This window comes from Serinicoccus hydrothermalis, assembly GCF_001685415.1.
GTDB lineage: Bacteria > Actinomycetota > Actinomycetes > Actinomycetales > Dermatophilaceae > Ornithinicoccus > Ornithinicoccus hydrothermalis.
The window spans coordinates 57672-171095 of the sequence record NZ_CP014989.1; the positions used below are offsets into that span (position 1 = coordinate 57672).

The 113424-nt window shown below is 71.9% G+C and carries 107 protein-coding genes, 3 tRNA genes and 1 other RNA gene (1 of these 111 cut by a window edge); 67 read left to right on the top strand and 44 right to left on the bottom strand.

The annotated features are described in order from the left end of the window. The 3 genes from SGUI_RS00255 to aceB form a co-directional block, all read right to left on the bottom strand. On the bottom strand, positions 1–1114 hold the 5' portion of the coding sequence (locus SGUI_RS00255) for an FAD-binding oxidoreductase (protein WP_066634762.1). The gene continues 191 nt to the left of window position 1, outside the view; only the first 1114 of its 1305 coding nucleotides appear in the window; the start codon lies at positions 1112–1114; its stop codon lies off the left edge, out of view. Further along, complete coding sequence (locus SGUI_RS00260) at positions 1114–2586, bottom strand: FAD-linked oxidase C-terminal domain-containing protein (RefSeq protein ID WP_066634767.1); 1473 nt, start codon at positions 2584–2586, stop codon at positions 1114–1116. Before SGUI_RS00260 ends, SGUI_RS00255 begins: the two co-directional genes overlap by 1 nt. Positions 2587–2653: 67 nt before the next feature. Continuing rightward, positions 2654–4273: a malate synthase A gene (aceB, locus tag SGUI_RS00265; RefSeq protein WP_066634770.1), complete on the bottom strand. Its 1620-nt coding sequence runs from the start codon at positions 4271–4273 to the stop codon at positions 2654–2656. Positions 4274–4417: 144 nt separating this feature from the next. Here aceB and SGUI_RS00270 point away from each other — a divergent pair, with 144 nt between their 5' ends. From SGUI_RS00270 to SGUI_RS00295, 6 genes are all read left to right on the top strand, one after another. Next, a complete protein-coding gene (locus SGUI_RS00270; RefSeq protein WP_066634777.1) occupies positions 4418–4861 on the top strand; it encodes a GNAT family N-acetyltransferase in 444 nt (147 codons plus the stop codon). Positions 4862–4901: 40 nt separating this feature from the next. After that, positions 4902–6425, top strand: a complete 1524-nt coding sequence (locus SGUI_RS00275) for a molybdopterin-dependent oxidoreductase (RefSeq protein ID WP_066634779.1) — start codon at positions 4902–4904, stop codon at positions 6423–6425. A gap of 28 nt (positions 6426–6453) precedes the next feature. After that, positions 6454–7140, top strand: a complete 687-nt coding sequence (locus SGUI_RS00280; protein ID WP_066634785.1) for a fasciclin domain-containing protein — start codon at positions 6454–6456, stop codon at positions 7138–7140. Positions 7141–7333: 193 nt separating this feature from the next. Next, the gene (lepA, locus tag SGUI_RS00285) at positions 7334–9259 is read left to right on the top strand and encodes a translation elongation factor 4 (protein WP_066642427.1); all 1926 of its coding nucleotides are present in this window, start codon (positions 7334–7336) and stop codon (positions 9257–9259) included. After that, positions 9256–10071 (top strand): tRNA (guanosine(46)-N7)-methyltransferase TrmB, encoded by an 816-nt coding sequence (trmB, locus tag SGUI_RS00290; RefSeq protein ID WP_237141406.1) that lies wholly within the window; start codon positions 9256–9258, stop codon positions 10069–10071. Before lepA ends, trmB begins: the two co-directional genes overlap by 4 nt. Positions 10072–10257: 186 nt before the next feature. After that, on the top strand, positions 10258–11181 hold the full coding sequence (locus SGUI_RS00295; protein WP_066634786.1) for a hypothetical protein: 924 nt from the start codon (positions 10258–10260) through the stop codon (positions 11179–11181). A gap of 108 nt (positions 11182–11289) precedes the next feature. Here the strand turns inward: SGUI_RS00295 and ppk2 are convergent, their stop codons facing one another. Beyond that, complete coding sequence (gene ppk2, locus SGUI_RS00300; RefSeq protein WP_066634788.1) at positions 11290–12180, bottom strand: polyphosphate kinase 2; 891 nt, start codon at positions 12178–12180, stop codon at positions 11290–11292. An 86-nt stretch (positions 12181–12266) separates the two neighbouring features. Here ppk2 and hemW point away from each other — a divergent pair, with 86 nt between their 5' ends. Further along, a complete protein-coding gene (gene hemW / locus SGUI_RS00305) occupies positions 12267–13490 on the top strand; it encodes a radical SAM family heme chaperone HemW (protein ID WP_066634791.1) in 1224 nt (407 codons plus the stop codon). A gap of 403 nt (positions 13491–13893) precedes the next feature. Here the strand turns inward: hemW and SGUI_RS00310 are convergent, their stop codons facing one another. The 3 genes from SGUI_RS00310 to fumC form a co-directional block, all read right to left on the bottom strand. Next, positions 13894–14385, bottom strand: a complete 492-nt coding sequence (locus SGUI_RS00310) for a DUF4870 domain-containing protein (protein WP_237141407.1) — start codon at positions 14383–14385, stop codon at positions 13894–13896. A gap of 5 nt (positions 14386–14390) precedes the next feature. After that, positions 14391–15278, bottom strand: coding sequence for a DUF3097 domain-containing protein (locus SGUI_RS00315; RefSeq protein ID WP_066634795.1), 888 nt, complete (start codon positions 15276–15278; stop codon positions 14391–14393). A 76-nt stretch (positions 15279–15354) separates the two neighbouring features. Next, positions 15355–16764: a class II fumarate hydratase gene (fumC, locus tag SGUI_RS00320; protein ID WP_157621678.1), complete on the bottom strand. Its 1410-nt coding sequence runs from the start codon at positions 16762–16764 to the stop codon at positions 15355–15357. A gap of 87 nt (positions 16765–16851) precedes the next feature. Between fumC and hrcA the strand changes: the two genes are divergently transcribed. From hrcA to ptsP, 11 genes are all read left to right on the top strand, one after another. Further along, on the top strand, positions 16852–17871 hold the full coding sequence (gene hrcA, locus SGUI_RS00325; protein WP_066634802.1) for a heat-inducible transcriptional repressor HrcA: 1020 nt from the start codon (positions 16852–16854) through the stop codon (positions 17869–17871). A 92-nt stretch (positions 17872–17963) separates the two neighbouring features. Continuing rightward, the gene (dnaJ, locus tag SGUI_RS00330; RefSeq protein ID WP_066634805.1) at positions 17964–19088 is read left to right on the top strand and encodes a molecular chaperone DnaJ; all 1125 of its coding nucleotides are present in this window, start codon (positions 17964–17966) and stop codon (positions 19086–19088) included. A 3-nt stretch (positions 19089–19091) separates the two neighbouring features. Further along, a complete protein-coding gene (locus SGUI_RS00335) occupies positions 19092–19823 on the top strand; it encodes a 16S rRNA (uracil(1498)-N(3))-methyltransferase (protein WP_066634808.1) in 732 nt (243 codons plus the stop codon). After that, entirely contained in the window at positions 19820–21235 is a 1416-nt protein-coding gene (locus tag SGUI_RS00340; protein WP_237141408.1) for an MFS transporter, read from the top strand. The genes SGUI_RS00335 and SGUI_RS00340 overlap by 4 nt, the downstream gene beginning before the upstream one ends. A 12-nt stretch (positions 21236–21247) precedes the next feature. Further along, positions 21248–22291, top strand: coding sequence for a PhoH family protein (locus tag SGUI_RS00345; RefSeq protein WP_066634811.1), 1044 nt, complete (start codon positions 21248–21250; stop codon positions 22289–22291). Next, positions 22288–22806: an rRNA maturation RNase YbeY gene (ybeY, locus tag SGUI_RS00350; RefSeq protein ID WP_066634815.1), complete on the top strand. Its 519-nt coding sequence runs from the start codon at positions 22288–22290 to the stop codon at positions 22804–22806. The genes SGUI_RS00345 and ybeY overlap by 4 nt, the downstream gene beginning before the upstream one ends. Next, positions 22803–24185 (top strand): hemolysin family protein, encoded by a 1383-nt coding sequence (locus SGUI_RS00355; protein ID WP_066634816.1) that lies wholly within the window; start codon positions 22803–22805, stop codon positions 24183–24185. The genes ybeY and SGUI_RS00355 overlap by 4 nt, the downstream gene beginning before the upstream one ends. After that, positions 24175–25098: a GTPase Era gene (gene era, locus SGUI_RS00360; RefSeq protein WP_066634818.1), complete on the top strand. Its 924-nt coding sequence runs from the start codon at positions 24175–24177 to the stop codon at positions 25096–25098. Before SGUI_RS00355 ends, era begins: the two co-directional genes overlap by 11 nt. An 86-nt stretch (positions 25099–25184) precedes the next feature. Beyond that, complete coding sequence (gene dhaK / locus SGUI_RS00365) at positions 25185–26186, top strand: dihydroxyacetone kinase subunit DhaK (protein ID WP_066634821.1); 1002 nt, start codon at positions 25185–25187, stop codon at positions 26184–26186. A gap of 4 nt (positions 26187–26190) precedes the next feature. Next, positions 26191–26817: a dihydroxyacetone kinase subunit DhaL gene (gene dhaL / locus SGUI_RS00370; RefSeq protein WP_066634822.1), complete on the top strand. Its 627-nt coding sequence runs from the start codon at positions 26191–26193 to the stop codon at positions 26815–26817. A gap of 10 nt (positions 26818–26827) precedes the next feature. Further along, complete coding sequence (gene ptsP / locus SGUI_RS00375) at positions 26828–29308, top strand: phosphoenolpyruvate--protein phosphotransferase (RefSeq protein WP_066634824.1); 2481 nt, start codon at positions 26828–26830, stop codon at positions 29306–29308. 15 nt (positions 29309–29323) lie between these two features. Here the strand turns inward: ptsP and SGUI_RS00380 are convergent, their stop codons facing one another. Then, positions 29324–29956 carry an alpha-ketoglutarate-dependent dioxygenase AlkB gene (locus SGUI_RS00380; RefSeq protein ID WP_066642435.1) on the bottom strand — a complete coding sequence of 211 codons (633 nt, stop codon included), beginning with the start codon at positions 29954–29956 and terminating at the stop codon, positions 29324–29326. Between the two features lie 94 nt (positions 29957–30050). Between SGUI_RS00380 and recO the strand changes: the two genes are divergently transcribed. Together recO and SGUI_RS00390 are read left to right on the top strand one after the other, a co-directional pair. Then, a complete protein-coding gene (gene recO / locus SGUI_RS00385) occupies positions 30051–30782 on the top strand; it encodes a DNA repair protein RecO (protein WP_066634827.1) in 732 nt (243 codons plus the stop codon). Further along, positions 30783–31577 carry an isoprenyl transferase gene (locus SGUI_RS00390; RefSeq protein WP_066634829.1) on the top strand — a complete coding sequence of 265 codons (795 nt, stop codon included), beginning with the start codon at positions 30783–30785 and terminating at the stop codon, positions 31575–31577. A gap of 78 nt (positions 31578–31655) precedes the next feature. Here the strand turns inward: SGUI_RS00390 and SGUI_RS17785 are convergent, their stop codons facing one another. The 5 genes from SGUI_RS17785 to SGUI_RS00415 form a co-directional block, all read right to left on the bottom strand. Further along, on the bottom strand, positions 31656–33041 hold the full coding sequence (locus tag SGUI_RS17785; RefSeq protein ID WP_202816595.1) for a GNAT family N-acetyltransferase: 1386 nt from the start codon (positions 33039–33041) through the stop codon (positions 31656–31658). Positions 33042–33184: 143 nt separating this feature from the next. Next, complete coding sequence (locus SGUI_RS00400; protein ID WP_066634832.1) at positions 33185–33571, bottom strand: Fur family transcriptional regulator; 387 nt, start codon at positions 33569–33571, stop codon at positions 33185–33187. Then, positions 33568–34584 (bottom strand): metal ABC transporter permease, encoded by a 1017-nt coding sequence (locus SGUI_RS00405; RefSeq protein ID WP_066634834.1) that lies wholly within the window; start codon positions 34582–34584, stop codon positions 33568–33570. The genes SGUI_RS00400 and SGUI_RS00405 overlap by 4 nt, the downstream gene beginning before the upstream one ends. After that, the gene (locus tag SGUI_RS00410) at positions 34581–35321 is read right to left on the bottom strand and encodes a metal ABC transporter ATP-binding protein (RefSeq protein ID WP_066634836.1); all 741 of its coding nucleotides are present in this window, start codon (positions 35319–35321) and stop codon (positions 34581–34583) included. Before SGUI_RS00410 ends, SGUI_RS00405 begins: the two co-directional genes overlap by 4 nt. Next, the gene (locus SGUI_RS00415; protein ID WP_066634838.1) at positions 35318–36307 is read right to left on the bottom strand and encodes a metal ABC transporter substrate-binding protein; all 990 of its coding nucleotides are present in this window, start codon (positions 36305–36307) and stop codon (positions 35318–35320) included. The genes SGUI_RS00410 and SGUI_RS00415 overlap by 4 nt, the downstream gene beginning before the upstream one ends. Before the next feature lie 237 nt (positions 36308–36544). On the opposite strand from SGUI_RS00415, the gene SGUI_RS00420 reads away from it, so the two are divergent. Further along, positions 36545–37480 carry a type IV toxin-antitoxin system AbiEi family antitoxin domain-containing protein gene (locus SGUI_RS00420; RefSeq protein ID WP_066634842.1) on the top strand — a complete coding sequence of 312 codons (936 nt, stop codon included), beginning with the start codon at positions 36545–36547 and terminating at the stop codon, positions 37478–37480. A gap of 165 nt (positions 37481–37645) precedes the next feature. Here SGUI_RS00420 and SGUI_RS00425 read toward each other — a convergent pair whose 3' ends face one another. After that, positions 37646–37987: a DUF6703 family protein gene (locus SGUI_RS00425; RefSeq protein WP_083190388.1), complete on the bottom strand. Its 342-nt coding sequence runs from the start codon at positions 37985–37987 to the stop codon at positions 37646–37648. A gap of 88 nt (positions 37988–38075) precedes the next feature. On the opposite strand from SGUI_RS00425, the gene SGUI_RS00430 reads away from it, so the two are divergent. Beyond that, positions 38076–39473: a glycine--tRNA ligase gene (locus tag SGUI_RS00430; RefSeq protein ID WP_066634845.1), complete on the top strand. Its 1398-nt coding sequence runs from the start codon at positions 38076–38078 to the stop codon at positions 39471–39473. A gap of 15 nt (positions 39474–39488) precedes the next feature. On the opposite strand, the gene SGUI_RS00435 is transcribed toward SGUI_RS00430, so the two are convergent. Next, a complete protein-coding gene (locus SGUI_RS00435) occupies positions 39489–40100 on the bottom strand; it encodes a LysE/ArgO family amino acid transporter (RefSeq protein WP_066642441.1) in 612 nt (203 codons plus the stop codon). 82 nt (positions 40101–40182) lie between these two features. On the opposite strand from SGUI_RS00435, the gene SGUI_RS00440 reads away from it, so the two are divergent. The 3 genes from SGUI_RS00440 to SGUI_RS00450 are packed head-to-tail and all read left to right on the top strand — an operon-like array spanning position 40183 to position 42924. Next, positions 40183–41082 carry a LysR family transcriptional regulator ArgP gene (locus SGUI_RS00440; protein WP_066634846.1) on the top strand — a complete coding sequence of 300 codons (900 nt, stop codon included), beginning with the start codon at positions 40183–40185 and terminating at the stop codon, positions 41080–41082. Positions 41083–41139: 57 nt separating this feature from the next. After that, positions 41140–42351, top strand: a complete 1212-nt coding sequence (gene dusB / locus SGUI_RS00445) for a tRNA dihydrouridine synthase DusB (protein ID WP_066634848.1) — start codon at positions 41140–41142, stop codon at positions 42349–42351. A 48-nt stretch (positions 42352–42399) separates the two neighbouring features. Further along, entirely contained in the window at positions 42400–42924 is a 525-nt protein-coding gene (locus SGUI_RS00450) for a type 1 glutamine amidotransferase domain-containing protein (RefSeq protein WP_066634854.1), read from the top strand. Here SGUI_RS00450 and SGUI_RS00455 read toward each other — a convergent pair whose 3' ends face one another. Together SGUI_RS00455 and SGUI_RS00460 are read right to left on the bottom strand one after the other, a co-directional pair. Beyond that, entirely contained in the window at positions 42925–43776 is an 852-nt protein-coding gene (locus SGUI_RS00455; protein WP_237141409.1) for a sulfurtransferase, read from the bottom strand. Then, positions 43773–45017: an aminotransferase family protein gene (locus tag SGUI_RS00460; RefSeq protein ID WP_066634858.1), complete on the bottom strand. Its 1245-nt coding sequence runs from the start codon at positions 45015–45017 to the stop codon at positions 43773–43775. Before SGUI_RS00460 ends, SGUI_RS00455 begins: the two co-directional genes overlap by 4 nt. Positions 45018–45096: 79 nt before the next feature. On the opposite strand from SGUI_RS00460, the gene SGUI_RS00465 reads away from it, so the two are divergent. The 6 genes from SGUI_RS00465 (at position 45097) to SGUI_RS00490 (ending at position 49329) form a co-directional block, all read left to right on the top strand. Then, the gene (locus SGUI_RS00465; protein WP_066634864.1) at positions 45097–45369 is read left to right on the top strand and encodes a DUF2277 domain-containing protein; all 273 of its coding nucleotides are present in this window, start codon (positions 45097–45099) and stop codon (positions 45367–45369) included. Then, positions 45369–45899 carry a hypothetical protein gene (locus SGUI_RS00470; protein ID WP_066634867.1) on the top strand — a complete coding sequence of 177 codons (531 nt, stop codon included), beginning with the start codon at positions 45369–45371 and terminating at the stop codon, positions 45897–45899. The genes SGUI_RS00465 and SGUI_RS00470 overlap by 1 nt, the downstream gene beginning before the upstream one ends. A 27-nt stretch (positions 45900–45926) precedes the next feature. Further along, complete coding sequence (locus tag SGUI_RS00475; protein ID WP_066634869.1) at positions 45927–47204, top strand: deoxyguanosinetriphosphate triphosphohydrolase; 1278 nt, start codon at positions 45927–45929, stop codon at positions 47202–47204. Continuing rightward, entirely contained in the window at positions 47201–48220 is a 1020-nt protein-coding gene (locus SGUI_RS00480; protein WP_237141410.1) for an NAD(P)H-dependent flavin oxidoreductase, read from the top strand. Before SGUI_RS00475 ends, SGUI_RS00480 begins: the two co-directional genes overlap by 4 nt. Beyond that, on the top strand, positions 48217–48936 hold the full coding sequence (locus SGUI_RS00485; protein ID WP_157621679.1) for a phosphotransferase family protein: 720 nt from the start codon (positions 48217–48219) through the stop codon (positions 48934–48936). Before SGUI_RS00480 ends, SGUI_RS00485 begins: the two co-directional genes overlap by 4 nt. A gap of 111 nt (positions 48937–49047) precedes the next feature. Beyond that, positions 49048–49329, top strand: coding sequence for a hypothetical protein (locus SGUI_RS00490; RefSeq protein WP_157621680.1), 282 nt, complete (start codon positions 49048–49050; stop codon positions 49327–49329). A 16-nt stretch (positions 49330–49345) separates the two neighbouring features. On the opposite strand, the gene SGUI_RS00495 is transcribed toward SGUI_RS00490, so the two are convergent. Next, complete coding sequence (locus SGUI_RS00495; protein WP_157621681.1) at positions 49346–50590, bottom strand: glucose-1-phosphate adenylyltransferase family protein; 1245 nt, start codon at positions 50588–50590, stop codon at positions 49346–49348. A 108-nt stretch (positions 50591–50698) separates the two neighbouring features. Between SGUI_RS00495 and SGUI_RS00500 the strand changes: the two genes are divergently transcribed. Further along, positions 50699–51208 (top strand): SigE family RNA polymerase sigma factor, encoded by a 510-nt coding sequence (locus SGUI_RS00500; RefSeq protein WP_066634883.1) that lies wholly within the window; start codon positions 50699–50701, stop codon positions 51206–51208. Beyond that, positions 51205–52701, top strand: a complete 1497-nt coding sequence (locus tag SGUI_RS00505) for an AMIN-like domain-containing (lipo)protein (RefSeq protein WP_066634886.1) — start codon at positions 51205–51207, stop codon at positions 52699–52701. The genes SGUI_RS00500 and SGUI_RS00505 overlap by 4 nt, the downstream gene beginning before the upstream one ends. 143 nt (positions 52702–52844) lie before the next feature. Here SGUI_RS00505 and ligD read toward each other — a convergent pair whose 3' ends face one another. Both ligD and SGUI_RS00515 read right to left on the bottom strand, forming a co-directional pair. Then, entirely contained in the window at positions 52845–53807 is a 963-nt protein-coding gene (ligD, locus tag SGUI_RS00510; protein ID WP_066634891.1) for a non-homologous end-joining DNA ligase, read from the bottom strand. 4 nt (positions 53808–53811) lie between these two features. Further along, positions 53812–55350, bottom strand: coding sequence for an MDR family MFS transporter (locus SGUI_RS00515; RefSeq protein WP_237141411.1), 1539 nt, complete (start codon positions 55348–55350; stop codon positions 53812–53814). A gap of 181 nt (positions 55351–55531) precedes the next feature. Here SGUI_RS00515 and dnaG point away from each other — a divergent pair, with 181 nt between their 5' ends. The 3 genes from dnaG (at position 55532) to SGUI_RS00530 (ending at position 58179) form a co-directional block, all read left to right on the top strand. Next, positions 55532–57466: a DNA primase gene (gene dnaG, locus SGUI_RS00520; RefSeq protein WP_066634892.1), complete on the top strand. Its 1935-nt coding sequence runs from the start codon at positions 55532–55534 to the stop codon at positions 57464–57466. Between the two features lie 5 nt (positions 57467–57471). Further along, complete coding sequence (locus tag SGUI_RS00525; protein WP_066634894.1) at positions 57472–58041, top strand: hypothetical protein; 570 nt, start codon at positions 57472–57474, stop codon at positions 58039–58041. Between the two features lie 65 nt (positions 58042–58106). After that, positions 58107–58179 (top strand) — tRNA-Asn (locus SGUI_RS00530). Between the two features lie 53 nt (positions 58180–58232). Here the strand turns inward: SGUI_RS00530 and SGUI_RS00535 are convergent. From SGUI_RS00535 to SGUI_RS00560, 6 genes are all read right to left on the bottom strand, one after another. Further along, positions 58233–59159 carry an amino acid ABC transporter permease gene (locus SGUI_RS00535; RefSeq protein ID WP_066634897.1) on the bottom strand — a complete coding sequence of 309 codons (927 nt, stop codon included), beginning with the start codon at positions 59157–59159 and terminating at the stop codon, positions 58233–58235. Next, entirely contained in the window at positions 59156–59839 is a 684-nt protein-coding gene (locus SGUI_RS00540) for an amino acid ABC transporter permease (RefSeq protein ID WP_066634899.1), read from the bottom strand. The genes SGUI_RS00535 and SGUI_RS00540 overlap by 4 nt, the downstream gene beginning before the upstream one ends. 79 nt (positions 59840–59918) lie before the next feature. Continuing rightward, positions 59919–60797: a glutamate ABC transporter substrate-binding protein gene (locus tag SGUI_RS00545; protein ID WP_066634902.1), complete on the bottom strand. Its 879-nt coding sequence runs from the start codon at positions 60795–60797 to the stop codon at positions 59919–59921. A gap of 34 nt (positions 60798–60831) precedes the next feature. Further along, on the bottom strand, positions 60832–61605 hold the full coding sequence (locus SGUI_RS00550) for an amino acid ABC transporter ATP-binding protein (protein ID WP_066634904.1): 774 nt from the start codon (positions 61603–61605) through the stop codon (positions 60832–60834). 98 nt (positions 61606–61703) lie between these two features. Next, positions 61704–61777 (bottom strand) — tRNA-Ile (locus SGUI_RS00555). Positions 61778–61844: 67 nt separating this feature from the next. Beyond that, a complete protein-coding gene (locus tag SGUI_RS00560; RefSeq protein WP_066634907.1) occupies positions 61845–62264 on the bottom strand; it encodes a CBS domain-containing protein in 420 nt (139 codons plus the stop codon). A 206-nt stretch (positions 62265–62470) separates the two neighbouring features. On the opposite strand from SGUI_RS00560, the gene SGUI_RS00565 reads away from it, so the two are divergent. Then, on the top strand, positions 62471–62986 hold the full coding sequence (locus tag SGUI_RS00565) for a DUF3145 domain-containing protein (protein ID WP_418314006.1): 516 nt from the start codon (positions 62471–62473) through the stop codon (positions 62984–62986). A gap of 41 nt (positions 62987–63027) precedes the next feature. Here the strand turns inward: SGUI_RS00565 and SGUI_RS00570 are convergent, their stop codons facing one another. The 6 genes from SGUI_RS00570 to SGUI_RS00595 all read right to left on the bottom strand — a co-directional run bounded on the left by SGUI_RS00570 (position 63028) and on the right by SGUI_RS00595 (position 69175). Next, the gene (locus SGUI_RS00570) at positions 63028–64146 is read right to left on the bottom strand and encodes a glycosyltransferase (RefSeq protein ID WP_066634909.1); all 1119 of its coding nucleotides are present in this window, start codon (positions 64144–64146) and stop codon (positions 63028–63030) included. Between the two features lie 35 nt (positions 64147–64181). Continuing rightward, entirely contained in the window at positions 64182–65438 is a 1257-nt protein-coding gene (gene fabF, locus SGUI_RS00575; RefSeq protein ID WP_066634912.1) for a beta-ketoacyl-ACP synthase II, read from the bottom strand. A gap of 124 nt (positions 65439–65562) precedes the next feature. Beyond that, positions 65563–65811 carry an acyl carrier protein gene (locus SGUI_RS00580; RefSeq protein WP_022925579.1) on the bottom strand — a complete coding sequence of 83 codons (249 nt, stop codon included), beginning with the start codon at positions 65809–65811 and terminating at the stop codon, positions 65563–65565. A gap of 78 nt (positions 65812–65889) precedes the next feature. Continuing rightward, positions 65890–66921, bottom strand: coding sequence for a beta-ketoacyl-ACP synthase III (locus tag SGUI_RS00585; protein ID WP_066634915.1), 1032 nt, complete (start codon positions 66919–66921; stop codon positions 65890–65892). 53 nt (positions 66922–66974) lie between these two features. Continuing rightward, the gene (locus SGUI_RS00590) at positions 66975–67904 is read right to left on the bottom strand and encodes an ACP S-malonyltransferase (protein ID WP_066634917.1); all 930 of its coding nucleotides are present in this window, start codon (positions 67902–67904) and stop codon (positions 66975–66977) included. Positions 67905–68011: 107 nt separating this feature from the next. After that, entirely contained in the window at positions 68012–69175 is a 1164-nt protein-coding gene (locus SGUI_RS00595; RefSeq protein WP_066634920.1) for a PucR family transcriptional regulator, read from the bottom strand. 50 nt (positions 69176–69225) lie between these two features. On the opposite strand from SGUI_RS00595, the gene SGUI_RS00600 reads away from it, so the two are divergent. Further along, positions 69226–70275: a glycerophosphodiester phosphodiesterase family protein gene (locus SGUI_RS00600; protein ID WP_066634927.1), complete on the top strand. Its 1050-nt coding sequence runs from the start codon at positions 69226–69228 to the stop codon at positions 70273–70275. A 12-nt stretch (positions 70276–70287) separates the two neighbouring features. On the opposite strand, the gene aceE is transcribed toward SGUI_RS00600, so the two are convergent. Further along, entirely contained in the window at positions 70288–73041 is a 2754-nt protein-coding gene (aceE, locus tag SGUI_RS00605) for a pyruvate dehydrogenase (acetyl-transferring), homodimeric type (protein ID WP_066634933.1), read from the bottom strand. 125 nt (positions 73042–73166) lie between these two features. On the opposite strand from aceE, the gene SGUI_RS00610 reads away from it, so the two are divergent. The 7 genes from SGUI_RS00610 (at position 73167) to SGUI_RS16930 (ending at position 79792) form a co-directional block, all read left to right on the top strand. Then, positions 73167–73613, top strand: a complete 447-nt coding sequence (locus SGUI_RS00610) for a DUF3052 family protein (protein WP_237141412.1) — start codon at positions 73167–73169, stop codon at positions 73611–73613. After that, the gene (locus SGUI_RS00615) at positions 73610–74086 is read left to right on the top strand and encodes a peroxiredoxin (protein WP_237141413.1); all 477 of its coding nucleotides are present in this window, start codon (positions 73610–73612) and stop codon (positions 74084–74086) included. The genes SGUI_RS00610 and SGUI_RS00615 overlap by 4 nt, the downstream gene beginning before the upstream one ends. A 316-nt stretch (positions 74087–74402) precedes the next feature. Beyond that, on the top strand, positions 74403–75425 hold the full coding sequence (locus SGUI_RS00625; protein ID WP_191090929.1) for a tyrosine-type recombinase/integrase: 1023 nt from the start codon (positions 74403–74405) through the stop codon (positions 75423–75425). 1247 nt (positions 75426–76672) lie between these two features. Further along, positions 76673–77839 carry an AAA family ATPase gene (locus SGUI_RS00630; protein WP_083190391.1) on the top strand — a complete coding sequence of 389 codons (1167 nt, stop codon included), beginning with the start codon at positions 76673–76675 and terminating at the stop codon, positions 77837–77839. Positions 77840–77853: 14 nt separating this feature from the next. Beyond that, positions 77854–77976, top strand: a complete 123-nt coding sequence (locus tag SGUI_RS18205) for a hypothetical protein (protein WP_257784402.1) — start codon at positions 77854–77856, stop codon at positions 77974–77976. A 465-nt stretch (positions 77977–78441) separates the two neighbouring features. After that, a complete protein-coding gene (locus tag SGUI_RS00635) occupies positions 78442–79236 on the top strand; it encodes a phage major capsid protein (RefSeq protein ID WP_083190392.1) in 795 nt (264 codons plus the stop codon). A gap of 94 nt (positions 79237–79330) precedes the next feature. Continuing rightward, positions 79331–79792: an HNH endonuclease gene (locus SGUI_RS16930; protein ID WP_083190393.1), complete on the top strand. Its 462-nt coding sequence runs from the start codon at positions 79331–79333 to the stop codon at positions 79790–79792. Positions 79793–79895: 103 nt separating this feature from the next. Here the strand turns inward: SGUI_RS16930 and SGUI_RS17270 are convergent, their stop codons facing one another. Next, on the bottom strand, positions 79896–80414 hold the full coding sequence (locus tag SGUI_RS17270; protein ID WP_157621682.1) for a hypothetical protein: 519 nt from the start codon (positions 80412–80414) through the stop codon (positions 79896–79898). An 11-nt stretch (positions 80415–80425) separates the two neighbouring features. Continuing rightward, positions 80426–81004, bottom strand: a complete 579-nt coding sequence (locus SGUI_RS17275; protein ID WP_157621683.1) for a hypothetical protein — start codon at positions 81002–81004, stop codon at positions 80426–80428. 250 nt (positions 81005–81254) lie between these two features. On the opposite strand from SGUI_RS17275, the gene SGUI_RS00640 reads away from it, so the two are divergent. The 5 genes from SGUI_RS00640 to SGUI_RS00660 all read left to right on the top strand — a co-directional run bounded on the left by SGUI_RS00640 (position 81255) and on the right by SGUI_RS00660 (position 85081). Further along, a tRNA-Val gene (locus SGUI_RS00640) sits at positions 81255–81327 on the top strand. Between the two features lies 1 nt (position 81328). After that, positions 81329–82222 carry a Nif3-like dinuclear metal center hexameric protein gene (locus SGUI_RS00645; RefSeq protein ID WP_066634948.1) on the top strand — a complete coding sequence of 298 codons (894 nt, stop codon included), beginning with the start codon at positions 81329–81331 and terminating at the stop codon, positions 82220–82222. Between the two features lies 1 nt (position 82223). Further along, complete coding sequence (locus tag SGUI_RS00650) at positions 82224–82961, top strand: zinc ribbon domain-containing protein (protein ID WP_066634949.1); 738 nt, start codon at positions 82224–82226, stop codon at positions 82959–82961. Then, positions 82958–84133 (top strand): histidine phosphatase family protein, encoded by a 1176-nt coding sequence (locus SGUI_RS00655; RefSeq protein WP_066634950.1) that lies wholly within the window; start codon positions 82958–82960, stop codon positions 84131–84133. The genes SGUI_RS00650 and SGUI_RS00655 overlap by 4 nt, the downstream gene beginning before the upstream one ends. 24 nt (positions 84134–84157) lie before the next feature. Continuing rightward, on the top strand, positions 84158–85081 hold the full coding sequence (locus SGUI_RS00660) for a class I SAM-dependent methyltransferase (protein ID WP_083190394.1): 924 nt from the start codon (positions 84158–84160) through the stop codon (positions 85079–85081). Positions 85082–85087: 6 nt separating this feature from the next. On the opposite strand, the gene SGUI_RS00665 is transcribed toward SGUI_RS00660, so the two are convergent. Beyond that, positions 85088–85834, bottom strand: coding sequence for a YaaA family protein (locus SGUI_RS00665; protein WP_066634952.1), 747 nt, complete (start codon positions 85832–85834; stop codon positions 85088–85090). Positions 85835–85881: 47 nt separating this feature from the next. Here SGUI_RS00665 and SGUI_RS00670 point away from each other — a divergent pair, with 47 nt between their 5' ends. Beyond that, positions 85882–87342, top strand: a complete 1461-nt coding sequence (locus SGUI_RS00670) for an RNB domain-containing ribonuclease (RefSeq protein ID WP_066634955.1) — start codon at positions 85882–85884, stop codon at positions 87340–87342. Beyond that, a complete protein-coding gene (locus tag SGUI_RS00675; protein ID WP_066634957.1) occupies positions 87339–88163 on the top strand; it encodes an HAD-IIB family hydrolase in 825 nt (274 codons plus the stop codon). The genes SGUI_RS00670 and SGUI_RS00675 overlap by 4 nt, the downstream gene beginning before the upstream one ends. Here SGUI_RS00675 and rnpB read toward each other — a convergent pair. After that, positions 88157–88539, bottom strand: an RNA gene (rnpB, locus tag SGUI_RS00680) — RNase P RNA component class A. The two genes, SGUI_RS00675 and rnpB, sit on opposite strands and share 7 nt — an antisense overlap. 70 nt (positions 88540–88609) lie before the next feature. Between rnpB and SGUI_RS00685 the strand changes: the two genes are divergently transcribed. After that, a complete protein-coding gene (locus tag SGUI_RS00685) occupies positions 88610–89704 on the top strand; it encodes a VIT1/CCC1 transporter family protein (RefSeq protein WP_083190395.1) in 1095 nt (364 codons plus the stop codon). A 162-nt stretch (positions 89705–89866) separates the two neighbouring features. Here SGUI_RS00685 and SGUI_RS00690 read toward each other — a convergent pair whose 3' ends face one another. Beyond that, entirely contained in the window at positions 89867–90532 is a 666-nt protein-coding gene (locus SGUI_RS00690; protein ID WP_066634961.1) for an MBL fold metallo-hydrolase, read from the bottom strand. Positions 90533–90570: 38 nt separating this feature from the next. Here SGUI_RS00690 and SGUI_RS00695 point away from each other — a divergent pair, with 38 nt between their 5' ends. Further along, the gene (locus tag SGUI_RS00695) at positions 90571–92028 is read left to right on the top strand and encodes a GuaB1 family IMP dehydrogenase-related protein (RefSeq protein ID WP_066634963.1); all 1458 of its coding nucleotides are present in this window, start codon (positions 90571–90573) and stop codon (positions 92026–92028) included. A gap of 109 nt (positions 92029–92137) precedes the next feature. Here SGUI_RS00695 and SGUI_RS00700 read toward each other — a convergent pair whose 3' ends face one another. The 3 genes from SGUI_RS00700 to map form a co-directional block, all read right to left on the bottom strand. Further along, entirely contained in the window at positions 92138–93094 is a 957-nt protein-coding gene (locus SGUI_RS00700) for a type IV toxin-antitoxin system AbiEi family antitoxin domain-containing protein (RefSeq protein ID WP_066634966.1), read from the bottom strand. 180 nt (positions 93095–93274) lie between these two features. Continuing rightward, complete coding sequence (ppgK, locus tag SGUI_RS00705) at positions 93275–94033, bottom strand: polyphosphate--glucose phosphotransferase (RefSeq protein ID WP_066634971.1); 759 nt, start codon at positions 94031–94033, stop codon at positions 93275–93277. Between the two features lie 70 nt (positions 94034–94103). Continuing rightward, positions 94104–94964: a type I methionyl aminopeptidase gene (map, locus tag SGUI_RS00710; protein WP_066634974.1), complete on the bottom strand. Its 861-nt coding sequence runs from the start codon at positions 94962–94964 to the stop codon at positions 94104–94106. A gap of 68 nt (positions 94965–95032) precedes the next feature. Between map and SGUI_RS00715 the strand changes: the two genes are divergently transcribed. Further along, positions 95033–95242 (top strand): hypothetical protein, encoded by a 210-nt coding sequence (locus SGUI_RS00715; protein ID WP_066634980.1) that lies wholly within the window; start codon positions 95033–95035, stop codon positions 95240–95242. 48 nt (positions 95243–95290) lie between these two features. On the opposite strand, the gene SGUI_RS00720 is transcribed toward SGUI_RS00715, so the two are convergent. After that, entirely contained in the window at positions 95291–96292 is a 1002-nt protein-coding gene (locus SGUI_RS00720; protein WP_066634982.1) for a TIGR03557 family F420-dependent LLM class oxidoreductase, read from the bottom strand. A 64-nt stretch (positions 96293–96356) separates the two neighbouring features. Between SGUI_RS00720 and SGUI_RS00725 the strand changes: the two genes are divergently transcribed. From SGUI_RS00725 to SGUI_RS00750, 6 genes are read left to right on the top strand one after another with little or no spacing between them, the layout of a single operon-like run. Further along, a complete protein-coding gene (locus SGUI_RS00725) occupies positions 96357–96704 on the top strand; it encodes an MGMT family protein (RefSeq protein ID WP_066634985.1) in 348 nt (115 codons plus the stop codon). Positions 96705–96708: 4 nt separating this feature from the next. Next, a complete protein-coding gene (locus SGUI_RS00730) occupies positions 96709–98037 on the top strand; it encodes a glutamine synthetase family protein (RefSeq protein ID WP_066634988.1) in 1329 nt (442 codons plus the stop codon). Positions 98038–98051: 14 nt separating this feature from the next. Beyond that, complete coding sequence (locus tag SGUI_RS00735) at positions 98052–101330, top strand: bifunctional [glutamine synthetase] adenylyltransferase/[glutamine synthetase]-adenylyl-L-tyrosine phosphorylase (protein WP_066642462.1); 3279 nt, start codon at positions 98052–98054, stop codon at positions 101328–101330. A gap of 9 nt (positions 101331–101339) precedes the next feature. Continuing rightward, positions 101340–101981, top strand: a complete 642-nt coding sequence (locus tag SGUI_RS17280) for a hypothetical protein (RefSeq protein ID WP_066634991.1) — start codon at positions 101340–101342, stop codon at positions 101979–101981. Beyond that, positions 101978–102685 carry a 1-(5-phosphoribosyl)-5-[(5-phosphoribosylamino)methylideneamino]imidazole-4-carboxamide isomerase gene (locus tag SGUI_RS17285; RefSeq protein WP_066634994.1) on the top strand — a complete coding sequence of 236 codons (708 nt, stop codon included), beginning with the start codon at positions 101978–101980 and terminating at the stop codon, positions 102683–102685. Before SGUI_RS17280 ends, SGUI_RS17285 begins: the two co-directional genes overlap by 4 nt. Beyond that, a complete protein-coding gene (locus SGUI_RS00750) occupies positions 102682–103440 on the top strand; it encodes an SseB family protein (RefSeq protein ID WP_066634997.1) in 759 nt (252 codons plus the stop codon). Before SGUI_RS17285 ends, SGUI_RS00750 begins: the two co-directional genes overlap by 4 nt. Before the next feature lie 87 nt (positions 103441–103527). On the opposite strand, the gene SGUI_RS00755 is transcribed toward SGUI_RS00750, so the two are convergent. Both SGUI_RS00755 and SGUI_RS00760 read right to left on the bottom strand, forming a co-directional pair. Further along, on the bottom strand, positions 103528–105087 hold the full coding sequence (locus SGUI_RS00755; protein ID WP_066635000.1) for a catalase: 1560 nt from the start codon (positions 105085–105087) through the stop codon (positions 103528–103530). Continuing rightward, the gene (locus SGUI_RS00760; protein ID WP_066635002.1) at positions 105084–105551 is read right to left on the bottom strand and encodes a Fur family transcriptional regulator; all 468 of its coding nucleotides are present in this window, start codon (positions 105549–105551) and stop codon (positions 105084–105086) included. Before SGUI_RS00760 ends, SGUI_RS00755 begins: the two co-directional genes overlap by 4 nt. Positions 105552–105760: 209 nt before the next feature. Between SGUI_RS00760 and SGUI_RS00765 the strand changes: the two genes are divergently transcribed. The 6 genes from SGUI_RS00765 to SGUI_RS00790 all read left to right on the top strand — a co-directional run bounded on the left by SGUI_RS00765 (position 105761) and on the right by SGUI_RS00790 (position 113369). After that, a complete protein-coding gene (locus tag SGUI_RS00765; RefSeq protein ID WP_157621685.1) occupies positions 105761–106303 on the top strand; it encodes a winged helix-turn-helix domain-containing protein in 543 nt (180 codons plus the stop codon). 282 nt (positions 106304–106585) lie between these two features. Further along, the gene (locus SGUI_RS00770) at positions 106586–110875 is read left to right on the top strand and encodes a S8 family serine peptidase (protein WP_237141414.1); all 4290 of its coding nucleotides are present in this window, start codon (positions 106586–106588) and stop codon (positions 110873–110875) included. Between the two features lie 374 nt (positions 110876–111249). Next, positions 111250–111795 (top strand): translation initiation factor IF-3, encoded by a 546-nt coding sequence (gene infC, locus SGUI_RS00775; protein ID WP_237141415.1) that lies wholly within the window; start codon positions 111250–111252, stop codon positions 111793–111795. Positions 111796–111881: 86 nt separating this feature from the next. Next, positions 111882–112076 carry a 50S ribosomal protein L35 gene (gene rpmI, locus SGUI_RS00780; protein WP_022925542.1) on the top strand — a complete coding sequence of 65 codons (195 nt, stop codon included), beginning with the start codon at positions 111882–111884 and terminating at the stop codon, positions 112074–112076. Positions 112077–112125: 49 nt separating this feature from the next. Next, positions 112126–112512, top strand: a complete 387-nt coding sequence (rplT, locus tag SGUI_RS00785; RefSeq protein ID WP_066635018.1) for a 50S ribosomal protein L20 — start codon at positions 112126–112128, stop codon at positions 112510–112512. A 41-nt stretch (positions 112513–112553) separates the two neighbouring features. Beyond that, on the top strand, positions 112554–113369 hold the full coding sequence (locus SGUI_RS00790) for a TrmH family RNA methyltransferase (RefSeq protein WP_066635021.1): 816 nt from the start codon (positions 112554–112556) through the stop codon (positions 113367–113369). Positions 113370–113424: the final 55 nt, after the last annotated feature.

Consider the following 113424-nt stretch of genomic DNA (forward strand, 5'->3'; position numbering starts at 1 on the left):
GCTCCAGGGCGTGGTGCGCCTGCTCCGGCGGGGTCTCCTCGGGCAGCCGCGCGTGCAGCACTCCCACCCCGGCCGAGCCGGTCACGCCGAAGCCCTGGTCGGTGGCGACCCGCACCAGCTCGGGTATGCCGCTCAGCCGGCCCGTGGTGCGCACCAGCACCGGCCGGGTCGTCGACGTCCCGGCGGGGGAGTCCTGCTGGTCGACGTCGGCGAGCCCGGACGGCAGCTCGTCCTCGGGAGTGCCGGGGTCCACGACCGCGACCGACCCGCCGGCGAGGTCGGGGGAGGCGAGCGAGGTCGCCACGGCGTCCGCCCGCTGCCGGGTGCCCCCGGGGGAGCCGCCGAGGCCGACCGTGACCAGGGGGTCGGAGCCGGGGGCGGCCGACACCTCCAGGGTGTGCGGGGCCAGCTGGGACCGGACGAGCAGCGCCAGGGTCGCCTCGAGCCGGTCCGGGGAGACCCGGGCGCGCACCGAGACCTCCTCCTGCGGCTCCGGGTGGAGCCGCACGGTGACCTCGGTGATGACGGCCAGCGTGCCGTAGGAGCCGGTGAGCAGCTTGGCGAGGTCGTAGCCGGCGACGTTCTTGACGACCTTGCCGCCGCTGCGCGCGACCGTCCCGTCGGCGAGCACCAGCCGCACGCCGATGACGAGGTCGCGCACCGGCCCGGCCCACAGCCGCCGCGGGCCGCACATGCCGGTGGCGACCGCACCGCCCAGGGTCGAGCCCGCACCGTCGGCGCCGCGCCCCGCCGCGAGGTCGTCGACGACCAGCTGGTGCCGGGCCTCGGCGAGCAGTTCGCCCAGCCGGTCCAGGGGCATACCGGCACCGGCGGTGGCGACCAGGTCGCCGCGGGAGTGCTCGACCAGCCCGGCCATGCCGCCGGTCTCGAGGACGACGTCCACCCGCTCGGGCGCCCGGCCCCAGGTGATCTTGCTGCCGTGGCCGCGGACGACGACGGCGAGCCCGGCGTCGTGGCAGGCGCGCAGCAGCGCCGAGGTCTCCTGCGCGTCGGCGGGGCGGGCCACGGCCTGAGCGGGCACCCCGTCCACCGCGTCGGCGTCCTCCGCCGGCCGGACGGCGCAGGCTCCGGACAGGAGATCCACCACCGCCATCAGAAGACCTCGGCCCCGGCGACGACGGGCTCGTCGGCGGCGTGGACGACGCGGGGACGCTCCCCGCACATCCGGGGCGTGGGGTAGATCTTGCCCGGGTTGGCCAGGTGCGCCGGGTCGAAGGCGCAGCGCACGAGCTGCATCGTGTCGAGGTCCTCCTCGCTGAACATGCGCGGCATGTAGCGCGCCTTGTCCGCGCCGACGCCGTGCTCGCCGGTGATCGACCCGCCGTGCTCGATGCACAGGTCGAGGATCATCCCGGAGACCTCCTCGGCGCGCTCGGTCGCCCCGTTCTGGGAGGCGTCGAAGAGCACGAGCGGGTGCAGGTTGCCGTCGCCGGCGTGGAAGACGTTGGCGACGCGGACACCGCGCTCGCGGGAGATTCGGCCCATCTCGCGCAGTACGTCCGGCAGCGAGGTCCGCGGGACGACGCCGTCCTGCACGATGTAGTCGGGGGAGATCCGGCCCACGGCGGCGAAGGCGGACTTGCGGCCCTTCCAGATCTCGGCGCGCTCCGCGGCGTCGGTCGCGGCGCGGAACTCCGAGCAGCCGTGCTCGTCGCAGAGCTGCCGCACCCGCTCCAGCTCGTGGGCGACCTCGACCTCGGGGCCGTCGAGCTCGATCACCAGCACGGCGCCCGCACCTTCGGGGTAGCCGCAGGAGACGGCCTTCTCGGCCGCCTCGATGGCGAGCGCGTCCATGATCTCGATGGCCGCGGGCACGACGCCGGCGGCGATGATCGCGCTGGTCGCCGACCCGGCCTCGTCGGTGCTGGCGAAGCCGGCCAGGCAGGTGCGCACGTCCTCCGGCATGCGGGTCAGGCGCAGGGTGGCCCGGGTGGCGATGCCGAGGGTGCCCTCGCTCCCGACGAAGGCGCCGAGCAGGTCGTAGCCGGGGGCGTCCGGCGCCTCGGTGCCGAGCGTGACCTGCTCGCCGTCCGGGGTCACCACCTCGAGCGACAGGACGTGCCCGGCGGTGAAGCCGTACTTGAGGCAGTGCGCGCCGCCGGAGTTCTCCGCGACGTTGCCGCCGATGGAGCAGATCTGCTGGCTGCTCGGGTCGGGGGCGAAGTAGTAGCCGTGCGGGTTCGCGGCCTTGCTCACCTGGAGGTTGATGACGCCGGGGTCGGCGACGGCGCGCTGGTCCTGCGGGCGGACCTCGTGCAGGGTGCGCAGCCGGCTGGTGACGACGAGCACCCCGTCGGCGTGCGGCAGGGCGCCCCCGGACAGGCCGGTGCCGGAGCCGCGGGCGACGAAGGGCACGTGGTGCCGGGCGCAGGCGCGGACCGTGGCGGCCACCTGCTCGGCCGTGTCGACGAGGACGACCAGCCCCGGGCGCACGCGGTATGCCGCGAGCCCGTCGCAGGCATACGTGTCGCGCTCGGTCGGGTCGGTGACGAGGGTGTGCGGCGGCAGGGCGGCGCGCAGGTCCGTGAGGAGGTCGTCCATCGCCTGGCTGGTCTGCTGCGTCATCGCCGCCCTCCTCGTGCGGGCCCCGCGCGGGACCCTCGCCTCACCCTAGCCCGGGCCGGTGACGGTCTCAGGGCATGGTCTCGTAGGCGGGCACGGTGAGGAAGTCGGCGAAGTCCTCGGCGACGGCCACCTCGAGGAAGAGGTCGGTCGCGTCGCGGTACTGCTCCGGGCCGCCGTCCATCGTGGCGAGGACCTCGTCGGTGAGCCGCTGGACCAGCTCGCGGGTGACCTGCTCGCCGGTGTCGGCCAGGGTGACGCCCTGGTGCAGCCACTGCCACACCTGGCTGCGGCTGATCTCCGCGGTGGCGGCGTCCTCCATGAGGTTGTGGATGGCGACGGCCCCGCGGCCGGTCAGCCAGACCGAGAGGTAGGCGATGGCCACCTCGATGTTGGCGCGCAGCCCCTGCTCGGTGACCTCGCCCGGCGTGTCCGCGACCGCGAGCAGGTCGGCGGCCGAGACGTCGACGTCCTCGCGGGTGCGGTCCAGCTGGTTGGGCCGGTCGCCGAGGACGGCGTCGAAGACCTCCCGGCAGGTGGGGACCATGGCCGGGTGGGCCACCCACGACCCGTCGAAGCCGTCCTTGGCCTCCCGCTCCTTGTCGGTGCGCACCTTCTCGTAGGCCGCGGCGTTGACCTCCTCGTCCTTGGCCGGGACGAAGGCCGACATGCCCCCGATCGCGTGCGCGCCGCGCCGGTGGCAGGTCCGCACGAGCAGCTCGGTGTAGGCGCGCATGAAGGGCGCGGTCATGGTGACCGAGGCCCGGTCGGGGAGCACGAAGTCGGCGCCCCGGGTGCGGTAGGTCTTGATGACGCTGAAGAGGTAGTCCCACCGGCCGGCGTTGAGCCCGGCCGAGTGCTCGCGCAGCTCGTAGAGGATCTCCTCCATCTGGAAGGCCGCGGGGTAGGTCTCGATGAGGCAGGTGGCCCGGATGGTGCCCTGGGGTATGCCGAGCGCGTCCTGCGCGAGGACGAAGGCGTCGTTCCAGAGTCGCGCCTCCAGGTGGTGCTCCATCTTCGGCAGGTAGAAGTAGGGTCCCTTGCCGGCGTCCAGCTGCAGCTGGGCGCTGGCGCAGAGGTAGAGGGCGACGTCCACCAGGCCGCCGGCCACCCGCTCCCCGTCGACCGTGACGTGCTTCTCGTCGAGGTGCCACCCGCGCGGGCGCATGACGATCGTCGGCAGCTGCTGCTGGTCGGTCGTGGTGAGGGCGTACTCCTTGCCCTCGGGGGAGGTGAAGGCGATCGTGCCGCTGATCGCGTCGCGCAGGTTGCGCTGCCCCTCCACGACGTTCTCCCACAGCGGGGTGTTGGCGTCCTCCTGGTCGGCCAGCCACACCCGGGCGCCGGAGTTCATGGCGTTGATCGTCATCTTGCGGTCGGTGGGGCCGGTCATCTCGACCCGGCGGTCGACGAGGCCCGGTGCGGGCTCAGCGACCTGCCAGGAGTCGTCGGAGCGGATCTGCTCGGTGTCGGCCAGGAAGTCCAGGTCCTCGCCCTCGGCCACGCGGCGCACGACGTCCGCGCGCGCGGCCAGGCATTGCTGACGCCGCGGCTCCAGCGCGCGGTGCAGGTCGGCGACCAGCTCCAGCGCGGTGCGGGTGAGGATCTCCTCGTAGCCGGGCCGCAGCTCACCGGTGACCTGCACCCCCTCGGGCAGATCCAGGGTGATGGGCGCATCGGTGCGGGCCATGAGACTCCTCGGCATTCCGTCTGAAGGAAAGAGATATCCACTGGACGGAAGACAGCGTATCGTCTTGACGTGAAGATATCTACGGGGTGCGTGGGGGTGCCGCCACCTGTGGCAGGGGCCCCCGGCCTCCCCTAGTCTCGAGGCGTGACCGGGCACGAGATCGTCATCACCGCCGATGACCGACCGGAGCGTGCAGAGCTGCTGGGCCTGTACGACGCCGTCGGGTGGTCCGCCTACACCACGGACCCCGAGGCTCTCGAGGCGGCGATCGCCGGCTCCACACGGGTCGTCACCGCTCGCTACGGCGATGACCTCCTCGGTCTGGCCCGGGTCATCTCGGACGGGGCGAGCATCGCCTACCTGCAGGACGTCCTCGTCCGTCCCGAGCTGCAGCGCGAGGGCGTGGGGCGTGCCCTGGTGGTCGCCGCCCTGGAACCCTTCGACCGGTGCCGCCAGAAGGTGCTGCTCACCGAGGACGAGCCCCGCCAGCGCGCCTTCTACGAGGCGCTGGGGTGGACCGAGATCCGCGACCACGCGGACGGCCAGCTGCGCGCCTACGTGCAGCTCAGCACCTCGTCTGTGACCTAGCTCACACATCCACCGGGGTGCCTAGGGCCGAACCCTGGGCATGACCACGACACGCACCCGCCGGACGGCCCGCGCGGCCGGAGCCGGCTCCGGCCTGCTCGCCGGGGCCGCCGGTGTGCTCGCCGGCGAGGGGCTGGCGTCGGTCCTGGGGGTCACCGGACCGGTCGTGGCCGTCGGCAACCGGGTGGTCGACCTGACCCCCCGCCCGGTCAAGGAATGGGCCATCGAGACCTTCGGCAGCGCGGACAAGCTCGTGCTGCTCTCCGGGGTGCTCGTCGTCCTCGCGGTCGCGCTCGCCGCCCTCGGGGTGGTCGGTGTGCGCCACCGCGCGGCGGCGCTCACCGGGCTGACCGTCCTCATCGCGCTCGCCGCCGCCGCGATGCTCCTCGACCCGGCGCAGGGGGCCGGGTCGTGGGAGGTCGTGGCGTGCGTCGCCGTGATGCTGGGAGTGGGCCTGGGGGGACTGGCGTGGATGCTGTCCTCGCTGCAGGCCCCGGCACGGGACACCGGTCCGCGCCGGCGCAGCGTGCTGGCCGCCGCCTCGGGGGTGGCCGCCGTGGGCGCGGTCGGCGCTGCGGCGCGGACGGTCGGGGACCGTTCCGCCGGGCCGCAGTCGCTCGACCTGCCGCAGCCGGCCACGTCGGCGGACCCGGTGCCCTCCGGGGTGAGCTTCGACGTGGACGGCCTCACGCCGCACGTCACGCCCACCGAGGACTTCTACCGCGTCGACACGGCGCTGCAGGTGCCCCAGGTGGACGCACGCGACCACGTCCTGCGCATCACCGGGATGGTCGACCGCCCGCTGGAGCTCACCGTCGGTGACCTGCTGGAGCGCGACCTCGTCGAGCGCCGCATCACCATGACGTGCGTGAGCAACCCGGTCGGTGGTGACCTGCTCGGCACGGCGACCTGGATAGGCATACCGACGCGTGAGCTGCTCGCCGGGGCCGGCGTGCAGGACGGCGCCGACGCGGTCCGCTCGGTGAGCACCGACGGCTTCACCGCCGGCACCCCGCTCGGGGTGCTGACCGACGACCGCGGCGCCCTCGTCGCGCTCGGGATGAACGGCGGTCCGCTGCCGGCCGAGCACGGCTACCCCGTGCGGATGGTGACGCCCGGCCTCTACGGCTACGTGTCCGCCACCAAGTGGCTGACCGAGCTGGAGGTGACGCGCTTCGAGGACTTCACCGCCTACTGGACCGACCGCGGGTATGCCGCGAAGGCCCCGATCAAGCTCTCCTCCCGGATCGACGTGCCCGGCTCCTTCGCCCAGCTGGACGCGGGGGACGTGACCGTCGCGGGGGTCGCCTGGGCGCAGACCGTGGGCGTCGAGCGGGTCGAGGTCCGCGTCGACGAGGGGGAGTGGCACGACGCCGAGCTGGGCGTCGAGGACTCCGACCAGACCTGGCGCGCCTGGCGCTGGGTGTGGCCGGCCGAGCCGGGGAACCACCGGCTCGAGGTCCGCGCGACCGATCGCGCGGGAAAGGTACAGACCTCCCGGCGGGAGCCCATCGCTCCTGACGGGTCAACCGGGTGGCACAGCACGACGGTCACCGTCAGCTGACCACCGACCCATCAGAAAGGAATGCACGATGCGTATCTCCAAGGGAATCCTTGCCGTCTCGATGGCCTCGATGCTGGCCCTGTCCGCCTGTGGCGGTGGGGGAGAGGACATGTCGGACGACGCCGGCGCCGCTGCTGAGAGCGCCAGCGAGGACATGGCCTCTGAGGACGACATGGCCGACGACGAGATGGCCACCGAGGACGACATGGCGATGGACCCGGCCGCCAACCTGGTCGGGCCCGGCTGCGAGGACTACGCCGCGATGGTGCCGGACGGCGCCGGCTCGGTCGAGGGCATGGCCCAGGACCCGGTCGCGGTCGCCGCGAGCAACAACCCGCTGCTCACCCAGCTGACCGCGGCCGTCTCCGGCGAGGTCAACCCGGACGTCAACCTCGTCGACACCCTCAACGGTGACGAGTTCACGGTGTTCGCGCCCGTCGACGAGGCCTTCGAGGCCATCGACGACGAGACGATGGGCACCCTGGCCGAGGACAGCGAGCTGCTGACCTCGATCCTCACCTACCACGTCGTCCCGGGCCAGATGACCCCGGACGAGGTCGTCGGCGAGCAGACCACCGCCCAGGGCGAGACCCTCGAGGTGACCGGATCCGGTGACGACCTCATGGTCAACGACGCCTCCGTCATCTGCGGCGGCGTCCAGACCGCCAACGCCACCGTCTACCTCATCGACGGTGTGCTGATGCCGCAGGGCTGACCCCCAAGACCGGCGCCGCCGCGGGAAGAGACCACCCGCGGCGGCGCCTCTGCGAGACGCGCGTCCGGGCCCCGTCCCTTCCGTCGGGAGCCCGGGCGCGCGCCTCTGTCGCCCTGGCCGGTCCGGCGTGCCCGGCATGGGAGACTGGAGGGCATACCCCCGACCCTGCGACCCTGCCGATGAGGTGCCCGCCCTGTCTCCGCTCGCCCGTCCCGACACCGTGCCGCAGCCGGCCGCGACCCCGCCGGAGGTCATCCGCAACTTCTGCATCATCGCGCACATCGACCACGGCAAGTCGACCCTGGCCGACCGTATGCTGCAGGTCACCGGGGTGGTCGACCAGCGGCAGATGCGGGCGCAGTACCTCGACCGCATGGACATCGAGCGCGAGCGCGGCATCACCATCAAGAGCCAGGCCGTGCGGATGCCGTGGACCGCGACGCAGGAGCCTGGTCCACGGAGCAGCGGGAGCGAGCGACCGCAGGGAGCTCCGAGCCGTGAGCGGACGTATGTCCTGAACATGATCGACACCCCCGGGCACGTGGACTTCACCTACGAGGTGAGCCGGAGCCTGGCGGCGTGCGAGGGGGCGGTGCTGCTCGTCGACGCCGCGCAGGGGATCGAGGCGCAGACGTTGGCCAACCTCTATCTCGCGATGGAGAACGACCTGGTCATCATCCCGGTCCTCAACAAGATCGACCTGCCCTCCGCCCAGCCGGAGAAGTATGCCGAGGAGATCGCCGGCCTCATCGGCTGCGACCCCCAGGACGTGCTGCGGGTGTCCGGCAAGACGGGGGAGGGGGTCCCCGAGCTGCTGGACCGCATCGTGGACGAGATCCCGGCGCCGGTCGGCGACGCGCAGGCCCCCGCGCGGGCGATGATCTTCGACTCGGTCTACGACACCTACCGCGGCGTGGTCACCTACGTCCGGGTCGTCGACGGCAGCCTGTCGCCCCGCGAGCGCATCGCCATGATGTCGACGAAGGCGACGCACGAGCTGCTGGAGATCGGCGCGATCAGCCCCGAGCCCGCGGCCACCAAGGGCCTGGGCGTCGGGGAGGTCGGCTACCTCATCACCGGCGTCAAGGACGTGCGCCAGTCCAAGGTCGGTGACACCGTGACGGGGGAGCGGCGCCAGGCCACCAAGGCGCTCGGCGGCTACAAGGACCCTCGGCCCATGGTCTTCTCCGGGCTCTACCCCATCGACGGCTCGGACTACCCGATCCTTCGTGACGCCCTGGACAAGCTCAAGCTCAACGACGCCGCGCTGGTCTACGAGCCGGAGACCTCCGGCGCCCTCGGCTTCGGCTTCCGCGTCGGCTTCCTGGGGATGCTGCACCTGGAGATCGTCCGCGAGCGGCTGGAGCGGGAGTTCAACCTCGACCTCATCTCCACCCTGCCCAACGTGTCCTACGACGTGCTGCTCGACGACGGGACCGAGATCGAGGTGACCAACCCCAGCGAGTTCCCTGCGGGCAAGATCGCCTCGATCACCGAGCCCGTGGTCCGCGGCACCGTGCTCGCCCCGAGCGAGTTCATCGGCGCGATCATGGAGCTGTGCCAGTCCCGGCGCGGCACCCTGCTGGGGATGGACTACCTCTCCCCGGAGCGGGTGGAGCTGCGCTACACCCTGCCGCTCGCCGAGATCGTCTTCGACTTCTTCGACGCGCTGAAGTCCCGGACCCGGGGGTATGCCTCCCTTGACTACGAGCCGTCCGGCACCCAGGAGGCGGACCTGGTCAAGGTCGACATCCTGCTGCAGGGCGACACGGTCGACGCCTTCAGCGCGATCGTGCACCGCGACAAGGCCTACGCCTACGGCGTGCAGATGGCCGGCAAGCTCAAGGAGCTTATCCCGCGCCAGCAGTTCGAGGTCCCCGTCCAGGCGGCCATCGGCTCCCGGGTCATCGCCCGGGAGACGATCCGCGCGATCCGCAAGGACGTCCTGGCCAAGTGCTACGGCGGTGACATCAGCCGCAAGCGCAAGCTGCTGGAGAAGCAGAAGGAGGGCAAGAAGCGGATGAAGATGGTCGGGTCGGTCGAGGTGCCGCAGGAGGCCTTCATCGCCGCGCTCTCCCAGGACGGCAGCGTCGCCGAGCCGGCCAAGAGCAAGAAGTGACGCGACCGGACACCCCCTCCGTCCGCTCGGATTCCGGACCCGACACCCCTTCGGTCCGCCAGGACCCGCCGAAGGGGCACCAGGCGCACGGGCACCCTGCCGTCGGTCCACGACCGCTGGCCCGGACCCGCTCCTTCACCCGGCGCGGCGGCCGGATGCTCAAGGACTCCCACCAGGCCGCCTGGGACCGGTATGCCGACGCCCTCGTCCTCGAGGTCCCGCGCCCGCACGGGGCGGACGGGTCGACCGCGGTGCACCCGGCATACCGGATCGACCCGGAGCAGGTCTTCGGTCGTGCCGCGCCCCTGGTCGTCGAGATCGGCTCCGGCTCCGGCGACGCCCTGGTGCACGCCGCGACGACGGAACCGGGGTGGGACTTCCTCGCGCTCGAGGTGTGGCGCCCCGGCATCGGGCACGCGCTGGCCAAGATGGGTGCGGAGCCGCTGACCAACGTGCGCTTCGTCGAGGCCGACGCGGCGCTCGCGCTGCAGAGCATGCTGCCCGGCGGGAGCGCCCACGAGGTGTGGACCTTCTTCCCCGACCCGTGGCCCAAGAACAAGCACCACAAGCGCCGCCTCGTCGCCCCCGACTTCGCCGGCACCGTCGCTGACCTCGTGCCGCCCGGTGGGCTCTGGCGCCTCGCCACCGACTGGGCCGACTACGCCGACCACATGCGCGCGGTGCTGGACGGGCATACCGCGTGGGAGCTGGTCTCCACCGAGCGCGCGCCGCTGCGCCCGATGACCCGCTTCGAGCGGCGGGGGATCGAGGCCGGCCGGGAGATCGCCGACCTGGCCTACCGCCGCGTCTGAGTCCGCGGCGCCGCGCCGTCTGACGTCCCCACAGCGCCGAGTGGCCCACCTTGGTGCGCCACAAGCCCGTTCTGCCGGGTCGAAGTGGGCCGCTGGGCGAAGCGACGAGCCAGGCGGAGCGAACCCCTGACGGTTGCCGCCTGTGGACGGCGGTGGCACGGCCCGTGGATCGGGCAGGCTCGACGGGTGAGCGCGGCACCCGACCTCGACCCGGTCTTCACCACGGCCCGGGCGAGGGCCGCCGGGCTGTCCCGTCGGGAGCTGGAGTCAGGGCCCTACCGACAGGTGGTACGAGGCGTGTATGCCCGCGCGCGGGTGTCCGATCGCGCCTGGGTGGACGCCCGGGCGGCGCTCCTCGTGGCCGCGGTGGACGAGGCCTGGGTGTCGCACCACACTGCGGCCCGTCTCTACGGAGCCGTGGTGCCGGACACCTGCCAGCTCCACGTCTGCGTGCCGCCGACGGTCAAGCGGCGCCGTCGTGAGGGGGTCGTGGTGCACTGGGGCACCGGGCAGCACCTCCGCTTCCGCGGACTGCGGGTCGCGTCACCGGCCCAGGTCTTCCTGGAGCTCAGCAGAAGCCTCGAGCTCGTGGACCTGGTCGTCCTGGGCGACTCACTCGTGCGCCGGGGTCGATGCTCTCCCGCGGACCTGCACGCCGCCGCTGCCGCGTGGAGCGGGCGCGGTGCCCGCATGGCGCGGCGTGCCGCCGGCCTGGTCCGCGCCGGCGTGGACTCGCCGATGGAGACCCGCTGCCGGCTGCTGCGCGTGCTCGCGGGGCTCCCGGAGCTGGAGACTGACGTGCGTCTCCACGACGCCGACGGAAGGCTGCTCCGGCGGCTGGACGCTGCGGACCGTGCCACGCGGACGGCCGTGGAGTACGACGGCCGGCACCATGTGACGCGCGAGGAGCAGTGGGAGGCCGACCTCGGCCGTCGCGAGGAGCTCGAGGACGCCGACTGGCGGATCATGACCCTCGTCAGCAAGGACATCTTCGCGACACCGGAGCAGACGCTGGAGCGGCAGGAGCGGCTCTTCCGGCAGCGAGGCATACCGGTCGGGCGTCGTTCGCAGGAGTGGCGGCGCTACTTCCGCGGCCGCGGGCACGCCTGAACCGTCGGCATACCTCCCGCCGAGTGGCCCACTCGGGAGCGCGAAAGGACCGATGCACCGCCCCGAACCGGGCCGCTCGGCGTCGCAGCCGAGGACGGGCAGGATGCCTCAGTCGCCGGCGCTGTCCCGGGCGCGCTTCACGAGACGCGGGTCGGGGCGCAGGACGACGTCGTGGTCCTTGCCCTCGTACTCGAACTGCGACAGGAAGTGGCGCATGGCGTTGATGCGGGCGCGCTTCTTGTCGTTGCTCTTGATCGTCACCCACGGCGCCCAGTCGGTGTCGGTCCGGCGGAACATCTCTTCCTTGGCCTCGGTGTAGGCCTCCCACCGGTCCAGGCTCTCCAGGTCCATGGGGGAGAGCTTCCACTGCCGCACCGGGTCCAGCTGCCGGATCGCGAAGCGGGTGCGCTGCTCGGTTTGGGTCACCGAGAACCAGAACTTCGTGATCGACACCCCGGCCTCGACGAGCATCTGCTCGAAGAGCGGCGCCTGGATCATGAAGCGGTCGTACTCCGCGTTCGAGCAGAAGCCCATGACCCGCTCCACGCCGGCGCGGTTGTACCAGGAGCGGTCGAAGAGCACCATCTCGCCGGCGGTCGGCAGGTGCTGGATGTAGCGCTGGAAGTACCACTGCCCGGCCTCGACCTCGGTCGGCTTGTTGAGCGCCACGACCCGCGCACCGCGGGGGTTGAGGTGCTCGGTGAAGCGCTTGATCGAGCCACCCTTGCCGGCCGCGTCGCGTCCCTCGAAGACGAGGACGTGCCGGCTGCCGTGGTCCTTGGCCCAGTACTGGAACTTCAGCAGCTCCACCTGCAGCAGCCACTTCTCGACCTCGTAGTAGTCCCGGGTCATCCGCTCGCTGTAGGGGTAGTCCTCCCGCCAGGTGTCGACCGCGCTGCCGTCGGGCGTGATGAGGTCCGGGTCCGACCCCTGGTCGTCCCGCACGGTGTACCCCTGCACCCGCAGGGTGTCGATGTACTCGCGGAGGCGCTGCTGCACCCTCTGACCCTAGCGCGCCCCGCCCGGGTCGGGACGGACGACCCGTGACGGCGTCGACGCAGTTCACGGGTGGGAGAATCGGGGGTATGCCCTCCACCTTTCCCCCGGGTGAGCCCGCGCCCGAGGACGGCGCGCTGCCGCCCGCGGCGCTGGAGGGTATGCGCTCGCGCCACTTCTCGGTCTACCTGCACGTCCCGTTCTGCCGGGTGCGGTGCGGCTACTGCGACTTCAACACCTACACCCTGCCCGAGCTCGACGACGGTGCCGCGCCCGAGGGCTACCTCGCGGCCGCGGGCGCCGAGCTCGAGGTGGCCGCCCGGGCGCTGTCGCCCGGGTCGCCGGGACCCGTGAGCACCGTCTTCGTCGGCGGTGGCACGCCGACCATGCTGGCGCCGGCCGCGCTGGGCTCTCTCCTGGCCGGGGTCCGGGACCGGTGGGGGCTGGTGCCGGGGGCCGAGGTGACCACCGAGGCCAACCCGGACACCATCACCCCGGCCGTGGCCGAGCAGCTCGCCGCGCAGGGGTTCACCCGGGTGAGCCTGGGCATGCAGTCCGCGGTGCCGCACGTGCTGCGGACCCTGGACCGGACCCACGACCCGGCGGGGGTCGCGCGGGCGGTGACCGCCGTACGCGGGGCAGGGCTCCAGGTCAGCCTCGACCTCATCTACGGCACCCCCGGCGAGTCGCTGGAGGACTGGCGCTCCAGCCTGGAGGCGGCGGTGGCGCTGGAGCCGGACCACGTGTCGGCATACGCCCTGGTCGTGGAGCCCGGCACCCGGCTGCACGGTCAGGTCCGGCGCGGCGAGGTGCCGGCCCCGGACGACGACGACGAGGCCGACAAGTACGAGCTCGCCGACGAGGTCCTCGCCGCAGCCGGCTACGGGTGGTACGAGATCTCTAACTGGGCCCGGTCACCGGAGCACCGGTGCGCCCACAACGTGGCCTACTGGAGCGGGGCGGACTGGTGGGGGATCGGGCCGGGCGCCCACAGCCACGTCGGCGGGGTGCGCTGGTGGAACGTCAAGCACCCTCGGGCGTACGCCGACCGGATCGGGCAGGGCCTCGCCCCGGTGCACGCCCGGGAGGTTCTCGACGCCGAGCAGCGGTATGCCGAGCGCGTCCTGCTCGGCGTGCGCCTGGGCGACGGCCTCCCGGTGGACGACCTGCGACCCGTGGGGCGCACCGCCGTGGCCGGGCTCGTGGCCGACGGGCTGCTCGACGGCCGGGCCGCGGTGCGGGGGCGGGCGGTGCTCACGCTGCGGGGCCGGCTGCTGGCCGACACCGTGGTGCACCGGCTGCTCCCGGGGTGAGTTCACCGACACGCCACCGGTGCTCCGCGGTCACGACACCTGCAGCCCCGACACTGGGAGCAGTCCCTGCCGGGTATGAGCGTGCAGGGCCTGACGTGCCCAGGACGAGGTGTGGCCCGGTTCGCGAAGTATGAGTTCGCGAACCGGGCCACGACCAGCCGTGATGCTGCTGGCGGTGCGCAAGGTGCCTGGAGGCTCTGCTCCCGCATCACCGGGAGGTCCGTCCCGAAGGACGGTCGAATCCTCGGCAGTCTTGCGACCCGCTCTCCCCGAGGGGAGTGCGTAGGGGAATGTCTACGCCTCCCGAGGCCGGGGCGCAAGGGGTCGGGAGAGAAAGTCGGACGGCCCCCGGCGTGTCGGGGAGGACACGCCGGAGGCCGGTGACAGGTGGGACGGGTGGGGCTCAGCTCAGCAGACGGATCTGGAACGGGTAGTCGTAGACCCGGCCGTCGGCGGCCCGCAGCGCTCCCTTGATGTGGCACCAGAGCTGGACGACGAAGATGAGGATCCAGCCCGGGACGGCCCAGAGGAAGCCGATGCCGATGGTGAGGATGACGCTGATCCACAGCGCCACGCTGGCGATGGTCATCGTCAGGTTGAAGTTGAAGGCCCCGGCGGACGCCGTGCGCACGGCAGCGGACCGGTCCTTGTAGAACAGCCAGATGAGCAGGGGGCCGAGGAAGGGCACCCAGCCGACGCTGAGCAGCATCGCCAGCGGTCCGGAGAGGTGGGCCAGGATCATCATGGACTTCTCGTCGCCCTGCACGGGTGCCGGGCCGGAGCCGGGCTGCCCGTAGGCGGGACTGCCGGGACTGCCGCCCTGGGGGTATGCCTGCGCACCCTGCTGGGGGTCCTGCCAGGGTTGGCCGCTGGGGGGAGGTGGGTTCTGGGTCATGCTGCTCACTCCTCGTGAGGTGGTGGAACGGTGACGAAGTCGATCAGCTCTTCGACGCTGGCGAGCAGCGTTGGTTCCAGGTCACTGTAGGAACGCACCGTGCCCAGGATCTTCTTCCACCCCCGGGCCACGTCCGCTTGGGTCCGGTGCGCCCACCCCAGCTCGGCGAGGATCCCGTGCTTCCACGAGCGCCCGCGCTCGATGACCGGCCAGGCGTCGAGCCCCAGCCGCGCCGGCTTCACCGACTGCCACACGTCGACGTAGGGGTGGCCCAGGATGCGCACCCACGGGCTGACCCGCTCCGCCTCCTGCACGATCCGGGTCTCCTTGGTGCCGGGGATGAGGTGGTCGACGAGGATGCCGAGGCGCTGGTCGCGCGTCGGCGCGAACGAGCGGATGAGGGAGGCCAGGTCGTCGACCCCGTCGAGCATCTCGACCACGACGCCCTCCACGCGCAGGTCGTCGCCCCAGACCTTCTCCACCAGCTCGGCGTCGTGGCGGCCCTCCACCCAGATGCGGGAGCCGGTGGCGACGCGGGCCGGCCGGTCGGTGACCCGCACCGAGCCGCTGGCCGTGCGCCTCGCCGCCTCGCGCTCGGTGGCCAGGCGCTCGACCGCCCGCCGGTCGACCGGCGCGGTGAGGACGACGGGCGCACCCTCGAGCAGGAAGCCCGGCCCGAGTGGGAAGCCCTTGCGCCGGCCGCGGCGGTCCTCGAGGTGGACCACCTGCATACCGCCGACCTTCTCCACGCCGACGACGGCACCGCACCAGCCGGTGTCGACGTCCTCCACGACCATCCCGGGGTCGGCGGCCACCTCGCGGGCGCGGCCCCGGCGGGGGGCGCGCCAGTCGGTCGCAAGGACGTCGGTGCCGTATCCGTAGCGGTCGTTCACAACAGGTGACCGTAGCGCGTGTGACGCACGAGGTCCCTGAGGCGCGCGACGGCCGCCCAGGTCGGGCGTCCGGTGGTCAGACGTCGCGCGGGTGGGTCATGTCCAGCGGCACGACCCAGGCGTCGAACTCCTCGGCCGTGAGGTCCCCGCTCTCCAGGGCCGCCTCGCGCAGGGTCTGACCCCTCTTGTGCGCCGACTTCGCGATCGCCGCCGCCTTGTCGTAGCCGATGTGCGGGTTGAGCGCCGTCACCTGCATGAGGTTGCTGGCGAGGTTGGCCTCGATCCGCTCGGTGTTGGGCTCGATGCCCTGGGCGCAACCGGTGTCGAAGGCGAGGCAGGCGTCCGCGACGATCCGGATGCTCTCCAGCACCGCGTGCACCATGACCGGCTTGAAGACGTTGAGCTGGAAGTTGCCCTGGGTCCCCGCGAACCCGACCGTCGCATCGTTGCCGAAGACCCGCGTCGCCACCATCGTCATGGCCTCGGACTGGGTCGGGTTGACCTTGCCCGGCATGATCGAGCTGCCCGGCTCGTTCTCCGGGATGAGCAGCTCACCGATGCCGTTGCGCGGCCCGGAGGCCAGCCACCGCACGTCGTTGGCCATCTTCATGAGGGCGCCCGCGAGGGTCCGCAGCGAGGACGAGGTCTGCACCAGCGCGTCGTGCGCGGAGAGCGCGGCGAACTTGTTGTCCGCGCTGCGCAGCTCCATGCCCGCCTCCTCGCCCATCTTCCGCGCCGCGAGCGCACCGAAGTCGCGGTGCGCGTTGAGCCCGGTGCCGACCGCCGTGCCGCCGATCGCCAGCTCGCGCAGCCCCTCCCCGGCGTGCCGGACCTCGCCCAGGGCGTAGTCCAGCTGCGCGACCCAGCCGCCGATCTCCTGGCCGAGCGTGATAGGTGTGGCGTCCTGCAGGTGGGTGCGGCCGACCTTGACGACGTCGGCATACTGCTCCGCCTTGGCCGCCAGGGTGTCGCGCAGCGTCGTGACCCCCGGCTCGAGCCGGTCGCGCAGCTCGAGCAGCACCGCGATGTGCATGGCGGTGGGGAAGGTGTCGTTGCTGCTCTGCCCACGGTTGACGTGGTCGTTGGGGTGCACCGGGGTCTTGCTGCCCATCTCGCCGCCGGCCAGCTCGATGGCGCGGTTGGAGATGACCTCGTTGCTGTTCATGTTGCTCTGCGTGCCCGACCCGGTCTGGAAGACGACGAGCGGGAAGTGCTCGTCGAGGTCCCCGGCGATGACCTCGTCGGCAGCCCGGACGACGAGGTCGGCGACGTCCTGCGGCAGCTCGCCCAGCTCGGCGTTGGCCTGGGCCGCGCCCTTCTTGAGGATCCCCAGCGCCTGGATGATCGGCCGCCCCCAGACGAAGGTGTCCTGGCCGATGGGGAAGTTGCGGATGCTGCGCTGCGTCTGCGCCCCCCAGTAGCGGCCGGCGGGGACCTCGACCTCGCCCATGCTGTCCTTCTCGATGCGCACGTCGTTGCTGCTCATGGCGCTCATGGTATGCCGTCCGCCCACACCTCCCGTAGACTGGCACTCCTGACCTGTGAGTGCCAGCCGCCCCTGGGAGGAGGGACCGTGAGCGACGACCGACGACTGGACGTGCTGCGAGCCATCGTCCAGGACTACGTCCGCACCTCCGAGCCGGTAGGCTCCAAGTCTCTGCTCGAGCGGCACCAGCTCGGGGTCTCCGCCGCCACGGTGCGCAACGACATGGCGGTGCTGGAGGAGGAGGGCCTCATCACCGCGCCGCACACCAGCGCGGGCCGGGTGCCCACCGACGCCGGCTACCGCCTCTTCGTCGACCGGCTCCAGCAGATCAAGCCGATGACCCGGGCCGAGCGCACCGCGATCGCCCGCTTCCTCGACGGCGCCGTCGACCTCGACGACGTCGTGTCCCGCACCACCCGGCTGCTCTCGAGCCTCACCCAGCAGGTCGCGGTGATGCAGTACCCGAGCCTGTCCCGCTCCACCGTGCGGCACGTCGAGCTGGTCCCCGTCGGCGGCACCCGCCTCATGATCGTGCTGATCGTCAACACCGGCCGGGTGGAGCAGCGGGTCGTGGACGTCGGGCGCGACCTCACCCTCGAGCCCGAGGTCGTGGCCCAGCTGCGCGCCCTCGTCAACGAGCTCACGGTGGGGGAGCGGCTCAGCATCGTCGCCGCCGGGACGGCCGCGATCGGGGACCGGGTGGTGCCCGCCGACCGTGCCCTCGCCGAGGTGGTCCTCGACGCCCTGGCGGTCGCCGCCGACGAGCAGACCGAGGAGCGGATCGCCATGGCCGGCACCGGCAACCTCGCGCGGGTCGGCAGCGACTTCCCCACCTCGCTCTCCCAGGTGCTCGAGGCGCTCGAGGAGCATGTGGTCCTGCTGCGGCTCATGGGTAGCATGGCCAGCCTCGACGACGCGAGCGCGGTGGCCGTCTCCATCGGTGCCGAGAACCCCTACGAACCCCTGCGCACGACCTCGGTGGTCGCCACGACCTACGGGCCCGCCGGCGGTCTGGGGGTGGTGGGACCGACCCGCATGGACTACCCGCAGGCGATGGCCACGGTCCGGGCCGTCGCCCACTACGTCGCCGACATCCTGGACGGGTGAGCCACCTCACGGCATACCCCGGCCCCGATGACCGTTGAACCGAACCGGACCACCAGACCGCACACGCCACGACCGCAAGGACGTCCTACGCCGTGAACGACTACTACGCCGATCTCGGGGTGTCCCGTGAGGCCACCGCCGAGGAGATCAAGAAGGCCTACCGCAAGAAGGCCCGCCAGCTGCACCCCGACGTCAACCCCGGCGAGGAGGCCGAGTCGGAGTTCAAGCGGGTGAGCCAGGCCTACGATGTGCTGGGCGACCAGGCCAAGCGCGCCTCCTACGACCGTGGCCAGGACCCCTACGGAGGGGCCACCGGCGGCTTCGGTCAGGGCTTCACCTTCAGCGACATCATGGACGCCTTCTTCGGCGGCACCGCTGCGGGCGCCCGCGGCCCGCGCTCGCGGACCCAGCGCGGCCACGACGCGCTCATCCGCCTCGACGTCGACCTCCCGACGGCGGTCTTCGGCGGCGAGCAGACCCTGCAGATCGACACGGCCGTGGTCTGCACCACGTGCAGCGGCGCGGGCGCCCAGCCCGGCACCGGCACCCGGACCTGCGACGTCTGCAGCGGGCGCGGCGAGGTGCAGCAGGTGCAGCGCTCCTTCCTCGGCCAGGTCATGACGTCGCGCCCCTGCCAGGCCTGCCGCGGCTTCGGCGACGTCATCGAGCACCCCTGCTTCGACTGCTCCGGCGAGGGCCGGATCCGCACCCGTCGCGACCTCACCCTCAAGGTGCCCGGCGGCGTCGACTCCGGCACCCGCATCGCGCTGGCCGCCGAGGGCGAGGTCGGCCCCTACGGCGGGGAGCCGGGAGACCTCTACGTCGAGATCGCGGTGGAGCCGCACGAGCTCTTCACCCGCCGCGGCGACGACCTGCACTGCACGCTCGAGGTCCCCATGACCGCCGCCGCGCTGGGCGCGACCCTGCCGGTGGAGACCCTGGACGGACCGGTCGAGGTCGACCTGCGGCCGGGTACGCAGCCGGGCAACACGCTCTCGCTCGACGGCAAGGGCGTCACCCACCTGCGCGGCCAGGGGCGGGGCGAGCTCGTCGTCCACCTCGACGTCAAGGTGCCCACCAAGCTCAACGACCAGCAGCGCGAGCTCCTCGCCCAGCTCGCCGAGAGCCGGGGCGAGTCCAGCCCCACCGGGCGGATGGGCAGCCCCGCCGGCAGCGGGCGCAAGCACAGCCTCTGGGACGCGTTGCGTGGCCGGTGAGGCGTGAGCGACCCGCTCTTCCTCGTCGACCCGGCACGGCTGGACGCTGACCGGATCATCCTGGACGGACCGGAGGGGCGCCACGCCGCGACGGTCCAGCGGATCACGCCGGGGGAGAGCGTCCTGGTCTCCGACGGTGCGGGCCGCGGCGCCCGGTGCCGCGTGCTGACCGCGGACCGGTCCGAGCTCGGGCTGGAGGTGGTGGAGCGCCTGGAGCAGCCGGAGCCCCGACCGAGGCTGGTGCTGGCGCAGGCCCTGGCCAAGGGCGACCGTGACCTGCAGGCGATCGAGGCCGCGACCGAGCTGGACGTGGACGAGGTCGTCCCCTGGCAGGCCGATCGCAGCGTCGTCCGGTGGCGCGGCGAGCGCGCCGCCAAGTCGCTGCGTCGCTGGGACCAGGCGCTGGTCGCGGCGACCAAGCAGTCCCGCCGGCTGCGCCGACCGACCCTGGCCGACCCGGTGGGGCGCAACGGGCTGCTCGCCCGTGCCGGGCAGAGCGCCCTGGCCCTCGTGCTGCACGAGGAGGCGACCGACCCGCTGGCCGAGGTGGAGCTGCCCGACGCGGGCGACGTTCTCCTCGTGGTCGGCCCGGAGGGCGGGATCTCGACCGAGGAGCTCGACGCCCTCGTCCACGCCGGTGCCGCGCCGGTCCGGCTCGGGGCCACCGTGCTGCGCACCTCGACCGCCGGGCCCGCCGCCCTCGCCGTGCTCGCCGCCCGGGGGAGGTGGCGGTGAGCACCGACCCCCTGAGCGCGACCGCCACCGGCACCCGCGAGCGCGCTCCCCGCAGCGGGGCCGTCTTCGCGCCGGGGATCCGCAGCGCCTCGGTGGGGGCCACGGTCCTCATCGCGATGTTCGCCCTGGAGTACATCGCGGTGGGCGCCGCCATGCCGACGGTCGCGGAGGCCCTGGACGGCTACCACCTCTACAACATGGCCTTCGGCGCGACGGTCGCGCTGAGCGTCGTCGGGATGATCCTCGCCGGCTGGTGGTCGGACCGGTCCGGTCCGCGCCCGGTCGTGCTCGCCGGGGCGGGGGTGTTCTCCCTCGGCCTCCTCGTGGCCGGGCTGGCACCGACGATGGAGGTGCTCATCGTCGGCAGGGGGTTGCAGGGCCTCGGCAGCGGCCTGGCGTCGGTCGCCGTCTACGTCGTCATCGCCCAACGCGTCCCCGACGGCCTCCGTCCGGCGGTCTTCTCCCTGCTCGCGGCGGCCTGGGTGCTGCCCGGGCTGGCCGGTCCGCTGCTCACCGGGACCCTGGTCGAGCACCTCTCCTGGCGCTGGGTCTTCCTCGGCGTGGTCCCCGTCGTGCTGCTCTCGGTCTGGGTGCTTCGCCCGGCGCTGCGGGCCACCTACCCCGGCGACGACGCCGGCTACCTGCGCGGGTCGATCATCGGGTGGGCCGTGCTGGCCGCCCTCGGGGTCGGGCTGCTCAACCTCGCCGGCGACCGCGTCACCGCGGCGGAGTATGCCGTCGGCGCCGTCGTCCTCGTGCTGCTCTTCCTGGCCGCCCGCCGGCTCCTCCCGAGCGGGACCCTCGCGCTGCGGCGCGGGCTCCCCTCGGTGGTGGGGGTGCGCTCGGCCCTCGGCGGGTCCTTCGTGGCGGCCGAGGCATACCTGCCGCTCATGCTGCGCGACGAGCACGGCTACGGCCCCGCCCGAGCGGGAGCGGTGCTCGCCGTGGCCTCGTGCACCTGGGCCCTGGGGTCGTGGCTCCAGGCCCGGGTCGGGCCCGGTCGGGACCGCTACCGCCTCATGGTCGTGGGCACCTCGCTGTATGCCGCCCTCATGGTCGTGCTGGCCGTGTCCGTGGCGTTCTCGTGGCCGGGGTGGGTGGTCATCGCCCTCTACGGCCTGGCCACGCTCGGGGTCGGCCTGGCCTACCCGACGACCTCGCTGCTGACGATGCGCCTGTCCCCGGAGGCCGAGATCGGGCGCAACTCCTCCGCGCTGCAGGTGGGCGAGGCACTGACCAGCGCCTTCATCCTGGCGATCACCGGTGTCGTCTTCGGGGTGTTCTACGCCACCGCACCGCACACCGCCTTCGTCGGCACCCTCGTCGTGGCCGTGCTCGTCGGGCTGCTCTCGGTGTCCAGCGCGCTGCGGGCCCGTCCTGCGCGGAGGGCGGCGGACGGGCTCGGCGTCTAGACTGGGAGCCTCATGACGCAGACCGACCCGAGCACCGCCACCCAGCCCACGCATACCGTCGTCATCCCCGACGAGGTCCCGATGGTCACCCTCCTCGGACCCCGGGACGAGCTGCTGCGCACGATCGAACGCGCATTCCCGCAGGTCGACGTGCACGTGCGCGGCAACGAGTTCCGGCTCACCGGCGACTCCGGTGAGCTGGCCCTCGTGGAGCGGCTCGTCGACGAGCTGCTGGCGATCGTGGGGCGGGGTCAGCCGCTCAACCGTGACGCCGTGGAGCGCAGCATCGGCATGCTGCGCACCGCGACCTCGGACCGCCCGGCCGACGTGCTGACGATGAACATCGTCTCCAACCGCGGCAAGACGATCCGGCCCAAGACGCTCAACCAGAAGCACTACGTCGAGGCCATCGACGCGCACACGATCGTCTTCGGGCTCGGCCCGGCCGGCACCGGCAAGACCTACCTGGCGATGGCCAAGGCGGTCGCGGCGCTGCAGGCCAAGGAGGTCAACCGGATCATCCTCACCCGCCCGGCGGTGGAGGCGGGGGAACGCCTGGGCTTCCTGCCCGGCACCCTCACCGACAAGATCGACCCCTACCTGCGCCCGCTCTACGACGCGCTGCACGACATGGTCGACAGCGAGTCCATGTCCAAGCTCATGGCGGCCGGCACCATCGAGGTCGCCCCCCTGGCCTACATGCGCGGCCGCTCGCTCAACGACGCCTTCATCATCCTCGACGAGGCGCAGAACACCTCGCCCGAGCAGATGAAGATGTTCCTCACCCGGCTCGGCTTCGGCTCCAAGATGGTCGTCACCGGCGACACGACGCAGGTGGACCTCCCGGGCGGGACGAAGTCCGGCCTGCGCGTCGTGCAGGACATCCTGGCCGACGTCGAGGACATCCACTTCTCCCACCTCACCAGCCAGGACGTCGTGCGCCACCGCCTGGTCAGCGACATCGTCGACGCCTACGGCCGGTTCGACGAGCGGCAGCGCCGCCCCGGCGGCCCCCGTCGCGAGCCCCGGCCCGCGCCCGGGGAGGGCAGCGGATGATCGAGGTCCTCAACGAGTCCGGGGAGGTCCCCTCACCGGTCCCGGAGAGCGAGCTGGCCGACCTCGGGCGTCACGTCCTGGACCAGCTGCGGGTCAACCCCCGCGTGGAGCTGACCATCACCCTCGTCGACACGGACACGATGGCCAACCTGCACGAGCGGTGGATGGACCTGCCCGGTCCCACCGACGTCATGAGCTTCCCCATGGACGAGCTGCGCCCCGGTGGCCAGGGGTCGGGCCCGGTGGACGACGCGGGCGAGGCCGGGGTGCTCGGCGACGTCGTCCTGTGCCCGCCGGTCGCGCGGGAGCAGGCGCAGAAGGCCGGCCACGCCGTCGGCGACGAGATCCTGCTGCTCACCACGCACGGCATCCTGCACCTGCTCGGCTTCGACCACGCCGAGGAGACGGAGCGGCGCGAGATGTTCGACCTGCAGCGCACGCTGCTGCTGACCTTCCTCGCCCACCGCGGCCGCACCACCCGCGCCGCCGACGACGACGTGGTGGGCGGCGCGTGAGCACGCTGATCCTGGTCGCGCTCGCGACCACCGTCATCGCCTTCCTGCTCACCGCGGGGGAGACCGCGCTGCAGCGCGTCACCCTGCGCCGGGTCGAGCAGCTGGCCGACGAGGGCCGCTCCGGCGCCCGGGCGCTGCTGCGGATCAGCGCGGATCCCGCGCCCTACCTCGCGGTCGCGGCCTTCGTGCGGGTGGCCGCCGAGGCCACGACCGCGGTCATGGTCACCGTGGCGGTCGACGTGCTCACCGACTCCCACCTGGAGACGGCCCTCATCGCCATCGCCATCATGTCGATCCTGACCTTCGTGGTCGTGGGCGTCTCCCCGCGCACCCTGGGCCGGCAGCACACGGAGTCGGTGGCCCTGCTCGCGGCCCCCGTCGTGCGGCTGCTGCGTCTCTTCCTCGGCCCGGTCGCCAAGCTGCTCGTCGTCTTCGGCAACGCGGTCACGCCGGGCCGCGGGTATACCGAGGGTCCCTTCGCGACGGAGACCGAGCTGCGCGAGCTGGTCGACCTGGCGGGGGAGTCCTCGGTCATCGAGGACGACGAGCGGGAGATGATCCACTCCATCTTCGAGCTCGGCGACACCGTCGCCCGCGAGGTCATGGTGCCGCGGCCCGACCTGGTCACCATCAAGGCGGAGAAGGTGCTCCGGCAGGCCATGTCGCTGCTCCTGCGCTCCGGCTTCTCCCGGGTCCCGGTCGTCGGCGAGGACACCGACGACGTCCTGGGAATGCTCTACTTCAAGGACGTCGCGCGGGCGGTCAACAGCCGCGCCGAGGCGGCCAGCGCGGTGCCGGTCACGGAGGTGATGCGGCCGGTGCAGCGCATCCCCGAGATGAAGCGGGTCGACGACCTGCTCAAGGAGATGCAGCGGGGACGGCAGCACGTCGCGGTCGTCATCGACGAGTACGGCGGCACCGCGGGCCTCATCACCATCGAGGACATCGTGGAGGAGATCGTGGGGGAGATCACCGACGAGTACGACCGCGACAGCGTCGAGGTCGAGGAGGTCACCGACGAGGAGGGCACCGCCCGGACGCGGGTCCCCGCGAACCTGCCGGTCGACGACCTCGCGGAGATGTTCGACGTCGAGATCGAGACCGAGGACGTCGACTCGGTGGGCGGTCTGCTGGCCACGGCGATCGGGATGGTGCCGATCCAGGGCGCGGTCGGCGAGGTCGCCGGGCTCGAGCTCACGGCCGAGCGTATGGCGGGCCGGCGCCGCCGGGTGGCGACGGTGCTCGTGCGGCGGGTGCCCGAGGCCGTGGAGGCCGACGAGGACGACGAGACGCAGGACGACCCGCAGGTGGACGACACCGAGGCCCCGGAGTCGGACCGGGACCGGCACGAGGACGAGGTGAGCTCCCATGCCCGCTGAGCAGACGGCATACCGGGCGGGCTTCGCCTCGCTCGTCGGGCGACCGAACGCGGGGAAGTCGACGCTGACCAACGCGCTCGTGGGCAGCAAGGTCGCGATCACGTCCTCCAAGCCGCAGACCACCCGGCACACGATCCGCGGGATCCGCACGACCGACACCTCCCAGCTCGTCCTCGTGGACACCCCCGGCCTCCACCGGCCGCGCTCGCTGCTCGGGCAGCGCCTCAACGACCTGGTCCGCGAGACCCTGCTGTCGGTCGACGTCATCGGGTTCTGCCTGCCCAGTGACCAGCGGGTGGGTCCGGGAGACACCTTCATCGCGCGCGACCTGGCCGACCTGCACCGCGTGCGCAGGGTCCCGGTGGTGGCGATCGCGACCAAGGCGGACGCCGTGAGCCGCGACCGGCTGGCCGAGCACCTCGTCGCCATCGACCAGCTGGGCGACTGGGACGCGATCATCCCCTGCTCGGCCACGAAGGGCGACCAGGTGGAGGAGGTCGCGGACCTGCTGTCCTCCTACCTGCCCGAGTCGCCGCAGCTCTACCCCCCGGACCAGATCACCGACGAGTCGACGCTGGTCCACATCGCCGAGCTGGTGCGCGAGGCCGCACTGGAGGGCGTGCGCGACGAGCTGCCGCACAGCCTGGCCGTCCAGGTCGAGGAGATCGTGCCGCGCGAGGACCGTCCGGGGGACTCGCCGCTGTCCGACGTGCGGGTCAACGTCTTCGTGGAGCGCTCCAGCCAGAAGGCCATCATCATCGGGCGCGGCGGGTCGCGGCTGCGCGAGGTCGGCACCGAGGCCCGTCGGGGCATCGAGGAGCTGCTCGGCCACCGGGTGCACCTGGACCTGCACGTCAAGGTCGCGAAGGACTGGCAGCGCGACCCCAAGGCGCTGGACCGGCTCGGCTTCTGAGCCGGACGGACCGCGCTGATCGGTCTGCGCGCGGGGGCGGTGCGCAGACCGGACCCGGGCCGGTGATCCGTGGCAGAGTGGCACCCATGAAGAAGCTGCTGAACGACCCCGCCGACGTGGTGGTCGAGGCGCTGGCGGGCATGGCGGCCGCGCACCCCGACCACCTGCGCGTCGACCTCGACCACAAGCTCGTGCTCCGGGCCGACGCGCCGGTCTCCGGCAAGGTCGCCCTGGTCTCCGGCGGCGGCTCCGGGCACGAGCCGCTGCACGGCGGCTTCGTCGGCCGCGGCATGCTCGACGCCGCCTGCGCGGGCGAGGTCTTCACCTCCCCGGTCCCCGACCAGATCCTCGCGGCGACGACCGCCGTGGACGGCGGGGCGGGGGTGCTGCACGTCGTCAAGAACTACACCGGCGACGTCATGAACTTCGAGATGGCAGCCGAGCTCGCCGCCGAGGCCGGGATCCAGGTCGAGGCGGTCGTCACCGACGACGACGTCGCCGTGCAGGACAGCCTCTTCACGGCCGGCCGTCGCGGGGTCGGCGTCACCGTGCTGCTGGAGAAGATCGTCGGGGCCGCCGCGGAGGAGGGCCAGGACCTCGCGGCCTGCGCCGCGCTCGCCCGCCGGGTCAACGAGCAGGGTCGCTCGATGGGCATCGCGCTCACCTCGTGCACCGTGCCGGCCGCCGGCAAGCCGACCTTCGAGCTCGCCGAGGACGAGATGGAGATCGGCATCGGCATCCACGGCGAGCCGGGCCGCTCCACCGAGAAGCTCGCGCCCGCCCGCGACATCGCTGCCCGGCTCGTGGAGCCGGTGCTCTCGGACCTGTCGCTAAAACGGGGGGAGCAGGTCATCGCCTTCGTCAACGGCATGGGTGGCACCCCGCTGCTCGAGCTCTACGTCATGTACGGCGAGGTGAAGCGGCTTCTCGACGACGCCGGCGTCACCGTCGCGCGCTCCCTGGTCGGCAACTACATCACCTCCCTGGAGATGGCGGGCTGCTCGGTCACGCTGCTGCGGGTCGACGAGGAGATGGTGCGGTGCTGGGACGCCCCTGTGGACACTCCCGGCCTGCGATGGGGAGGATGAGCACATGGCTGACCTCAACGCATTCCAGAGCTGGATCTCCGCGTGCTCGGCGAGCATCGACGACCGGGCCGAGGACCTCACCGAGCTGGACCGCGCCATCGGCGACGCCGACCACGGCAGCAACATGAAGCGTGGGATGAGCGCCTGCGCCCAGCTGGCCGAGCAGGAAGACTTCAGCAGCATCGACGCCTACCTCAAGAAGGTCGGCATGACGCTGGTGAGCACGGTCGGCGGCGCCTCCGGTCCGCTCTACGGCACCTTCTTCCTGCGCCTGGCCGGGCCGCTCGCCGCGAGCGAGGACGTCGGTCCCCGCGAGTTCGGGCAGGCCCTGCGGGCCGGGGTCGAGGGCATCGTGGCCCGCGGCAAGGCCGAGGCCGGCGACAAGACGATGTATGACGCGCTCGCGCCCGCGCTGGAGGCCTTCGACGAGGCCTCGGGCTCCGGCGCCGGGCTCGGGGAGTCGCTGCAGGCGGCGGCACAGGCTGCCGCCGAGGGACGGGACGCGACCGAGCCCATGGTCGCGCGCAAGGGTCGGGCGTCCTACCTCGGCGAGCGCAGCGCCGGGCACCAGGACCCGGGTGCCACGAGCGCCACCGTCCTCATCGAGGCCGCCGCCCAGACCCTGACGTGAGCGGGGCTCGATGATCTCGCTGGTCGTCGTCTCGCACAGCCGGCCGCTGGCCCGCGCGGCGGCCGCGCTGGCCGCCGAGATGAGCCCCGAGGACGGGCCCCTCGTCGAGATCGCCGCCGGCCTGGACGAGGAGACGACCGGCACGGATGCCGCGGCCATCGCCGAGGCGGTTGGTCGCGCGGACGCCGCCAGCGGCGGGGACGGGGTGCTCGTGCTGCTCGACCTGGGCAGCGCCGTCCTCTCCGGCGAGATGGCCCTGGAGATGGTGGACCCGGAGGTGGCGGGACGGGTGCGCCTCAGCCCCGCGCCGCTGGTCGAGGGTCTCATCGCCGCGACCGTCGCCGCGGGCACCGGTGCCGACCTGGACACCTGCGCCGCGGAGGCGCGTCGCGGCCTCGACGCCAAGCGTGCGCACCTGGGCGACGCTGACGCACCGGACGAGGCGCAGCCCGAGGAGGACGCGGGCGAGCCGTGCGAGTGGGACTGCATCGAGGTGTCTGTGACCGGGGAGCACGGCCTGCACGCGCGCCCTGCCGCCCGGCTCGTCACCACGGCCGCGTCCGTCGCCCCCGGCACCCGGGTGCGCGTGCGCAACCAGACCACCGGGACGGGACCGGTCGACGCCCTCAGCCTCAGCGCGGTCGCCACGCTGGCGGCCCAGCAGGGACACGTCCTGCGGATCGAGGCGACCGGAGAGCAGGCCCAGCAGGTCCTGGACGAGATGGGGCGTCTGGCCCGGACGTCCTTCGGGGACGAGCCGGGTCCCGCGGAGCCGCTGGCCGACGTCGAGGTGCCCGTCCCGGCGGTCTCCGAGGCGCCGGGGATCGCGGGGTCCGGGCTGGAGGCCGCGATGGGGCCGGCCGTCATCGACCAGACCGTGCCCGAGCCGGACGACGTCAGCTCCGGGACGGCACAGGAGGAGCGGGACCGGCTCGCCGCGGCGGTCGAGGAGGCGCTCGACCGGCTGCGCGAGCTGTCCGGCAACGCCCGCCGGCACCTCGGCCAGGGCCAGGCCGAGGTCTTCGAGGCCCACGCCACGCTGCTGCGCGACCCGGAGCTCACCACCGACGCCGATGCCCGGATCGACGACGGGAAGCCCGCACCGCTGGCCTGGCAGGACGCGATCGACGCGGTGGCGGCCCGCTTCGAGGCCCTGCCCGACGCCTACCTCCAGGAGCGCGCGCAGGACGTCCGCAGCGTGGGCGAGCGGGTCATGCGCCTCCTCCTCGGGGTGACCGAGCCGGAGTCGCTGGGCGAGGGCGTGCTCGTCGTCGACGAGCTGGACCCCGCGCTCGCCATCTCGCTGGACGCGGGCCAGATCCAGGGGGTGGTCACCCGCCGCGGCGGCGGGCTGGGCCACGGGGTGCTCATCGCCCGGGCCCGCGGGGTGCCTGTGCTCACCGGTGTGGGGGAGCGGGCCGACGTCGCGCCCGGCACCATGATCGCCTTCGACGTCCGCTCCGGACGGCTGGAGGTCGACCCGCCGGCGGAGGTGCAGACGGCCTTCGGGCAGATGCTGGAGCGCCGCCGCGGCGAGCGCGAGCGCGCCCTGGCCGACGCGCACCTCCCGGTGGTCACGCGGGACGGGGCACGGGTCACCGTCAAGGCCAACGTCTCCTCGGTGGCGACCGCCCGGCTCGGGGCCGGGCTCGGCGCCGAGGGCTCCGGGCTGGTCCGGACCGAGGCGGTCTTCGCCCAGTGGCACCGGGCCCCCACGGTCGAGCAGCAGGTCGAGGTCTACACCGCCATGGCGCAGGCCTTCGACCCGCACCCGGTCACCGTGCGGACCTGGGACGTGGGGGGCGACAAGCCCCTCGACTTCATCCCGATCGCGGAGGAGGCCAACCCCTTCCTCGGCGTCCGCGGCATCCGCGCCTTCCGCGACGACCCGTCGCTGCTCCTCGACCAGCTCGAGGCGCTGTGCCGGGTCGGACGCACCCACCGGATCAACGTGCTCTTCCCCATGGTCACCTCGGTCGACGACGTCGACTGGGCACGCGCCCGGCTGCAGGACGCGGCCCGGCGGGTCGGTCTCTCCGCGCCGCCCCACCAGCTCGGTGTCGGCATCATGGTGGAGGTGCCGGCCGTGGCCGTCCGGCTCGGCCGCCTGGCGCACGGGCTCGACTTCGTCTCGATCGGGACCAACGACCTCAGCCAGTACACGCTGGCCGCGGAGCGGGGCAACTCCGCCGTCAGCACCTGGTCCGACGCGCTCGACCCGGCCCTGCTGCAAGTCGTCCGCTACATCTGCGACCGGGCCCCCGAGGGGGTCGTCGTCAGCCTCTGCGGCGAGCTCGCCAGCGACCCGGACGTCGCCGGGCTGCTCGTCGGTCTCGGGGTGCGCGAGCTCAGCGCGTCCCCGAGCACGGTGCCCACCGTCAAGGCCCGCCTCCGCGGGGTCTCGCTGCGGGACCTCCAGGACCTCGCCGCCAGTGCGGTCGCGGCACGGGACGCCGCCGCCGTGCGCGAGCTGCTCCTCGCCGTGGTCTGAGGTCGAGCACTCCTCTCAGCGCACGCCGCGCGGGCGGAACTGGATGCTGATGCGCGGGCCGACCGGGCTGGTCGTCTTCGGGACGCAGTGGTCCCAGGTGCGCTGGCAGGACCCACCCATGACCAGCAGGTCCCCGTGGCCCAGGACGTGCCGCTTGCTGCGACCTCCGCCCCGCGGGCGCAGCAGCAGGGCGCGCGGCGCCCCGAGGGAGACGATGGCGACCATCGTGTCCTGGTCCTTGCTCCGGCCGATCCGGTCGCCGTGCCAGGCCACGCTGTCCCGGCCGTCGCGGTAGAGGCACATGCCGGCGGTGGCGAAGGGCTCGCCGAGCTCGTCGGCATACCTGCTGCTCAGGTCGACCCGGGCCTGCTCCAGGACGGGATCGGGCAGCCGCTCGCCCTCGCGGTAGAAGCGGAGCAGCCGCGGCGTGGTGACCTGCTTGTCCCACATCTGGCGCTCCTCGCCGTGCCACTCCACCCCTGCCGGTCCACCGAGGGCGAGGCGCGAGAAGAGCTCGTCGGAGCCGGTGAGCCACCCCGGCCGGACGTCGACCCAGGCACCGTGCTCGAGCCGGGTGCGCCGCAGCGCGTCCAGCGGTCGGAGGCCGACCTCGTCGACCTGGTCCAGCAGCGAGCCCTGGAGCATCATGACCACAGCATAGAACACGTGTACGAAGACCGCCAGGGTCGGCGCTCGGTGTGCCGCACCGCCGCCGTCGAGGCCGTGGTGGGACACTGGCGGTATGCCCACCTACCGTGACGCCGCGATCGTGCTGCGCACCTACAAGCTGGGTGAGGCCGACCGCATCGTCATCATGCTCGGGCGCACCCGGGGCCGCATCCGGGCGGTGGCCAAGGGGGTGCGGCGCACGTCGAGCAAGTTCGGGGCGCGGCTCGAGCCGGGGATGGTCGTGGACGTGCAGTGCTACGAGGGCCGCAACCTGGACACGATCACCCAGGCGGACGGCCTGGCGCCCTACGGCGACGCGATCTCCCGCGACTACCCGGCATGGACCTCGGCCAGCGTCATGCTCGAGACCTGCGAGCAGCTCACCGAGGAGGGCAGCCCCGCGCTGCAGCACTTCCGGCTGCTGGCCGGCGGCCTGGCCGCGCTGGCCGGGGCGGAGCGCGACCCGCGGCTCGTCCTCGACTCCTACCTGCTGCGTGCGCTGGCGATCGCGGGCTGGCGCGCCAGCTTCGCCGACTGCGCCCGGTGCGGGATGAGCGGGCCGCACCGCGCCTTCCACGTGCCCTCGGGCGGCGTCGTCTGCCCGGTATGCCGCCCGCCGGGCTCCACCGCGCCCGCGCCGGAGACCCTCGCGCTGCTGTCGGCGCTGTTCACCAGCGACTGGACCGTCGCCGACGCCAGCCAGAGCCGGCACCGGGGCGAGGCGAGCGGGATGGTCGCGGCATACCTGCAGTGGCACCTGGAGCGCGGGGTGCGCTCGCTGCGGCACCTGGAGAGGACGCCGTAGGTGGGCACCCGTGAGCCACGGCGCCCGTTCCCCCACCCCTCGGGCGCGACGCCGCCACCGGTGCCGCGCGAGCTGGTGCCGGAGCACGTCGCGATCGTCATGGACGGCAACGGCCGCTGGGCCAACCAGCGCGGCCTGAAGCGGACCCAGGGGCACGAGGCCGGGGAGGCCTCGCTGCTCGACGTCATCGCCGGCGGCATCGAGATCGGCGTCAAGTGCATCAGCGCGTATGCCTTCTCCACCGAGAACTGGCGGCGCAGCCCCGACGAGGTGCGCTTCCTCATGGGCTTCAACCGCGCGGTCATCCACCGCCGCCGCGAGGAGCTGGACTCCTGGGGCGTGCGGGTCCTCTGGTCGGGGCGGCGTCCGCGGCTGTGGCGCTCGGTGATCTCCGAGCTGGAGTCGGCCGAGCGGCAGACGCGGGACAACGACGTCATCACGCTCAACTTCTGTGTCAACTACGGCGGCCGGGCCGAGCTCGCCGACGCGGTGCGCCGGATCGGCGAGGACGTCAAGGCCGGTCGCCTGTCCCCACGGGGGATCGACGAGCGCACGATCGGGCGCTACCTCTACCACCCCGAGGTGCCCGACGTGGACCTCTTCCTGCGCAGCTCGGGGGAGCAGCGCACCTCCAACTTCCTGCTGTGGCAGAGCGCCTACGCCGAGATGGTCTTCCAGGACGTCCTCTGGCCGGACTACGACCGCCGCGACCTCTGGGCCGCAATCGAGCAGTATGCCTCCCGCGACCGCCGCTACGGCGGGGCCGTCGACACGCCCGACCCCACGGGGAAGTGACCACGGGATAGCACAACCTTCATCGGCAAAGTTCCCGATGAAGGTTGTGCTATCCCGTGGTCACTCCAGGAGGGGCGCTCAACGCCCGAGGCGGCGGGCGAGCACGATGTGCTCGGGGGAGTCGGCCGTGGCCGGTGAGCCGTCCCAGGAGCCGGCGACGTCGAGCACCTCGAAGCCTGCCCGCGTCAGCGTCTGCTCCAGCTCGGCGCGGGTCCGGAAGCGCAGCGACTCGGGGTAGGCGAGGTGGGCCGTCGGCAGCACCGTGTGCCCGGTGTGCGTGACGACCGGCCCGCGCGGCTCGCCGTCGGTCTCGCCGGTCACGTCCTCGACCCGCGCGACCTCGACCCACGCAGTCACCTGGCCACCCTCGGGATGGGGGTATGCCGTCCGTGTCGCCTCGGGGGTCCACCGCTCCCAGTCCCGCACCGCGGGGTTGCGTGAGTCGAAGGCGAGGTGGCCACCCGGTCTCAGGTGCCGGTGCAGGTGGACCAGGGCGTCGGCCCAGTCCTCGTCGGTGAGGAAGTACTGCGCGACGTGCGCCGTCATGACGACGAGGTCGGCCGTCCCGCCGGGCAGCGCGTCGGCATACCCGTGGACCCAGGTGACCGCGTCGGCGCCGGGCTTGGCGCGCGCCACGTCCAGGCTGGCCGGCGCCGGCTCCAGGCCGAGGACCTCGTGCCCGTCCCGGGCCAGCCCGATCGCCAGCGTCCCGGTGCCGCACCCGACGTCGGTGACGGCCCGCGCGCCGACACGGTGGGCGAGCGCGCGGAAGTAGTCGTGGTCCCAGGTGCCGGGGTTCTCCAGGTCGTAGAGCGCCGCGAGCCGCGGGTCCTCCGGCCAGGACGTGATGTCGAGCCGGCGCAGGTAGCGCCGGGCCTGGTGCACCCGGGCGAAGCGCTCGCGCCACGGGCCAGGGTCCTCGTCCGGCCCGTGGAAGAAGCCCTTGACGGGTGCGCCGAGGCCGAAGGGCGCCTCGAAGCCCGCATCGCCGTGGGGGTCGGCACGCTGCTCGTCCCCGCCGAGGTAGACGTGCAGATAGGTCTGGTCGACGACGAAGCCGTGGGCGGCATACCAGGAGGTGGCCACGGCGTCCTCGCGCGTCCAGGCGTCGATCCAGGACAGGCCGTGGTCACGGAGTCGTGCCAGTGCCTCGTCCAGAAGCGCCCCGGCGATCCCCTCGCGCTGGTGGTCGGGGTGGACGGCGACCGTGTCGATGGTCGCCACCGGGTGGCCGTCCTGCTCCCAGAGCTCCACGTCGAGGATGCCGACGACCTCCTGATCGCCGGGTGTCGTCATACCGGCCGGCTTGGGGACGACCGCGATAAGCTGCACGGCCTCGGCCTCGAAGCGGGTGCGCCCGGTCTTGACGTCGTCGTAGTAGGAGGAGCCGAGGAAGGACAGCGCCCGGCAGCGCAGCCAGGACGGTTCGTCGAGGTCGGCGGCATCGCGGATCGTGAAGCCCATGGTGCTGGTGAGGCTAGGGAGTCGCCGGTCGCGGTGGCAACCGGATTTCGACCTCTCGTTCTCGCGCCATGGCAGGAGAAGCAGTAGTCGAATTCCGGGGGAGGTGGGCGGGGAAGAGGATGCGGGGAGGGCGGGGAGAGCGCTCAGGAGCAGTCGCGGCAGGTGCCGAAGATCTCCAGCGTGTGCGCGACCTCGGTGAAGCCGTGCTCGGCGGCGACGGCGTCGGTCCAGCGCTCGACGGCAGGCCCCTCGACCTCGACGGTCCGCCCGCAGGAGCGGCAGACGAGGTGGTGGTGGTGGCCGGTGGAGCACTTGCGGTAGGCGGCCTCGCCGTCCGCGGTGCGCAGCACGTCGACGTCGCCGGAGTCCGCGAGCGTGGACAGGGTGCGGTAGACCGTCGCCAGGCCGACCTTGTCGCCCGCGGCGCGGAGCCGGGCGTGCAGGTCCTGCGCGCTGGTGAAGTCCTGGGTCGAGCCGAGCGCGTCGATCACGGCGCTCTGCTGGCGGGTGGGGCGTCGGGGGGTCGTCATCGGTTCACCTCCTGCGGGTTCTCCAGGGTATGCGCCGCGTCCGGCGGGTGGTCGGCGTGCTCGTCGTAGTGGCCCTCGTGGGCGGCGTGCCGGTGCCCGTCGTGCAGGTAGTCGACGTGGCCGCCGTGTGCGACCGCCTCGTGGCCGCAGGCGGGCCCGTGCTCGTGCGGGTGCCGCTCGGCGTGCCGGTGGCGGGCGGCGGCGACGGTCCGTCGTGTCGCCCCGACCGCGACGGTGAGGGTGAAGACGACGATGGCGAGGAGCACGATCGTGCCGCCGGTCGCGGTGTCGGCGTAGTAGCTGGTCACCACCCCGCCCACCGACGACAGCACGCCGAGGACGACGCCCCACCAGGTCGCGGCCCGGAAGCTGCCGGAGACCTGCTGCGCGGCGGCGTTGGGGATGATCATGAGGGCGCTGATGAGCAGCAGCCCGATGATGCGCATCGCGACGACGACGGTCACCGCCGTGAGGACGGACAGCGTGATGTTGAGGGCGAGCACGTGCAGGCCGGAGGCGCGGGCATACTCCTCGTCCCCCGCGACGGCGAAGAGCCGCTGCCGCAGGACGGTGACGACGACGACGACCACCGCGGACAGGACCGCGAAGAGCACGACGTCGGCGCGGGTCGTCGTGGTGATGGCGCCGAAGAGGTAGCCGGTGAGGTTGGCGGTCTGGGTGCCGTCGACCCGGTTGATGATGACCACGCCCGCGGCGATGCCGCCGTAGAACATCAGGGCCAGCGCGATGTCGCCCGAGGTCCGGCCACGGGCGCGGACCAGCTCCACCGCGACCCCGGCGAGCACCGCGGCGGCGAGGGCGGTCCAGACCGGCGCGGTGTCCGTGATGACTCCGACCGCGACACCGACGAGGGCGACGTGCCCCAGCCCATCGCCGATGAGCGACAGCCGGCGCTGCACGAGGAAGATGCCGACCATCGGCGCCGCCAGCCCGACCACGAGGGAGGCGAGCAGCGCGTTGCGCATGAAGTCCAGCGCGAGCATCTCGCTCATGCCGCCCCCCGCCCCACCGAGCGCGCCTGCTCGCCCTGGTGGTCGGCATACGCCTGCGGGGTGCCGTCGAAGGTCACGTGCCCGGTGTCGATCTCGACGATGCGGTCCACGACGCCGCGCAGCGCGGCGAGCTCGTGCGTCACGACGAGCATGGTCGTGCCGCCGCGCCCGAGCCGTTGCAGCACGCCGGCCAGGACTCCCTGGCTGGCGCGGTCGACCCCCGCGGTGGGCTCGTCCATGACGATCACCTCGGGACCGGCGACGAGCGCCCGGGCGATGAGCACCCGTCGCTGCTGCCCGCCGGACAGGGTCGCGACGTCGAAGCGGGCGCGGTCCGCGAGCCCGACCGCGTCGAGGGCGCGCTCGACCGCGGCCCGGTCGGTGTGTCCGGCAGGGCGCCACCAGGGCCGGGAGGCCAGGAGCCCGGTCGCGACCACCTCGGAGACCGTGGACCGCACGCCGCCGCCGAGGGTATGCCGCTGCGGCACGTAGCCGAGGCGGGTCCGGTCGGTGAGACGCGCCAGGGGCGTGCCGAGGATCTCGACCTGCCCGCCGAGGTGCTCGGAGAGGCCGAGCAGGCCGGTGACCAAGGTGGTCTTGCCCGAGCCGTTGGGGCCCAGCACGGCGACGACCTCACCGCGGGAGACGGTGAGGTCGACCCCCGAGACGACCGGGTTGCCGTCGTAACCGAAGGCCGCCCCGGACAGCCCGAGGACCGGGGTCTCCGAGCTCGTCACGAGCAGCCGAGGCCGTCGGAGAGGGCTTCGAGGTTGGCGCGCATCACCTCAAGGTAGTCCTCTCCCGCCGACTCCTCGGTGATGCCCCCCAGCGGGTCGAGGGTGAGGACCCGGGTGCCCGTCTCCTGCGCCACCGTCCGGGCGATCGCGTTGGTGAGGATCGGCTCGGCGTAGATGGTGGTGACTCCGAGCTCCTCGACCTGGGAGCTGATCTCCGCGAGACGTGCGGCGGACGGCTCGGCCTCGGGGGAGATGCCGGTGATGCCCATCTGGTGCAGGTCGTAGCGCTCCGCGAGGTAGCCGAACGCCTCGTGGGTCGTCACCAGGTCGCGGCTGGTGCAGTCGGCCAGCCCCTGCTCGAAGTCTGCGTCCAGGGCGTCGAGGTCCTCGACCACTGACGCCGCGTTGGCCTCGTAGTCCGCGGCGTGGTCCGGGTCGACCTCCACCAGCCGGTCGGCGATGGCCTCGACGACGTGCCCGTAGCGCTCGGGGTCGAGCCAGAAGTGCGGGTCCTCCGAGCCGTGGTCGTGGCCCTCGTGCCCCTCGTCCCCCTCGTGCTCGCGATCCTCGTCCCCCTCCTCGCTGTGCCCGGCGTGCTCCTCCTCGGTCTCGCTGACGCTGAGCAGGTCGGCCGCCGGGGCCACGTCCAGCGCGGTGTCATCGACCTGGCTCTCGACCGCGTCGTCGACGGCGGCCTGCATGCCGGCGGAGTAGACCACGAGGTCCGCGTCCCCGAGCGAGCCGACGTCGCGGGGGGACAGCTCGAGGCTGTGCGGGTCGACCCCCGGCGCGGTGAGCGAGCTGACCTCAGCGTGCTCGCCCGCGACCCGCTCGACGAGGTACTGCACGGGGTAGAAGCTGGCGACGACCTGCAGGTCCGCGGAGCCTTCCGCGTCCGCGCCGCCGTCGGTCGACCCGGACCCGCACGCGGAGAGTCCGAGAGCGAGGGTCGAGGCGAGGACGAGGGCACGGGAGCGGCGAGGCATACCTCCAGTGTCGACAGAATGAGAATGATTGTCAAAACGCGACCGTTGCCTCGCGGACCTCACGCCGTCTCCTCGCTCTACGCCTGCTGCGTGGCCCCGCGGTTCGTCACCAACCCCGCGCATACCTGGTGGGGGAGACGGAGCAACCGCGGGGCCACGGGGCGAGAGCGGGGTGTCTTATCCACAGATCTCCGGGACGCCCGCCACGCGGCCCGGAACCCCGGCACGCTGGGCAGGATGACGAACGATCTCGACCTCAGCGCGCTGCGCGCCTATCTCCTCGGGCACGAGCGGGTCATCACCGCGCGAGCGGCACGGACCGAGCTGGGTCTCACGGCGTCGGACCTGTCGCGGCTGGTGACGCGGGGAGTCCTGGTCCGCGTGTGCCGCGGCGGGTATGCCGACGCCTCGGCCTTCGTGGACGCCTCGCCGGAGGAGCGCCACGAGCTGCGGCTCCGGGCGGTGCTGGCCACCAACGTGGGGTATGCCGCCAGTCACCAGAGCGCAGCCCTCATGCTCGGCCTCCCGATGATGGCGGCCGACCTCTCGCGCATCCACGTCGTGCGACGCACGGGGAGCGGGCACGGCCGTCGGCGTTCCGCCTTCACGGTCCACGAGGACCGGCCGACCGGCTTTCACCAGGTGCGGGGGCTCTGGGTGGTCGCCGCGGCGGATGCCGTGATGGGCGCCATGCGAGGCTCGGGCGACATCTCGGCACAGGCCGTGGCCGACGCCACCCTGCGTCTGGGGCTGGTGAGCCAGGAGGAGCTCGGCCGGCTGGCCGCGCGCGGTGGTGCCGGGGTGCGACGGGCGGTCGAGCATGCCGACCCCTCGTCGGAGTCCGTCGGGGAGAGCGCGGCACGGCAGGTGATGCGGCTGCTCGGCTATGTCGTGCGGACGCAGGTGGAGTTCCGGGACGACCGCGGGTTCGTCGGCCGGGTCGACTTCCACCTGCCCGAGCTGGGAGTCGTCGTCGAGTTCGACGGGGCGGTGAAGTATGCCGGTGCCGAGGGCCGCCAGGCGCTCGTCCGCGAGAAGGCCCGGGAGGACCGGTTGCGCGCGCTGGGCCTGGCCGTGGTCCGGCTCGTGTGGTCGGACCTGAGCGACCCGGAGCTGGTCCGCCGCAAGATCGAGCAGGCAGCGGCGTCGGTGCGCGCCCGGCACACCGCCTGAGCCCCCACGGTTGGTCTCGAGCCCCACGGTTCCTCCGCCGGCCCCGCGCATACCTGGTGGGGGAGAGGGATCAACCGTGGGGCCACCGACGAGGCGCGGGGGTGCGAGGGGGAGAGCGGGACCTCGAGCAACCGCGGGGCAGCCGGCCGAGCGCGGCGCGGCCCGTCAGCCGCGGGGGACGAGCTGGACGAGCGTGACGGCGAGGAAGAGCATGAGCACGGCGACGCGCATGAGCCGCTCGACGCCGGTCATGCGGGGCCAGGAGAGGTAGAGCAGCCAGAGGACGAAGACCAGCGCGACACCGACCATGACCCAGCCGACCGGGCCGCCGAGCAGGCCGCCGCCGAGGATGAGCAGCAGCAGCGCGAGGAAGGGAAGCCAGACGGGCAGCCGCGCCAGCGCCTCGAGCGCCGGCCTGCTGCGCTGCTCGATGAACAGGCGCACGGCGCCGGGACGCCGGGGACCTCGGCCTTCGCCCGTCGGAGAGGGATGTTCGGAGCTGCTCACCGGGCCAGCCTAGACGGCGCTGCCCGGACCTCCGCGGGCTGCGGGTGGAGGGTCGGGACGGGGTGGACGGCCGCTTAGACTTGGCGCCATGGCTCCCTCCACCGTCGATACCGTCGTGTCCCTGTGCAAGCGTCGAGGCTTCGTCTTCCCGTCGGGGGACATCTACGGAGGCACCCGCTCTGCCTGGGACTACGGCCCGCTCGGCGTCGCGCTCAAGGAGAACATCAAGCGCCAGTGGTGGCGCTCGATGGTGCAGACCCGGGACGACGTGGTCGGCCTGGACTCCTCGATCATCCTGCCCCGGCAGACCTGGGTGGCCTCGGGCCACGTCGGGGAGTTCTCCGACCCGCTGACCGAGTGCCAGTCCTGCCACAAGCGCTTCCGCGTCGACCACATGCAGGAGGCGGTGGCGGAGAAGGCGGCCAAGAAGGGTAAGGAGATCGACCCCGACGACGTCCCGCTGGACGACATCACCTGCCCCAACTGCGGCAACAAGGCCTGGACCGAGCCGCGCGAGTTCAACATGATGCTCAAGACCTACCTCGGCGTCATCGAGGACGAGTCGGGCCTGCACTACCTGCGCCCGGAGACCGCGCAGGGCATCTTCGTCAACTTCGCCAACGTGCTCGGCACCTCGCGCAAGAAGCCGCCCTTCGGCATCGCGCAGACCGGCAAGAGCTTCCGCAACGAGATCACGCCGGGCAACTTCATCTTCCGCACCCGCGAGTTCGAGCAGATGGAGATGGAGTTCTTCGTCAAGCCGGGCGAGGACGAGGAGTGGCACCAGTACTGGATCGACGAGCGCACCCGGTGGTACACCGACCTCGGCATCGACCCCGACAACCTGCGCCACTACGAGCACCCGGCCGACAAGCTGTCGCACTACTCCAAGCGGACCGTGGACATCGAGTACCGGTTCAACTTCGCCGGGAGCGAGTGGGGCGAGCTCGAGGGCGTCGCGAACCGCACCGACTTCGATCTCTCCACCCACGCCGAGCACTCGGGGCAGGAGCTGTCCTATTTCGACCAGACCAGCGGCGAGCGCTACGTCCCCTACGTCATCGAGCCGGCGGCCGGCCTGTCCCGCTCGCTCATGACCTTCCTCGTCGACGCGTATGCCGAGGACGAGGCCCCGAACACCAAGGGCGGGGTAGACAAGCGCACCGTGCTGCGGCTGGACCCGCGGCTGGCGCCGGTCAAGGTCGCCGTCCTGCCGCTGTCGCGCAACGCCGACCTCACGCCCAAGGCCAAGGACCTCGCCGCCCGCCTGCGCCAGCACTGGATGGTCGACGTGGACGACGCGGGCGCCATCGGCAAGCGCTACCGCCGCCAGGACGAGATCGGCACTCCCTACTGCGTCACCGTCGACTTCGACACCCTGGAGGACCAGGCCGTGACGATCCGCGACCGCGACTCGATGGGTCAGGAGCGGGTCTCCCTGGACCAGGTGGAGTCCTACCTCGCGCAGCGGCTCATCGGCTGCTGAGGCGGCGGACCCAGGTCAGCCCCCGAGGAGGAGCCCGACGCCGATGGCCAGCATGACCACGGCGATGAGCCCGTCGAGCACCTGCCAGGAGCGGGGCCGGGAGAGCAGCGGTGCCAGCCCGCGGGAGCCGAAGCCGAGCGCGCTGAACCACAGGATGCTCGCGGCGACCAGGCCGGCGTAGTACCACCACCGACCCTCCGGGCCGTGCGTGTTGGCGATCGAGCCCAGCACGATGATGTCGAGGTAGAGGTGCGGGTTGAGCCAGGTCAGCGCTGCCATCGTGGTGAGCGCGCGACGCAGCGAGATCTGCCTCCCGCCCGCGCCGGCCACGAGGGCCTCGCCGGGCCGCAGCGCCCGCCAGCCGACGTGCAGGCCGTAGCCGATGACGAAGAGCCCGCCGCCCCAGCGGGCGACGTCGAGGAAGGCCGGCCACTCCTGCACGGCCGCGCCGACGCCCAGGACGGCGAGCCCGATGAGGACGACGTCCGAGGCCGCGCAGAGCAGCACGAGCGCGCCGACGTGCTGGCGGCGCAGCCCCTGGCGCAGCAGGTAGGCGTTCTGCGCCCCCACGGCGGCGATGAGACCGATCCCGGTGAGCAGGCCGGTGACGACGAGGGTGAGGGGCATGCCGTCCACGATAGGCGCGCGCGAGCACGCGACTGGCACGATTCGTACGAATTATTGTGCAGAACCATTAGAGTTGCTTCACATGAATCTGGACCCGGCGGGGCTCGAGACGCTGGCCTGCGTGGTGCGCGAGGGCAGCTTCGACCGGGCCGCCAGGCGGCTGAGCATCACCCCCTCCGCGGTCTCGCAGCGCATCCGGGCGCTCGAGCGGGGTCTGGGCCGGGTGGTGGTCACCCGGAGCAAGCCGGTCGTGCCGACCCCTGCCGGCGAGGTGCTGCTGCGGCTGGCGGGGCACTGGGAGGTGCTCGTCGGCGACGCCCTGGCCGAGCTGGTCCCGGAGGCGGAGGGATCGGCATACCCGAGCGTCTCCGTCGTGGTCAACGCCGACTCCCTGGCCACCTGGTTGCTCCCTGCCCTGGCCCGGGCGCAGGAGGAGCTCGGCGTCGTCCTGGACCTCGTGCGCGAGGACGAGGAGTATGCCTCCGAGCGGGTCCGCGCCGGCACCGCTCTGGCGGCGGTGACCGCCGACCCGACGCCGGTGCCGGGGTGCCGGATCACCCCGCTCGGCTCCCTGCGCTACGTCGCGTGCTGCACCCCGGCGTTCCACGGCCGGTGGTTCGCCGACGGGGTGCGGGCCGCCGCGCTCGACGCCGCGCCCGTCCTGCGCTTCGACGACAAGGACCGGATGCAGCACCGGGTGGCGCGCCGCTGGGCCCGCCGCGAGGTGCACCCGCCGGCCCACGTGGTGGGCTCCAGCCACGGCTTCGCGGAGGCCGTGCGCCTCGGCATGGGCTGGGGCATGATCCCGGTCGAGTGGGCCGAGCCGTGGCTGGCCGCGGGGGAGCTGGTCGAGCTGGGCCCCCGGCCAAGCATGGACGTGCCGCTGCACTGGCTCAGCGCCCGGCTCGCCTCCCGCACCCTCGACGTCCTCACCCGGTGCGTCACCGAGCAGGCCGCCACCGCGCTGCACCGGCGCCGCTGAGGCGCCCCTGCGGACGCGGTCCGGCCTCGGTCGCAGCGATGGGACAATGGAACCGCCATGACCGTCACCGCACCCCTGCTCCCGCCCCTGCAGATCGGGCCGCACACCATCGACTCGCCGGTGGTGCTGGCCCCCATGGCCGGCATCACCAACCGTGCCTTCCGCCGGCTGTGCCGGGAGTACGGCGAGGACGGTCTCGCGGCCGCGGGCTCGCCCTCCAGGGGTGCCTCGGGCTCGGGCTGCCTCTTCGTCAGCGAGATGATCACCTCCCGGGCGCTGGTCGAGCGCACCCCGATCTCCATGAAGCTCATCGAGCACGGCCCGGAGGAGACGCCCCGCTCCATCCAGCTCTACGGCGTCGACCCGGGCACGGTGGGCGCGGCCGTCCGGATGCTCGTCGAGGAGGACCGGGCCGATCACATCGACCTCAACTTCGGCTGCCCGGTGCCCAAGGTCACCCGCAAGGGCGGGGGAGCGGCGCTGCCGTGGAAGGCCGACCTCTTCCGCGGGATCGTCCGCGCCGCGGTGCGCGAGGCGACGCCGGCCGGCATACCCGTCACCGTGAAGATGCGCGTCGGCATCGACGCCGACCACGAGACCTTCCTCGACGCCGGGCGCGCCGCCGAGCAGGAGGGCGCGGCGGCGGTGGCGCTGCACGCGCGGACCGCCGCCCAGGCCTACTCCGGGCAGGCGGACTGGTCCCGGATCGCCGAGCTCAAGGAGGCGGTCACCTCGATCCCGGTGCTGGGCAACGGCGACATCTGGTCCGCCGACGACGCCCTGGCGATGGTCGAGCAGACCGGCTGCGACGGCGTGGTCGTCGGGCGCGGCTGCCTGGGACGGCCGTGGCTGTTCACCGACCTCGCCGCCGCCTTCGCCGGCTCCCGGGTGCGGGTCGAGCCCACGCTGCGGGAGGTATGTCGGGTGCTGCGCCGGCACGCCGAGCTGCTCGCCGACTTCCACGAGGACGAGGGCCGGGGCTGCCGCGACATCCGCAAGCACATCGCGTGGTACACCAAGGGCTTCCGGGTCGGGGGCGAGCTGCGGCACCGGCTCGGGCTCGTCGACTCCCTCGCCGACCTCGACGCGCTCATCGACACCCTCGACCTGGACCAGCCCTGGCCCGGGGAGGCCGCCGACGGCCAGCGCGGCCGCGCCGGCTCGCCGCGGGTCGTGGCCCTGCCGGATCGCTGGCTGGTCTCCCGCGAGCTCGACGGCGCCCAGCAGGCCGAGGTGGCGCAGGCCGAGCTCTCGGTCAGCGGGGGCTGAAGCGCTTCCATCCTGCGCCGGTCGACCACCGCTCCTAGGGTGGAGGGCATGGGACAACTGGACGGACGCAAGGTGGCCTTCCTGGCCACGGACGGCTTCGAGGACAGCGAGCTCACCAGCCCGTGGAACACGGTGGTCGAGTCGGGCGGGACCGCCCACCTGCTCTCGCCCGAGGCCGGCTCGGTGAGCGGCAAGAACGGGCATACCCAGGACGTCGACGTCGTCGTCGGTGACGCCGACCCGGCGGACTACGACGCGCTGGTGCTGCCTGGCGGCACCGGCAACGCCGACCACCTGCGGATGGACGCGGGCGCGGTCGCCTTCGCCCGCCACTTCGGCGAGCAGGCCAAGCCGGTCGCGGTCATCTGCCACGGGGCGTGGATCCTCACCGACGCCGACGTGCTCGACGGGCGGCGGATGACCTCCTTCCCCTCCCTGCAGACGGACCTGCGCAACGCCGGGGCCACCTGGGTGGACGAGGAGGTCGTGGTCGACAGCTGGCTGGTCTCCAGCCGCACCCCCGCCGACCTCTCGGCCTTCAACCGCGAGCTCGTGCAGGCCTTCACCCCCTGATCAGGGCTCGACCGGGCGCGCGGGGTCGCTGATCCAGTCGCTCCACGAGCCGACGTAGACCGCCGGACGCGGGCCGACGCCGCGCGCCTCCAGCGCGAGCGCGAGGTGCGCGGCCTGGACCCCCGAGCCGCAGTAGACCGCGGTCGGGGGGTCGGTGCGCCCGCCGGCCTCGGTCAGCGCGCCGACGACGTGCTCGGCGTCGACGAAGCCCTCGTCGTCGACGAGCGAGAGCGCGGGCAGGCTGAGGGCGCCGGGGATGTGGCCGGCGACGGGGTCGATGGTCTCGTTCTCGCCGCGGTAGCGCTCGGCGGGCCGGGCGTCCAGCAGCTGGCCGCCTCGGGCGAGGTGCTCCTGCACCCCGTCGGCGTCGAGCAGCTGGCGCCCGCCGGGGTGGAGCTCGACGTCGCCCGGCCCCGGCGTCACGGACCCGTCCTCGACGGACAGGCCTGCCGCGGTCCACGCGGCCAGGCCACCGTCGAGGACGGCAGCCTGCTCCAGCCCGTAGTAGGCCGCGACCCACCAGGCGCGGGCGGCGGACAGACCCGGCCCGGCGTCGTAGAACACGATCGGCCGGTCCGCGCGCACGCCTGCGGCGCGCAGCCCCTCCTGCGCGGTCCCGGCCGAGGGCATCGGGTGCCGACCCCCCTGGCCGTCGTCCGCGGGCTCCTCGGAGAGCACCGACTCGAGGTCGAGGAAGACCGCGCCCGGCAGGTGCTCCTCGAGGTATGCCGCGCGGTTGGCCTCGACCTCGGACCCGAGCGCCCAGCGCACGTCCACGACCACCGGGCGCTCCTCCGCCGGCCCGACGAGCATCGCCTGCAGCTGTGCGGTGGTGAGCAGCGGCCCGCTCACGCGGCCTCCATCTCGTCCAGGCCGGCGCGCAGGGCCGCGGCCAGCTCCTGCACCTGCTCGTCGGACATGACGAAGGCGGGGGAGATCTGGATGGCACCGGCGCCGCAGGCACGGGTGGCGATGCCGTGGCGCCGGATGTCCACGGCGAAGCGCATCGCCGTGGGCGGGTCCGCGAGCTGGATCGCGGCGACCGCCCCCAGCCCGGAGCGGACCTCCACCACGCGGTCGTGCTCGGCCAGCGGCGCGAGCTCGCGGTGCAGCGACTCGGCGACGCGGGCCGCCCCGTCCAGCAGCCCCTCGCGCTCGATGAGGTCCAGGTTGGCCAGGGCCACCGCCGCGGCCGCGGCGTGCCCGGAGTAGGTGTAGCCGTGGCGGAACCACACGCCCGCGTCCGGGCGGAAGAAGGGCTCCCACACCCGGGGGGCGACGAGCACGGCGCCCATCGGGGCATACCCGCTGGTCAGACCCTTGGCCGTCGCGACCATGTCGGGCTCGAGGCCGAGCGCGGAGCTGGCGAACCAGCTGCCGCCGAAACGGCCGTAGCCGGTGATGACCTCGTCGGCGACGAAGAGGATGTCGTGCTCGGTGCAGATCTTGCGGACGTCGGCCAGGTAGCCCTCGGGCGGGAGGTAGACACCCCCGGCGCCGATGATCGGCTCGCAGAAGAAGGCGGCGACGCGGTCAGCGCCGACGCTCTCGATCGTCGCCCGCAGGCTCTCCGCGGAGTCCCACTCCACCTGCGCGGTGTCCGGGACCAGCTCGCCGTAGCCCTCGCGGTTGCCGGGGATCCCGGCCAGCGCGGTGCCGGCGTAATGCATGCCGTGGTAGGCCTTGGAGCGGGAGAGCAGCACGGTCTTGTCCGGGCGGCCCTGCTCGACCCAGTAGCGGCGCGCCATCTTGGCGGCCGTGTCGATGGAGTCCGAGCCGCCGGAGGTGAAGAAGATCTTGCTGCCGGCGACCGGGGCGATGCCCTCCAGCCGGTCGGCCAGCGCCACGGTCGTGTCCGGCGCGTAGTCGCCGAAGGTGGAGTATGCCGCGAGGCGGCGCATCTGCTCGGCCGCGGCGTCGGCGAGCTCGCCGCGCCCGTGGCCCACGTTGGTGAACCACAGCCCGGCCGTCGCGTCGAGGTAGCGCCGGTCGTCGCGGTCGTAGACGTGCACCCCCTCACCGCGGGTGAGGATCAGCTCGCCGGTCTGCTCGACCGCGCCCATGTCGGAGAACGGATGCCACAAGGTGCCCATGCTCCTGACCCTAGCGCCAGCACCGGACACGTCGGCTGCCGGCTGTCCGTCGTCGGCGGTCGGTGGCAGAGTGAGCGGCATGTGCCGCAACATCCGACCGCTCAACAACTTCGCGCCGCCCGCCACCCGCTCCGAGGTGCAGGCCGCCGCGCTGCAGTACGTCCGCAAGGTCGGCGGGGCGAGCAAGCCCTCGCAGGCCAACGAGCAGGCCTACGCCACGGCGGTCGCCGCCATCGCCGCCGCGACGCAGGACCTGCTCGACTCCCTGGTCACGTCGGCTCCGCCCAAGGACCGGGACGAGGAGGCGGCCAAGGCGCGCGCCCGCGCCGCCAAGCGCTACGCCTCGGCCTGATGGCCCTCGGGGCTGACGCGGACCGGGTCCGGCACCTGGCCAACTGGGTCAACCTCTCCACCCCGCTCGGTCTCGGGATCGCAGCCGCCGGTGGCGCACGGGTCCGGCGGGGCCCGTCCCGCTGCTACCTGGCTGACCACTACCGCTGGTCCTTCCCCGTGGCCAGCGCCTTCACCGTCGGCGACGTGGTCATCAGCCGGCACGACCTCGACCGGCTGCGGGCGCTGCGGCCCGGGTTGCTCGACCACGAGCTGACCCACAGCCGCCAGTGGGCGCTCTGCCTGGGGCTGCCGTTCCTGCCGCTCTACGTCGCCTCGATGGGCTGGTCCTGGCTGCGCACGGGGGACCGGGCGGCGCGCAGCCTCTTCGAGCGCGGGGCCGGGCTGGAGCGCGGCGGCTACGTCGACGTGCCGACCCGGCCGCTGGGTCCGGTGCTGGCCCGCGGTGTGCGCTCGCTGGGTGCCGCGATCACCGGGCGGCGCGGGCTGGAGGCGGGCGCCGGGGTCGGGACGGGGCGGCCGCGCGGCTGAGGCGAGGGCACGGCATACGCTGCCGGGGTGAGCAGCGAGGACCAGGGCGGTTATGCCGCGCACGACCGGGAGCGGTGGGTCGCCGAGGACCCGGCGCAGAAGCGGTCGGACCGGCAGGACTTCGCGCGTGACCGCGCCCGGGTGCTGCACTCGGCCGCGCTGCGCCGGCTCGCCGCGACCACCCAGGTGGTCTCGCCCACGAGCGACGACTTCGTCCGCAACCGGCTCACGCACTCCCTCGAGGTGGCGCAGATCGGGCGGGAGTTCGGGGCCGCGCTCGGCTGCGACGCCGACGTCGTCGACACCGCCTGCCTGGCGCACGACATCGGGCACCCGCCCTTCGGGCACAACGGCGAGGCGGCGCTGGACCTCATCGCCGCCCACGCGGGCGGCTTCGAGGGCAACGCCCAGACGCTGCGGGTGCTCACCCGGCTGGAGGCCAAGCGCAGCCACGACGACGGCCGCCCGGCCGGGCTGAACCTCACCCGGGCCAGCCTGGACGCCGCCACGAAGTACCCCTGGACCCGGGGCGGCGGGCCGCCCGGGTCGCCCGAGCGCAAGTTCGGGGTCTACCCGGACGACGCCGACGTCTTCGCCTGGGTCCGTGACGGCGCACCCGACGCGCAGCCGCACCGCCGCTGCCTGGAGGCGCAGGTCATGGACTGGTCCGACGACGTCGCCTACTGCGTGCACGACGTCGAGGACGCCATCGCCTCGGGGCGGATCGACCCGCGGGCCCTGCGCTCGGCCGAGGTCCAGCGCGCCGTCGTGGAGGTGGCGCACGACTGGTATGCCCCGGACCTGCCGGTCGAGGCGCTGGACGAGGCGCTGGGCCAGGTCCTGGGCACGGGATGGGTCCCCACCACGCACGTGGGGACCCGCGCCGACCTGGCCGCGCTCAAGGACATGACCTCGCGGCTCATCGGTCACTTCGTGCATACCGTCGAGCTGGCGACGCGGGAGCGGCACGGGCCGGGCAGGCTCACCCGGTACGCCGCCGACCTCGTCGTCCCCGACGGGGTGAGGGCGCAGGCCGCGGCGCTCAAGGCGGTGGCGGCCCACTTCGTCATGCTCAGCGACGAGCGCCGCTCGAGCCTCGAGCTCCAGCACCGGGTGATCGCCGAGCTGGTCGAGTTCTTCGGCGCGGACCCGGCACGGATGGATCCGCTGCACGCCGAGACGGTGCGGGCCGCCGAGCAGGCCGGTGACGACCGGGTGCGCCTGCGGGCGGTGGTCGACCAGGTGGCGAGCCTGTCCGACGCCCGGGCGCTGGCGATCCACCGACGGGTGGAGGAGGGCGCGTGAGCCTGCTGGGGTCGCTGGTGCTGCCCGTCGTGGGCGCGCCGATGGCGGGCGGGGTGTCCAACCCCCTGCTCGCCGCCGCGGCGAGCGACGCCGGTGGCCTGGGGATGCTGGCCGCCGGCTACCGGACGCCCGAGCAGGTGGCCGCCGACCTCGTGCACGTCCGCGACCTCACCGACCGGCCCTTCGGGATCAACCTCTTCGTGCCACGACCGCTCGACCGCGCTGCCCTCGAGCCGGCGGTCGAGGACTTCGCCGGTCGCATCGCGGGGGAGGCCGCCGCCCTCGGCACCGAGGTCGGCCGGCCCAGCTGGTACGACACCGACCACTGGGACGCCAAGGTGCACCTCGTGGAGACGCTGGCGCCGCCCGTCGTCTCGTGCACCTTCGGTATCCCTGGGGCCGCTGTCGTGGACCGGTGGAAGGCAGCGGGCTGCGAGGTGCACCTCACGGCGACGAGCGTCCCGGAGGCGCTCGCGGCGGCGGAGACCGGCGCCGATGTCGTCGTGCTCCAGGGGATGGAGGCCGGTGGGCACCGCGGCACGCACGACCCGTCGGCCGCGCCCGAGCCGGTCGACCACCTCGGCCTGCTGGAGACCGTGCTGCCGCAGGTCGGCGTGCCGCTGGTCGTCGCCGGTGGCGTGACGACGCCGGGGGACGTGCGCCGGGCCTTCGGGGCCGGGGCGGCCGGGGTGCAGGTCGGCACGGCGCTCCTGCTGGCGCCCGAGTCCGGCGCGTCGCGGACCTACCGCGCCGCGCTGCGCAGCCCACGGCATACCGAGCGGGTGCTGACGCGCGCCTTCAGCGGACGGGTCGCCGGTGCCGTGGCCAACGGCTGGACCCGGGAGTATGCCGACGCCCCCGCCGCCTTCCCGGTCGTCGACCAGCTCACCAAGCCGCTGCGGAAGGCCGCTGCGGAGCAGGGCGACCTGGAGCGGATCCACGTGTGGGCGGGCTCGGGCTGGCGGGCCGCGCAGGAACGCCCGGCCGGCGAGATCGTCCGGGAGCTGGCCGGGTGAGCGACCTGCGGGCGGTCCTGCCGCCCGGTGCCCGCCTCGGTGCGGGAGTCCCGTTGGGAGGGTCGGGCCGATCGATGGTCCACCGGCGCGAGGTGCTGAGCGGGCCGGAGGACTGGGGCAGCTCGGTGGTGGTGAAGCGCTTCCTGCCCCAGCCGGAGGGTCGGCGGGCGGCCATGGGGTGGCGCCGCGAGGTCACCGGGTTGCGTCACCTGAGGGGCACGCCCCGCCTGCTCGCGACGGACGAAGAGGCGCAGGTCCTGGTCATGGAGGACCTCGGTGCCCACCCGACGCTGGCCGACGTCCTGCTGAGGGCGGACGGGGAGACCGCCTGGCGGCATACCGTCACCTGGGCCGGAGTCCTCGGAGGGTCCGTGGTGGCCGACCGCGACGCCCTGGAGCAGGCCCGGCGGGGTCTCGGCACCGAGCTCCTCGCGGAGGACCGGGCGTGGCAGGTGGACCTCCCGCGCCGCGGGGTGGACCGGCTGGTCGAGGTGGCGGGCCTCCGGTCGGGCAGGGCGGCGGCGGCGCAGGCCAGGGATGTCGTCGACCAGCTGCAGCACGACACCGGTCGGCGCGTGCTCGGACCCGGCGACGCCTGTCCCGACAACGCCGTGGTCAGCCCGACCGGCATCCGGCTGCTGGACCTGGAGGGCGCCGGGGTGCGCCACCTCGCGTTCGACGCGGCCTACGCCGCCGAGCCGTTCAGCACCTGCTGATGCGTCTTCACCCCACCTGCCGGGCTGACCGACGCCACGCTTGCCGCCTTCACCGACGCGGCAGATCAGGTCCTGCCCGGCCTCGCCGCCGACCCCCGGTGGCCGCGGCAGGTGCGTGCCGCGGTGGCCCTCTGGGTGCTCGCCGGGGGCCTCTGGCTGCTCGACGGCGCCGTGGCCGACCGCACGATGGCCCCGGAGGGCAGGGTCGGGCCGGCGTTCCGGGCGCTGCTGCTGCACCGGTGGGGCTGGGTGGTGCGCGAGTGCGCCGAGGAGCTGCCGGACGTCGCTGCCCTGTGCGAGGAGGCCAGCGGGTGGGCGCGGAGGTCGTGGTCGGGCAGCGCCCTCGACCTTCCTGGTTACCCCGCCTTCCAGGAGCGGCCGGCACCCTCGTGAGCTGTCTCGACCCGGGTCAGGTCGTGCTGCCCGGCTCCAGCCGGGCGCCGGGAGGGACGGTCGTGCCCCGGCCGACGCGGCTGTCCTGACCGATGAGCGCGATCGCGGCATCGGTGACCCGGGTCCCGGGTGGTGCCGCGCCGACCACGGCGTCCCGGCCGATCCATACCCCTCGGTCCACGATCGCCGAGCGCACCGTCGCGTGCGCCTCGACGACGACCTCGGACAGCAGCACGCTGTCCTCGACGACCGCGCCCCGCTGGACCTCGACGTCCGGGCCGAGGACCGAGCGGACCACCCGCCCCCGGACCCGCGAGCCCGAACCGATCATGGCGTCGACCAGCTCACCGTCCTCGCCGACCCAGCCGGGCACGCCTGGGATGGCCGGCCCGAGCACGGGCCGGTCGGGATGGTCGAAGACGTCGACCTTGCCGGCCAGCAGGTCGCGGTGGGCCTGGAGGTATGCCTGTGGTCGGCCCACGTCCTTCCAGTACCCCGTCATCGGTGCGGCATACACCCGTCCCCGTCGGACGAGAGCCGGCACCAGGTGCTCGCCGAAGTCACCGAGCCCGGTGTCGTGCGTGTCCTCGCCGGTGCGGTTCAGCTCGCGACGCAGGCGGTCGAGCTCCTCGAGCAGCACGTCCGGGCGGTAGAGGAAGATCTCGGTGGCCACGGTGCCGTACCGGGGCCTGCTCGGCTTGTTCCAGACCTCCGTCACCCGTCCTCGCCGATCGTGCGCGACCACCATCTTGTGCCGCGCCTCCTGCCGGCCGATCTGCGCGGTCACCAGGGTGCACTCCGCCTCGCGCTCCAGGTGCTCGGCCATCACCGCGCGCAGGTCGAGGCTGAAGATGTGGTCGGCGGACAGGACGAGCAGGACGTCCGGGTCCTCGAGCCGGATCGCCTCGCGCATCCGGAAGAGCCCGTCGGCGTTCCCATGGCTGAAGCCGTCCTCGTGCGCGGTCCCGGACCCCTCCTCAGGGGTCACCCGCCGGAAGCCGCCGCGCGTGCGGTCGAGGTCCCACGGTCGACCTCCGGCGAGGTAGCTGTCGAGGGAGCTGGACTGGAACTGCACCGAGACCCACACGTCGCTGATCCCCGCGGCGGCGAGTGCGGAGAGGGGGAAGTCGACCAGCGCGTGGCTGGCCGCGAAGGGGAGGGCGGGCTTGGCCCGCTCCCGGGTGAGCACGTCCATCCGGCTGCCCTGGCCACCGGCCTGGACGATGGCGAGGACCCTCAGGTCCGCCGGGAGCGTGCTCACCGCTCGACCGTACGTGCCCGGCGCCGGGCGGGCGAGCCGGAGCACTCGACCTGAACCATTCCGCCGTCTCGTGCGACATCCTGGTACGGACCACGAGAGGAGGCCCCGGTGCTGACGGCGGATCCTGCCTACAGCGAGTTCGTCACGGCCCGAGGGCCGCGGCTGCGCCGTGCCGCCTACCTGCTCTGCGGCGACGTCGACCTCGCCGAGGACCTGCTGCAGGAGGCCTTCATCGCCCTTGCCGAGAAGTGGGAAAGCGTCGACAACCCGGACGGCTTCGTGCGTCGCGTCATCTACCGCAAGCGGGTGTCCTGGTGGCGCAAGACCCGTCGGGAGGTGGCGGTGGAGCGTATGCCGGAGCGCGGCATACCGGACGGCGCGGAGGACCGGGCGCGGGACGACGAGGTGCACGCCGCGCTGCGGACCCTGCCGCCCCGGCAGCGGGCGGCCCTCGTGCTGCGCTACTTCGAGGACCTCACCGAGGCGCAGACGGCCGAGGTGATGGGTGTGCGACCCGGCACCGTGAAGAGCCTGTCGCACCATGCGATCGCCCGGCTGCGCGAGGAGCTGGGCAGCCAGGGGCTCGGCGCGATGGAGCAGAAGGAGAGCCTGGGATGAGCGAGGAGCAGGAGGTCCGCGCGCTGCTCGAGGGCGCGTCGAGGGTCGGGCGCGACGAGCGCCTCGCTCCCGACGAGGCCTGGGGCGCCGGCCGCCGCCGTCGCACCCGGAAGCGGGTCGGCGGCGCCGTCGGCAGCGGTGCCGCGACCCTCGCCGCGGCCGTGCTGGTGTGGCAGACCGGCTTCCTCGGCGGCGGCGACGGGACCGACGGCGTGGCCGCCGAGTTCCCCCGGGGCGGCACCACCTTCGTCTTCGCCGAGGTCGGCTCGGACCCCGGCGCCGACCCCGCCTCGGGCTCGGCGGTGACCCCGGTGGACGCCGACGAGCTCGTCGGCACCGGCTGGGACCTGCAGGAGGAGCTGTGGCGCGGCGGCGACAGCGGCGCGATCGTCGGCGCGGACGTGCCGACCGAGCTGTCGTTCCCGGCCGTCGGCGGCGGGTGGGGAATCACCGTTGACGGGTGCGGCGAGGCCACCGCGCAGGGGAGCCTGGACCTCGAGCCGGACGGCGCCTTCGCACCGCAGGAGCTCACGACCACCGACATCGGGTGCTCGGCCGAGGTCCAGCGGGCGGAGGACTTCTGGATGGAGGCGCTCGCGGGTGGTGGCTCGGTCCACCGTCTCGGGGACGAGGGGTCGGGGTTGCTGCTGCTGACCGTCGTGGTGCCCACCACCGACGAGCCGATCGCCGCGCAGACCCCTCCAGCCCAGCTGACGGCCACGGAGCCGACCGCCACGACGCCTGCTCGTGACGCGCAGACCTCGCCGCAGCCGACCGCGGCAGGTCCCCTGCCCACGGTTCCCTCGGCGAGCGCCGAGGAGCCCTCCACGGCCGAGCCGGAGCCCCCGGTGGCGGACGAGCCAGCATCCCCGGTGTCGGACCCCGAGCCGGAGCCGGCCGAGGACCCTGAGGCGCAGGAGCCGTCCCCCGCACCGGTCGAGGAGGAGCCCGAGCCGCAGCCGCCCATCGTGGATCCCGGGACCGGGGTCGACCCGGGCTCCGGGGAAGGACCCGACCTGCCGTGGACCGAGCCCGCCGTCCGGTCCGAGGGTGGGGGAGGCGTGGTGGGCGGGGGCCAGCTCTTCGCGCCCGAGCTCCGCGCCGGCCGGCACGAGGGCTTCGACCGCGTCGTCGTGGACCTCACCGGCACCCCGGCGTCCACCGGGCCGGGATGGGTGGCGTCCTACGAGGGCTCGCCGACCCGTGCCGGTTCGGGTGCGCCGGCCGGGGTGGCGGGCGACAGCGTGCTGCAGCTCGTGCTCGGCGGCATGGCATACCCGGAGCCGGGGGACCCGGTCTACGACGCCGGGGACTACGGCCTTGACACCCACTCGCTCGGTGCCGTCGTCGAGGTCATCCGCACCACGCCCTTCGAGGGCCAGCTCCAGGTCTTCGTCGGCATGACCGGCGAGCCACGCGCATACCGTGTCTTCACCCTCAGCGATCCGCTGCGCCTCGTGGTCGACATCGACACCTCGTCGCCGACCTCCTGACCGCTCCGGCTGCCCCCGACCTGGGGAGGATCGGTGCGACTGGACCGATCCTCCCCGGCTGGGGCCAGGTATGCGGTGAGGATGGGTGCGGCTGGACCGATCCCTCCCGGGGCAGCCTGGGTATGCCCGGGCCCCAGCGCAACTCAGGAGTCGGGGGCGTCGGGGGTCTCGGCCCCGGCGGCCTCGTCGCGCCGCGCCCACTCCAGCAGCGGCGCGAGGTCGAAGACGGCGTCGTCGATCCCGGCGTGCAGGTCACCGAGCTCGGCATACCGCTCCGGCATCGTGCGCACGGTGAAGTCGCCCGGCTCGCAGTCGGCGACCTCGTCCCACCGCAGCGGCGCGGACACCCGGGCGTCCGGCGTCGCGCGGACCGAGTAGGCCGCCGCGATGGTGTGGTCCCGCGCGTTCTGGTTGAAGTCGACGAAGACCTGGCTCGGGTCCCGGTCCTTGCGCCACCACGTCGTGGTCGCCTCGTCGGTGCGGCGCTCGACCTCGCGGGCGAAGGCCAGCGCCGCGCGACGCACGTCGGCGAAGCCGTGCTCCGGCGGGATCCGCACGTAGACGTGCAGGCCCTTGGATCCCGTGGTCTTCGGCCAGCCGGTGGCGCCCAGCTCGTCCAGCACCTCCTGGGCCACACCGGCGACGCGGCGCACGGTGGCGAAGTCGCACTCCTCGCCCGGATCGAGGTCGATCCGCCACTCGTCCGGCTGCTCCACGTGCCCGCGCCGGCTGTTCCACGGGTGGAACTCCACGCAGCTCATCTGCACCGACCAGATCACCTGCGCCAGCTCGGTGACGCACAGCTCGTCCGCGGTGCGGTTCCACCGCGGGAAGGTGACGTGCACCGTCTCCATCCAGTCCGGGGCGCCGCGCGGCAGCCGCTTCTGGTGGACCCGCTCGCCGGTGATCCCGTCGGGGAAGCGGTGCATCATGCACGGCCGCTCCCGCAGCGCGGTGACGACGCCCTCGCCGACGGCGAGGTAGTAGTGCGCCAGGTCGAGCTTGGTCAGCCCGAGCTCGGGGAAGTAGACCCGGTCCGGGTTGGAGATCCGCACCGCGCGACCACCCACCTCGACCTCGGTCGCGGGGCTGGTCGCCTTGGGCATGGGCTCAGGTTACGGGCTCGGGGTATGCCGTCCCCGTCCCGTCGGCGGTGTCGCGCGGCTCGTCCTCCGGCCGGGGCCCGCTGTCCTCGGGCTGGTCCGGCAGCGGCGCGCGCACGAAGAGCGCGAGAACCAGCACCCCGACCGTGATGGCCGTGGCGACGACGAGGCCGGCGCCGATTCCCCCGGAGAGGGCCTCGAGCTCGGGGAGCCCACCCTGGCCCAGCTGGTAGGCGCGGGTCTCCATGACAGTCACCACCAGCGCCGTGCCGGCCGCGGCGGAGACCTGCTGCCCGGTGCCCAGCATCGCGCTGCCGTGGCTGTAGAGCCGGTTGGGCAGGGCGCCGAGGCCCGCGGTGAAGCAGGGGGTGAAGAGGAAGGCCAGGGACAGGCTCACCAGGACGTGCAGGGACACCAGCCCCCACCACGGCACCTGCGTGGCGAGCATCGCCATCCCGGACATGCCGGCCACCAGGCCGATCCCGCCGGGGACGACCAGCGGTCGCGGCCCGACGCGGTCGTAGAGCCGTCCGACCGTCGGGCCCAGCAGCCCCATCGCGAGACCACCGGGCATGAGCATGAGGCCGGAGGCCAGCGTGCTGAAGCCGCGCACCTCCTGCAGCAGGATCGGCAGCAGCAGCATCGCCCCGATGAGCGCCATGAAGGCGAGGCACATGAGGGCCAGGGGCACGACATACCGCGTCACCTGCAGCGCGCGCAGGTCGAGGAAGACCAGGGCCTCGTCCCGGCGGGCCAGGCGCAGCTGGCGCCAGGCGAAGAGGGCCAGCGCGACGCCGGCGACGCCCAGGGAGGTGCCGGGGCCGACCGGGCCGGCGGCACCCTCGCCGAGCGCGCTCAGGCCGTAGACCAGGCCGCCGAAGCCGAGGGCGGTGAGCAGCGCGCTGATGACGTCGAGGCGTGCCTCCTCGCCGGGCTCGCTGCCCCGCAGCAGCCGGGCGCCGCCGAGGAGCATCGCCGCGGCGATGGGCAGGACGAGCAGGAAGAGCCAGCGCCAGGAGGCGAACTGCAGGATGAGGCCGGAGACCGGTGGGCCCATCGCCGGGGCCACCGAGATCGCCAGCGTGAGGTTGCCCATGACGCTGCCGCGGCGCTCCTTGGGCACCATCGTCATGATCGTGGTCATGAGCAGCGGCATCATCACGGCGGTGCCGCTGGCCTGGATCACCCGGCCGACCAGCAGGACCGAGAAGGTGGGCGCGAAGGCGGCGGTGGCAGTGCCGACGATGAAGACGCTCATCGCCAGCACGAAGGCCGAGCGGATCGACAGCCGCTTGAGCAGCCACCCGGTCATCGGGATGACGACCGCCATGGTCAGCATGAAGCCGGTCGTGAGCCACTGACCGGCGCCGGCGTCGACCCCGAAGGCCGCCATGAGCGGCGGCAGCGCGTTGAGCATGAGCGTCTCGTTGAGGATGACCACGAAGGCGGCGGCGGTGAGCACCCGCAGCACGAGCCGCACCCGCGCGTCGTCGTTGCCGTCGGCGTCGTCGCTGAGCGTGCGCGGGGCCTCGACGGACGCAGACACAGGGATCTCCTCACGGGTCATGGGGGTTGGGACAGCCGTGGTCGGGTCAACTCATCGTCCGGCACGGGGATTCCATCCTAGGAGGCGTCGGCGCCGCTCGTCCCCAGGTTTGTCGGCCGACCCCGGGCCGGGTGCCGCGGCGACCTAGACTCGGCAGGACGAGGAGTGGAAGGAGGTGCGCGTGCCGCGGATCAAGGACGAGGACGTCAAGGCGGTCAAGGAGCGCGCCTCCATCGAGGAGGTCGTGCGCGAGCACGTGACGCTGCGCACCGCGGGCGTGGGCGCGATGAAGGGCCTGTGCCCCTTCCACGACGAGAAGACCCCGTCCTTCCAGATCAGGACCGCGCTCGGCAGCTACCACTGCTTCGGGTGCGGCGTGGGCGGCGACGTCATCTCCTTCCTCATGGAGATCGACCACCTGACCTTCACCGAGGCGGTCGAGCGGCTCGCGGACAAGCTCGGGATCACCCTGCGCTACGAGGAGACCGGTATCGGCGGGCGCGGCCGGGGCGAGCAGGCGCCGGTCGGGCAGCGCACCCGGCTCATGGAGGCGCACCGGGTCGCCGAGGAGTTCTACCACGAGGCGCTGCTGCGTTCCGGCGAGGGACGCAAGGGCCGGGACTTCCTGCGCGACAAGGGTTTCACCGGGGAGCACGCCGCCCGCTTCATGGTCGGGTATGCCCCCCGCGAGGGCACCGCGCTCGTGTCCCACCTGCGTTCGCGCGGGTTCACCGAGGAGGAGCTCGTGCTCGGCGGCCTGGCGAACCGCAGGGGGAGGGGTCTGTCCGACCGCTTCCAGGGCAGGGTGCTGTGGCCGATCCGGGCGATCACCGGCGACACCGTCGGGTTCGGCGCGCGCCGGCTCTACGACGACGACTGGAGCCCGGCGAAGTACCTCAACACCTCCGAGACGCCGATCTACAAGAAGACGGGCGTGCTCTACGGCCTCGACCTGGCCAAGAAGCCGATCGCCACCGAGCGGACGGCGGTGGTGGTGGAGGGCTACACCGACGTCATGGCGGCCCACCTGTCCGGGGTCGAGACCGCCGTCGCGACCTGCGGCACCGCCTTCGGCAGCGACCACATCTCGATCCTGCGGCGTATCCTGCGGGACGAGGCGGGGAGGGCGCCGGCGAAGGTCATCTTCACCTTCGACGGCGACGCCGCGGGCCAGAAGGCGGCGATGAAGGCCTTCGAGCAGGACCAGCGCTGGGCGGCCCAGTCCTACGTCGCCGTCGCCGCCGACGGGCAGGACCCCAACGACCTGTGGATCGCGACGAAGGACGAGCAGGGGGAGGAGCGGGGCCGGGCGGTCCGGGAGCTGGTCGCGTCGGCGACGCCGCTCTTCGAGTTCGCGGTCCGGACCACGCTCGCCCCCTACGACCTGTCCGAGGCGGCCCAGCGGGTGCAGGCGATGCGGGCGGTGGCCCCGATCCTGGCCCAGATCCGGGACCGCACGCTGCGCCCGGAGGTCGTCCGGGACGTGTCCGGCTGGATGGGCGTCGACCCCGACGTGCTCGCCACCGAGGTGCACCGGGCGCAGAGCCGGCCCGCACCGACGGCGCCGCGCGCCCCTGCTGCCGACGCCGCGGCCCAGGACGCGCCGGAGCAGCCCTCGCTGCCGCAGCCGGACCTGCGCGACCCGGTGCAGGTGGCCGAGCGGCACCTGGTGCAGGTGGCACTGCAGTATCCCCTGGCGATCGTCGCCGAGGACATGGACGAGCTCGGGCCGGAGGCGCTGCGCGCGCCCATGCACCGGGCGATCTGGCACGCGATGCGCGAGGCCGGCGGCGTGCAGGGCGCGGCCGGCCGTAGCGCCCGCTCCTGGGTCGAGGCGGTGCTCGCCGGCACCCCGCCGCCGGTGCACCCGCTCGTGCACGAGCTCTCGGTCGCCGCACTCCCGGACCGGCTCGATCCGCAGAGCGGTATGCCGCGCGAGGCCTTCGTGGACTGGCTGGTGCTGCGGGTGCGGCTGGCGGGGGTGGAGCAGGAGGTGTCCGACCTGCTCGGGCAGCAGTCGCGGGCGCCGGAGGGCAGCCCGGACAAGCGAGCCCTGGACGAGCGGCTCATGGAGCTGCACCGCGAACGGGCCCGGCTGCGGGCCAGGATGGAGTGAGAGACGTGCGGTTCTGGCGCACCCGGACGATCGGGGAGACTCCGCGACCCGAGCGGTCGCCGAGCGACCTGCCGGCGCAGGTGAGGCCCGACCTCGCCGCGCGCGAGCAGGTCCTGGCCAGCGCCCAGGAGGACGCCCACGGCTCGTGGCTGGTGCTCACGACCTACCGGCTGCTGGAGGTCGCCGAGGGGGGCGAGGTGCTGCTCGAGCGGCCCTGGCACGAGGTCGACACCGGCGCCTGGGACCCGGACCTGTGGGCGCTGAGCGTGGCCTTCGTCGACCGGCTGGGTGGCCGGCAGTGGGTGCTGCAGCGGCGCACCGGTCCGGGGATGGTCCCGCAGGTCTTCCGGGAGCGGACCTCGGCCAGCGTCGTGCTGCTGCGGGCGGTCGACCTGGGGCCGCGGCACAGCGCCCGGGTCACGATCCGCAAGGTCCTGCCGACGCGTGAGCTCGTGGAGCAGGTGCTCTGGGGTAGGGGGGCCGACGAGGCCGACCCGGAGCTGGCGGCGGCGGTCTGGTCCGCCCGCGTCGAGCTGCGCGATCAGGTCGGACTGCCGCCCGTCCCACCCGGCTGACCCGCGGGTCGACCCCGGGGATTTCGGTGCCCGGGGCTGGTCTTGCTAGAGTTTCCGCTGCACGATCCCCTGTAGCTCAATTGGCAGAGCAGCCGGCTGTTAACCGGCAGGTTACTGGTTCGAGTCCAGTCGGGGGAGCAACAGAAGGGGCCCGGAGCATCGCTCCGGGCCTCTGCCTCTGTGTAGGGCGGCTACGTGTTCCTCGCCTGCTCGGCCATCGCCGCGCCCTGGGCGGCGGCGACCTTGCTCTCGGTCTCTTCACCGCCCGGCGTGCCACGGCGCTTGCGCCGGTTGCGGCCCTCGATCCACTCCGCCAGCTTGGTGATGGCGTAGTTGACGATGATGAAGATCACGGCCACGACGAGGTAGACGACGAGGATGTTGGCGTCGGCCGACCCGAGCTGGCGGGCCCGGCTCACCACCTCGGGGTAGGTGATGACGTAGCCGAGCGCGGTGTCCTTGGTGATGACGACGATCTGGCTGACGAGCGCCGGCAGCATGGCGGTCAGGGCCTGCGGCACGAGGATGGAGCGACGCACCTGCGCCGGCGACAGACCGACGGACAGGCCGGCTTCCCGCTGACCACCGGGCAACGACCCGACACCGCTGCGGACCACCTCGCAGATGACCGAGCTGTTGTAGAGGACCAGGCCGGTGACGACGGCGATGAAGGTCGCGTTGGCGCCGGTCAGCCCGAGGGTGTCCATGAGCGCCACCATCGCGGAGTTCTTCACCAGCATCTGCCAGGCGAAGATCATCATGATGAGCACCGGCACGGCGCGGAAGAACTCGACGAAGACACCGCTGGCCCAGCGCACCGGCGCCAGGTCGGACATCCGCAGCATGGCCAGGCCGACCCCTATGAGCATCGACAGCACGACCGAGACCAGCGCCGCCGTGAGCGTGGCCTGCAGGCCGGGGATGAGGTAGAAGGTCCAGGTGCCGGGCTCGAGGAAGGGCGTCCACTTGGCCGCCTCGAACTGGCCGCGCTCGGCCAGCCGCATCGCCGCGAGGGCCAGCAGGCCGAGGATGGCGAGGGACCCGACGACGCCGTAGACGAGGTGCCGGGCCCGTGCCTTGGGACCGGGGATGTCGAAGAGGACCTGCTGCGCGCTCATCGCTTCACCGCCAGCTTCGCCGAGAGCCAGCTCGTGCCGATCCCGACCGGCAGGGTGAGGATGACGAAGCCGATGGCGACGACGAGGAAGATGAAGATCCCGGCGTCGGGGCGGAACTCCATCATGTTGCGCATCGCGTAGGCGACCTCGCGGTTGCCGATGGCGACGGCGACGGTGGTGTTCTTGATGAGTGCGATGAGCACGTTGCCGATGGGGGTGATCGCACCCCGGAAGGCCTGCGGCAGAATCACCTCGCGCAGGCTCTGGCCGAAGCCCAGCCCGATCGACCGGGCGGCCTCGCTCTGCCCCACGGGGATGGTGTTGACGCCGGAGCGGATCGCCTCGCAGATGAAGGCGGCGTGGTAGACCGTGAGGCCCAGCACCGCGAGCCGGAAGTTGTTCTGGATGAGGAAGTTGGGGTTGTCCTCGCGGGAGGCGAGCTCGACCCCCAGCTGCAGCCACAGGCCCAGGTTGGTGAAGAGGATGATGAGGGTCAGCGGCGTGTTGCGCAGCAGGGTGACATAGGTCGCACCGAACCAGTTCAGCACCCGGACCGGCGCGAGACGCAGGATCGCCACCACCGTGCCCAGCAGGAGTGCCAGGACGAAGGACACGGCGGCCAGCCTGATGTTGAGCCAGAACGCCCCCAGCACGTCGAACTGCTCGATCAGCTCAAGCACGGGTCACTCTCCCTCCACGGGTGAGGGACGCGCCAGGGCCCGGGCGGGGCCCCGGCGCGTCAGGACGGTTCGCCTGCGATCAGGCGCAGTTCCCACCGATCTCGGCGGGCGGGTTGAGGTCGGCGTTCGGGGTGTAGTCCGCGGCGCCGAGGTTGTCCTCGATGATCTGCTCCATCGTGCCGTCGTCCCACAGCCCCTGGAGGATCTCGTTGATCTCCTCGCAGTTGTCGGACTCCATGTTGAGACCCACTCCGTAGTTCTCCTCGGAGAAGGTGTTGCCGACGACCTTGAACTGGCCGGAGTACTCGTCCTGGGCCGCGAAGCCGGCGAGGATCGTGTCGTCCGTCGTCAGCGCACCGATCTGCCCGGAGGCCATCGCCTCCATGCACTCGGAGTAGCTGCCGTACTCCTGCAGCGCCACGCCGTACTCGTCCCGCACCCGCTCGGCGGAGGTCGACCCGGTCACCGAGCACAGGATCGCGTCGCCCATCGAGTCCGGGCCCTGGATGTCGCTGTCGACGGGCACCAGCAGGTCCTGGCCGGCGACGAAGTACGGCCCGGCGAACTGCACCCGCTCCTTGCGCTCGTCGGTGATGGAGTAGGTCGCGACGATCATGTCGACCTGGTTGGACTCCAGCAGGTCCTCGCGGGCGCTGGAGATGGCCTCGGTCCACTCGATCTGGTCCTCGGTGTAGCCCAGGCCCTCGGCGACCGCCTTGGCCACGTCGACGTCCATGCCCGTCGGGTTGCCATCGGTGTTGAGCCCGAGGCCCGGCTGGTCGTACTTGATGCCGATGGTGATCATGTCGCCGCCCTCGTCCCCGCCGGCCTCCTCGCTGGCCCCCGCGTCGTCGCCGCCGCCGGATCCGGAGTCGGTGCTCTCGCCACCACCGCAGGCGGCGAGGGTGAGCGTGGTGGCCGCTGCCAGGGCCGCGATCTTGAAGGTGGTGGAACGCATGTGGTGCTCCTGTCGTGGTTTCCGGTGTCAGGTTTCAGTGGGTCAGGATCTTGCCGAGGAAGTCCTTGGCACGCTCGGACTGGGCGTTGGTGAAGAACTCCTCGGGGGTGTTCTCCTCGACGATGGCGCCGTCGGACATGAAGACCACCCGGTCGGCGGCCTTGCGGGCGAAGCCCATCTCGTGGGTGACGACGATCATCGTCATGCCGGACTTGGCCAGCTGGGTCATGACGTCGAGGACCTCGTTGATCATCTCCGGGTCCAGCGCCGAGGTCGGCTCGTCGAAGAGCATGACGGTCGGGTCCATGGCCAGCGAGCGCGCGATGGCGACGCGCTGCTGCTGGCCGCCGGAGAGCTGGGCGGGGTACTTGTCCGCCTGGTGGTCCACCCCGACCCGCTTGAGCAGCTCCATGGCGCGTGACCTGGCCTCGGCTGCCTTCTTCTTGCGCACCTTGATCGGCCCCATGGTGACGTTCTCGAGGATCGTCTTGTGGCTGAAGAGGTTGAAGCTCTGGAAGACCATGCCCACGTCGGCCCGCAGCTTGGCCAGCGCCTTGCCCTCGCTGGGCAGCTCGTCGTCGTGGATGGTGATCGTGCCGGACTCGTAGGACTCGAGCCGGTTGATGGTGCGGCACAGCGTCGACTTGCCGGACCCGGAGGGCCCGATGACGACGACCACCTCGCCCTCGTGCACGGTGAGGTTGATGTCCTTGAGCACGTGCAGGTCGCCGAAGTGCTTGTTGACGTCCTTGAGCACGACCAGGGGTGCGCCCAGGCCGGAGCCGGGCGACTCACGGGAGTCGGTCATGTCGCGCACCCTATGCGGCGATGCCGTCCCTGGTCAGCAACTCGGGGCGGTTGTCACCGAGTTGTGACCTTCGGGGCCGCAGCGACGCTGGGCAGAGGTGGGCCAGGCGGGGCTTGAACCCGCGACCGACGGATTATGAGTCCGCTGCTCTGACCGGCTGAGCTACTGGCCCTCGGCGGGTCAGTCTAGGTGGCCCACCGGGTGCCGCACTCACGGGCGGTGCCCAGGGGTGCCGCGCCTCACTGGCGCAGGTAGGACTCCAGGTGGTCCCGCTCGGCCTCGAGCGCGTCCAGCCGGGCCTTGACGACGTCGCCGATGGAGATGATCCCCTCGAGCCGGCCGTCCTGGACGACCGGCAGGTGCCGGAAGCGTCCCTGCGTCATCGTGGTCGCGAGGTGGGTGAGGTCGTCCTCGAGCGTGCAGGTCTTGACGTCGGTCGTCATGAGGTCGCTCAGCGCGGCGCTCTGGTCGCGCCCACCGCGCAGGTGGTGCACGACGTCGCGCTCGGAGACGATGCCCGCGACGTCCTCCCCGTCCAGCACGACGACGGCGCCGATCTTGGCGTCGTCGAGGGTCTCCAGGAGCTCGGCGACGGTGGCCGTCGCGGGCAGCGTGGTAACCGTGCTGCCCTTCTTCTTGATGAGGTCCGCGACGCGCATGGCGTGAAACTAGCAGACGGGTGACGCCGCGTCACCCGTGTCAGGCCGGTCGGGTGTGACAGCTGTGGCGGGACGAATCTCCCGTGGCACTTGCTCCCAGCGGGACGAGAGAGCACAATGTGACCCAGCACGCGGTATACCCGTGGGTCGCCACCGGTGGTCGAGAGCGTTGGGGAAGACGTCCCTCACCACACAGGAGGCCACGGATGTCCGCTGTCATGCCACGAGTCATGACTCGCGGGGTGGTGTTCATTCACTCCACCCCGACCGCGCTGTGCCCGCACATCGCCTGGGCGATCGAGGGTGTCCTCGACACCCGGGTGTCGCTGGACTGGGTCACCCAGCACGCCGAGCCCGGCACCATGCGCACCGAGTTCGCCTGGACCGGCGAGGCCGGCACGGGTGCCACCATCGCCAGCGCCATGCGCGGCTGGGACGGCCTGCGTTACGAGGTCGTCGAGGAAGCCAGCCGCGGCAGCGACGGCGTGCGGTGGACCCACACGCCCGCGCTGGGCGTGCACACCGCCCGGCTGTCCGCCAACGGCGACGTCGTCGTCAACGAGGACCGGCTGCGGCACATCATGGAGTCCGCAGCCGGCTCGGCCGCCACGCTCACCGCCGAGCTGGACCGCGCCCTCGGCGCGGCCTGGGACGCCGAGCTCGAGACCTACCGGCACGCCGGCGAGGGCGCACCCGCCACCTGGCTGCACAAGGTCGGCTGAGCCGGGCCCGGCGCGGCCGCCTGTGAGGCCGCGCCGCCCGGTCAGCCGCGTCCGCGGAGCTCCGCGGCGACCCGCTCGTGAACGTCGAGCATCCGGCGCGCGCTCACCGGCCAGCTGAACCGCTCCGCCGCCGCCCGCGCCCGGGCGCGCGCGCCCCGGCGTCCCAGGAGCTCCTCGACCCCGTCGGCGAAGGCGGCCGGGGTGGAGGGCACGACGACGCCACCGTCGCCGACCACCTCGTGCAGCGCGCCCTCGTCGCAGCACACGACCGGTATGCCGCAGGCCAGGAGCTCCAGCGCCGCCAGCCCGAAGGTCTCCAGCGGCCCCGGTGAGATGGCGAGGTCGGCGCGGCCCAGCTCGACCGCCAGCTCGCGCCGGTCGGTGATGTAGGAGTGGAAGGTCACCGGCAGGTTCTGCGCCCGCGCGACCATGTCGTCGAGCATGGGTCCGGCGCCGAAGACGGTCAGCTCGACGTCGTGGCCGCGGCGCACCAGCTCACGCACCGTCTCGACCGAGAGCGCAGGGTTCTTCTCCGGCGAGAGCCGGCTGCAGTGCGCGATGCGGATGGGGCCGTCCTGGCCGGGCGGCGGCCCGTCGCGCAGGTCCCGCACCGGCGTGAAGACGTCGAGGTCGACGCCCAGCGGCACGACGTCGGCGTCGAGGTCGTTGCGGTGGAACTCCTGCGCGGCGAACCAGCTGGGGCAGACGATCGCGTCGTAGTCGTGCGCGCTGAGCCGGTTGATCGCGTCGGCCGCCCAGTGCGAGGGCCGCTCGGGGATGGGCGTGCGCCGCACCAGGATCCCGGTCATGTTCTCGTGGCTGATCATCACCGAGCCGATGCCGCGCCGCGCGGCCCAGCGGCCCATCCAGCGCGTCGTCGCCCGGTCCGAGACCTCGAGCGCGTCCGGGGCGATCGCGTCCATGAGCCGGGACATGCCGACCCGGCTCCACATGAGGGAGTAGCCGGTGCCCGGGACCGGCCGTGCCGGCACCCGGTAGACCAGGCCCTGCTCCTCCTCGCTGATCTCCGGGCCGGGCCCGGGGACGATGAGCGAGGCCCGGTGGCCCGCCTGCTGGTAGAGCTCGCCCCAGGCCCGCAGCGCGGTCTTGATGCCGCCGGAGGTGGGGCTGACGAAGTTGGCGACGCGCAGGACGTGCATGGTGCGGGGAGCCTACCGGCGCGGGGCCGAGCGGCTCAGGCCGAGGTGAAGGTCAGCGCGACGTTGACGCCGCCGAAGCCGAAGGCGTTGTTGAGCGCGGCGACCTGGCCGTCGGGGAGCGCCCGCGAGCCACCGGTGACGACGTCGAGGTCGATCTCGGGGTCCTGCTCGTCCAGGTTGATGGTCGCGGGGATCTGCCGGTGGTGCAGCGTCAGCACGGTGAGGACGGCCTCGAGCGCTCCCGCCGCACCGAGCAGGTGGCCGGTCATCGACTTGGTCGCGGTGACCGCGATGTCGGAGGTATGCCCACCGAAGGCCCGGTGGATCGCCCTCGTCTCCGCGACGTCGCCGACCGGGGTCGAGGTGGCGTGCGCGTTGATGTGGGCGATGTCGCCGGTGCTCAGCCCGGCGTCGGCGACGGCCTCCTCCATGGCCCGCGCGGCGCCCGCGCCGTCCGGCTCGCCGGCGGTGATGTGGTAGGCGTCCGAGGACATACCGACCCCGTCGAGGTAGGCGTAGATCTTGGCCCCGCGCGCCTTGGCGTGCTCCTCGGACTCGAGCACCATGACGCCGGCGCCCTCGCCCATGACGAAGCCGTCACGGCCCACGTCGTAGGGGCGGGAGGCCGCCTGCGGGTCGTCGTTGCGGTCCGAGAGGGCGGTCATCGCGGCGAAGGCGGCGATGCACACGGGGTGGATCGCCGCCTCGGTGCCGCCGGCGACGACCATGTCGGCGCGACCGTTGCGGATCATGCTGAGCGCGAGGCCCATCCCCTCGGCGCCGGACGCGCAGGCGCTGACCGGGCAGTGCGCACCGGCGCGGGCGCTGAGGTCGAGCGAGACCGCGGCCGCGGGGCCGTTGGGCATGAGCATGGGGACGGTGAGCGGGAAGACCCGGCGCGGGCCCTTCTCCTTGAGCACGTCCCACTGGCTGAGCAGGGTGTGGACCCCGCCGATACCGGAGCCGATGGCGACGCCCAGCCGCTCCGGCTCGACCTCGGGGGCGTCGGCGTCGGCCCACGCCTCCCGGGCGGCGATGAGCGCATACTGCCCCGAGGGGTCGTTGCGGCGCACCTCGACCTTCTTGAGCACCTCGAGCGGGTCGGTGTGGATGGACCCGGCGAAGGTCACCGGCAGCTGGTGCTCGGCGACCCAGTCCTGGGTCAGGGTCTCGATGCCCGAGCGCCCGGCGGTGATCGCCTCCCAGGTCTGCGGAGCGGTGCCGCCGACGGGCGTGGTGGCGCCGAGGCCGGTCACGACGACGCGGCGCGAGGTCTGGGTGGTGTCGGTCATGGGCGTCGGCCTCCTGGGCTGCTGGGCGGTCGGGGTGGGTGGACGGCGGCGCTCCCTCGAGGGTATGCCGCCGGCAGGCTGGGCCGACCCGGCGCCTCTGTCGCCGGGCGCCGGGTCGGGCGGGTCAGCCCTGGTTGTTGGCGATGTAGGACACCGCGTCCTTGACGTGCGTGAGGTTCTTGACCTCGTCGTCGGGGATGCGGACGCCGAACTTGTCCTCGGCGTTGACGACGATCGTCATCATGGACAGGGAGTCGATGTCGAGGTCCTCGGTGAAGGACTTGTCCATCTGGACCTCCTCGGCCTCCAGACCCGTCTCCTCGTTGACGATCTCGGCCAGACCCTCGAGGATCTCCTGCTCGCTGCGTGCCATGTCTCTCTCCTTGCGTTGGTGGCCATTGCCGACCCGGATCCTGCTCACCCGCCGGGCCTCGGGAGTCAGTATCCCTGGTCAGGGCATCTCGACGACCTGGGCGGCGTAGACCAGGCCGGCACCGAAGCCGATCTGCAGGGCCAGGCCGCCGTGCGGCGCCTCGCCCTCGTCGAGCATCCGGCTCATCGCCAGCGGGATGGAGGCGGCGGAGGTGTTGCCGGTCTCCGCGATGTCGCGCGCCACCGGGACGTGCGGGGGCAGGTCGAGGGCCTTGACCATCGCGTCGGTGATCCGCATGTTGGCCTGGTGCGGCACGAAGGCGGCCAGGTCCGCCGGGGTGATCCCGGCGGCCTCGACGGCCTGGAGCGCGACGGGGGCCATCGAGAAGACGGCCCACCGGAAGACGGTCTGGCCCTGCATGGTGAAGGCGGGCCAGGCGATGCCGGCCTCGCGACCCGTGGCCTCCATCTCCGGGCGCAGGTCGGTCCAGGACTCGCGCTGGGTGATGGCGTCCGCGCGGTCGCCGAGGCTGCCCCAGACGGTGGGGCCGATGCCCGGCGTGTCCGAGACGCCGACCACCGCGGCTCCCGCCCCGTCGCCGAAGATGAAGGCCGACCCGCGGTCGTGCTTGTCGGTGAAGTCGGAGAGCTTCTCGACGCCGACGACGAGCACGGTGTCGGCGGTGCCGGCGCGGACCATGTCGTTGGCCAGGCTGATGGCGTAGCAGTAGCCGGCGCAGGCGGCGGAGAGGTCGAACGCGGCCGGGTCCTCGATGCCGAGCCGGTGCGCGAGGACCGGGGCGGCCGCCGGGGTCTGCAGCGGGTGGGTCACCGTCGCCATGAGCACGGCGTCGACCTGTCCCGGCTCCAGCCCGGCGCGCTCCAGGGCCTGCCGCGAGGCGGCCTCGGCCATGTCCACGACGCTCTCGTCCTCCCGGGCGAAGCGCCGGGTGGCGATGCCGGAGCGCTGCCGGATCCACTCGTCGCTGGAGTCGATGAACTGCAGCACCTCCTCGTTGGTGACGACCCGCTCGGGGCGGTAGCCGCCGAGGCCGAGGATCCGGGCGTGGCGCAGGGTGGTCGGGGCCGACAGGGTGGGGCTCGTGCTCACGGTCGGAACCTCCTGGGGGTGGACGGGGTGGTGCGAGGTCGGGGAGAGGTGGCTCAGACGGTGCCGTGCTCGCGCACCATGCGGGCGGCGGCATCGAGGTCGTCGGGGGACTTCAGCGCGAGGGTCTCGACCCCGCGCATACCCCGCTTGGCCAGACCCACGAGGGTGCCCGCGGGGGGCAGCTCGATGAGGCCGGTCACGCCCATGGAGACGAAGGCCTCCATGGTGAGGTCCCAGCGCACCGGCCCGGCGACCTGGGCGACGAGGCGGCGCAGCACCTCGGTGCCGTCGGCGACGACCCGCCCGTCGGCGTTGGACAGCAGCGGGATGCGCGGGTCCTGGGGGCGCAACGTCTCCGCGTGCCGGGTGAGGCGGTCGGCGGCGGGCTGCATGTGGTGGGTGTGGAAGGCCCCGGCGACCGGCAGCGGGATGACCCGGGCGCGTCGGGGGGCGTCCTGCTCCAGCGCCTCGAGCTGCTCCAGGGTGCCGGCGGCGACGACCTGACCGGCGCCGTTCATGTTGGCCGGGGTGAGGCCGTGCCGCTCCAGCGCCTCGGCGACCTCCTCGGGGTCGCCGCCCACGACGGCGGCCATGCCGGTGGGGGTGAGGGCGGCCGCCTCGGCCATCCCGAGCCCGCGCTCGCGGACGAAGCCCACGGCGTCGTCGGGGGTGAGGACGCCGGCGATGGCGGTCGCGGTGATCTCCCCGACGGAGTGCCCGGCGGTGGCCGAGACGTGCTGGGGGAGCGCCTCGCCGTCGAGGACGAGAGGGAGGGTGGCCAGGCCTGCGCTGACGATGAGCGGCTGGGCGACCGCCGTGTCCTTGATGGTGTCGGCGTCGGAGGTCGTGCCGTGCCTCACGAGGTCGAGCGAGGCCGCGGCGGCCAGCGCGTCGACACGCTCACGGACGGAGGGCTCCTCGAGCCAGGGGGCCAGGAAACCGGGGGTCTGGGAGCCCTGACCGGGCGCGACGATGACGAGCACACCCCCACTGTGCCGGTGAGACCCTCCAGCGGGCGACACCGAGACGCACGATGATCCCGGGTCATCTTTGTCGGAACCCTCCAATCAAGCCTCGGGGGAGGGGGGGGTCAGCGGCCGCCGCGCCACAGGCGCGGGCCCGTGCCCATGCGGCCGAGCGCCAGGGCCACCTGCAGCACCCACGCGTCCCGCGCGGTGTGCGGGTCCAGCCCCACGACCTCGCCCACCCGGCGCAGCCGGTAGCGGACGGTGTTGGGGTGCAGGAAGAGCAGGCGGGCGGTCGCCTCCAGCACCATCCCCTGGTCGAGGTAGGCCTGCACCGTGTCCAGCAGCGCCGAGGGGTGGTCGCGCAGCGGGGCGTAGACCCGGTCCACGAGCACCCGGCGCGCCGGGCCCTCGCCGAGCAGCGCCCGCTCCGGGAGCAGCTCGTCCGCCGCCACCGGTCGGGGCGCGCCGCTCCAGGCCGGGGCCGCGTCGACCCCGGAGAGGGCGGCCCGGGCGCTTCGGCCGGCCGCGAAGAGGTGCGGCACCCGCGGGCCCACGACGACCGGACCTTCACCGAAGGCGTCCTCGAGGCGCTGCGCGTCGGCCAGCGGGTCGTCCGTCCCGCCGAGGACGCAGACGAGGCGCCGGTCGTGGCCGGCGGCCAGGCACCGCAGCCCGAGCGCACCCGCGGCCGTCCGCAGCTCTTCCACCGCGGGCGTCGGGTCGCCCGCGGGCAGCACGCCGGCGATGACGGCCACGTCGCTCACGCCCTCCCACCCGAGCTCGGCGGCCCGGGAGGCCATCGCGTCGTTCGCCTCGCCGCGCACCACCGCGTGGACCACGAGGGTCTCCAGCCGGGGGTCCCGGCCGCCGCGGTGGTCGGCGGACCGGGCATACAGCTCGGCGGCGGCGAAGGCGATGTCGCGGGCGTAGCGCAGCACCGCCTCTCGCAGGGCCGGCGCCTCCTCGGGCTCGACGAGCTCGGGCACGGCGTCCTCCACCGTCGCGATCGCGGTGCGCGCAAGGTCCAGGGTCTGCGTCAGGGTGATAGTGCCGGCCAGGCTGGGCGGCGCGGCGGCGAACACCCGGCCGGGCGGGTCCTCCCGGGCGCCGTCGGCATACCAGTCCAGCAGCGCCGAGATCCCCGCCTGGGCGACCAGCCCCACCCAGGACCGGTCCGCGGCGCCGAGCTCGCGGAACCACTGGTGCTCGGCCTCCATGCGCCCGGTCGCCCGGGTCGCGAGCGCGCCGGCGCGGCGGGGGAGGCTCTCACGGGTGGACGGGGGCACCCGCGCGAGCCTAGCGCCGCGACGTCACCCGATGGGACAGGATCGGGGGTATGCCGACCACCTCACCCCTCGTCCTCGGCCACCGCGGCGCCAGCGGCTACCTGCCCGAGCACACGCTCGCCGCCTACGAGCTCGCCGCCCGGCAGGGCGCCGACCACCTGGAGCTGGACCTCGTGCCCACCCGCGACGGGGTGCTGGTCGCGCGGCACGAGAACAACATCTGGGGGACCACCGACGTCGCCGACCACCCGGAGCTGGCCGCGCGCCGTCGCCGGGCGGTGGTGGACGGCAAGGAGCTCGACGGCATCTTCACCGAGGACCTGACGCTCGAGGAGCTGCGCACCCTGCGCGCCCGCGAGCGGCTGCCCGGGCTGCGCAGCACCGAGCACGACGGGCAGTGGCCGGTGCCGACCTTCCCCGAGATCATCGATCTGCGGGCGCGCCTCAGCGAGGAGCTGGGGCGGACGATCGGGCTCTACGTCGAGCTCAAGCACCCCACCCACCTGGCCGCGGCCGGGCTGCCGATCGAGGAGCGCATGCTGGCCGACCTGGACGCCGGCGGGCTGCTCTCCGAGGGCGACCGGGACGCCGTCTGGGTGCAGTGCTTCGAGCCGGGCAGCCTGCGCACGATGCGGGAGCGGCTCGGGTCGCCGCTGCGGCAGGTGCTGCTGGCGACCGCCGTCGACGACGTGCCCGCCGACCTGGTCGCGGCGGGGGAGGAGCGCACGTATGCCGAGCTGCTGTCGCCGGAGGGGCTCGCGGACCTCGACGGCGTGCTCGACGGTGTCGGCCCGAGCAAGACGATGGTGCTGCCCTGGACGGCCGACGGCGCGCTGGGGGAGCCAACCTCGCTGGTCGGGGATGCGCACGCGGCCGGGCTGGCCGTGCACGCGTGGACCTTCCGGGCGGAGAACCGCTTCCTGCCGGTCCCGCTGCGCAGCACCGGGGAGGACGGCGCCCCGGGACCGGAGGACGCCCTGGGCGACCTCGCGGGCGAGGTCCGGGCATACCTCGAGGCCGGGGTGGACGGCATCTTCACCGACCACCCCGACCTCGTGGTGCAGGCCGTACGCGACCCCGACGGGGCCGCCGGGGGCTGAGGGCGCCTCCGGTCAGGCGTCGCCTCCGGCGGTGCCGGAGGTCCCGGCGTTCACGTCCATGAGGCGGTACTTGTCGGCGGCGTCCCGAGGGATCTGCGGGTCGATCTCACCGCGGTCGGCGAGCATCTGCAGCGCCTTGACCGCCATCGACGGGCCGTCGATGTGGAAGAAGCGCCGCGCCGCCGCCCGGGTGTCGGCGAAGCCGAAGCCGTCCGCGCCCAGGGAGGAGTAGTCCTCCGGCACCCACGGGGCGATCTGGTCCTGGACCGCCCGCATGTAGTCGCTGGTGGCGATGACCGGGCCGGTGCCCTCCTCGAGGCGACGGGTCACGTAGGGGACCCGGCGCTCCTGCTCGGGGTGCAGGAAGGCGTCCTCGTCGCAGGACATGGCCTCGCGCCGCAGCTGGGACCACGACGTCACCGACCACACGTCGGAGGTCACACCCCAGTCCTCGCGGAGCAGCTCGGCTGCGTCCAGCGCCCACGGCACGCCGACACCGGAGGCGAGCAGGCGCACGTGCTTGCCCTCCTGCGGCTCGTCCGCCGCGATCCGGTGCATCCCGGCGATGATGCCGTCGACGTCGACGTCCTCCGGCTCGGCCGGCTGGCGCATCGGCTCGTTGTAGACCGTGAGGTAGTAGATGAGCGACTGCGGGTCCTCGCCGTACATCCGCTCCAGCGCGTCCGGGAGGATGTGCGCCATCTCGTAGGCGTAGGCCGGGTCGTAGGCCATGACCGCCGGGTTGGTCGAGGCCAGCAGCGGGGAGTGGCCGTCCGCATGCTGCAGCCCCTCGCCGGTGAGAGTGGTGCGACCAGCGGTCGCCCCGATCATGAAGCCCTTGGCGAGCTGGTCGGCCGCGGCCCAGATGCCGTCGCCGGTGCGCTGGAAGCCGAACATCGAGTAGAAGATGTAGAACGGCACCATCGGCAGCTGATGGGTGTCGTAGGACGTGCCCGCCGCGCTGAAGGCGGCCACCGACCCGGCCTCGTTGATCCCGACGTGCAGGATCTGGCCCTGCTCGGACTCCTTGTAGGCGAGCATGAGGTCGGCGTCGACCGAGGTGTAGTTCTGCCCGTGGACGTTGTAGATCTTGGCCGTCGGGAAGAAGCTGTCCATCCCGAAGGTGCGGGCCTCGTCGGGGATGATCGGCACGATGTGCTTGCCGAACTCCTTGTCGCGCATCCACTCCTTGAAGATGCGGACCAGGGCCATGGTCGTGGCGACCTCCTGCTTGCCCGACCCCTTCTTGGCCACGTCGTAGACCTTCTCCGCCGGCAGCGGGAGCGCCGTGCGGGCGGGCTGCCGCTTGGGCAGGTAGCCGCCGAGGGCGCGGCGCCGCTCCTGGAGGTACTGGATCGCCTCGTCGTCCTGCCCCGGGTGGTAGTAGGGCGGGGCGTAGGGGTCGGCCTCGAGCTGCTCGTCGGTGATCGGGATCTTGAGGCTGTCCCGGAAGGCCTTGAGGTCGTCCAGGCTGAGCTTCTTCATCTGGTGGGTGGCGTTGCGACCGGCGAAGCGGGTGCCCAGCGAGTAGCCCTTGATGGTGTGCGCCAGGATGACCGTCGGCTGGCCGGTGTGGTTCATCGCGGCCTGGTAGGCGGCGAAGACCTTGTGGTAGTCGTGGCCGCCGCGCTTGAGCCGCCACCAGATGTCCTCGTCGCTCCAGTCCTTGACCAGCTCCTTGGTGCGCGGGTCGCGCCCGAAGAAGTGGTCCCGGATCCAGGCGCCGTCGTTGGCGCGGAAGGTCTGGAAGTCGCCGTCCGGCGTGGTGTTCATGAGGTTGACCAGGGCACCGGAGGTGTCGTTCTCGATGAGGTCGTCCCAGCCGCGGCCCCACAGCACCTTGATGACGTTCCACCCGGCGCCGCGGAAGAAGCTCTCCAGCTCCTGCACGATCTTGCCGTTGCCGCGGACCGGGCCGTCCAGCCGCTGCAGGTTGCAGTTGACGACGAAGGTGAGGTTGTCGAGCTCGTCGTTGGCCGCCACCTGGAGCAGGCCGCGCGACTCCGGCTCGTCCATCTCGCCGTCGCCGAGGAAGGCCCAGACGTGCTGCTGGCTGGTGTCCTTGAGGCCACGGTTGTGGAGGTACTTGTTGAAGGACGCCTGGTAGATGGCGTTCATCGGGCCGATGCCCATGGACACCGTGGGGAACTGCCAGAAGTCGGGCATCGACCGCGGGTGCGGGTAGGAGGGGATGGTGCGCACGTCGTCGCGCAGGCCCTTGCTCTTCTCCTGCCGGAAGCCGTCGAGGTCGGCCTCGGACAGCCGGCCCTCCATGAAGGCGCGCGCGTAGATGCCGGGCGAGGCGTGGCCCTGGAAGAAGACCTGGTCGCCGCCGCCCTCGTGGTCACGGCCGCGCCAGAAGTGGTTGAAGCCGACCTCGGTCAGGGTGGCCTGGGAGGCATACGTGGAGATGTGCCCGCCGACCGAGATGTCCGGGTGCTGGGCGCGGTGCACCATGACCGCGGCGTTCCAGCGCACCCAGGCGCGGTAGCGGCGCTCCATGTCCTCGTCGCCGGGGAAGGTCGCCTCCTGCTCCGGGGTGATGGTGTTGATGTAGTCGGTCGTCACGAGGGAGGGGATGCCGACCTGGGAGTCACGCGCGCGCTCCAGCATCCTGAGCATGAGGTAACGGGCCCGCTGCCGACCGCCGGTGTCGATCGCGGCGTCCAACGAGTCCAGCCACTCCTGCGTCTCCTCGGGGTCCGAGTCCGGGACCTGGGTCGGGAGACCGTTCAGGATGGGGCCGGTGGAGCGCTCCTCGGTCATCAGGTGTGATCCTTCCTAGGGGGTGGACCCGCTCAGTCTGTCACGCCCGGTGACGTGACGTCCGCCGCCGTCGGGAAAGGCTCGCCTTTACCTGAGCGGGAGCATCGTGCTTGGCTTGTCACACCATGGACGCGCAGAACAGGACGGGGAAGCAGACCGACGACGAGGACCAGGGGAGCGACCCCCTGGTGGGACTCATGCGCAAGCTGGGTCTGCGCGAGGACCAGATCGTCGTGGAGTACGGAGACGACGAGGACGTGGAGCCGGGTGTCCGCGAGGCGGCCGCCGAGGCGGTGGGCAGCCCCGTGGAGGGGGAGTCCTACGACGGCGTGGTCGACGTCGTGCTGCTGTGGTGGCGCGACGGCGAGGGCGACCTCGCCGACGAGCTCATGGACACCCTCACCACGCTCGAGGAGGGCGGGTCGATCGTGCTCCTCACCCCCGGCGCCGGTCGGGAGGACCGCGTGCCGGCCGCGGACGTGCAGGACGCCTGCACCACCTGCTCGATGGTCGCCTCGGGCGCCGTCAACCTCGGCGGATGGATCGGACAGCGCCTGGTGGGGCGCAAGTGAGCGCGACGCTGACGGCATACCCGCAGGTGGGGGAGCGGGCACCGGAGCTGAGCCTCGCCGACCAGGACGGTGCCACGCACACCCTGTCCGAGGCGGTGGCCGACCGGCACGCGCTGCTGGTCTTCTACCCCTTCGCCTTCTCCTCGATCTGCACCGGGGAGCTGCTCGAGATCCAGCTCAACGTCGACGAGTTCGTCAACGACCGGGTGCAGGTCTACGGCATCTCCTGCGACCCGGTGCATGCGGTCCGGGCCTGGGCGGCGCGCGAGGGCTACCGCTTCCCGCTGCTGTCCGACTTCTGGCCGCACGGGGAGGCGGCGCGCGCCTACGGCGTCTTCGACGAGGACTCCGGTATGGCCGTGCGCGGCACCTTCCTCGTCGACCCGTCCATGACGGTGCGCTGGAACCTCGTCCACCCGGCCGGGCAGGCGCGGGAGATCGGCGCGCTGCACCAGGCCGTCCGCGACCTGTAACAATGGCGCACACTCCGCTCAGCGGGGGCCTGTAGCTCAGTTGGTAGAGCGCCGCGTTTGCACCGCGTAGGTCGTGCTTGGCAGGGGGGCCTGACCAGCACCGGAGGATCCATAAAAATGCAGGTCAAACGCCATATCTGGCTATATAAAATCTAGGCAATACTCTGACCTGCGGCGACGTCCTGCGGGTTTGGTGTTCGCATGTTGTTCGCACTCGTGCCATGCTTGGGGTCCAACGACCTACGCACAGACAGGCAGCGACATGGCATCAGTGCACCAGCGGGGCAAGGGCTGGACGGTCCGCTACCGGACGCCCATGGGAACCAACGCCCAACGGACGTTCAAGGCACATCGGGACGCCCTGGCGTTCAAGGCAGAGGTAGAGGTAGACACCGCGAGGGGCACGCTGCTTGACCCCACCAACAGACGCTTGACCTATGCCGACTGGCACGACAACTGGATGCAGCACCGTCCCGACCTTCGGGAGTCCTCGCGCATCCGAGCACAGAGCATCGCCAGGGTTCACCTGCTGCCGACCTTCGGGCACCTGCCGGTGCAACGGATCACACAACCAGACGTGCAGACGTGGGTGACCAAGCAGACCGGCTCACCGGCCACCGTGCGACGCAACTATGGAGAGTTGAGCGCGAGCCTGGATGCTGCCGTGACTGCCGGGGTGCTGACACTGAGTCCCTGCCGAGGCATCCGACTCCCCAAGGCAGTCCGTGCAGACATGGTGATTCTCGATCATGACGAGATTGAGCACCTTGCCTCATGCATCCTGCCCCGCTACCGGGCGCTGGTCTACCTGTTGGCCTACGGGGGTCTGCGTGTGGGCGAAGCACTGGACCTTGTGCGCTCTGACATTGATCCCATCGCGAGCACGGTCAGGGTGGACAGCACCGTCACGGTAGGTAAAGGCGGCAAGAAGGCGTCAGGACGCCCCAAGAGCGACGCAGGTATGCGGACGGTGCCGTTGCCGTCGAAGGTGACCGCCATGCTTGCTGAGCATAAGCTGCACTTCCCTGGTGACTACGTGTTCACCGGGGGTAGGGGAGCACAGATACACGTCAGCAACTTTGGTGAGCGCACGTTCAAGAACGCCGTAGCCGTGTGGAACGAGCAGCGGGCAGAGCAAGGACTAGACGAGAAGCATCCTCGCGTTCATGACCTCCGGCACACGGCTATCACGCACTGGATCAGGCTCGGAGCAGACCTGCCACGCATCAAGACCTGGGCCGGGCACACCAACGCTGCCTTCACGCTGAACCAGTACGCCGGGTACTTCCCAAGTGATGACAGCGCCTTCATGGACGCTCTGAACCAGGGGATCGGCTAGCGCAAACACTCCCCGCAACGGGCCTGTGTGCCGTTCTGAGACGCGTTCAAATAGCTAGGGCGGTCCTGGGCCGCTGACAATTTGTCGTCTGCGACAGAGGCGTGCAGACAGCACTGTAGGCAAGTTGCGCTACTGGCTCGGCGCGTAGGTAAAAAATCACTGTGTCGCACGTCACACCACTAATCTAGGAGTCGCACAAAACCGCAGGTCGCGAGGGGTGGGTAAAATAGGTCTGGGGCGTCATTGGGAGTAGAGTTGCAGCATCGAAGGGCAAGCCTTTCGGAAATTGACAACTTCACAGTGACTACAGGCCTGAGGCTTCACTTGACGCTAACGTAAAGCATGTCAGTTTGTAACAAATGTGAATTTTTCGATGACATGTCCAGACCGGGCAGCGCAAATACTTCAGGCATTACGATAGTGTGCCCATAAATTTGCAAAGCACCCCCGCCAGCACAAGTGCCAACGGGGGCGACAGCCAACATCGAATCACTTCAATTATACCAGCAAGGCAGGAATAGACCTCTATCCTCACACACCGTGAAGACTTGAAGATATGAAGATAACCCCGGTCTCATGCGGATTTCCTTGAAGATAGTTTTGAGGATAGTTGAAGATAGTCGTACGCCGGGGCATAAACTTAGCAAAAAGAATCCTCAGCAAAGACGAAACGTGTGGCAAAGAGAAGGTCCGTGTATGAAGTAGTTAATAAGGGTTTTTAGATATGAATATTTATAGATACAGACAGCCTTCCCTCTTGCCGGGCACTTTCCTTTGCTACCTAAAGTCTGCCTTTGCCCCCTTAAATCAGTGCGCCGTGCCGCAACTATCCTCAACACTATCTTCACGAATATCCCAGTGTTTCCGGGCTTATCTTCTTATCTTCAAGTCCTCAACCACATGAGACGCTGAGGTTGACGATAGCGATATTTCTAAGAATGTTCTCGCCATTTGCAGAATGAGGGCAGTGATGGTATGATGAATACATCTTCGTAGGGCCGCAGACCTTACGGAGAAATACATTAAAGAAAGCGAGAACAAAATATGGACAAGAAGTTTAGAGATTATTACAACGGACGCCTAGCGGCACTGTTTGCTGACTCAACGTTCGCCACCACCGCCGACCTTGCCGCAGCGCTGGACGTGACGGACGACGACAACGCAGCACGGGCCGTACGCACCATGGCGCGGGACATTGGATACCCGCTAGAGCATATGCGCCGGAACAGGTGGGTGACCGGTCAGTCATGATCGACACCAGCCGATATCGAATCACAAATATCGCAATTCCCGACCGTACGTGGATCATCCCTGGTTTGTTAGAGCAGGGACGCTACCATTTGATCTACGGAGACAAGGGGGCAGGCAAGTCAACCTTCATTGCCGGTCACATCATCCCCGAAGCACTGTCGGGCGGCATTGAGCGGGTCGTCTTTGTCTCTCCTGGTGAAGAGACCACACATGTTGACCTTCGTCTCTACGCAGCAGCACATGGCTATGACCCAGACAAGGTGCTCTATTTTAATGCTGACCCGATGCGAGTGCCCAAGCGCACTATTGATTGGGACGAATCTGACAATCGCAAGGAGTGGGTGCTAGAAGATGACGACCTTGCTGCTGTGATGCAGTTCTATTTCCCTTACGACGAAAGAGGGTTGTCAGAAATCATAAAGCGCGAGGGTGGGTTTGAGTTCAATGCGGGCGACATGATCGTCAACTTTGATCTTTTGCGACTCATTGAGAGTCTGACGCAGGACAAGGTTCCGACGTTATACATTACCGAGGATATCGAAGGGTCGCTGTCTCCCGACCGCCTGAAAACCTACGGAGGAACTGACACCGTTCAGAACGCTGCGTGGAAATTGCTCATTAGCGACATTCAGCGCGCTCTAGGTCAGCGAGACGCCTTCATCGACGTGACCCACACCAAGAAGGGTGATTCGTCCCAGATCAAGGGCAGCACGGGGCGCTTCGACCGAGCACGACATGCAATCAGGCTCAATCGCCACGACGACGGGGGTAGCCGCTACACGACCGTAGTGGGCACCGGCAACGCGTCAGGACAGGACTGGCAGCGCGAGCGCATCATCGGGGTACGTCCTGTAGATGAGGGGGACATGCTTGCCGCTTTCGGGTCAGCCACCATCAAGCATCGCGTGCCCTACGTCGTCTATGACGGCCTGGGGAACAAGTCTGACGAGCAGGTTGCCCGACTGCTGGCGCTGGACTGGTCAGAGCCGCGCACGACCGCTGAGGTTGTCGTTGCTCTGGGTCTACGTGCAGAGGACGCCAGCAACAAGAACGACGCGCGCATGTGGGACGGGGCACGATCCGCCTTGGACAACCACACGTTCGTCAAGGAAGGTCGCGGGCGCTGGTCTTGGCCTACGGCACCGGACGGTGAACCGTCATGACTTGCCCCGCATGCATGGCAGCAAGCGAAGCCCTGACCTACAGCAAATATCCGAATGACCCTCTCTATGCCACGTTGGCACAGCAGTGGACAGAAATTTATGAAAAATTGGCGAAAGCCGGAAAGGAAACGAAATGAATCACGAAGCACTAGGAAATGAAGTAGCGGAACTTTTAGACGAGGGCGTGGAGGACTTCATGCCGACTCTATGTCAACGACACCCTGGAATCACAATGCAGGATGTCCATATTGCCTATCACGTTTACCCAATGAATCACACGTTAGATGGGGAAAATGAATGCGACGACGTGGATGCTCAATTGAGGAATCGATGGTAGAATAAAATCATCAGGTTAGACGGGCAAGAATCAATAGCCGTTTAATTCTCCTTTAGTTGGAAGGGGGAGGGGTTACGCGATGCCCCTCCCCCTTTCGTAAGTCTTACTGTCGGACTCTAAACGACCGGTGTTTTACCTGTTTTCTCAAAACCTGGACGTCCAAGGTTGCAGACTTCGATTTCCTTAGATTAGCGAAGGTTAAGCGCAGGCATGGCCTGCCCGTCCATCGGGACGCTAAACCTATTCAATAATTTTAGGAGTCATTATGACTGAAACAACTAACACCGCAGGCAAGGGGTGGGCACCAGACGTACAAGGATTTGTCGCTGCCGAAGTGCTACCTAACCTGCTTATCACTGAAATCACCACTGTCGCCGGTGCAGTAGAAGGCGACGAGGTTGCACTACGCGTTCCATATGTCGGAGACGTAGCAACCGAACTCATTGCAGAAGGCGCACCGCTGACGGAGCAGGACGCAGACCTTGACGAAGTTGTCGTCAACACTCACAAAGTCGGTTCCCTGGTCGTGCTGTCCAACGAACTGGCACGCAACTCTGCCGAGGGCATCCTTGCCGAAGGTCTGTCCCGCAACGTCATGCTCGGGGCGAACCACGCTCTGCTCAACAACGCGAGCGCACCGACCGGCATCCTCAACGCCGCGAACATCACCGACGGGGGAGCACTCGGGGACAACCTAGATGCTGTCTCTACCGCCATGTGGGGCATCGTGGAAGCCGGAGGCACTGCCGACTACATCCTGGCCGCACCGTCCGCCATGGGAGCGCTGAGCACCCTCAAAGCGGGCACCGGGTCCAACCAGTCCCTTGTGACTGAGCCAGTCCTGTATGGCTTGAACGTGCATGTCACCAACGCCATGCCAGCAGACACGATCCTGGTCGGTAGCCGTAGCGCCGTCGTGAGCGCCGTAGGTCCGGTACTGCTAGCCAAGAGCAGCGAGTACGCCTTCAACCGCGACGCACGCGCCGTGAGAGTTACCTTCCGATCCGGCTGGACTGTCACCAACGCTGACCGCCTGGTCAAGATCAGCACCGCAGCCTGACGCCCACGAAGGAGTGGAAGAGCGGAGCGCGGGGAGAGGTAGGCAAATATCGCTTGCCTCTCCCCGCACCAAATACATTTAAGGAGCAAGATCAATGAGCAGAGATAACAGCGCTAAATGGAAGAACTTACGTAAGGACTTCCTGAACACGCTAGAGGATGACAGGTGCGCGGGGTGCGGAGAGTATGTAGACCTGTCGCTGTCCGGCATGCATCCCCAGGGTCCGACTGTAGACCACATCAAATCCGTAGAGTTCTTTCCCGAACTAGAGTTTGAGAAATCGAACCTGCAACTCATGTGCAGGACGTGCAACACCAGCAAGCACGCTGGTCCCAGGTCAAGATCAAAAGCAAGCAGGAAGCAGGAGCCAATTACGCCGTTTCCTTTGCCTGAGTCGCAGGTCTTTCCGGGTCAAACGAAGCACATGCTTTACAGTCATGGTATCTACAGACTGAATGGTGGCATGCCAGGGTTCGGAACAAATTGCACTGTAACATTTGACGATGATGGAGCCATTGTCGAAGTCATCAAGTACGAGATAGACGAGTACGTTTGACCACCCCGGTAACCCCCTTCACCCTTTCGGGCGCGCTCCTACCACGGTGAGCGGAGAAATATCTCCCCCGGGAATATATCCACAATGGGCGGCAGTCCAGACTCTAATCCCTATCGCGCGTCGCTCTTTCTCCGGCAGCTTGCTCGGCCGTAACATCCCTGATGCTTTTTATGAGTTGCTCGCTGTCCGGGTGTGACTTTTCTCCTTGGATGATCCACCTAGTCTGGTTGTACAAGGCGTAGGTTGCACTTTCCACGTTCTCCTTCGCGGTGCCGACCTGTTCTTTACTGGCGGTCCTGTCAGCCAAGACTTCAATCTGTTGGCGCAGATAGAACCATGTCTCGTAAGGTTCGTCCGGACCTAACAGAATGAGTCTGGCTTCCAATGCCTGGAACGAGTGCCAGAAGTCTTGGCTCCGCATCGTGGTCCGGTTGGCAAGGAGTTCATGGGCGTCAGTGTAGGCCTTCAGACGTTGGTCTCTAAGCCAATTCTTACGTTCGCGTCGATCGGTTAACCAGGACGCGAGGAATACGGCAACTATCGTTGCTAATGCGGTGAGAGCGTAGAAATACCACGGTAGCCCTGCAGGCGCTTGTACGATAACGGAGGGACGGCCGAACATTTGTCACCCCGCTACGGAGCGCTGCGCTCATCTGGATTTGTTTGCGTCGATTTTGTTTGCGCTTCCTGGTTTGTGGGTGGCTTATTCATGCTATTCTCGCTCCCGGCGCTGCGTGTTGCCATGGAAGGTAAGGACCTGAGATTTCGTGCTGAGAGGGGTATGAGGTTTCGCACGCCCTTTGCTTGGCAAAGCCCGAAGAAAATACGAAAGTGCGGTAATGTGGCGGCGAAGGCGAACATGGCAGTAAATATCAAGGCAAGGCTAAGAAGTGAGTTGAACCAGTACAAGGCGTTCATCGGATCTTCTTCAGCCTGTGGTTGTGTCGAAAGGTAGAAGCCGCCCATCGCGGATAGGTTTACGATAATTAAGAGCAAAAGAAGAACTATGGAGTGGTAAATTAGAGCCGGAATGAATTTGTGCGCATCTGAAGCGATCTGTTCATAGAGCCTAAATTCTTTTTCACGAGTGGCCCGTCTCCGCGCATCTCGCTTATTTTGGCTCTTGTTGTACGCGCGAGCGAGGGGCAATGACAACAAGAACACCAAGGCCGATGCCAGCACCCCGCTAATGAAACCGTTCATGTCAGGCATGCTCTGGACGCTAGCCGACCCTGCGAGTGATTGGCGGTGCCCTCACGGCGTGTCTGACAGCCGACCCTCTCTGACGTAAGTGTCATCAAGTGTCACGCTGCGAACGGGCGCGAACAGCGGGGGAGGGCACCAAATCAGGTATCGTGCGTGTCGCGGTTCGCTGGTGTTCGCATCTTGTTCGCATCAGAGGCAGTTTCTCGATAGTTGAGAGCGCTCGACTTGGACAACGGCGCAGGTCAGCGGCCTAGATGGGCCCGTACTTCAGTTGGTAGAAGAGCGCGTTTACACCGCGTAGGTCGTCGGTTCGAGCCCGGCCGGGCCCACATGAATGCCAGTGCAGCGCAGGCCGGCGTCCCCCTGGCCGACGTGGTCGCGACCCTGGAGGAGCTCTACCCGCCCGGGACCGCCCAGTCCTGGGACCGGGTGGGGCTGGTCGCCGGTGACCCGGACCAGACCGTGCGCCGGGTCCTCGTCGCCGTGGACCCCACGCTCGAGGTCGTCGCGGAGGCGGTGCGCACCGGCGCGGACCTCGTGGTCACCCACCACCCGCTGCTGCTGCGCGGGATCCACTCGGTCGCCACGACCAGCGCCAAGGGCGCCACGATCACCGAGCTCGTGGTCAACGACGTCGCGCTCTACTGCGCCCACACCAACGCCGACGTCGCCGACCCCGGCGTGGGCCAGGCGCTCGCGGCCGCCTGCGGGCTGGCGGCGACCGAGCCGCTCACCGTCACCGAGGAGCTGGGCCGGGTCGGCGAGCTGGCCGACCCGGTCAGCCTGCGCGACTTCGCCTCACGACTGGCCGGCGCGCTCCCGGCGACCGCGGGTGGCGTGCGGGTGAGCGGCGACCCCGACGGGACGGTCCGCCGGGTGGCGGTCCTCGGAGGAGCCGGCGACGGCGAGTTCGAGGCGGTCCGGCGCGCGGGCGCCGACGTCTACGTCACCGCGGACCTGCGGCACCACCCGGCCCTGGAGGCGCGGGAGGAGGCGTATGCCGCGGCCCGCGCCGGCGGGGCGGCCCGGCCCTACCTCGTGGACGCCGGGCACTGGGCGAGCGAGTGGCTCTGGCTGCCCGGGCTGCGCGAGCTGCTGCGCAGCCGGCTGGACGTGGAGGTGGAGCTGTCCACCGTGCGCACCGACCCGTGGGACTTCGTCGTCGGGTGCGATGATCCTCTCCCCAGACCCGACGCCCCTTCGGACCCGAGCGAGGAGCACTGACGTGAAGGCCTCCCCCCAGATGCAGGCCCGCCTGCTCGAGCTGCAGCAGCTCGACACGACCCTGGCCCAGCTGGACCACCGCCTCAAGAGCCTGCCCGAGCAGGTCGACATCACCCGGATGGAGGGCGAGCAGGGCGGGCTCGAGGCCGACGTCGTGCGGACCGGGACCGAGGTGAGCGACCTCGAGCGCGAGGTCGCCAAGGCCGAGGCCGCGGTGCAGCAGGTCCGCGACCGGGCGGCGCGGGACCGGCAGCGGCTGGAGGCCGGCACCGGCAGCGCCAAGGACCTGCAGGGGCTGCAGCACGAGCTGGAGTCGCTGGCCCGCCGCCAGGGGGTCCTCGAGGACGAGGAGCTGGAGGTCATGGAGCGGGTCGAGCAGGCCCAGGCGGCGGAGCAGGCGGCGACGACGGCGCGGGACGAGCACGCGACCCGGCTGGGCGAGCTGCGCGAGGTCCGGGACGAGAAGTCCGCCGCGATCACCGCCGAGCGGGAGGAGGTCGCGGCCGGCCGCGAGGCGATCGTGGACGACCTGGCCGACGACCTCGTCGCGCTCTACGAACGGATGCGGGCCCAGACCGGCTCGGGCGCCGCGCCGCTGCAGCAGCGCCGGTGCGGCGGTTGCCGCCTGGAGCTCAACGCCGTCGACCTCGGCCGGATCAAGGCTGCGCCCGAGGACGAGGTGGTGCGCTGCGAGGAGTGCGGCCGCATCCTGGTGCGGACGGCGGAGTCCGGCCTGTGACGGGGCGCGCCCTGGTCGTCGAGGCGGACGGCGGGTCGCGCGGGAACCCGGGGGTCGCCGGCTACGGCGCCCTGGTGCGCGACGCCGGCAGCGGGGACCTGCTGGCCGAGCGGGCCGCGCCCCTGGGGAAGCAGTCGAACAACGTCGCGGAGTACACCGGGCTCATCGAGGGGCTGCGGGCGGTGCTCGACCTCGACCTCGCCGACGACGCGCAGGTGGAGGTCCGGATGGACTCCAAGCTCGTCGTCGAGCAGATGGCCGGCCGGTGGAAGATCAAGCACGAGGACATGAAGCGGCTCGCGCTGCAGGCGCGCCGGCTCGTCGACGAGGTCCGGGCCGCGGGCGGGACGGTGGGCTTCACCTGGATCCCCCGCGGTGACAACGCGGCCGCCGACAAGCTGTCCAACGACGGGATGGACGGGCATACCGTGCGGCGGGACCACGTGGGCGGAGCCGCGGGTTCGACGCCCGAGGCGGGGGGAGCGACCGGGGAGGTCGACACCTACATCTCGGACGAGACGGTCCCGTCGCTGGACGGCCGCACCCGGCTGGTCCTCGTGCGCCACGGGGTGACCGACTTCACCGTGCAGCACCGCATGGACGGGCGTGGCGGTGCCGACCCGAGCCTCAACGCGGAGGGCCGGCGGCAGGCGCAGGCGGCCGCGGAGGGTGTCGCGGCCCTGCTCGCCCGCTCGGAGCACGGCACGCCGCGGGTCGTCACCTCCTCGCTCGCCCGCGCCCGGCAGACGGGGCAGCTGCTGGCCGGACGGCTCGGCGTCGAGACGGAGGAGGACCGCGACTGGGACGAGCAGGGCTTCGGCGACTGGGACGGCCGCGCCATGCCGGTCCTGGCCGCGCGGGCGCCGGAGGACCTGGCGCGGCTGCGCACGGACCGCGACTTCGCCCGGCCGGGCGGGGAGTCGCGACGCCAGCTGGACCAGCGGGTCGGCGAGGCGCTCGAGCGGGCCGTCGCGGGTGGCGGCACGGTCGTCGTGGCGACGCACCGGGTGGTCATCATGTCCGTGCTCTGCCGGCTGCTCGGCGTCGACCACGAGCGTGGGTGGAGCATCGCCACGGGTCCCGCGTCGATGACGGCGATCGAGTTCTGGCCGGACGGCGGGGTGCAGGTCGCCTTCGTCAACGACACCCAGCACCTGCACGACCTGCCCTGACGTCCACCGCTAGGCTCCGGCCCCGTGGAGATCTTTCCCGAGGGCCTGGAGCCGATGGAGCGGGTGCGGGCGTCGCCGCAGGAGGCGTATGCCGCCAACCGCGACAACTGGGACGGCCGGGCGCAGGTGCACGCCGCGAGCGCGGCCTACGACCTGGACGGGCTGGTCGCCGACCCGGAGCGGGTGAGCAGCGTCGTGCAGCGGGACCTGCAGATCCTCGGGCCGCACCTGCCGGACGCCGAGGACCGGCGCGGCGCCGACGGCATACCCCGGCTGGACGGGCTCGACCTGTGCCACCTGCAGTGCCACATCGGCACCGACACCCTGGGTCTGGCGCGGCGCGGCGCGCGGTGCACCGGGGTGGACCTCTCGCCCCGCTCGCTCGCGATCGCGCGTGACCTCGCCGCCCGGGCGGGCCACGAGATCAGGTACGTCGAGGCGAACGTCCTCGCCGCCGCGGACGCGGTGGGCGAGGACTTCGACCTCGTCCACACCTCGATCGGGACGATCTGCTGGCTGCAGGACCTGGGGGAGTGGGGCCGGCAGATCGCGGCGCTGCTGCGCCCGGGCGGGACCTTCTTCTTCCGCGACAGCCACCCGATGTCCAACGTCATGCTCGACACCGATCCCGGGGTGATGACGCCGGCCTACGGCTACTTCCCGCTCGCGGAGGGTGAGGTCTTCACCCACGCCGACGGGGTGACCTACACCGACGGCGACACGGCGGTGATCACCCAGCCGCGCAACTACGAGTGGAGCCACTCGGTCTCCGAGATCCTCATGGCGCTCGTCGACGCGGGTCTGCAGGTCGTGGCGGTCGGTGAGCACCAGGACCTCCCCTGGCCGCAGCACCCGTCGATGACGGCCGAGGGGGAGGGATGGGTGCTGCCCGAGCCGTGGCGGAGCCAGGTGCCCGTCGCCCTCAGCGTGGTGGCCCGCAAGCCCTGACCGTGCTCAGCGAGAGAGGGCGTCGAGCACCCAGGGGGCGCCGGTGCGCGACGGCTCGTGCAGCTCCACGTCGAAGCGCGGCGCGAGCAGGTCGACGAGCGCCTGCGGGCGGCGGGGGTCGGCGGCCTCCTGGCACAGCGCCCGGGCCACGAGCCCGCGCGTGTGCTTGGCCATGTGCGTGGCCCCCGGCACCCGGACCTGGACCCAACGGCGAGCCAGGTCACCGCTGGGCGCCCAGGCCGCGGCATACGTGCTGGAGCGGCAGTCCACCACGAGGCCGCGCCCGGCCGCCCCGGTCAGCACCGGGTCGAGCAGCGGGCGCCAGAAGGAGACGAGCGGACCCACGCCGTCCAGGTTGACCGCCATGGACAGGCGGTAGGGCGCGAGCCGGTCGGTCGTGCGGACGACGCCGTAGAGCGCCGAGACGACGCGGAGCCGGGACGCGGCGCGACGCGAGCTGCCGGCGTCCAGCGACGGCAGGTCGAGCGCGTCGTAGAGCACGCCGGTGTAGAGGTCGCGCGCGGCCAGCGTGGGTGCCTCCGGGAGCCGGGTGTTGCGGGCGATCTCCTCGGTGAGGTTGGGGCTCACCCCGAGCCGGCCCGCCGCGTCGGCGCCGCTGCTGACCTCCTGCAGGGCCCGGGCGACCTGCTGCCTGGCGTCGGTGAGCTCCGGGGCGCTCAGGCCCTCCCAGCGCAGCGCCGCGCCGCGGGTGCGAGTCGCCTTGGTCTCGGACGGTGGGAGCAGGATCAGCACGGCGTCAGGGTAGGGCAGGTGTCGCAGGCGGCACGTAGGGTGGCGCCATGGTCGATCGCGCAACCACCCTCGCCTGCGACCCCTCCGCGTCGGAGACCGGGCAGCTGCTCACGCAGGCCTTCGAGCAGATCCGGACCGACCTCGAGGTGCGGCAGGCGTTCCCCGAGGCGGCGCTCGCCGAGGTGGAGCAGACGCTCGCCGACCCGGACCTGCCGGAGCGGGACGAGACCGGGGTGGAGCTCATCACCATCGACCCGCCCGGCTCGATGGACCTGGACCAGGCGATGCACCTGGAGCGCGACGGCGAGGGCTACCGCGTGCGCTACGCCATCGCCGACGTGCCCGCCTTCCTCGTCGAGGGCGGGGCCCTGGACGCCGAGACCCGGCTGCGCGGCCAGACCATCTACTGCCCGGACCTGCGCGTCCCCCTCCACCCGCCGGCGCTGAGCGAGGAGGCCGCCAGCCTGCTCCCTGACGTCGTCCGCCCCGCCTACGTGTGGGACATCCGGCTCGGCGCCCGCGGCGAGCGGGTCGGGGCCGAGCTCTACCGCGCGATGGTGCGCTCGCGGCGGCGCTACACCTACGCCGAGGTGCAGCAGCTGGTCGACGACGGGGACGCCGAGGAGACGCTGCTCCTGCTCAAGGAGGTCGGGGAGCTGCGGATCGCGCGGGAGGTCGAGCGCGGCGGCGCCAGCCTCCCGATGCCCGAGCAGGAGGTCGGGGTGGGCGAGCAGTGCGAGTATGCCCTCACCCTGCGCCCGCTGCTGCCGGCCGAGGACTGGAACGCCCAGATCTCGCTGCTCACCGGCATGGTGGCCGCGCGCATCATGCTCGACGGCGGCGTCGGCATCCTGCGCACCATGCCCGAGCCCACCGAGGGTGCGGTCGCGCGCTTCCGACGGGAGGTCGAGGCGCTCGGCGCACCCTGGCCGGAGGGTATGCCCTACGGCGAGTTCCTGCGCACGCTCGACAAGGGCGACACCCGCCACCTGGCGATCGTCAACGCCGCGACGTTCCTCTTCCGCGGCGCCGGCTACACCGCCTTCGACGGCGACCTGCCCCCGGAGGACGAGCAGGTCCAGTCCGCGATCGCCGCGCCCTACGCCCACGTCACCGCACCCCTGCGGCGGCTGGTGGACCGCTTCGGGCTGGCCGTCTGCGAGGCGCTCAGCGCGGGTCGCGAGGTGCCGGCGTGGGCGCGCGAGGCGCTGCCCGACCTGCCGGACGTCATGGAGGAGACCGGGCGCCGGGCGAAGGCGGTGGACCGGGCCTGCGTCACCGCCGTCGAGGCGGCGGTGCTGCGCGACCGGGTCGGCGAGGACTTCGAGGCCGTGGTCGTGGACGGGGTGGACGGCGGTCGCATGGAGGTGCAGCTCGTCGACCCGCCGGTCAGCGATGTCGCCACCGGGTCCGCGCGCCTGGGGAGCGCGGTCCGCGCGCGGGTCGAGCGGGCCGACGTGCTGGAGGGCGAGGTCGACCTGCGGATCGTGGGCCAGGACCGCGGGTGAGCGACCCTGCCGCCCCCGCCGCCGTGCGCGTCGTCGCCACCGACTGCGACGGCACCCTGCTGCGCCGCGACGGGACGGTCTCGGACTACACCCGCGACGTGCTCGACCGCTGCGCGGCCGCCGGGATCACGGTGGTCCTGGTCACCGCACGCCCACCCCGGTGGATGCACGAGCTCGGCGACCTCGGGGTGAGCGCGGTGGCGCTGTGCGGCAACGGCGCCTTCACCTACGACGTGGCGCGGCGGGAGATCGTGGGGCACCGGCTCATGCCCGCTCCGCTGGTGACCGAGCTGCTCCTCGCCCTCAAGGACGGCCTGCCCGGCGCCCACCTGGCGACCGAGTCGCTGCGCGGCTTCGCCCGGGAGCCCGGCTTCGAGCGCGCGAGCGGTCGGGAGGACGGCCAGTGGCTGGTCGGTGACCTCACCGAGATCGGGGCCGAGCCGGCCGGCAAGATCCTCGTCCGGCACCAGGACTGGCAGACCGAGCAGATCGACGCGCGGGTGGCCGCCGTGGTCGGCGACCGGGCCGAGGTGTCGCACTCCGGCGCGGTCCAGATGGCCGAGGTCACCGCTCGCGGCGTGACCAAGGCGGTGGCGCTGTCGACCTGGTGCGCCGAGCAGACCTCCCCGGTCGCCGCGCACGAGGTGTGGGCCTTCGGCGACATGCCCAACGACATACCCATGCTGGAGTGGGCCGGGAGGGCGCACGCCGTGACCAACGCGCACCCCGACGTCGTCGCGGTCGCCGACGAGGTGGTCGGGAGCAACGAGGACGACGGGGTGGCGCGGACCCTCGAGCGGCGCCTGCTCGTGGGTGGATGAGCCGGCCGGTACGCCGGGTTCTGTCCCCTCGCGCCGTCGCCGGCACTGCGAGGGTGGCGACCATCCATCTCGGACGTGCGTCACCGCACGCCTCCAGCGGCCTACCCGTGCGCTCGGGCGGGCAGCCCTCGGACGCGCACTGTCTGGCCTTGCTCCAGGTGGGGTTTACCGAGCCACGCCAGTCACCTGGCGTGCTGGTGGTCTCTTACACCACCGTTTCACCCTGACCCGCCACGAGGGCGGGCGGTCTGCTTTCTGTGGCACTGTCCCGCGGGTCGCCCCGGGTGGCCGTTAGCCACCACCTTGCCCTGTGGAGCCCGGACGTTCCTCGACGGGTCACCACGAGGGTGCCCGCCGCGGCCGCCTGGCCGACTCATCCACGGCGAGGATCATACCGGTACCGGGAGGGCCGGACGCCCCGTCGACCAGACGTAGACTCAGTGCGCGTGACGACCCGCCAGCCCGCGCCCGCCGACCTACGTCGCTGGCGCCGCCACCTCGCCGACGAACGCGCCAACATCCAGGTCTTCCGCGACGTCGCCGCGCGCCGGCAGGGGGAGGAGCGCGACATCCTGCTGTCGCTCGCCCGGGCCGAGGAGCGGCACGCCGGGCACTGGATCGAGCTGCTGGGGGACCAGGCAGACCCCCCGCCTCGGGCCAACCTCAGCCACCGGGTGCAGGCCTGGCTGGCGCGACGTTTCGGCATGGTCTTCGTGCTCGCCCTGCTGCAGCGCTCGAAGTCGGACAACCAGTATGCCCAGGAGCAGGACGCGGCGACCTCGATGGCCGCGGACGAGCAGGTCCACGAGGAGGTGCTGCGCGGCCTCGCCGCCCGGGGGCGGCTGCAGCTGTCCGGCAACTTCCGTGCCGCCGTCTTCGGCGCCAACGACGGTCTGGTCTCCAACCTGGCGCTCATCATGGGCATGGCCGGCACGGGGGTGTCTGGGGCGGTCGTCCTGGCGGCCGGCATGGCCGGGCTCCTGGCCGGGGCGCTGTCGATGGGGGCGGGGGAGTACATCTCGGTCCGCTCGGCGCGGGAGCTGCTCTCCGCCTCGCAGCCCGCCACCGGGACCCACCGGGCGCTGGGGGAGCTGGACCTGCAGACCAACGAGCTCGAGCTCGTCTACCGCGCCCGGGGCATGGACCGGGACCACGCCCGCGCCCGGGCCGCCGACGTGCTGGGGCAGGTCGCCCGGGCCGGTCACGCGCCGGAGGACGCCGTGCCGGCGGCGGCGACGGACGCCGACGACCAGGACGCCGTCCTCAACCCGTGGGGCGCGGCGCTGGCCAGCTTCGGCTTCTTCGCCTCCGGCGCCCTGATCCCGGTGCTGCCCTACCTGCTCGGCGCGTCCGGGCTGGTCGCCGCAGGGATCGCGATGCTCCTGGTCGGGCTGGCGCTCATGGTCACCGGAGCCGTCGTCGGCGTGCTCTCGGGCGCCTCCCCGCTCGCCCGCGGCCTGCGCCAGCTGCTCATCGGCTACGGCGCCGCCATCGCGACCTATCTCCTCGGCCTGGCCTTCGGCGCAGCCGGCATCGGCTGACCCGCCGCACGGTCTGCGCCGACCGGCCGCACGCTTTGCGCTGACCGGCCGCACGGTCTGCGCCGACCGGCCGCACGGTCTGCGCCGACCTGCCGGAATTCGACTGCTCCTTTGTTCGCCATGGCGAACAAAGGAGCAGTCGAAAACGGGCAGAAGTGTTCCCTAGACCTCGGTCGGTCCCGCGCCGCGCAGGTCGAGCACCTCGACCCCGCCGTCGGCGCCGAAGTCGCCGATGTGGGTGACGTACATCCCACGGCCCTGCTCGTTGAGCAGCCCGTCGTGGATAGGAACGATGGCCCGGGAGGGGGCGATCCGGCGCACGAAGGCGATGGCCTCGGCGACCTTGCCCCAGGGGGCGCTCACCGGGACCCCGAGCAGGTCGACCTCACCGGGCTCGCCGTCGAGCGCGTCCCCGGGGTGGTAGAGCACCGGCTCGTCGGCCGCGCGCACGACCACCCCGGTGTTGCCGATCCGTGGCACGTAGGGGTGGATGTCCGCGTGCCGCTCCCCGACACCGGTCAGCTCCACGGTCCCGTCGCCGAGAGCCACCGAGGTGGCGTCACGCAGCACCTCCACGCGGTCGGCATACCCGGCGTCCTCCACCGACTCCGCCGTGTCGGCCTCCATGAGCACCCGGGCGTCGGTGTTCGCGTCGAGGAGGGCGTCGATGCGCTCGGGGTCGAGATGGTCGGGGTGCTGGTGGGTCACGACGACGGCGGTGAGCCCGGTGAGGTCCTCGAGCTCGGAGAAGACCCCCGGGTCGATGAGGATCCGCTGGTCCGCGACGTCGACGAGCAGGCAGGCATGGTCGAGGTGGGTGATCCGCATACCCTCACCCTAGGCGCAGCCACGTAGCCTTGCCTCCCGTGGAGTTCCTCAACGGCATGGAGCCGGCGCACGACCTGACCTACAACGACGTCTTCATGGTCCCGTCCCGCTCGTCGGTGACCTCGCGCCTCGACGTCGACCTCACCACCGCGGACGGCACCGGCACCACGCTGCCGCTGGTCGTCGCCAATATGACGGCGGTGGCGGGCCGCCGGATGGCCGAGACCGTCGCCCGGCGTGGCGGGATCGCGGTGCTGCCCCAGGACATCCCGCTGCCCCAGGTGCGTGCCACGATCGAGCAGGTCAAGGCCAGCCACCCGCTCTACGAGACCCCCATCACCATCGACCCCGCCGCCCCGGTGGCGCAGGTGCTGTCCGTCATGTCCAAGCGTGCCCACCGCGCGGCGGTCGTCGTCGAGGGCGGCAGGCCGGTCGGGATCGTCACCGAGGACGACACCGACGGGGTGGACCGCTTCGCCTCGGTGCGCGACGTCATGGAGCCGCCGAGAGTGGTGCTCGAGGACGGCGTCGACCCGCGCAGCGCCTTCGACGAGCTCGAGCAGACACGCGCGGGTATGGCGCCGGTCGTCCGGGACGACCAGCTCCTCGGCGTGCTGACCCGGACCGGCATCGTCCGCTCCGGCATCTACACCCCGGCGCTGGATGCCGACGGTCGGCTCCGCGTCGGCGCCGCGGTCGGCATCAACGGTGACGTGCGGGCCAAGGCGGCCGACCTGCTGGACGCGGGCGCGGACGTCCTCGTCGTCGACACCGCCCACGGTCACCAGGACAAGATGATCGACGCCCTGCCCCTCGTCGTCGAGGCCCGGGACGCCCACCATGAGAGCACCGGCGTCCGCGTGGTGATCGCCGCGGGAAACGTCGTCTCCCGCACCGGCACCCAGGACCTCGTCGCGGCGGGAGCCGACATCGTCAAGGTCGGCGTCGGCCCGGGCGCGATGTGCACGACCCGGATGATGACCGGGGTCGGCCGCCCGCAGTTCTCGGCCGTGCTGGAGTGCGCGGACGCGGCCCGTGAGCTCGGGGCGCACGTGTGGGCAGACGGCGGCGTGAAGTACCCCCGCGACGTCGCGCTCGCGCTCGCCGCCGGCGCCGCCTCGGTCATGGTGGGCTCGTGGTTCGCCGGGACGCTGGAGTCCCCGGGCGACCTCATCCACGACACCGACGGGCGGCTCTACAAGGAGTCCTTCGGTATGGCGTCGGCCCGGGCGGTGCGCCACCGCACCCGGGAGATGTCCGCCTTCGACCGGGCCCGGGCCGCGCTCTTCGAGGAGGGGATCTCCTCGGGCCGGATGTTCGTCGACCCGGCGCGGCCGGGGGTCGAGGATCTCGTCGACCAGATCGTCTCCGGGGTGCGCTCGGCCTTCACGTATGCCGGCGCACGCACGATCGGGGAGTTCCACACCGGTGCTGTCGTCGGCATCCAGGGAGCGGCCGGCTACGACGAGGGGCGCCCCCGGCATACCTCCTGGTGAGCGGGCCGGACGCCTCTGCGCGCGAGTTCGTCTTCTGGGAGCCCCTTCGTCATCTATGAGCCCCCTCGAACAGGCTCGCGAGTGACGTCGAGGCTCGAAGACGTCCCCGTCAGGCAGGCCGCCCGGTGGCGATGATCGCCGGCCGGGCCCCGCGTGCGGCCTGACGCACGATCGCGTCCACCGCACACGTGCCGTCGAGATCCGACCAGACGACGCGACCCACGCCATATCCCAGGGAGCGGATCCGGTCCTCGCGTCCCTTCTCCGCCGCCAGCGCCGCCGCGCCCTCGTGCCCGTCGTACTTGACCCGGCCGTCGAACTCGAGCACGACACCGAGCTGCGGCAGGTAGAAGTCGACCCGGGCGATGTCGTGCCCGTTCTCCACGATGCGGTACTGGGGGATCGCCACGAGCCCGAGGTCGGCGAGGATCAGCCGCAGCAGCGTCTCCCCGGGTGACTCGCTGCTGGCGTCGGCGAGGCGGATCGCCGCCCGCGCGCCACCGATCCCCGGCACGTGCGTCTGCCGCCCCAGGGCCTCGTCGAGCTCGTCGACGGTGACCAGCTGCCGGTGCAGCGCCGCGTCGGCCGCCACGACGCAGGAGCGGCGAGGGGCGACCAGGCCAACCCCCACGACAGCCGTGGCGAGGTCCACCCTCCTGGGCTCCGCGGTGGCGTCCAGGTGCTTCGCACCGGGGAAGGTGTGGACGGTATACCGCTCGTAGCGGCGGCAGTTGCCCGTCGCTGTCGCATGGCACAGGTGCACCCGCTCCAGGCCGGCGTCGAGGAGGGGCAGGTCCCACAGCAGCGCTGCGGTCGTGTGGCTCGCGGCCCATCCTTCCGGGTGCCAGCGGAGCAGGGCGCGGGCGCGCAGGACGTGCCGGTCCGTGAGGTGACGCTGCTCGAGGAGGACCGAGGTCTGGACGTACGCCCCACGCGCCACGCGGGTCAGGATCTTGCGCTGCACGAGACGCCGCAGCACCTCGCGGTTGAAGCCCAGGCCCGCCGCCTCCCGGGTGGTGACGACGTGGTAGTGCGTGGTGAGGAAGGCCTGGAGCTCGGGATGCATGGGTCAACGCTGGCGCATGTCGACCCCCGGTGGGGCGCCGTGCGGACATCTGTGGACAACTCCGGCCGTGTCCGGGAGCCGGTATGTCCTCTGTGCGCCGGTTCGTCACTCAGGATCCCTCTCGAGGGGGCTCCTGAGTGACGTCGAGGCGTCCAGTCGAGAGCGGGACCGAATCGAGCCTCAGCCCAGGTGCTGGGCCTGCCAGGCGGCGCCGATGATGCCGGCGTCGTTCTTGAGCTGCGCCGGGACGATCGGGGCGCGCGTGTGCAGCAGCGGGAGGTACTTGTCCGCCTTCTTCGAGACGCCGCCGCCCACGATGATGAGGTCGGGCCAGAGCAGGTCCTCGACGTGGGAGTAGTAGCGCTGGAGCCGCTCGGCCCAGTCCTCCCAGGACAGGTCCTCGTTCTCGCGCGCGGAGCTGGCCGCCCGGGTCTCCGCGTCGTAGCCGTCGAGCTCGAGGTGGCCGAGCTCGGTGTTGGGCAGCAGCTCGCCCTTCATGAACAGCGCGGTGCCGATGCCGGTGCCCAGCGTCGTCAGCAGCACGACGCCCTCGTTGCCCCGCCCCGCGCCGTAGTGCATCTCGGCCACGCCGGCGGCGTCGGCGTCGTTCATGACGAAGACCGACCGGCCCACCCGCTCGGTGAAGAGGGCGTCGGCGTCCGCACCGATCCAGGAGGGGTCGATGTTGGCCGCGGTGCGCACCGTCCCGTGGTGCACCACCGCGGGCAGCGTGATGCCCACGGGGCTCTTGCCGCCGATGTCGTCGTCGAACTTGTCCACGATCTCGGCGACGACCTCCGCGACCGCCTCGGGCGTGGACTCCTCCGGGGTGGGGATCCGCTTGCGGTCGGTGGCGAACTCGCCCTTCTTGAGGTCGACCGGGGCACCCTTGATGCCGCTGCCCCCGATGTCGACGCCGAGCACGTTCTTCGTGGCCATGTTCACTCCCTCGTGGTGACTGCCCCGAGAGTACGCCCTGGGCGGGGCCCGCCGCGTCAGCCCCCTGACGTCACGGAAGGGTGAGGATCTCCGCGCCGTCGTCGGTGATGAGCAGGGTGTGCTCGAACTGCGCCGACGGCGCCCCGTCTGCGGTGAGGATCGTCCAGCCGTCCTCCCACTCGGTCCAGTCCGGGCTCCCGAGGTTGAGCATCGGCTCGATGGTGAAGGTCATGCCCGGCTCGATGACGGTGTCGTAGTCCGGCGCCGCGTCGTAGTGCGGGATCACGAGCCCGGAGTGGAAGGCCTCACCGACACCGTGCCCGGTGTAGTCCCGGACCACGCCGTAGCCGAAGCGGTCGGCATAGCTCTCGATGACCCGCCCGATGACGTTGATCTCGCGCCCCGGGCGCGCGGCCCGGATGGCCCGGTCGAGGGCCTCGAGGGTGCGCTCGACGAGCAGCCGCGTCTCCTCGGCGACCTCGCCGACGAGGAAGGTCGCGTTGTTGTCGCCGTGGACACCGCCGAGGTATGCCGTGATGTCGATGTTGCAGATGTCGCCCTCGCGCAGCTCCCGGTCGTCCGGGATGCCGTGGCAGATCACCTCGTTGACCGAGGTGCACAGCGACTTGGGGAAGCCGCGGTAGCCCAGGGTGGAGGGATAGGCGCCGTGGTCGAGCAGGAACTCGTGCCCGGCCCGGTCGATCTCGTCGGTGGTGACGCCCGGCCGGACCATCTCGCCGCACAGCTGCAGCGCCTGCGCCGCCAGCCGCCCGGCCACGCGCATCGCCTCGATGGTCTGCGCGTCCTTGACCTCCGACCCGCGGAACGGTGCCGGCGCGGGACGGTCGACGTACTCCGGGCGGGCGATCGAGCCCGGCACCGGGCGTCGCGGGCTGACCTGTCCGGGAGCGATCGGGGTGAGGGTGGGCATAGGGTGAAGTCTAGGTGCCGCCGACGTCCCGGCGGCACGCACGTCGGCGTCGCACGGGAGGTCAGCAGATGGAGTATTGGTTCAACACGAAGTCCGGCACGGTGCAGCGGGGGGACGACCCGGAGCTCGCGCGCAGCGGCGACCTCATGGGCCCCTACGGCAGCGAGGAGGAGGCCTCGCGCGCCTACGAGATCGCGGCCGAGAAGACCGAGAAGTGGGACGACGCGGAGCGCGAGGACGACAACTGGGACAACAACCCGTTCAACGACAAGGGGTGAGACCCGCCCCGTCGTGACGGGTATGCCTCCCGCCCGTCCTCCGGACGCTCACCGGTGCAGCTTCGGCAGCACCTCGCGACCGAAGACCTCCAGCCACTCGCGCTGGTTCTTCCCCACGTTGTGCAGGTAGACCCGGTCGAAGCCGAGGTCGAGCAGGTCCTGGATGTGCGCGCGGTGCTCGTCCGGGTCGCTCGAGATGACCATGCGGCCCTCGAAGTCCTCGGGCCGGACCAGCTGGGCCATGGCCGCGAAGTCGTGCGGCGACCGGATGTCCGCCTTGCCGAACTTCATCCCGCCGTTGGGCCACTCGGTCATGGCGTTCTCCAGCGCCTGCTCGTCCGTCTCGGCCCAGGACAGGTGCAGCTGGAGCACCTTGGGCATCGTGTCCGGGTCCTTGCCGGCCTCCCGCGCCCCGTCGGCGAAGCGCCCCAGCAGCATCTCGATCTTGTCCCGCGGCGCCCCGACGGTGATGATGCCGTCGGCGTGCCGCCCGGTCTTCTTCGCGTTGACCGGGCCGGCGGTCGCGACGAGCACGGGCGGCGCGGCCTCCGGCATCGTCCAGAGCCGGGTGGTCTCCATCTTGAAGAACTCGCCGGCGAACTTGGTGTCCTTGCCCTCCAGCGAGGCGTCGAAGAGCTGCCGGATGAGGTCGACCGCCTCGAACATCCGGCGCGAGCGCTCACCGGCCTCGGGCCAGTAGCCGGCCAGGACGTGCTCGTTGAGCGCCTCCCCGGCGCCGACCCCGAGCCAGCTGCGGCCCGGGTACATCGCCTCCAGGGTCGCGGCCGCCTGCGCGACCACCGCCGGGTGCCAGCGGAAGCTCGGGCAGACCACGCCGGGCCCCAGGTCACCGGTCGTGCGTTCGCCCACGGCGGTGAGGACGTTCCACACGAAGGCCGACTGTCCCTGGTGCGGCACCCACGGGGCGAAGTGGTCGGCGGCCATGCACCCGGAGAAGCCGTGCTCCTCGGCGGCGGCCGTGAGGGCCACCGCCTCGGAGGGGTGGAACTGCTCCAGCATGGCGGCATACCCGACGGTGAGATCGCTCATGCCGACCAGCGTAGGCGCAGCCACCGACGCCGCGACGGCCCGAGCGACGGGTAGCGTGCGCGGGATGGACGAGGTGCACGTCGAGCGGGTGCTGCGGGCGGTGGAGCAGGTGCCGCCGGGCCGCGTCGTCTCCTACGGCGACCTCGGCGACCTCGTCGGCCTCCGGCCGCGGCACGTCGGGTCGATCATGAGCCACTGGGGCATCAACGTCACGTGGTGGCGGGTGACCAACCGGGTCGGCGACCTCCCGGAGGCGCTGCTGGCCCGCGCCCGACCGCACTGGGAGCAGGAGGGCATCGCTCTCAAGGACTCCGGATCCGGCTGCCGCTTCGCGGACCACCACGCCGACCTCGACCGGCTGGGAGAGGACTACGCCCGCGCGGCGGCCGACCTGGACGATGCGGCAGGATGAGGCCATGAACCGCCAGCAGGAGTATGTCCTCCGCACCATCGAGGAGAGGGACATCCGGTTCGTCCGGCTCTGGTTCACCGACCTCATGGGCACGTTGAAGTCGGTCGCCGTGGCGCCGGCGGAGCTGGAGCAGGCGTTCGCCGAGGGGATCGGCATCGACGGCAGCGTCATCGAGGGCTTCACCCGGGTCTACGAGGCGGACATGATCGTCCAGCCGGACGCCGACACCTTCCAGGTGCTCCCGTGGCGCGACCGCACCGCCCGGATGTTCTGCGACATCAACATGCCCGACGGCACACCGGCGTCCACCGACTCGCGCAACATCCTGCGCCGCGCCCTCGACCGCGCGGGCCAGGAGGGCTTCACCTTCTACACCCACCCCGAGATCGAGTTCTACCTCTTCCGCGAGCCCTACGAGTCGGCCCGCGGACCGGTGCCCGTGGACCAGGCCGGCTACTTCGACCACGTCGCCCGCGGCGACGGCCACGACTTCCGCCGTGCGGCCATCGAGATGCTGGAGCAGATGGGCATCTCGGTGGAGTTCAGCCACCACGAGGGCGGCCCCGGGCAGCAGGAGATCGACCTGCGCTACGCCGACGCCCTGTCGATGGCGGACAACATCATGACCTTCCGCACCGTGGTCCGGGAGGTCGCGCTGCACGAGAAGGCCTTCGCCTCCTTCATGCCCAAGCCGCTCGCGCAGCAGCCGGGCTCGGGCATGCATACCCACGTCTCGCTCTTCGAGGGCGACAGCAACGCCTTCTACGAGCCGGGCGCGAGCTACGAGCTGTCCCAGACCGGCCGCCGGTTCATGGCGGGCGTGCTCGCGCACAGCCGGGAGATCTGCGCCGTCACCAACCAGTGGGTCAACTCCTACAAGCGGCTCTGGGGCGGCGGCGAGGCGCCGGCGCACGTGTGCTGGGGCCACAACAACCGCTCCGCGCTGGCCCGCGTCCCGATGTACTCCATGGGCAAGGGCCACTCGCGCCGGATCGAGGTCCGCTCGATCGACTCGGCCTGCAACCCCTACCTCACCTACGCCCTCGTCCTGGCCTCCGGCCTGCGTGGGATCAAGGAGGCCTACGACCTGCCGCCCGAGGCCGAGGACGACGTCTGGGCGCTCACCGACGCCGAGCGCCGCGCCATGGGCATCGACCCCCTGCCCCAGAGCCTCGGCGAGGCCGTGGCGGTGATGGAGGAGTCCGAGCTGGTGGCCGACGTCCTCGGCGAGCAGGTCTTCGACTTCTACCTGCGCAACAAGTGGCAGGAGTGGGGCGACTACCGGTCCCAGGTGACGCAGTTCGAGCTGGACCGCTACCTGCTCCACCTGTGACCAGGGGGTATGCCGTGTACTCCGCAGAGCGCGACCCTCGCCCGACCGCCGGACGTCGCGCGTCCGCGGAGCCCGGTCGGGTCGGCGCCACCGAGCTCGCGCGCGGCGGCTTCCAGGACGGGGAGCGGGCGGGGAGGCTGCTCGAGGAGGTGCTCGACCGGTTGCGGGAGGGCGCCGACACCGGTGACGGGGACGTCGACGTGGCCTCCCTGGTCTCCGACCTGGGCGCCACGGGGGACCCGGACGCGGCACTGCTGCTGCTCGTCCGGCTGCTGGACCCGCGCTCGACCGGCGCCGACGGCACCCGCACCGACGAGGCGACCCGGCCCGTCGTCCTCGGGGGCGGCGAGCCACGGCGGCGCCTCCTGGCGCTGCTCGGGGGCACCCAGGCCCTCGGCGAGTCGCTGCTGCGGCATCCCGAGCACGTGCGCGACGTGGCCGAGGGGGAGCTGCCCGAGGCCTGGTCCATCGTCGAGGCGGTCCGCGGGCTGCAGGGGCGGGAGGGCGCCGACGCGCTGCGCGTCGCCTACCGGCGCCAGCTGCTCCGGCTCGCGACCGCCGACCTCGTCTCCACGGACCCGGTGTCGCTGCTGCCCGCGGTCGGCGGCGCGCTCGCCGACCTGGCCTCGGCCGCGCTGGAGGCGGCGCTGCTGCTCGCTCGGGCGGAGGTGGACGGCGAGGAGACCTGCGACCTCTGCATCGTCGGCATGGGCAAGACGGGCGGCCGGGAGCTCAACTACCTCTCCGACGTCGACGTCATCTTCCTCGCCGGACCGCGGGGCGAGGCCCCCGAGCAGGACGCCCTGGAGGTCGGTGGAAAGCTGGCGAGCGCGGTGATGCGGATCTGCGGTGAGTCCACCGCCGAGGGCACGCTGTGGCAGGTGGACGCGGCGCTGCGGCCGGAGGGCAAGCACGGTCCGCTGGTGCGCTCGCTGGGCTCGCACCGGGAGTACTACCAGCGCTGGGCCAAGACGTGGGAGTTCCAGGCGCTGCTCAAGGCCCGGGTGGTCGCCGGGGACGGCGATCTCGGCCGCCGGTGGCTGGAGATCGTGGAGCCGATGGTCTGGGAGGCCGCCGGCCGCGAGAACTTCGTCGACGAGGTGCAGTCGATGCGTCGCCGGGTGGAGGAGCATGTCCGACGGGACGAGGTGGACCGGCAGATCAAGCTGGGCCCGGGGGGTCTGCGGGACATCGAGTTCAGCGTCCAGCTGCTCCAGCTGGTGCACGGCCGGTCCGACACCAGCCTGCGCTCGCGCACGACGCTGGAGGCGCTGGCCGCGCTGCGCGACGGCGGCTACGTCGGGCGCCCGGACGCGCGCAGCCTCGACGACGCCTACCGGCTGCTGCGCTGTCTGGAGCACCGGGTGCAGCTGCACCGCATGAAGCGCACCCACCTCATGCCGACGAGCGAGGCCGACCTGCGCCGTCTCGGGCGGCTCCTGGGGGAGCGGGGCGAGGCGGACCGGGCGGTCACGCAGCGGTGGAAGGCGGTGCGCCGGGAGGTTCGTCGCCTGCACGAGCGGCTGTTCTACCGTCCGCTGCTCTCGGCCGTCGCCCGGCTGTCCAGCGACGAGGCACGTCTCTCGCCCGAGGCCGCCCGCGAGCGCCTGGCCGCGCTCGGCTTCCGGGACCCGGCCGGCGCCATGCGGCACCTGGAGGCGCTCACCGAGGGGTTGAGCCGCCGGGCGACCATCCAGCGGCACCTGCTGCCGGTCATGCTCTCCTGGTTCGCCGACGGCGCCGACCCCGACTCCGGCCTGCTCGCCTTCCGCCGGATCAGCGACGCGCTGGGCACGACGCACTGGTACCTCGGGATGCTGCGCGACGAGGGCAGCGCCGCCCAGCGCCTCGCGCGGGTCCTGTCCTCCAGCCGGTATGCCGTCGACCTGCTCATCCGCAGCCCCGAGACCGTCTCGCTGCTCGGTGACGAGAACGAGCTGGTGGCGCCCCCGGACAAGGAGGCGCTCGTCGCCCGGATGAGTGCTGCCGCCCAGCGGCAGCCCAGCGCCGAGGAGGCCTTCGCCTCGGTCCGGAAGGTGCGTGCCCGGGAGCTGGTCCGGATCGTGCTCGGCGACCTGGCGGCGGGGTGGGACGGGCCGCACGTCCGTCAGGCGCTGAGCGACCTCACCGACGCCTACCTCGAGGGGGCGCTGGGGGTCGCGACACGCCGGGTCCTGGCCCGGCGCGAGGAGGAGCCCGCCATGGCCCTCGTGCTCATCGGCATGGGCCGGCTCGGGGGCCGTGAGGTGGGGTATGCCAGTGACGCGGACGTCATGTTCGTCTACGACGTCGTCGGCGACGACCCCGACCTGGCGGCCGAGCAGGCCGGCGACGTCGTCGCCGAGCTGCGCCGCGGGCTGTCCGGCCCGGGACCGGACCCGGTGCTCGAGCTCGACGCGGCCCTGCGCCCCGAGGGCAAGGGCGGGCCCCTGGTCCGCAGCCTCGCGGGCTACCGCACCTACTACGAGCGCTGGTCGGCCGGCTGGGAGTCGCAGGCACTGCTGCGGGCGCGGCCGGTGGCCGGCGATCCCGGGCTGGGGAAGGCCTTCACCGAGATGATCGAGCCGCTGCGCTGGCCCGAGGGTGGCATCGAGGAGGCCGCCGTGCGCGAGATCCGCAAGCTCAAGGCCCGGATGGAGGCCGAGCGGCTGCCCCGCGGCGCCGACCCGCGCACCCACCTCAAGCTGGGGCTGGGCGGCCTGTCCGACGTCGAGTGGGTCGTGCAGCTGCTGCAGCTGCAGCACGCGTACGAGCACCCCGGGCTGCGCACCACCAGCACGATCGACGCGTTGCGTGCGGCGGGCGGCGCCGGGCTGCTCACCGAGCGGGACCTGCACCCGCTGCTGCACGCCTGGACCACGGCCTCGCAGCTGCGCGACGCGGGCATCGTCTGGCGGGGTCGGGCCGTCGACAGCGTGCCCAGCGACCTGCGGGACGCCGAGGGGATGTCGCGCGTCATGCGCCGGCCCGCCGGCAGCGGGGCCTCCCTCGCCCAGGACTGGCGGCGGATAGCCCGGCACTCGCGCGAGGTGGTGGAGCGGCTGCTCTACGGCAACAAGCCGCCCCGGCACGCCCAGGAGGGGCGCGCGACCGACTCCGCGGCCGGCCGCTTCGGCGGTGGGTCGACCCGCCGCGGCGCGGCGCGGGACCGCCGCACGGACGGTTTCGGGCGTCCCCGGGTGTCCTCGCCGCCGCGCTCGGCGGGACACTTCCCGACGCCGCGCCAGGATCCCTTCGGCCGGTCCCGTCGCCCCCGCCGTGGCGAGGACGAGGGCGGGCCCACCGATCCGTAGGATGGGTGCGTGACCCCCGAGCCCCCCACCGACCCGGCGCGATCGGGTGGGCTGCTGCTGTCGGCGGGGCCCCGGGCCGAGGTCGACGCCTGGGTCGGGGCGAGCGTCGTGCCCGTGACGGTGGTGCCGCTGGAGGGATGGACCGCGGTGGTCACCCGAGGCGGTTCGCAGGCGGGTCCGCCCTACGAGGACGGCGGTCTGGTCAGCGCCTGCCGGGTGCTGTCCGCCAAGGCAGGGCCCGGCCTGGGCTTCTACGAGGTCGACGGGCGCGCCCTCGTCACCGCGCACCCCGCAGGACGCCGCCGGCGGGTCCGCTGGGTGGTGTGGGAGCCCGAGCAGGGCCTGCTGCGCCCCCCGGGCCTCGACCTGGCCGGACCGGCCGAGCTGGTGCGGCTCGCGGGCGCGGACCCCGGCACGCGGGACGAGCTCGTGGAGCTGCTGCACGAGACCGGGGTACGGCCGGCCCGCATGCTGCAGGCGGTCATGGCGACCCTCGGCCTGCCGGGGACCCGGCTCGTCGAGGAGCCCGCCCGCGCCGACGACCTGCCCGGTGCGGTGCGGGTCGTGCCCGACCGCCGCCAGGTCGGGTGGTTCGAGGACGCCGTGCGCGACTCGGTCCGGCTGCGGCAGGAGCTGGGCGTCCTGTCGTGACCGGCACCCTGACCCTGCTGCCCGCCGTGGACGTCGCCGGGGGCCGCGCGGCCCAGGCGCGTGACGGCGCGCCGGACGATCCCCTGCGCATCGCCACCGACCTCGTCGACCAGGGCGCCGCGATGCTGCACCTCGTCGACCTGGACCGGGCGTTCGGGCGCGGGGGAGACCCCGACCTCATGACCGAGCTGCTCGGGCGCATACCCGTGCCGGTGCAGCTGTCCGGGGGCATCGCCACCACCGCGGACGTCGCGTGGGCGGCGGGCACGGGCGCCAGCCGGGTCGTCCTCGCGAGCTCGGCCCTGTCCGAACCCGCCCTGGTCGAGGCTGCCGCCGCCACCCTGGGGGAGCGGCTGGTCGTCGCCGTCGACGTCCGGGAGGGCCAGGTCGTCGCCCGCGGCACCCCGCTGGTCCTCGGCCCGACCGCGGAAGTGCTGGCCGGTCACCCGGCGCTGCGGGACGGGCGGATCCGGGTGCTGGTGGCCGACGCTTCCCGGGACGGCCGTCGCAGCGGCGCCGACCTGGACCTGTTCGCCTCGGTGGCCGAGCTCGTCGGCTCCCCGGTCACGGCGTCCGGGGGCGTGGCCGACCTCGCCGACCTGACCCGGCTGCGCGCCAGCGAGGCCGTCGACGAGCTGGTGCTCGGGGCCGCCCTGCACGAGGGTGCCTTCACCCTGCGCGACGCCCTGGAGGTCTGCGCGTGAGCGACCGTTTCTCCGGCCACCGTCCGCAGGACGGCGCCGACACCGCCGGGACCCCCTGGGCCGGGCGCACCCTCACCGGCACCGGTTTCGACGGCGACACCGGGGAGGCGGACGGGCGACTGGCCCGGCTGCTCGACGGCGACGACCCGGCGCCCGGCGAGGTGGTGGCCGCCCTCTCCGAGGCACGGCTCATCGTGCCCGTCGTGGCGGTGCCGGGGGAGGTCGACACCTCCTCGGGCATCCCGGCGGACGCGAGCAGCGACATGGCCGCGGTGACGCTCGTCGCGCCCGACGGCCAGCGGGCGCTGCCCGCCTTCACCAGCACCACCGCCCTGACGGCCTGGGACCCGCAGGCGCGGCCGGTGCCAGTGACCGCGCAGCGCGCGGCGCTGGCCGCCGTGCAGGAGGGGTGTACCGTCATCCCGCTGGACCTTCCGCCGGCGCCGGGCGCGGCGGCATACACCCTGAGCGGCTCGATGGTCTGGGCCCTCGCCATGGCCCGGGAGTGGGTGCCGGCGCACCGGGACGACCAGGTGCTGCGGGCCGTCGCGGCGACCGTGGCGCCCGAGGACGACGTGCTGGCGCACCGGCTGTCGGGGACCGCCGGGGAGCTCGTCGTCGAGCTCGGCCTGCGCCCGGGCCTCACCGGTCCGCAGGTCCAGGCGCTGGTGACCCGGGTGGGCGAGGGGCTGGCGGTGGACGCGGAGACCCGCGCCCGGATCGACGCCGTGACCTTCCGGCTCCTCACCGCCTGAGCGGCGGCATACCCCACCCGGACGCACGAACGGTGTGCCACCTCCGTCGGGCCGACGGAGGTGGCACACCGATGACAGGGGGTCAGGTCAGCGACGACCGCCGATGAGGTCGCCCTCCTCCTCGCGCAGGAGCTCGCGCTCCGCGGCGTCGGGACCGTCCTGCGCCTCGAGCGCGATCTGCTCGATGCGCTCGCCCACGGCCTGGTCGATGTTGCGCCAGTACTCGTAGACCCGCTCGCGCACCTGCGGGTCGCAGACGCCCATCATGCCGCCGACCGTCTGGGCCAGCCGCTCGCGCTGGGCGTCGTCGTAGACCTCGCGGACCAGCATCCCGGGCTGGACGAAGTCGCCGTCGTCCTCGCGCAGGTCGTAGGCCTGGCGCACCAGCTCGCCGTCGGCCTCCCAGCCGTTCTCGACCGGGCCGGTCTCGTCCGACCACGGACGCCCGTAGGCGTTGCCGACATAGGTCGGCTGGCTGCCGGAGTGGAGGTAGGCCATGGGGCCGTCGAACTGGTAGGCGTTGACCTGCACCTTGGGCTGGTTGACCGGCAGGTGGGTGAAGTTGGCGCCGATCCGGTGCCGCTGGGCGTCCGGGTAGGAGAAGACGCGCGCCAGCAGCATCTTGTCCGGGGAGACGCCGGTGCCCGGCACCTGGTTGGACGGGCTGAAGGCCACCTGCTCGATCTGGGCGAACCAGTTCTCCGGGTTGCGGTTCAGCGTCATCCGGCCCACCTTGATGAGCGGGTAGTCCGAGTGCGGCCACACCTTGGTGAGGTCGAACGGGTTGTAGCGGTAGGTCTTGGCGTCCTCGTAGGGCATGACCTGCACGGACAGCGTCCAGCTCGGGTGGTCCCCGCGCTCGATCGCGTCGAAGAGGTCGCGCCGGTGGTAGTCGGCGTCGGCGCCGGCGAGCTGCTCGGCCTCCTCGTTGCTGAGGTTCTCGACACCCTGGTCGCTGTGCCAGTGGTACTTCACCCAGAAGCGCTCACCGGACCCGTTGACCCACATGTAGGTGTGCGAGGAGTAGCCGTTCATCTGCCGCCACGTCTTCGGCAGACCGCGGTCACCCATGAGGTAGCTCACCTGGTGCGCCGACTCGGGGTGGGCGGTCCAGAAGTCCCACTGCATGTTGGGGTCGCGCAGCCCGCTGTCCGGGGTGCGGCGCTGGGACCGGATGAAGTTGGGGAACTTCATGGGGTCGCGGACGAAGAAGATCGGCGTGTTGTTGCCGACCAGGTCGAGGTTGCCCTCGTCGGTGTAGAACCGCACCGAGAATCCGCGGACGTCGCGCCAGGTGTCGGGGGAGCCCTGCTCGCCGGCCACGGTGGAGAAGCGGGTGATGACCTCGCTGCTCGCGCCGGGCTGGAAGATGCCGGCCTTGGTGTAGGCGGTGACGTCCTCGGTGGTCTCGAAAGTGCCGAAGGCGCCCGAGCCCTTGGCGTGCGGCAGCCGCTCCGGCACCTTCTCGCGGTCGAAGGAGGCCAGCGCCTCGATGAGGCTCACGTCGTGCAGCAGCAGCGGGCCGTTGGGTCCCACCGAGAGGCTGTTGCGGTCCGAGGGGTTGGCGGCACCGTTGCTCGTCGTGGAGCCGGTGGGCTGGGGGCCCTCGCCGGAGTGCTCGGCGTTGATGTATCCGGGGTAGGTCATACCTTCTCCTTGGTGGTGGTGGACATGCGGGCAGCTGAGGGGTCGGGTCGGCAGTCCGGGCACAGGCCCCAGTAGATGACCTCGGCCTCGTCGACGTCGAAGCCGACCGAGAGCGCGGGGGCGGGGTCGAGGCAGGGGGCCGAGCCGACGGCGCAGGGGACGTCGACGAGGACGTCGCAGGAGCGGCAGACGACGTGGTGGTGGTTGTCCCCGAGGTCGAGCTCGTAGCGGGCGACGGCGTGGGCCGGCTGGATGCGCCGCACCAGGCCTGCTCCGCACAGGACGGACAGCACGTCGTAGACCCCCTGGACGGAGATCCCGTCGGCGCGCCGGCGCGCGAGCGCGACCACCTGGGCGGCGTCCGCGTGCGGGTTCTCCTGCAGCAGGCCGAGGACCGCCAGCCGAGGGCGGGTCACCCGCAGCCCGGCACCACGCAGGGCCGGGGCGAGGTCGGTCGTGCTCATGCCCCGATCCGACCACCGCAACTTGAACCACTCAAGTTAGGGCAGGCTGAGTGCGCCCGCCCGCCGGTGGCCGGCGACGGCAAACGCAAAGGCTGGGCAAAACCTGGGTATGGAGTTGGTCAAGGACCTTGTGATGCACCTCACCCCCTCCTAGCGTGAACCGCACGAGTGGCGCCGGGGGAGGCGCACAGAGGGCAGAGAGGTGACGGGTGACGGCGACGGACGGCATACCTTCCCGGGTGCCCGCTGCGCCGGTGTCCGAGGGGAGCACCGAGACCGAACCTGCGATGGTGGTCGTGCTCTCCGAGGCGACCGCCGGTCACCTCGCCAGCCTGGCCGGGGCCGGCTGGCCCGGCACCGTCCTCGTCGTGGGCTCGGTGGCCGAGGCCCGCGAGGCGCTCGCCGGCGACGTGCCGGAACGGCTCCCGCAACCGGGCGGCCTGCGGCTGGACGCCGACAGCCGCAGCGTGGTGCACGCCCCGGAGAGCGAGCAGCTCACCCCCCTGGAGTACGGCCTGCTCGAGGCCCTGCTGGCCGACCCGGGCCGCGTGCTCAGCTTCGCCGACCTGACCAGCACGGTGTGGGGGACGACGTACACCGGTGACTGCTCCCACCTCCACGCCGTCGTGCGGCGGCTGCGGGTCAAGCTCGAGGCCATCTCCGCCCCGGTCCACCTCGCCGCCGTGCGCGGCGTCGGCTTCCGGCTCGCGCCCCTGGCGCCGCTGCGCGGAGGTGCCCTCAGGAGCCTGTGACGGGGAGCGGGATCGGCGTCCGGCAGGGGCGTCGATCCAGTGCTGTCCGGCCGGATCCGGGGTTCCGCCAACTACCCACTTTGTGCACGTGTTGCCCACGTCCTGTCGTTGTTCTGCGCACGCCCGCCTCCCTAGGTTCGACGGGTCGGGGTGACGTATGTCACCCGACATCACCCTCAACCGAGAGGACAGTTCATGCATTCGAATCCGCGACGACGCTGGTGTGCAGGTCTTGCCGCCGGCGCCCTCGTTGCCTCAGGGCTGGCGGCCACGGTGCCGGCCGTGGCGGCACCCGGGGGGCTCGAGCCGAGTCTGGACGACAAGATCGACGCCCAGGTCGACGAGCAGGTGGCGAGCGGGGGGCGGGCCGATGTCTGGGTGCGCTTCGCCGACCGTCCCGACCTGAGTCAGTTCTCCACGATCCAGGACTGGGACAAGCGCGGTCAGGCCGTCGTCGATGCTCTGCAGGCATCGGCCGACGCCAGCCAGGCCGACCTCAAGGAACAGCTGGACACGCAGGACGTCGACTACCAGGCGTTCTGGGCCACCAACTCGATCCGGGTCGGCGGCGCGGACCTGGACCTCGTGACCTCGATGGCCTCGGCCGGCGGGGTGGAGGGGATCTACCCGACCCTGACGATCGAGGTGCCGGACCTCAAGGAGGAGGACCAGCAGATGGCCCCGGCGGCCGTCGAGTGGGGGGTCGACGACATCAACGCCCCGGCGGTGTGGGAGGACCTCGGCATCCGGGGCGAGGGGGTCGTCGTCGCCTCGATCGACACCGGCGCCCAGTTCGACCACCCCGCCCTGGTCAACGCCTACCGCGGCAACAACGGGGACGGCACCTTCGACCACAACTACAACTGGTTCGACGCCGCGGGCACCTCGCCCGACGCGCCTGCCGACAACGACGGGCACGGCACGCACGTGACCGGGACGATGGTCGGCGACGACGGCGGGGACAACCAGGTGGGGGTGGCGCCGGGCGCGAAGTGGATCGCGGCCAACGGCTGCTGCCCCACCGACGCCGCGCTCATCGCCTCGGGCCAGTGGATGCTCGAGCCGCGGGACCTCGAGGGTGAGAACCCGGACGTCTCCAAGCGCCCCCACGTCATCAACAACAGCTGGGGCACCCAGGGCCCCTCGACGGCCCCCTTCATGGAGGACGTCATCGAGGCCTGGGCGGCGAGCGGCCAGTTCGGCGTCTTCGCCAACGGCAACAGCGGCCCGGCCTGCGAGAGCGCCGGGTCGCCCGGCAGCCGCATCGTCGCCTACTCCGTGGGCAACTACAACAGCGGTCACACCATCTCCGGGACCTCCGGACGCGGCGCGGGTCAGGACGGCGAGATCAAGCCCAACATCTCCGCACCCGGCAGCGCGGTCCGGTCCTCGGTCCCCGGCAACGGGTATGCCGTCTACTCGGGCACCTCGATGGCCTCGCCGCACGTGGCGGGCGCGGTGGCGCTCGCCTGGTCCGGCGCGCCCGCCCTGGTGGGCGACGTGGACGGCACGCGAGGGCTGCTCGACGGCTCGGCCGTCAACACCGAGGACCTGCAGTGCGGTGGCACGGCCGAGGACAACAACGTCTTCGGCGAGGGCCGGCTGGACGCCCTCGAGCTGGTGAACTCGGCGCCGATCGGCGACGCGGGCACCCTGGAGGGCACCGTCACCGACGCCTCCAGCGGCGACCCGCTGCCGGACACCTCGGTCGAGGTCGTCGGCCCGATCGAGCGCAGCCTGCTCACCGACGAGGAGGGCACCTACGAGGCTCAGCTCTCGGCGGGTGACTACGACCTCACGATGAGCAAGTTCGGCTACGCCACCGCCACGGCGAGCGCCACGGTCACGGCGGGTGAGACCACCACGGTGGACGCCGCGCTGGACCCGGTCGCGAGCGGTGCGGTCACCGGCACGGTCACGGACGGCTCGGGATACGGCTTCCCCCTGTATGCCCGCGTCAGCGCCGAGGGCACGCCGGCGGCGACCTTCACCGACCCGGAGACGGGTGAGTTCTCGCTGGACCTTCCCGAGGGGGAGACCTTCGACCTCACGGTGCAGGTGCAGTACCCCGGTTACACGGCGCCGACCGTCGAGGCCACCTCCGGTGACTCCCTCGACGTCTCGGTCCCGGTCGACTCGGCCACCTGCATCGCGCCGGGGTACGAGTACGTCGTCGACGGTGTCACCGAGAGCTTCGACGACACCACCGCGCCCGAGGGCTGGGAGGTCGTCGACAACGCCGGCACCGGCGAGGTCTGGGCCTTCGACAACCCGGGCGGTCGGGACAACCTCACCGGCGGCGAGGGCAACTTCGCCGTCCTGGACTCCGACTTCTACGGCTCGGGCGGATCGCAGGACAGCCTGCTGATCAGCCCCAGCGCCGACATGTCGGACCTGTCCGAGCCGGTGGTCGGCTTCCGCCAGGACTGGTATGCCCTCGGTGACGACCTCGCCGACGTCGAGGTCAGCCTCGACGGTGGCGAGACGTGGACCACGGTGCTGTCCCAGGACGCCTCGGTGCGTGGGCCGGACGAGCAGGTCATCCCGCTGCCCGACGCGGCCGGCGAGAGCGACGTCCGGGTCGCCTTCCACATGTACCAGGCGGAGTACGACTGGTGGTGGGAGGTGGACGACGTCTTCCTCGGCAACCGCGTGTGCTCGCCCACGGGCGAGGGCGGCTACGTGGTCGGCAACGTCTACGCCGAGGAGGACGGCACCGGCGTCGTGGGCGCCACGGTGACCAACCTCGACGTGCCGGAGGAGACCGCGCTCACCACGGCGACGCCGGCGGACGAGAACCTCGACGACGGCTTCTACTGGTTGTTCTCGGGCACCCCGGGGACCCACCCGTTCGAGGCCAGCGCCCGCGGCTACTCCTCGGTCACGCAGGACGTCACGGTGGAGGACTCCGCCGCCGTCCGGGCCGACTTCAGCCTCGGGTCCGGCTTCATCGAGGTGGACACCGACGAGATCGAGGTCTACCAGCCGCTGGGCTCGGAGCGCCGCCACCGGGTGACGTTCACCAACACCGGGTCCGGCTCGGCCGAGGTCACGCTGACCGAGCAGGCCGGCGAGGTGGAGATCCTCCGCGTCGACGGCAGCCGGGACACGATGGGTGCCGCCGCCGAGGGCGAGGGTGGTGAGGTGGTCTCGCTGGACGTGGAGACCTCGCTCGGCGCCGCAGCCTCCGGCATGGGCAAGGCCGGTGCGGCCGACCCACTGCGGGTCGCCGCCGATCCCTGGACGCCGCTGGGCAACTACCCGCGCGTGGCCATGGACAACCGCGTCGTCAACCTCGACGGCACCTGGTACACCCTCGGCGGGACGACCGGCACGGCCGCCTTCGCGGACGTGAACCGGTACGACGCCGAGGGAATGGCCTGGACCGCGGTCGCGCCTCTGCCCGAGGCCGCCTCGGCGGTCACGGCAGGATCCGTCAACGGGCAGATCGTGTCCAGCGGTGGCTGGGTCGACGGTGGCGTGTCCACCGCCACCCACGTTTACGACGCGGGCGCGGACGCCTGGACCGGCGGGGCCGACGCCCCGGTCGCGGTCTCGGCTGCCGGGACCGCCGTGGTGGACGGGCTGCTGTACTCCGTCGGTGGGTGCACCACCGCGGACTGCCTGCCGACCACCGACGCGGTGATGGCCTACGACGCGGGAGCGGACAGCTGGACCCAGCTGGCCGACTACCCCGTGGCGGTCGCCTTCGCCTCGTGCGGTGGCGTCGACGGCCAGGTGATCTGCGCCGGAGGCAACGACGGAGCCGGCGGCATCGCCGACAGCTACGCCTACGACCCGGGTGACGACTCCTGGACCGCGCTGCCGGACGCCCCGGTGGACGTGTGGGCCGGGCAGTCGGCCGGCGCCAACGGTCAGATGATCGTCAACGGCGGTGTCCAGGGCGGCGCGGTCACGAACGCGAGCTTCGCGTTCGACGGTGCCAGCGGCGACTGGGTCGAGATGCCGGCCAGCAGTGCGGCCGTCTACCGCGGAGGTGCCGCCTGCGGCATCGCCAAGGTCGGCGGGTCCACCGGTGGCTTCACCCCGATCGACGTGGCCGAGCAGCTGCCCGGCTACGACGACTGCGGCGCCACCGGCGCCGACGTCGACTGGCTGACGGTGGACCCGATGGAGTTCACCATCGAGCCGGGCGACCGGGTGCGGGTGCGGGTGACCACGGACGCCAACGTGGCGCAGCCGGGTGACTACACCGCCGGCATCGGCATCCGGACCAGCACCCCGCAGGACCTGGACCCGATCGACGTGACGATGCATGTCAATCCGCCGCGCAACTGGGGCAAGCTCCAGGGCAGCGTGGAGGGTGTCGAGTGCGACTCCTCACGGGTCGGGCTGGGCGGTGCCGTCGTGGACCTCACGCCGCGACGGGGCGACCACGCCGGCTACAGCCTCATCACCGAGGAGGACGGTTCGTACGCCTACTGGGTGCTCACCGACAGGTACCAGGCGATCGTCGCCAAGGACGGCTACCGACCGACCGTGGACGAGATCCGCGTGCCCCGCGGGCGGATCGTGACGGAGGACTACGCCCTCCGCAAGATCGGCTGCTGAGCAGGCGCTGACACCGGCGTATGCCGGTGGTGGGCCCGCCTCGACCACGGTCGGGGCGGGCCTGCCGTCTGCTAGACTGATGAATCGACCAGTCGGGCGCCACGGCGTCCGACGTGCAAGAGGGGCCCCGCCCCCACCCGCGCCGACCTCCGGGTCGCCGGGTCCGACACGGTCCGCCACCGCCTCCGGGCGGCGGCTGCGGCGCATACCTGAGGGTGTGCGTGCTGCGCCGGACCGTGGGGGACAGGCCTCTTGCGCACCAGGTGCCAGGAGGCCTTTCTGGTGCCCGGGGTCGTCAGACACGACGACGAAGGAGCAGGCACATCAGCGAGCCTCGCATCAACGACCGCATCCGGGTCCCGGAAGTGCGGTTGGTGGGTCCCAACGGGGAACAGGTCGGCATCGTGCGCGTCGAGGACGCGCTGCGGCTGGCGGCCGAGGCCGACCTCGACCTGGTCGAGGTCGCCCCGATGGCGCGCCCCCCGGTCGCCAAGCTCATGGACTACGGCAAGTACAAGTACGAAGCCGCCATGAAGGCCCGGGAAGCCCGCAAGAACCAGGTCAACACGGTCATCAAGGAGATCAAGCTCCGACCGAAGATCGACGACCACGACTACGGCACCAAGAAGGGCCACGTCGTGCGCTTCCTCAAGGCCGGCGACAAGGTCAAGGTCACCATCATGTTCCGTGGCCGCGAGCAGTCCCGGCCCGAGCTCGGCTTCCGGCTGCTGCAGCGCCTCGCCGAGGACGTGGCCGAGCTCGGCCACGTGGAGAGCGCCCCGAAGCAGGACGGCCGCAACATGGTGATGGTGCTCGGCCCCACCGCCAAGAAGGCCCAGGTCCGTCAGGCCAAGCGGCGGGACGCCGAGCGCGCCCAGACCGCCACCGACGAGGCCACCCTCGCCACCGACCCGCAGTGAGGTGCGGGGCCCCGTGCCCCGGACCCACGGCATACCCGAAGGACCACGCCCGACCACGGGCGGAGACGACGAAGGAGATCGGCCCCATGCCGAAGATGAAGACCCACAGCGGTGCCAAGAAGCGCTTCCGTGTCACGGGATCCGGCAAGATCATGCACCAGCGCGCGCGCCACGTGCACAAGTTCCAGGAGCGCACCAGCCAGGCCGCGCGCCGGCTCGTGAACGACAAGGAGGTCGCGCCCAGCGACGTCCGCAAGGTCAAGAAGATGCTCGGTCTCTGACCTGAGCCCCGAACTTTCTCACCCCAGCAACTAGTCAAGGAGTACTCACGTGGCACGCGTGAAGCGGGCGGTCAACGCCCACAAGAAGCGTCGGGTCGTCCTGGAGCGCGCCAGCGGTTACCGCGGGCAGCGCAGCCGGCTCTACCGCAAGGCCAAGGAGCAGGTCACCCACAGCCTGGTCTACAGCTACAACGACCGCCGGAACAAGAAGGGCGACTTCCGTCGCCTGTGGATCCAGCGGATCAACGCCGGCGCGCGCGCCAACGGCATGACCTACAACCGGTTCATCCAGGGCCTCAAGGCCGCCGGCGTCGAGGTCGACCGCCGCATGCTGGCCGAGCTGGCGGTGCACGACGAGGCCGCCTTCACCGCTCTGGTCGAGCTCTCCCGCGCCAACGTGCCGGCCGAGGGCAGCAAGGCCGAGTCCGCCGCCTGAGCCGCGGCGCTTCGCACCCGGCACCACCGACGCCCCGGCGCATGAGCGATCCCGACCTCCCGCTGCTGAGCAACCCTCGCAGCGAGCGGGTCCGGCAGGTCGCCGCGCTGGGGCGTCGTGCTGCCCGGCAGCGATCCGGGACCTTCCTCGTGGAGGGACCCCAGGCGGTGCGTGAGCTGCTGGGGTATGCCGCCGGCTCGGCCCGCGGGCTCTACCTCACCGCGGAGGCGGGGGAGCGGCACCGCGAGCTGGTCGACGCCGCCGTGGCCGCCGGGCGGCCGGTCCACCGCTGCACCGAGCCGGTGCTGGCGGCGATGGCCGACACCGGCTCGCCCCAGGGTGTCCTGGCGGTCGCCGAGCGGGTCGACGTCCCCCTGGCGCGGGCGCTGGACGCGGTGGGGGAGGACGGGTTCGCGGTGGTGCTGACCCACGTGCGCGACCCCGGCAACGCGGGCACCGTGCTGCGTGGGGCCAGTGCCTTCGGGGCCGACGCGGTGCTGGTCAGCGACGCCTCGGTCGACGTCCACAACCCCAAGGTCGTGCGCTCCACGGTCGGCGCCCTCTTCCACCTGCCGGTGAGCGTGGGCACGCCCGTCGGGGAGCTGCTCGCGGCCTGCCGGGAGCGGGGCATCCGGCTGCTCGCCGCGGACGGCTCCGGCGAGACCGTGCTGCCGGATGCCGGGCTCACCGGCCGGCACGCGTGGGTCATGGGCAACGAGGCCTGGGGGCTGCCGCCGGAGGTGAGCTCCGGCTGCGACGCGCGGGTGCGCATACCCATCACCCGCGCCGAGTCGCTCAACCTGGCCATGGCCGCCACCGTCTGCCTGCACGCCTCCGCCGCCGCCCGCTCCTCCTGAGCACCCCACCCGGGGAGGATCGGTCCAGCCGCACCGATCCTCCCTTGGGTGGGGC

What these genes read in the sequence shown, in the direction of transcription:
- SGUI_RS00260 (WP_066634767.1), bottom strand. Translation starts at nt 2,586, where the DNA reads ATGACGCAGCAGACCAGCCAGGCGATGGACGACCTCCTCACGGACCTG.
- aceB (WP_066634770.1), bottom strand. Translation starts at nt 4,273, where the DNA reads ATGGCCCGCACCGATGCGCCCATCACCCTGGATCTGCCCGAGGGGGTG.
- SGUI_RS00275 (WP_066634779.1), top strand. Translation starts at nt 4,902, where the DNA reads ATGACCACGACACGCACCCGCCGGACGGCCCGCGCGGCCGGAGCCGGC.
- SGUI_RS00280 (WP_066634785.1), top strand. Translation starts at nt 6,454, where the DNA reads ATGCGTATCTCCAAGGGAATCCTTGCCGTCTCGATGGCCTCGATGCTG.
- hemW (WP_066634791.1), top strand. Translation starts at nt 12,267, where the DNA reads ATGCCCTCCACCTTTCCCCCGGGTGAGCCCGCGCCCGAGGACGGCGCG.
- SGUI_RS00310 (WP_237141407.1), bottom strand. Translation starts at nt 14,385, where the DNA reads ATGACCCAGAACCCACCTCCCCCCAGCGGCCAACCCTGGCAGGACCCC.
- fumC (WP_157621678.1), bottom strand. Translation starts at nt 16,764, where the DNA reads ATGAGCAGCAACGACGTGCGCATCGAGAAGGACAGCATGGGCGAGGTC.
- SGUI_RS00345 (WP_066634811.1), top strand. Translation starts at nt 21,248, where the DNA reads ATGACGCAGACCGACCCGAGCACCGCCACCCAGCCCACGCATACCGTC.
- ybeY (WP_066634815.1), top strand. Translation starts at nt 22,288, where the DNA reads ATGATCGAGGTCCTCAACGAGTCCGGGGAGGTCCCCTCACCGGTCCCG.
- era (WP_066634818.1), top strand. Translation starts at nt 24,175, where the DNA reads ATGCCCGCTGAGCAGACGGCATACCGGGCGGGCTTCGCCTCGCTCGTC.
- dhaK (WP_066634821.1), top strand. Translation starts at nt 25,185, where the DNA reads ATGAAGAAGCTGCTGAACGACCCCGCCGACGTGGTGGTCGAGGCGCTG.
- dhaL (WP_066634822.1), top strand. Translation starts at nt 26,191, where the DNA reads ATGGCTGACCTCAACGCATTCCAGAGCTGGATCTCCGCGTGCTCGGCG.
- ptsP (WP_066634824.1), top strand. Translation starts at nt 26,828, where the DNA reads ATGATCTCGCTGGTCGTCGTCTCGCACAGCCGGCCGCTGGCCCGCGCG.
- SGUI_RS00380 (WP_066642435.1), bottom strand. Translation starts at nt 29,956, where the DNA reads ATGATGCTCCAGGGCTCGCTGCTGGACCAGGTCGACGAGGTCGGCCTC.
- recO (WP_066634827.1), top strand. Translation starts at nt 30,051, where the DNA reads ATGCCCACCTACCGTGACGCCGCGATCGTGCTGCGCACCTACAAGCTG.
- SGUI_RS17785 (WP_202816595.1), bottom strand. Translation starts at nt 33,041, where the DNA reads ATGGGCTTCACGATCCGCGATGCCGCCGACCTCGACGAACCGTCCTGG.
- SGUI_RS00400 (WP_066634832.1), bottom strand. Translation starts at nt 33,571, where the DNA reads ATGACGACCCCCCGACGCCCCACCCGCCAGCAGAGCGCCGTGATCGAC.
- SGUI_RS00405 (WP_066634834.1), bottom strand. Translation starts at nt 34,584, where the DNA reads ATGAGCGAGATGCTCGCGCTGGACTTCATGCGCAACGCGCTGCTCGCC.
- SGUI_RS00415 (WP_066634838.1), bottom strand. Translation starts at nt 36,307, where the DNA reads ATGCCTCGCCGCTCCCGTGCCCTCGTCCTCGCCTCGACCCTCGCTCTC.
- SGUI_RS00420 (WP_066634842.1), top strand. Translation starts at nt 36,545, where the DNA reads ATGACGAACGATCTCGACCTCAGCGCGCTGCGCGCCTATCTCCTCGGG.
- SGUI_RS00430 (WP_066634845.1), top strand. Translation starts at nt 38,076, where the DNA reads ATGGCTCCCTCCACCGTCGATACCGTCGTGTCCCTGTGCAAGCGTCGA.
- SGUI_RS00435 (WP_066642441.1), bottom strand. Translation starts at nt 40,100, where the DNA reads ATGCCCCTCACCCTCGTCGTCACCGGCCTGCTCACCGGGATCGGTCTC.
- SGUI_RS00440 (WP_066634846.1), top strand. Translation starts at nt 40,183, where the DNA reads ATGAATCTGGACCCGGCGGGGCTCGAGACGCTGGCCTGCGTGGTGCGC.
- dusB (WP_066634848.1), top strand. Translation starts at nt 41,140, where the DNA reads ATGACCGTCACCGCACCCCTGCTCCCGCCCCTGCAGATCGGGCCGCAC.
- SGUI_RS00450 (WP_066634854.1), top strand. Translation starts at nt 42,400, where the DNA reads ATGGGACAACTGGACGGACGCAAGGTGGCCTTCCTGGCCACGGACGGC.
- SGUI_RS00460 (WP_066634858.1), bottom strand. Translation starts at nt 45,017, where the DNA reads ATGGGCACCTTGTGGCATCCGTTCTCCGACATGGGCGCGGTCGAGCAG.
- SGUI_RS00465 (WP_066634864.1), top strand. Translation starts at nt 45,097, where the DNA reads ATGTGCCGCAACATCCGACCGCTCAACAACTTCGCGCCGCCCGCCACC.
- SGUI_RS00470 (WP_066634867.1), top strand. Translation starts at nt 45,369, where the DNA reads ATGGCCCTCGGGGCTGACGCGGACCGGGTCCGGCACCTGGCCAACTGG.
- SGUI_RS00505 (WP_066634886.1), top strand. Translation starts at nt 51,205, where the DNA reads ATGAGCGAGGAGCAGGAGGTCCGCGCGCTGCTCGAGGGCGCGTCGAGG.
- ligD (WP_066634891.1), bottom strand. Translation starts at nt 53,807, where the DNA reads ATGCCCAAGGCGACCAGCCCCGCGACCGAGGTCGAGGTGGGTGGTCGC.
- SGUI_RS00535 (WP_066634897.1), bottom strand. Translation starts at nt 59,159, where the DNA reads ATGAGCGCGCAGCAGGTCCTCTTCGACATCCCCGGTCCCAAGGCACGG.
- SGUI_RS00545 (WP_066634902.1), bottom strand. Translation starts at nt 60,797, where the DNA reads ATGCGTTCCACCACCTTCAAGATCGCGGCCCTGGCAGCGGCCACCACG.
- SGUI_RS00550 (WP_066634904.1), bottom strand. Translation starts at nt 61,605, where the DNA reads ATGACCGACTCCCGTGAGTCGCCCGGCTCCGGCCTGGGCGCACCCCTG.
- SGUI_RS00560 (WP_066634907.1), bottom strand. Translation starts at nt 62,264, where the DNA reads ATGCGCGTCGCGGACCTCATCAAGAAGAAGGGCAGCACGGTTACCACG.
- SGUI_RS00565 (WP_418314006.1), top strand. Translation starts at nt 62,471, where the DNA reads ATGTCCGCTGTCATGCCACGAGTCATGACTCGCGGGGTGGTGTTCATT.
- SGUI_RS00570 (WP_066634909.1), bottom strand. Translation starts at nt 64,146, where the DNA reads ATGCACGTCCTGCGCGTCGCCAACTTCGTCAGCCCCACCTCCGGCGGC.
- fabF (WP_066634912.1), bottom strand. Translation starts at nt 65,438, where the DNA reads ATGACCGACACCACCCAGACCTCGCGCCGCGTCGTCGTGACCGGCCTC.
- SGUI_RS00580 (WP_022925579.1), bottom strand. Translation starts at nt 65,811, where the DNA reads ATGGCACGCAGCGAGCAGGAGATCCTCGAGGGTCTGGCCGAGATCGTC.
- SGUI_RS00600 (WP_066634927.1), top strand. Translation starts at nt 69,226, where the DNA reads ATGCCGACCACCTCACCCCTCGTCCTCGGCCACCGCGGCGCCAGCGGC.
- aceE (WP_066634933.1), bottom strand. Translation starts at nt 73,041, where the DNA reads ATGACCGAGGAGCGCTCCACCGGCCCCATCCTGAACGGTCTCCCGACC.
- SGUI_RS00610 (WP_237141412.1), top strand. Translation starts at nt 73,167, where the DNA reads ATGGACGCGCAGAACAGGACGGGGAAGCAGACCGACGACGAGGACCAG.
- SGUI_RS00625 (WP_191090929.1), top strand. Translation starts at nt 74,403, where the DNA reads ATGGGAACCAACGCCCAACGGACGTTCAAGGCACATCGGGACGCCCTG.
- SGUI_RS00630 (WP_083190391.1), top strand. Translation starts at nt 76,673, where the DNA reads ATGATCGACACCAGCCGATATCGAATCACAAATATCGCAATTCCCGAC.
- SGUI_RS18205 (WP_257784402.1), top strand. Translation starts at nt 77,854, where the DNA reads ATGGCAGCAAGCGAAGCCCTGACCTACAGCAAATATCCGAATGACCCT.
- SGUI_RS00635 (WP_083190392.1), top strand. Translation starts at nt 78,442, where the DNA reads ATGACTGAAACAACTAACACCGCAGGCAAGGGGTGGGCACCAGACGTA.
- SGUI_RS16930 (WP_083190393.1), top strand. Translation starts at nt 79,331, where the DNA reads ATGAGCAGAGATAACAGCGCTAAATGGAAGAACTTACGTAAGGACTTC.
- SGUI_RS17270 (WP_157621682.1), bottom strand. Translation starts at nt 80,414, where the DNA reads ATGTTCGGCCGTCCCTCCGTTATCGTACAAGCGCCTGCAGGGCTACCG.
- SGUI_RS17275 (WP_157621683.1), bottom strand. Translation starts at nt 81,004, where the DNA reads ATGCCTGACATGAACGGTTTCATTAGCGGGGTGCTGGCATCGGCCTTG.
- SGUI_RS00645 (WP_066634948.1), top strand. Translation starts at nt 81,329, where the DNA reads ATGAATGCCAGTGCAGCGCAGGCCGGCGTCCCCCTGGCCGACGTGGTC.
- SGUI_RS00670 (WP_066634955.1), top strand. Translation starts at nt 85,882, where the DNA reads ATGGTCGATCGCGCAACCACCCTCGCCTGCGACCCCTCCGCGTCGGAG.
- SGUI_RS00690 (WP_066634961.1), bottom strand. Translation starts at nt 90,532, where the DNA reads ATGCGGATCACCCACCTCGACCATGCCTGCCTGCTCGTCGACGTCGCG.
- SGUI_RS00700 (WP_066634966.1), bottom strand. Translation starts at nt 93,094, where the DNA reads ATGCATCCCGAGCTCCAGGCCTTCCTCACCACGCACTACCACGTCGTC.
- ppgK (WP_066634971.1), bottom strand. Translation starts at nt 94,033, where the DNA reads ATGGCCACGAAGAACGTGCTCGGCGTCGACATCGGGGGCAGCGGCATC.
- map (WP_066634974.1), bottom strand. Translation starts at nt 94,964, where the DNA reads ATGCCCACCCTCACCCCGATCGCTCCCGGACAGGTCAGCCCGCGACGC.
- SGUI_RS00715 (WP_066634980.1), top strand. Translation starts at nt 95,033, where the DNA reads ATGGAGTATTGGTTCAACACGAAGTCCGGCACGGTGCAGCGGGGGGAC.
- SGUI_RS00720 (WP_066634982.1), bottom strand. Translation starts at nt 96,292, where the DNA reads ATGAGCGATCTCACCGTCGGGTATGCCGCCATGCTGGAGCAGTTCCAC.
- SGUI_RS00725 (WP_066634985.1), top strand. Translation starts at nt 96,357, where the DNA reads ATGGACGAGGTGCACGTCGAGCGGGTGCTGCGGGCGGTGGAGCAGGTG.
- SGUI_RS00730 (WP_066634988.1), top strand. Translation starts at nt 96,709, where the DNA reads ATGAACCGCCAGCAGGAGTATGTCCTCCGCACCATCGAGGAGAGGGAC.
- SGUI_RS00755 (WP_066635000.1), bottom strand. Translation starts at nt 105,087, where the DNA reads ATGACCTACCCCGGATACATCAACGCCGAGCACTCCGGCGAGGGCCCC.
- SGUI_RS00760 (WP_066635002.1), bottom strand. Translation starts at nt 105,551, where the DNA reads ATGAGCACGACCGACCTCGCCCCGGCCCTGCGTGGTGCCGGGCTGCGG.
- rpmI (WP_022925542.1), top strand. Translation starts at nt 111,882, where the DNA reads ATGCCGAAGATGAAGACCCACAGCGGTGCCAAGAAGCGCTTCCGTGTC.
- SGUI_RS00790 (WP_066635021.1), top strand. Translation starts at nt 112,554, where the DNA reads ATGAGCGATCCCGACCTCCCGCTGCTGAGCAACCCTCGCAGCGAGCGG.